We start from the raw sequence: 115,343 nt of genomic DNA, 5'->3' as shown, positions 1-115,343 counted from the left end.
GAAAGGTAAGAGAATTACAGGCGTGACATCTGATGCTGTGATTGTGTTCCCGGAGGCGCCCTCGCTGGCTAAGTTTGATGAGGTGGGGTACATAACGCCTGGCGGTAAATATGCGAGGTTTTGGTCGGATGAGGGAGGGGAGGGATATCGCTTCTCTATGGGAACTGCTGGAGTTCCAGGGACAGGAGGGTCGCTCTGGGCGAATAACTTTGGAAGTCTTTCACCTACTCCAGGGAAATGGAACTTTTTTGAGGTAGCGCTTAATGTCGGCGATGCGGCGCGCGGAATTAAGCCGTCATTGCGTGCAAGTATTAACGGCAAAACCTTTGTTGAAAGTACTGATGAGTGGGTCGACCAGATGATCGCTCGCACGGAAGAGAGAGGGCTTGGCGAGGAGAGTGCTGTAACGATTGCTCTGCTAGGCATCGGTGATTTCCGTACAGTCCCCTTCAGCTTCGATTTGGATGACATCTACCTGGACGATTCGTTACAGCGGGTGATGGTTTGCTCTGCAGCTTCAATCAGAGCCGTCTACTATGGCGAAGGTACCTGTGAAGTTCAGCACATTGAGTCCTGGGACGGAACCTCAATTGAGTTTAATCTTTATCGCGGGGCTCTGACGGAACCTGCAGAGGAGCTCTATCTTTACGTCTTTGATGAGAGGGGCGTTCCCAATAGCAATGGATTTTCACTTTCTGGTATCGCGGGGAACGTTCCTAGCCCTCCCTCATCAATCGACGTTGACTGATAATGGTGAATGAGTGAGTTCTTTTTCCTCTTTTGTAAAGCTGGGATTTAACTATGGAGGAGCCTGGTTGGCTCAAAGACTCACAACGGATTATCCGCGGATTTTGATGTACCACCGTTTTTATCGGAGTGATGATAATGGTGGGGTGTCTGCGGATTTGTTTGAGCGCCAGGTCGCCACTCTTAGTCGATCATGCGAATGCTTAACTGTCACGGAGCTGGTAGAGCGGCGATTGAACGGCTCCAGGGCGTCAAAGGGGCGGCCAGTGGCTTGCATCACCGTCGATGACGGTTACTCGGATTTTTACGAAGTTGCTTTTCCGATACTGCGTAAGTATCAGGTACCTGCTACCTTTTATGTAAGCACTGGATTCGTTGATGGGAGTTGTTGGCTTTGGTATGACCGCTTGAAATGGATTGTTGCTCAGAACGTCAGTGTGCCGGTCGATTTTGGCGATTATCATTTCGAGGTTGATCAGTGGAACCGCGATAAATCCGGGACCTGGGGCACGCTTGTTAGCAAACTGTTGAGAGTTGATGGGAAAAGCATCGAGCTGCAGTTGGCTGAATTGGCGCGGAAAGTTGGTGTCGTTGTCCCGGAGGGTGCTCCATCCGGTTTTAAGGCGGTTTCCTGGCCGCAGCTTCGTGAATTACACAAAGCGGGCATTGAAATCGGTGCGCACACCGTAAACCACTACAGCCTGGGTCGTTTGGATCAAAGCGACGCCGAAGAGGAAGTTCGGCGCTGTCGTGAACGGCTTAAAGAGGAAATAGGAGCAGAGCCAAAGGCGTTTTGTTACCCCAATGGTCAGCCTGCCGATGTTCCTGAGAACTACGTGGATCTGCTCAGGAACACGGGCTTCAGTTCAAGCGTCGTTGCCTACTATGATCGCAAGGGCCCTGCAGACACTTTTGCCTTAAGGAGGCATGGAGTTGGAAATAGCTGGTATGAATTCCAGAAGACTGTAGCAGGTATCGACCGCTTGGGAGCGGTGTTATTAAATCGGAACAATGTGTTCGATTGGGGAAGTAATTGATGCCAGAGCCAAGGATTGCAGGTGTGATGCAAGGACTCGCATTCCAACAGCGCAAGGGGTCCGCTTTCTATAATCTTTTTCAGCAGTTGGACGAATCGGATAACCTGAGCGGTATTGTTGATGTCGGAATTCCTCGGTGGCTGAGGCGCGCACTGAGACTAAAAAATGGAGCGCTTGACCGGGTGAGGTGGAATGCAAAGGACCAGTTGGACCCGGTCCGATTTAATCTGATGAGCCGGAGAGCTGTTAGGGGACTCGAGTGTTTTGAGGGTGATTTCAATGCTCTTCTTCAAATCGGGTCCAACCTGGATCTGAACAGTTTCCATCAGCCAAGAGCAATCCCGGCATTTTCCTTCCACGATAATAATGTTTATGCGTATGTGCGCTCACTTCCGAAAGGCCTCTTACCAGCCGAGCGCATCCAAAGAGCCATAGACTTCGAGAAAAGAGTCTATGACGGTCTCTCAGGTATTTTTACAATGAGCCGGACCTTGGCTCGTTCTTTCGTAGAGGATTTTGGTCTCTCGGAAGACAAGGTTCATTACGCGGGTTTTGGTAGCCCATTCGCGGCCAAGTCTCTAGAGGGAAAAGATTACGACCAGCAGCGCATTCTTTTTGTCGCTTCCCACTCCTTTGAGCGAAAGGGAGGGGTGGTACTACTGGAAGCCTTCCGCCAGGTCAAAAAACAATTTCCGCGGGCACGCTTGGTTATGGTTGGCAAGGAATGGAACATTGATGAAAACGGTGTAGAGGTTCATGGTTTTCTGAATAAAGGAGACCCCGATGATTTAGAAAAGTATCGAGAGTTATTCAAAAATGCATCGTTGTTTGTGATGCCCTCTTATACCGAGGCATTCGGTGAGGTGTTTATAGAGGCAATGTCCCATGGGGTGCCTTGCATTGGTGCCAATAGTGGTGTGATGCCGGAAATCGTCCGTGACAATCATGCGGGGACTGTCGTGGGTGCCGGAAATCACACTGAACTCGCTGAAACCATACTTAGTTATCTGTCCAATCCCACAGCTTTGCGTGAGATGGGAGAAGCAGGCCAGCGTGCGGTAGAGAATGAATATAACTGGCAAAATGTTACGGGTCGCATTAATGGTGTCATAGAGAGATATATCTGATCTAATGATGGAATTGTGTACTAGCATATTTTATAGATAATCTAATTTGTAAAGAAACCTAAAGAATGTTTTTGCATTAACAGGGATGGTTGAATAAGGTGTTGAATCGAAAGGCCAAGGTTTCAGTTCTGATACCGGCGTTTAACCGGAAGAATTATATTGGGGAAACAATAGAATCAGTTCTTAGCCAATCTTACCCGAATATCGAGCTAATAGTTGTAGATGACGGTTCAACAGATGGGACTTTTGAGATTCTCGAAGAATATTCGGATCAGAAAAAACTAACCTTATTGACTCATCCGGGGCGAGAGAACCGTGGGCAATCTGCAGCACTTAACCTTGGCTTGGAGGAAGCCTCAGGGGAATTTGTTGCAATATTAGACAGTGATGATCTTTTTATGCCTGATAAAATCGCTCTTCAGGTCGACTATTTACAGAACAATCCTGACGTCGGTCTCGTTTACGGGATGGGGGAGGCTATTGATGAAAAAGGGAACTGGCTGTACGACATTCACTCCCCGGAACATGTTGAGCGTAATGATCCTAACGAGGTATTGCTGGACTGCTACTTTTTGTTGCCGCAGAACGCTTTGGTTCGTCGTGAGGTTTTTGACCGGGTTGGTTTTTTTGAAGAGGGTTTCCGGGCCGCTCAGGATCATGACATGCTCATCAGGATCAGTGAGCAAACAAAAATGGCGTTTCTGCCTATCAAAGTTTTTCGGTACCGGCGCCACCAGGAGTCTATTAGTAGCAGGGGGCAGCGTAGGCGATGGGAAAACGGCTTTGAAATTTTGCATCGGGCGCGAGCCAGGTATCCGTACAGGCGCTCGACTATTCGTAAGCGACGGGCAGTCCTGCATTACAGAATGGGGCAAGTCTGTCGGCGCGAGAAGCGTTATGCCCTGGCCACATTTAATCTGATTGTATCGGGAGTACTTGACCCTGCAAGGTCTTTCAGGGTGTTGACTGGTCGTGAACGTATCGATTGATGATAAGGATAGCCATGCAAGTCAGGGATGTAGAGCCGGTCCTCTTTATCAGTAACAAACTGTCTAACCCCAACGCTGGCACCGAAAGCCAACTCCTTAATTTAATAAATCATTTGCCGAGGGACCGGTTCAAGCCGAAACTGCTCGTTCTACAGCGTTCGGCATTTACCGATTCCGGAGCCTTGTCTTGTGACGTCGACGCGCTGGGGTACTCCAGCCTACAGGACCCCAGAACCTGGCTTGCATTCTGGCGCTATGCCAGACGTGCCTATTCAGAGGGTTACCGTTTAGCCCACATTTTTTTTCATGATCCCTCCATAATCGCTCCGCCACTGCTTCACGCAGCAGGGATTCGATCCATTATTTCCAGACGTGACATGGGATACTGGTATAACAAGTGGTACCTGTTTGTTCTCAGAATTACAGGCAGGTTCGCGAGCAAAGTGGTCGTGAATAGTCGCGCTGTTGGTGAGATTGCTGTGAGTGAGGAGCATATAAGGGGGGATAAAGTCGAGCTTATTTACAACGGTTATGACCTTCCGGAAAACGCCCAACAATCGCTGGTGCAGGATATTCGGGAGATTAAGGATAATGGTTTGGGGCCTATCATTTTTCTGGTTGCTAATTTCCGCCCCCTCAAAAGAATTGAAGATGCAATTCAGGCCTTGAGTCTGCTAAGTAAAGAAAGCGTTGATGCCCAACTGGTAGTCATTGGTAGTGGCGACTGGCTACCACTCGAGTCCCTTGCAGAAGGTCTGGGTATCAGTGACAGGGTTCATTTTCTTGGCGGGCGCAAGGATGTAAAAGCATATCTTCCCTTTGGTGATATAGGAATTCTTTGTTCTGAATCAGAAGGATACTCTAACTCTGTTGTCGAGTATATGCAGGCCGGCCTGCCAGCTGTCGTTTCGGATGTCGGGGGGAACAGGGAGGCCGTCATTCATGGAGAAACGGGTTTCCGGTATCCGGTAAAAAATGTGGATCAGCTTTCAAAGCATCTCTTGTTCCTCCTCAATCATCCGGAGATCGCACGAGAGATGGGGAGTTCAGGAAAAGTGCTTGCTGTCGAGCGTCACAATTTACAAAAGATGATTGGTGCTCATGTGGAACTTTATGACATGGTTCTGGGGAACACGGATTGTTCCCATATATCAGGAGAGTATTGAAACATGCATCAGTCCATCACACGAAGGCTCGGGGAAACTGCAGCGGCGAGTCACGTTGAGCAGGTGAGCGCGTTTACGTTCGCTCTTTATATGTATTTCTTGATCGGCTTCTTTTTACACATTTCGTCTCGTGTACCGATCTACGGCAGTATTCGGCCCACACTGGTTTTGGTAATTGCGCTGGTAACTCTGCTTTTTTTGCAACGAGACCGCCTCAAAGGCTGGACTCAAGAGCCTATAATGCAAGCGATGTTGGCATTTCTGCTATATCTGGCTGTTTCTTTGCCGTTTGTCGAGTGGCAAGGCAGTGTGATCAGGTACAACCTTTCAGAGTTCGTCAAGGCTGTAGTGTTCCTTTTCTTTACAGTCTTGATTGTGGACAGTGAAAAACGGCTTAAAATATTCTTGGTGGTATTTATCGGTTGTCAGATTATACGGGTTCTGGAACCGCTTTATCTCCACCTGACAACTGGTTACTGGGGCAGTAGAACCTATTTGGGAGGCGGTGAGTTTTCTGCTCGCCTTGCCGGTGCCCCTTCTGATGTGATCAATCCAAATGAGCTTGGATTTGTAATCGCGACGGTTATTCCGTTTCTGCATTACCTTGTTTGGCCGGGCCGCTTCTGGGCGAAGCTTTTTTATCTGGCTGTTTTGCCAGCTTTACTGTATGCGTTAATTCTCACCCAGTCTCGTGGTGCCTTTTTAGCTCTTCTGGTTGTAGCCTGGATGATATTCAGAAAGTCTAATAGAAAAGTTATGCTGATTGTCGCGGCAATTGCGATCGCTATTGCCGGCTGGAATGTGATGTCACCTCAACAGAAGGATCGCTACTTGTCTCTGGTTGGCGAGTCCCAGACAAGTAATACTGATTCAGCAGAGGGGCGTCTCAGGGGGATGGTTCTAGAGTTTGAGCTTGCGATGAACCGCCCTTTAGTCGGCCACGGCCTGGGCACCACTCCGGAGGCCAAGACCCACATGTTCGGCAAGAAGCGCGCCGCGCATAATTTCTACGCGGAGATCCTGATTGAAACAGGCCTGATCGGCTTTGTATTTTTTATGCGATTTCTTTTCAGAGTGTATCGAAAGTTGAAGGATAACAGTCGTAGTTTTCGAGAATCGGAACACGACGTTTCATTGACGTTTTACGATAATCTGAATAAGGCCCTTATAGCTGTTTTTTGGATGTATGTTGTTTACAGTACGAATTATTGGGGCCTTTCTCAATATTATTGGTACCTTTTTGCGGGCCTGGTCATTGTCTTTTCCGTACGACTAAAAGAAAAACGCCAAGTTTCTTCTGGCTCTGAGGAACGAGAGGGAGCGGGGGTATTCACCCACAAGTTTGCGCTTGCCAGACGGGTAGCAAGTGGTAGAAGGTTATGAACATACTGATGGGTGCTTTGCAACCGGGTGGCGGTATCAGAACCTTCTTCAGATACATATACGGTCAGCCTGACTTCGATCGTTGTACGTTTACCCTTGTTGCGCCGGACCATGGTTTGGGTGAATACCTCGATGAATTTTTACCACCAGAACGTATAAAACTAATACCCACGCAGCCAGATTCGGTTAAATATATCTCTCGAATTCGAAATATTGTGCGGAAAGAGAGGTTTGACCTGGTCCATTCTCATGGATTTACAGCCGGAGCTCTGACTGAAGTCGCGATCATAGGTAGGAAAATACCTCACCTGATGACTGGGCACGACATGTTCACCGATCCTTTGTTCTCGGGTGCACGGGGAAAGCTGAAGCATTTTCTTTTAGCAGTTTTACTTCAACGGATTACAGCCATCCATACGGTCACGGAAGATGCTAAAAGTAATATGTTGGAGTTCTTTCCAGGTATTTCTGAGCAAAGTATATTTCCAATACTGCATGGTATTGATACCGAATTTTTTGGATCTGGTGAATCCTATGATCTTAAAGCTCAAATTGGATTATCGCCAGATGTACCTTTGATTGGTTTTTTTGGACGCTTCATGAGTCCGAAGGGGTTCAGGTCAGTAGTGGAGGCACTGGATTATATTCGGAGACAATTTGGAGTTCAGGCACTCCCTCATGTTGCTACTTTTGGTTGGGGAGGCTTTATCCGGGAAGATTATGCGTATCTTCAGGATCTGGGTTTGGCGGATTATTTTCATCAACTGCCCCAAACAAATAACATGCCCAGCGCGCTTAGGAGTGTCGACTTGGTGGTCATGCCTTCGCGCTGGGAGGCATGCGGTCTTCTAGCGATGGAGTGTTTAACGGCAGGTGTGCCGATTATTGGCAGTGACTGTATTGGTCTCAGGGAGGTGCTCGATGGTAGCCCCGCCGTAACGGTTCCAGTCGGCGATGCAGAAAAACTTGGGGTAGCAATTCTAAAAGATTTGGCGGATCTGAAAAGGCGCAGAGAGCAGTTCACAGAATATCAACCGATTGCGGCCGAACGTTTCGAAGTAAAGCGCCCAGCAAGGGAGCTTCTCCAACTTTATAAAAAAATCAATAATTCGAGATAATCCATTGTTTCGCATAATTCTCGTCAATACAGGATCCAATGTCCTGGTCATGCTCGTCAAGCTTGCCTTGACTTTCATCATGACGCCCATTTTTGTCTCCTATTTGGGTAATCACGACTACGGCCTTTGGGCAATGGTTGGCGGCATAATTGGGTATATGGGGATGCTGGATCTCGGTATCAAACCAGCAATTAGTCGGTTTGCGGCCAAGCATAGAGCGGAAAAGGACCGTGTCGCTCTTCAGCAAGTATATGCTTCTACCCTGATTTTCACCTTTTGCATCGGCGTTCTTGTTTCTCTGATTTTGACTTGCTGGGCTCTATGGTTTACTGGCTGGATGACGCCTGATGGTGAGGAGAGTCTGAAATATACTCTGTTTTTGCTTATTTTGGCGGGCCAGATGATTATAACCTTTCCTGGCTATGTCACCGTGAGTTTCCTGGAAGGATTTCAAAAGTACTATATAAAGAATAACATCACTATTGTGAATAGCTTGATTGGAGCGGGTTTGTTTATCACGTTTGCTAATCCGGATAATGCATTATTGGTGTTAGCTGGTGTCTCTGCTCTTGGCTTATCTATCAAGTATATTATATTTATGATTTTATTGTCTCGTCCTTCATTCGGAGCTATTTCCTTTAAGGGCAGTAATTTTAGCCCCAGTAAACTGTCGGAAATGCTTAGATTCAGTCTCAAGTCTTTTGTTCAGGGGCTTGCGACTCGAATGGAAAGTGCGACAGACACCATCGTTATTGGGGCCTTTCTGGGGCCGGCTTCAGTGCCCTTCTATGCAATCCCGATGAATCTTGTGAGAAATATACAAGGGCTTGGTTGGACTCTGACGCACGCTTTTATGCCGCTGTTTAGTGATATGGCCGCAAGATCTCAGCAGGCCGAAATTCAAAAGATCTATCTTGTTTCAAGTAAAGTTGTCGCTGGTCTGGTGGTGGCAATAGGTATAGGTGTGACGCTTGTTGGCACACCATTTCTGGCTTTGTGGATTGGTCCCGAATATACCAAGCAATCTGATGTCATTATATTGTTGCTTGTGATGTTTGTTACCCTTCCTATGTTGAATCCCTTCAGTAGTCGGTATTTGACGGCAATTAATGAACATGGAATTTTCGCCAAACTGATGCCGGTTTCTGCATTGGTAAACGTTGGCTTGAGTATTGCGCTAGTTAAATCCTATGGCATTGTCGGGGTGGCCGCTGCGTCGGTTCTGCCCGCACTGGTACTGCATCCCGTATTGCTCACTTACAGTTGCCGTCATCTCAAACTTTCGGTGAGCCGATATCTGAAAACAAGCCTTTTGCCCCTTTTGACTCCCTGGGTTTCCATGGGCTTGTTCGTTGCGTGGGTTCGGTGGCATCTGGGTATTGAGGGGTATGTCTCGTTGGTAGCAACTGTGATCTCGGGTGGAGCAATCTATTTTGTCATGTTTTGGTTCGTCTCTCTGACGTCCGACGAGCGTCGTTTCGTTGCCGGACGGCTTCGAAGATAGTCGCGCAATCGAATTTTATTTTCCGGAACAGGTAGGTTCATGTGTGGATTCGCGGGTCTGATTGGCACTAATGGTGGCTTCAGTGACAGTATTTCCGAGCAAAGCCTGAGGGCTATGGGCAACGCCATTGAGCATAGAGGGCCGGACGGGGAGGGTATCTGGAAAGAGGACACCGTCGGTATGGTCCATCGCCGGCTCGCCATCCAGGATCTTTCTCCTGCCGGCGCCCAACCGATGCTTTCCAATAGCGGCCGATTTGTCATTGCGTTCAATGGCGAAATATACAATTTCCGGGAGCTTCGAAGGGAACTAGAGCTGGGAGACGCCAACTTTAGAGGTCACTCCGACACAGAAGTGATGTTGGCGGCGTTTGAAGCTTGGGGGGTAGAGAACTCGCTGCAGCGCTTCAATGGAATGTTCGCATTCGCCTTGGTGGACCGTCATGAGAAGAGGCTAACCTTGGCCCGCGATCGAATGGGGGAGAAGCCACTGTACTATGGTTGGCAGGGGCGAACTCTTTTGTTTGGTTCAGAACTCAAAGCCCTTGCATGCAATCCTTCCTGGAAAGGGGACATTAACCGTGGCGCCCTACCGCTTTTGTTACGTCACAACCTGATTCCCGCGCCTCATTCCATTTATTCCGGAATCTATAAACTGCTCCCCGCGTCGTTCATTAGTCTGGACCTGGACCGGCTGGTGCCCGGAGAACTGCCTGAGCCCTCTCGCTACTGGCGTCTGGAAGATCAATTTGTTGAGGATTCAGGCTGGACCTTGAATGGTGCCTCTTCCCACCTCGAAACCCTCCTCGAGGGAGTGGTCGGCGATCAGATGGTTTCGGACGTTCCATTGGGTGCGTTTTTGTCAGGTGGTGTGGATTCCTCCACTGTTGTTGCGTTGATGCAGAAGCAGGCCAGCCAACCGGTGCGCACCTTCAGCATAGGCTTCAATGAAGAGGGTTTTAATGAAGCGGTGCATGCGGCCGCCGTGGCAAGACACCTTGGTACGGACCATACTGAGTTATATGTTACAGAGCAGGACGCTAGGGATCTGGTGCCCCGTTTGCCGCAACTTTACGATGAGCCGTTTGCGGATTCGTCTCAACTGCCTACCTATCTGGTCAGCGAGATGACGCGGAAATACGTTACCGTGGCTTTGTCCGGCGACGGCGGTGACGAGCTGTTCTGCGGGTACCCACGTTATCCTTCGATGCTTCGCGGCTGGCAACGGCGTGGTTCCCTTGGCTCCCGTTTGAAAGGACTTTCAGGTCGTCTGCCGCCCGGGATTACGGCACAGGCCATTCGGGCGTTGGTACCGTCCCAGAAGGGGCGCAGTGTGGACGCACTTCGGTCACGACTGGCGCGGGCCAGAATTATTGCGTCTGCTCGGAGCCTGTCAGATTACTACCGACGGTCTGTTTCTTACTGGCCAGATCCGTCTGCGGCTTTGCTGGAATCGGGCGAGGGTGATTATGGACTGACAGGTCCGCTCCCGGACCCTGTACCTGATAATGATTTGAAAACCCTGATGTGGCGGGACCTGAACTGGTACCTGCCGGACGACATCCTGACCAAGGTGGATCGTGCCGCTATGGCCTGCAGTCTGGAAACCCGTATTCCTTTGCTGGATCACCGGGTAGTGTCCTTTGCGATGGGCTTGCCTGCGTCTATTAATATGCAGGGCAACGTGGGCAAACAGGTGCTTCGGTCGGTGTTATACCGTCATGTGCCACGGGAGTTGATTGATCGGCCCAAACAGGGGTTTGCGGTGCCTGTTGCCGCCTGGCTGAGAGGAACTTTAAGGGAGTGGGCAGAGGATCTTCTGGATCCTGCAAAGTTGAAACAACAAGGTTACTGGAAACCGGATATGGTCCGACATGTATGGGATGAACATATTTCAGGTCGGGAAGATTACAGTTTTCAGTTGTGGGGTATTTTGATGTTTCAGGCCTGGTTACTAGAGCAGGAACATGGAGTGGTTCAGGAATGAAAATGGATACGTCAACCAGTCCCCTGGTGAGTATTGTAACCCCAACCTATAACCGGGCCGACTATATAGGTCAGGCGGTCAACAGTGTACTTGCCCAGACCTACACGAATTTCGAATTCCTGATTGTAGATGACGGTTCAACGGACAATACCCGTGAGTTGCTGGAACCCGTGTTGGCGGATGCGCGGATCCGATATTTCTACCAGGAGAATCAGGGGCAGAGTGTTGCCCGAAACTGTGCGTTATCTGAAGCCAAGGGTGATTTCGTGTGCTTTCTGGACTCGGACAATTACTGGCCCGCTGAGAAGCTGAAACAGCAGGTCGACCTGTTCAGAAATCATCCGGATTACGATGTTGTCTATGGAGACATAATTACCATTGATGAAAAGGGACAGGAAGTCAGCCGAAAGAACATGAAGCGCTATTCGGGCATTATCGCCAAATACATGATTCGTGATAACTGCGTGAGTATGAATACTGCAATGGCTCGGCGCCGGTGTTTTGAGACGCTTGGCGCAATGAGTGGTAAACGCCGTGTAGCAGATGATTATGATTTATGGCTTCGTTTCTCGGCCAGGTTCCGATTTCTGTATGTTCCTGAGTTTCTTGCCTATTATCGGGTAATGGATGATCAGATCTCCTCGGATAAGACCCGGCGTTTTGATTCCAACTGGGAGATTATTCGTGATTTCAGGCGGGAATTCCCGAACGCGATGTCTGAGCGCGAGTTCAACTCAGGATTTGCTGCATTCCACTCCAGGAAAGCCCGCTACCTGGCTAGCAAAGGGGCCAGACGTGAGGCATTCGCGGAGATGACAAAAGCGCTTCGACTGCAACCTCTGACGCGCTCTTCCTGGCGCAACTTTGCTGCTGTTCTTCTCAAATAGGCGAGATCGAGGGGGGTTGCAATGACGAGCGTCAGTGTAGTGACTCCAACCTACAACAGGGCCCGTTTCCTGCCGGAGGCGGTTGCCAGTGTCTTGTCTCAAACATACTCTGATCTTGAGTTGATCATCGTGGATGATGGTTCCGTCGACGATACCGGTCAGGTGTTGGAGCCATTTCTGGACGACAGCCGCGTTCGTTACTTCTATCAGGAAAACCGGGGCCAGAGTCATGCCCGTAACCTTGCTCTCGAGCAGTCGAAGGGAGGATTCATCGCGTTTCTCGATTCGGACGATAGCTGGAATCTCGATAAACTGGAAAAACAACTGGCTGTTTTTGAAGCAAACCCGGATGTTGATGTTGTCCATGGTGACGAGGCAATGATTGATGAGCTGGGTGGACTGATAAGCTGCCAGAACATGAAGCGCTATTCTGGCCGGATTACACCATATCTTTTGGCTGACAACAGTGTGAGCATTACCACGGCGTTGGTCAGGAGGCGATGTTTTGAAGAGATGGGCGGTTTCGATACTTCGGTTGGTGTTGCCGATGACTATGAGCTTTGGTTGAGGTTTTCCACCCGTTACCGCTTCCATTATGAGCCTGGCATAGTTGCATCATACCGGGTGATGCCAGATCAGATTTCCTCGGACAAGCGGAAGCGGTTTGCGGCGAACGAGGCGATTATCCAAAAGTTCCTGGAAAAGCATGGCGGGGCTCTGTCTACGGGGGAGCTTCGCTGGGGACTTGCCCGTTTCTATTGTCGCAAGGCGAGGTACTTTGCCAGTGTGGGTGAGCGTGGCGAAGCTGTCGGGGCCCTGGCCAGAGCTCTCAGCAAAGCACCACTTGATGCCGTGGTCTGGAGAGCGCTGTTTCGCGTCATGGTGCCGCGAAAATGACCCAGGATACGATAGTAAATGTTAGGCCTTGTCGGGAAGGTTTACCGAGATGTGTCCCGTGGCAGGCAAAATACCGGGAAGGGGTGATCAAGCTTTTCAGGGCGGTGCCTTACAAGGCAAAGTTGTGGGATTGGCAGTTTGAGTCCAATCCTTTCGGATTGCCCTTTACCCCTGTTGTGCTGGTCGACAACGACGACAGGGTCGTAGGCTTCAATGGCGTGATGCCGGTTCGCGCAACGGACCGGGGCGAAGACATAAGTGTTTTATGGAGCTGTGATTTTTACCTCGCCGAGCAGTGGCGTGGGCAGGGGCAGGGTAGTGTTATCAAGCATGAGTTGCACAGGAGGGCGCCTGTTATCATGGCCTTTGGCATCAGTGACCGGGCAAGTCACGTTCTCAGTCATCTGGGGTGGGTGCCCGATGACTCGGTAAGAATTTTCAGGATGCTGCGAAAGCGCAAGGGGCTTCGAAGTTGGTTACTGAGTTGTCTCCAGTTGTTGAATCGACTGCGACTGGCTTTTTCGATTCCCCCGGGTCCAGCTGATGCGAGAATCTGTGTGCGTTCAAGCCTTCCGGAGAGAGCTGACGTTGACGCGTTATGGAACCGCTGCGTTCCTGACTACGGGCGAGTTGTGCGAAGAGACTTCGCTTACCTCGACTGGCGTTACCAGCGCCACCCATTGAGCCGTTACGGATATGTTTGTGCGTGGAAAAACGAAGAACTCGCCGCAATTCTGGTAACCCGCTTCAGCCGGGGCACCCTGCGTATCGTTGATTATTGTGGTCCGGCCCACAATCAATCCCTGAAACGTACTCTCGTAGGGGCTGCGATCCACCATTGGCCTCATGCCAACCAGGTAGTTTCGGTCACTTCTGATTCCGAGCTGGCCAAGGTGTTTCTGGCTGAAGGGTTCGTTCAACTGAGGGGGCGGCCCCGTTTCTATGTCTATGAGCCAGGTTCAGATGAAACGGCCAAGCCGTCTGCCTGGTTCATTATGGCTGGAGATTCCGATGGAGAGTTCCTGCAGGCTGCCAGTGATTTTTGCACTACGGAAACCGTGCCGGGTGCGTCCTCTATGGAGCAGGTGCCATGCTGAGTGTCAGGCTCGTTTCCGAGGCTGGTTTTGCTGAAATGGCTCAGGAATGGCAGGCATGCCTTGAAGAGTCTGCTGCCAATCCTCTGTTCATGAGCTGGCCCTGGCTTTATAGCTGGTGGGAAACCTGGTCTCAGGTCCTCGGTATGGAGCTGGTGCTTCTGGGTGTATTTGATCATCAGGGGCGGCTTGTCGGAATCGGCCCTTTCTGCCGGCGGGTGCTGGTGACGCCCGCCGGGGCCAGGGTTGCCCGCCTTTATATGATTGGAAATGCCTGGCGGCTTGCGCCAACCATACGGACAGAGTATTGCGGGATTATTGCGCGCCGGGGGTATGAGCAGTCGGTGAGGGTAGCACTTGATTCGGCGCTGGGCCGGTTGGAATGGGATGAAGTGATTTGCACGGACGTGCCTGTTGATCAACTGGCGAATCTGCAAATCGGAGCCTTTGATGGAAAAGGGGGAAACCGGATCATCTGCCGTACTGAGGATAGGGGGATCCGTATCGAAACCTCTGGCTGCTTCGATGACTGGCTAAGCGGGCTAGGGAAGAACACGCGTCTCAAAACCTATAACCGAAGGACCTACCTGAGAAAACAGGGTGAACTCGTTTTTCGGCAGCACGATGAGGGCCGTGACGGGGATTTTTTTGAGCGCCTCAATGCTTTTCACGTAACTCGCTGGGGAAAACCGGCATTTGACAGGGAGGCACTGCGGTTTCATCGGCTACTTTTAAAGCGGCTGCATTTGTGCGCGGGGAAACCTGCCATGACTTTGATTCTGTATAACGGCCGATGTGTTTCTGTTTCGTATGATCTGGTGGTTCGAGGGTGCCGATATAATCTTCAAGCGGGGTACGAAGAAGATTTCAGCGCGAAAGTCTCCCTGGGTTATCTTCACCTCGGGTTCGCCATTGAAGCTGCTTTCAAAGAGGAAACTACAACTGCCTATGATTTACTGGCCGGTGCCGGGAAAAAGCAATTTTATAAATCGTACTTGAACGGTGACACGGTTCGTTTTTCCACATTCCAGGTAGTTCGCAGCCCTGTGCTCAAGGCGCTGTATCATATCCAGCGGGTCAGTCCGCCGTTTATCGCGAGAGCTTTCAGTCGTAAGGTAGGGTTGTGATGATAGAGCGTGGCAAACAGTGCTGCCGGCAGGCACAATGAGTCAAGGATTGCTCTCTACGTAAGGGATTTGGACGCATGACGATTGAAAGGATTCATTCTCGTAGCTTTTTTCGTGCGGTTTTCCCGTTCCTGATCGCATTCACAGCTCTATTTCTGCTTATCTGGCCTACCGTCGAAGGCATCGTCAGCCGCTGGTTCAAGTTTGACGAGTCCTACTCCCACGGTTTGTTGCTTCTGCTGGTTTCCGTTGTCCTGGTTGTTCGGACGGTTAAAAGGGAATCGCCCGTTACGGGATTCTACCCCTTGTGGCTGTTTCCATTCGCACTGGCATTGCTGGCGTATGGCCTTGGCGACATTTTGCGCTTGCAGGCACTTCGGGAGATAACGGTTGTTCCCCTTTTGCTGGGTATCCTTGCGATCTTTTTGGGCTGGCGGCAGGTTAAAGCATTCATTATCCCCGTTGGTGTGCTTTTCTTTGCGGTGCCTGTATGGGATTACCTGTCCTGGACTCTGCAGTTGATTACCGTTGAGATAAATCGATTGTTACTCGGTTTTCTGGGTATTGATTTCAAGGTTGAAGGGGTATTTGTTTTCCTGATCGGCGTTGGCACTTTTGAAGTGGCACATGGTTGCTCCGGTCTTCGCTATCTGTTGGTTGGTCAGTCGCTGGCTGCGCTGTATGGCGAACTGAACTTCAGTCGTCTGCGCTCAAGGATCGGTTTGTTCCTGATAGCGGTGGTTTTGTCATTGATGGCCAACTGGATCCGGGTGTTCGTGATCATTTATATGGGCTACGAAACCGACATGGAAACGAGCCTGATCAGGGACCACGATAATTTTGGTTGGTGGGTGTTTGCGGCCACTCTCGTGCCCCTGTTCTATATAGGGCGCAAGCTGGAATCGAACACAATAGAGAAGAAGGCTGTAGACGAAGGCGCTACGGTTGCTACCAATGTACAAAGCCAGCGTCGACTCTGGACCGGAGTTCTGGTGGTTTCTGTGTTGCCTTTTGTGGTGGGCGCCGTCCTGCCGTCTTCGGCCGGACAAATAAAACCGTCACCAGATGCTTTTGACTTCAATCTTGACGAAGATCGCTATGCACCACTGTTTGGAAATCGGCTCAATGGGTGGCGTCCCCAAATCCGGAATCCCGATCTTGTTTTTACCCGGACCATGTTTTATCGCGAGGCTGCCAGTGGAGATGAAGGGCCGGACCAGCAGTTGTTTGTGGGAGTCTACAGTTATGAGCACCAGCGCCACAGGGCAGAGCTTGTACAGTACTGGAACCACATTTACGATCGCAGTGAGTGGGTGCCGGATGGGTTTTTCAAAGTGAAATCTCCCTCGGGTATCCCTCTGCAAGGTCTGACACTACGTAATCTTGAATCCGGCCAGATAATTCATCTGGCCTATGGTTACTATGTCGCCGGTTTCTGGGAGACGGATCAGTTGCGCGCGAAGCTGGCGCAGGTGGCAAGTTTTTTCAGTTCTCGTACAGACGCGTCTGCGGTTATTTTCGGTGTCGCGTGTGATTCCTGTGACGGCGAAGCCGCATTGGGGGAGCTGGTGGGAAATATCATGCCGACCGTCGTCGGTCAGGTGGATCAGTACTTTCTGCAGTGATTTCCCTGCGCCGGGGTTCCGGTCGGTTACGGCCCGCGGCTTTAGCCGGGGCCGCTGAATTTTTCCAGTACCCGCTTTGCGTCGGCACCGCGACCCGATGCACGATAGGCCTCAGCCAGATGCATCGCAATCTCTTCTGAATCCGGCTGCAGTTCGTGAGCTCTCTCCAGTACCGGCAGACTCTCTGCGTGTTGGCCTGCTTCAAACATGATCCAGCCGTAGGTGTCTGCAATAGCGGCACTATCAGAATTCAATTCATAAGCCTGTTTTGCCAGGTCCAGCGCTCGCTCATCGCCTTGTTGGTAATAAATCCAGGCAAGGTTGTTGAGGGCGACTACGTTTTGAGGCGTTAGCTCGAGTAATTGCTCGTAAGGACCGATTGCCTCCTCAGGTGCGTCGGTTTCCTGGTGAAGCACGGCCAGGTTCATCAGAATCTGGGGGCTGCGAGGATAGGCCTGGCTGGCACGGCCAAGGGATTCGATGGCTCTGTCACGCTGACCGGAGCGGGCGAGCGCGCGAGCGTGGGCCAGCTCAATCTCGACGTTTCGCTCTTTCTCAAGGGCTAGCTGATAGAGATCGGCGGCCTCCTGATATTCTCCGCGTCTTTCAAAGTATTGGGCCTCAAGCAGGAAAGGATTTCCGGATTGAGGGTGTTGCTTTTTAACGTCCCTGAGAATTTCGCGGGCTTCTTTGGCATTCTCCTTTGTGAATTGGACGGCGGCTGCCTGAATGCCGATTTCTTCGTTGTTCGGGAACAGCACACGCCCTCGCTGCAGTACCTCGGCGGCCTGATCCAGTCGCTCCCGTTTGGCCAGCTGGGTGGCAATGCCATGATAGATGGAAGCCACGAGCGATTCGGCCGGAGCAGGGTTGGATACGTCCTCACGCTCCATGAGGCTTGCGGTCAGTTCGTCGGCTTGCTCAGTGTTGCCATCAAACAGTGCCGATTCGAGGAGCAAGAGCCTTGGTCCGTAGGCGTCCGGGTGCTTCTCACGGACTTGCATCATCAGCGCCACCAAGTCTTCACGTTCCATCACCGAGGAGATTCCCTGTAACGCCTGGCGGTTGTCAGGTGCCAGCATTATGGCCCGGCGATAGTAGCCCTGCGCCTCGGCGATCTGGTCCCGGGTTTTGGCCAGGTTGCCAAGTGCAGCCAGGGGAGCCGGGTCCTCGGTGTCCAGTGCCAGGGCTTGCTCGTAGTATTGCCTGGCCTCGTCGTAATCACCGGCACTGCCAGCAACATTTCCGCGAGTCACAAGTGCTCTGACACTTTGGGGCTGATTTTCGATCCAGGCCGAGGCTACGGCTTTGGCAGCCTCATAATCGTTGGCAGATACGTTTGCCTGGACCACCAACAATCTTGCCCGCTCGGAATCCGGGGCATTTTCAAGCACTCGATTCGCTTGCTCAATGGCTCTGTCGGTATGGCCGAGACGCAGAAGGTAGGTTGCGTAACGTAATCTGAGGCTGTTGTTGTCCGGTGCCAGTGCCAGTGATTTTTCTATGAACTGGGTGCCGCTTTCGGTATCTCCGCTGAGCAGCGAAGCGAATCCAACGAGGGCCAGGGTTTCGGGATCCGACTCCTGGTCTTCAAGGCTGGCAAGAACTTCCCGGGCACCTTCGGGGTTGCGCATTTGCAGGCGAGTAGCGGCAAGCAGTTTTGTCGCCTGCTCGGAATCGCCCATATTCACAACCGGCGTAAGCAAAGCTTCGGCTTCTTCGGGGCGCCCTTGACGGTAGCGAACGAGGCCTAACATCAGGGCCGCCGGTTCATGGCTTGGCGCCTGTGCGAGCACCTCCTCAAGATAGCGGGATGCGTTATTCAGGTCGCCATTGTTGAAGGCTTCCTGTGCGGCTTCCAGGTTGCTCTTGATGGTGCCTGGCGCTGATTTTGCGAGAATTTCCTCGTAAACAAAGGCTTCAGAGGATTTGCCCTGTTCCCGCAGGACATTAATCAGGGCTGACATGCTTTCAAACTTTTGGTGCGTCATTATGTCGTACTGACCAATAGTCTCCAGCGCATTAATCAAGGCCTGTTCCGCGTTTGCCCAATCTTCCTCGTGTTGGGCGATTTGTGCTTTCAGAAGCCAGAGATCGACGTGGTTCGCATCCAATTCCCCTGCTTGGGCAATATAGCTATCAGCCTCCTCACGATTGTTCTGGCTGTAGGCTACTTTTGCCAGACCAATCAATGGCGGCACCGCACTGGTGTCAATACTTCTGGCATCAGAGTACGCGTCCTCAGCTTGATCAAGGCGGCCGGCAGCCAGATGGATATCCCCCCTGAGCATGGCACCTTTCAGTTGTTGAGCCCGGTCCGCATCCTTCAGCTTCTCAAGGGCAGCCAGTGCTTCTTCGTGCTCACCTTGCTTCAGCCTGGCTTCAGCTCGAATCAGTGATGCATCATTGAGGTTCTGTTGGCTTATGGATTCTTCGCCAACATCCGAAAACAGTTGATCGAGCAAGCGTTCGGCACTACGTGCGTCACCCGCGGTAATCAGATTGTTGACGATGATGAGGTAGGGTTCGACGCGTTCGGGCTGGAGTTCACTCGCACTACGAGCCTCCAGCGTACTGGCCTTGAGTTCACCTTGGCGCTGGAAAAAACGGGACTGATCCAGATGACTGATATACTGGATTTCTTCCTGGCTCATTTCATTGTTGTCGCCACTGCATCCGGTGATGGTCAGCGATATGGCAACTGAAAGAAGGATGGTGCGCGCTGCTGACACTAATCTCATGGCCCTGTTCCTTTCCTTATTCAAGTCTTCCTTTGGATTCCCTGCCTGCTATTCAGGCATTCGTCGATTCAGGCGAAGTTTTTATCCGGTATTTGTCGGTGAGGTTGTACAGCGTTGGCCGGGTGATTCCCAGCAGGCGAGAGGCCTGCGCCATATTGAAATTACAGGACTGAAGCGCCTGTAGAATTGCTGCTCGCTCGGCGTTTTCACGCACTTGCCGCAGATTAAGTTGATGGTCCTGGCCTTCGTTATCTTCAGTGAGTTCAAGGTCCGAGGCGGTCACTCGTTTGCCCTCTGCCATAATGCTGGCTCGTTTTACCTTGTTAATCATCTCTCGAACGTTGCCGGGCCAGGCATAACTGTTGATCGCCCTGATGGCATCCTCGGTTAAGGTGAGGTTGGGGCGGTCCATCTGCTTCCCCAGTGATTTCAGGAGATACTGGGCTATGACGAGGGTGTCACCTTCGCGATCGCGAAGGGCAGGTACATCAATGGTGATCTCACTGATTCGGTAGTAAAGGTCTTCTCTGAAATCACCACTATCAATCAGCTCTCTTACATTCCTGTGGGTGGCACAGACCACCCGAACGTCCACTGGAATCGTATTTACAGAGCCTACCCGGTCTATTACCCGCTCTTGCAGGAAGCGCAATAGCTTTACCTGCAGTGCCATGGGCATGTCGCCAATTTCGTCCAGGAACAGCGTGCCCCCGTTAGCGCTCTCTATCTTGCCTTTTTTACTCTGCGTTGCACCGGTAAAGGAGCCTTTCTCAAAGCCGAATAACTCGCTCTCAAGCAGATTCTCGGGAATGGCTGCACAGTTGATTGCCGCGAAGGGTTTGTCTGCCCTTTGGCTCAGATCATGCAAACCTCGGGCAAGAAGTTCCTTGCCGGTGCCGGTTTCGCCGGTGATTAATGTTGTGGCATCGGTTGGTGCGATCTTTTCGATGGTCCGGCAAATCGACATCATTTGCGGGCTGGCCGCCACGATGCCTTTGATGCTGCTGCCGTTCTTGTGCTCTCCGAGGTGGCGGTTTTCTTTTTCAAGTTCCGCCAACCGGAAAGCGCGATTGACCACGAAAGTAAGAATGTCTGCATCCAGCGGCTTCTGATAGAAATCGGCAGCGCCCATTCCGATGGCGCGAACAGCATTCTCCTTGTCTTCACGACCGGTAACCACGATGACTTTGGTCAGGGGCGAGAGGCGGAGAATATCTTCGAGTAGTTGAAAACCTTCAGAAGCCCCCCCTGGGTCAGGCGGTAGCCCGAGGTCAAGGGTAACGACTTCCGGCTCCATGCGGCGCAACGTGGCAAGAGCCGATTCGCGATCGGATGCGACCGACACTTCCAGCTCATCACTAAAACACCAGCGCATCTGGCTTTGGAGGCCCGGATCATCCTCTACGATCAGGAGTCGCTTGCTTACAACCACAACACGTTCCTTGTCATGCTTACTGTTAATTTCCTGAAACAGGGCGTTTCGTACGTCCTTTACATTGATTGTTAACCGAAGGTTGACACTTTGCAATCCTCCGTTTCAAGAACCCGATGAATCGTCAATTATTTGGCGCTATTCACGCGAATTGCGTTGTCAGATTCCGGTAGATCCGTGTTCTGAGGAGCTGTTTCATCCGAGTCAGCGGCCAATGGAATCCGCACCGAGAAACAAGAACCGACCCCTGGCTCACTGGTCACATCAATATTCCCGCCAAGCTGCTTGATGTACTCGCGCGCCTGGTACGCGCCAATCCCCATTCCGGTAAGCCCCTTGGTGCTCTCGAACGGCTTGAACAGGGAGGTGTTGATAAACTCCTCGGTCATGCCGCTGCCGCTGTCCTGGATAAACAATACGACGTTGCCCCGGGCAATCTTCAGGTTCAGGGTGATTTCCCCATCCGGTGGTGTTGCATCCTGGGCGTTCTGGATCAGGTGGCTCAGGACACTGCGCAGCTGCTCGTAGTCCCCCTGGATCCAGGCGCTTGGCAGATTGCCTGTCAGCCTCGGAACGGGGCGCTGATGACTGTGATGGTTGACCAGGCTGCGAGCCAGTTCGGCCAGGTCGATATCCTGCAACTGTGGATCGGCGATGCTGTCGGGCCTGCGGATATGGTCCACCAGATTCGACATTTTCCGCACGGCGTGCTCGGTGGTGTTGATCATGTCATCGATAAACGCGGGGTTGTGCTTGTGTTTCGGCGCGTTTTTGACAAGCAACGAGAGCTGGGCGATCACGGTCTTCAGGTCATGCACCATGAAGGAGGACGCCTTGCTCACCGCCTCGAACTGCATGGCCCGGGACAGCCGATGTTGGGCATCTGCCTGGGCCAGCAGGTTACAGGACTGCCGCGCCACCACCTTGATCAGGTCGAAGTTTTCCCAGTTAAGTTCAACCCGGGCGAAGGGGTTGCCCACCATGGCGATGCCGTAGAGATCGTTGTCCAGATACAGGGGGATGACCAGCCACGCGTCCGGTGTCCGGGCGATGGCGTCGGGTATTTCCAGAAGGTCATAGCTGACCGGATCATTCCGGTACTCGTGCAGGTCGACAATCCATTCCCGTTGCCGGAACAGGCGAACCAGGTCCGAATCCGCGTCGATCATGGTGTATCTGGGCATGGCCATGTTGACCGAGCCTTTGAGTGTATAGGCTCCCTGTTCATCCCGGAGCCAGATGGCGCCCGCATTGCTTTCCACCAGTCCGGAAAGGATGTGGATGACGCGAATCGGCAGGGGTGGATCATCACCGAGATTTGCCATTTCCCGGGTCATTTTCAGCCATTCTTCCCGGTAGTCGTACTTGTAATCGAAGAAGTTCTGGCTGATCCGAACCATCAGCCTTGCCCGGATCCGGCGGGACAGCAACAGGGTGACGAGGAAGGTGAGGGAAATGGTGAGAAACAGGACCCTCAGGGCATCGCCCCAGTCACCTCCGAGAATTTTGACGTAGTAGCCGCCGAGTGCGAGGAATAACAGGTAGCCGCCGCCCAGGACGAGCGTGCCGGCATGGAATACCGCGGACCGGGACAACTGGAAGTCCACCGGTTGCCTGCGGGTGTTCAGTACGTTGACGGCAAACAGGGGCACCAGAAGCGCATTGACCAGTCCACGGGCATTCCAGAAAGATTCGGAGACCTGGCCGAACAACAGGGCATCGGCGTACATGAAGAAGTCGAAGGCGAAGATCGTGGCAATGCCGATGCAGATGTATTTGATGCTGGAACGGCCGAAATTCGGGGAATTGCGCCAGATTTGCTCGACCAGGGACAACCCCATGAGGGAGAGGGCGATCTGCCCGAGTACCTTGGTCTTGCCGTTCAGGACTTCCCAGCCCAGGGTGAATTCAAGGATGCCGAAAGCGAGCAGGACAAAGATCAGGGTGAAGGTTGAGGCACCCAGAATCTTTTTCATCTGCCCGTGAATGGTGCCTTGACGGGAGGCGTTGCGAAGCAGGGCGAATAACAGGGTGATCCAGGCGCCATCCCGGAGTAGTTCAATAATATAGCGGGGGATAAACCCGGGGGTGCCCCACAGCGATTGCGACACCAGGGCGCCGGCCCAGAGGGTGGTCGCCAGAGCAGCGACAAACAATACCCTGTCCACGTCCCGCCTGAGATAGCGGGTTGCGACGAGAATGGTCAGCAGGCCAAAGGCAATGGCCGCTGCTCCATGGCTAATCAGGCTGAGATCACTTAGCATCCCTCGCTTCCTGCGTTGCTGCCTTGTTCCGTGACAGCAGGCCGATGGTTACACCGGTCGCTTGTTCTCCCGATAAAACCGGAAGATTTCCTTCAGGGGCCGTTTCGGCTTGAAATCGAACTCCCTGGCAAACGCTCTGCCGTCGATAACGACAGGATACTTGAAAAAGGCGGTCAGATACGAAGGGAAACTTTTCAGCTTCAGGGTTTTCAGGATCAGGTTCGGGACCACCGGTGGAATGGACGGAATCGGAATGCGCCGGCAGCCGCAGAGTTTGAGTGCGTGCTGGTAGGCCACCCAGTCCTCCGGAGCCACGTTGAAGACCCCGCGAACCGGCTTCTTGTAGGCCCTGACGATGGCATCCGCCATGTCGTCGATATGGATGAACTGCATCATCGGCGAGAAGCCTGCGAGCACGGGCGCATTCTCGCTGGATAACAGGGAACTCATGGTGTTCCGCACGCCGGGCCCGACAATGTTGCAGGGGCGCAGGATGGTGATGTTCAGCTCCGGATACCGCCACAGGTAGATGTTGGCCAGGTTCTCCAGCTCCACCGAATCCACCAGATCCGCACTCAGGCCGGCGGCTTTCAGCGGGGCGGATTCATCGATCAAGGCCGGGTTGTAGGCCACCGCGCCATAGACATGATAGGTGGAGAGCACCACAACCCGTTTGATGCCGTATTTGTGGCTCAGATCCAGCAGTTTCTGGGTGCCCAGCACGTTGGCGTTGTACCGGCGCATCCGGGTCAGCTGGCTGGACTGGATCCGGCCGAGGTGGATGACTCCGTCGAATTCGTAGCGGCGGAAAAGGTCCTCGAACACCCGCTTGGTAAAGTCGATGCAGTAGCTGGGAATGTCATCGCCCAGGTAGACCTGCTCCCGGAAATCCACCGCGACCAGATCGCAATGATCCCGCAGCTGGTTGATGACCCGTTGGGCCAGGGCGCCGGCAGCACCGGTAACGAGGATGTGGGGTCTGCGTTGCTTGGTCATCAGAACAGCTTTTTCCTTTCGCTCAATCCCTTGTCGATGAGGCGGCTGATTTCCGCTTTCACTTGCTCCACCCGTTCGGTCACCAGCTCTTCCGGAATCTCCAGGTCATCAAAGTACATGGGCGGGCCGAAATTCAGGTGCACCTTGGCGGGCAGCACCACCGGCATGGCAACGGGTGCGTAGGGAATTCCTAGCGCCTTGGCCAGTGGCTTGATGTTGGCGATGGCGGGAATGGTCTCCTCGCAGCCAACCACGCCCACGGGCACGATCGGTGCCTTGTACTTCATTGCCAGGTGCATAAAGCCGTTGCCGAAGCGCTTGAGCTGGTAGCGGTCACGGTAGAGCTTGCCCGAGCCACGGACGCCCTCGGGGAACACGATGACGGCCTCGTTATTGGCGAGCATCTTGGCGCAGTTGACCGGGTCGCCGAGCACCGCGCCGAATTCGTTCAGCAGGTTGCCCAGCCAGGGTACAGTGGGAAAGAAACGCTCGATCATGGCCCGGGGAATGCGGGGTTCTTGTTCGCGGGAGGCCAGGGCATAGCCAACCAGGAGCCCGTCAATCGGGAGCTGCCCGCTGTGATTGGCGATGATCAGCACGGGGCCCTCGGCGGGCACGTTCTCCACCCCGTGGGCCTCGACCCGAAAATACTTCTCGTAGATCTGCCGGGTGAGGCTGAAGCCGTATTTCATGACTTCATTGTTGTAGCCCCAGGGATCATACCCCAGCGAGCCGATGGGCTTACGAATTCGATTGATATGCTCGTTGATATCTGCGGGTATCAGTTTGGATTTCAGGTAACTCGCCAGGCTCATCCGTTCTCCCCGGTTATTTGCGTCCGATCAGCACACCCAGGGTGTGGCTCTGGCCGGTATTAAGCACTCTGTAGTCACTGGCTGCATTGGCGGTTTCGACACACAGCATGGTCTTCCAGGCCTCATCGGGAAAATCCGACAGCCGCGCCGCCTTTTCCGGGCCCGGGTTCCAGACCACGGTGGAATCACTGCCCACGGAGGTAAGCTTCCGGCTTCCTGACGGCGTAACGATGGTCAGGGGCTCTCCGCTCTCGTAGATGCGGTCGGTTTCACCTTCGAAATACACCGGGCCTTCCTGGTTCTTGTACTCCCAGTCATCGAGGGTGTCGATGTACTGGCTATAGCCCAGGCCCAGTACCCTCGAGCGGGTCACGTCGGAGGTTGGCAGATAGGTGTGCAGTGCCTGGCTGAAGGCCATCGGCTCTTCGCCCAGATTAGTCGTGGTCAATGCCAGCTGGCAGCCCCGTACCGAGAAGTGGAAAGTGATCAGTGCCAACGCATGGCCGCTCCATACGTTGGCAAAATCCTCGTTGGCGTCCAGGGAAAGGCTGATCTCCACTTCGTGGGCATTCTCCCGAACATCCTCGAGTTTCCAGAGCGCCGTACGGGCGAAACCGTGGGCGCTATTGGTATGGATGCGCTTGCGCACGGCCGGCGCATTCTTGCCGGGATCGCCGAACCAGGGCCAGCATACCGGGATACCGCCGCGAATCGCCCGGCCTGGCTCAAACCGGGCGTCCTTGCTGAGCCAGAGCCAGTCCGGCTCGTCGCTTGGCATGAATTGGGTCAGGTGTGCCCCCTGGAGAAACAGGGTGGCGCGAAACAGCGGGTGATGGACCTCCAGGGCTTCCAATTGGCCGATTGTTTTCCAGCGGGTGAAGGACCACTGGCCCGGAGAAAGGGATCGGGACGGTCTGTGACTGCTTTCTGACATAGACGTATCGGATCAGGTGGCGGTTAAGTGTATCTGCTTATCATCAGAGTAAATTAAAACTGACCGACCGGCGAGATTTGTGCCTAAAATAGCGCCGATTTCCCGAAGAGGCCTGCCCATGGACAATCCGACAGTTACCCCGATCAGAGACCCTCTCTCATTTACAGCAAGCCCTGAACTGGATGTTGTCGCCGGCAGTGACATTCTGGTCGTTGACGCAGGGCAGGCGGGTGCTTCAGATGTCTCTGACGACTGGCTGGATCAGCTGGCGGACGGCCTGAGTGAACACGGCTGGATGTCCCTGGATGTCCGTGACCGGCTGGGGCCTGTTCTGCTGGAAGCGCTGCGTGACGAAGTGGCGATTCTCGATCGCACCGATGCCATGAAAACGGCCGGCATAGGTCGTGGCTCGGACCTGGTCCGGGATCGCGCCGTGCGCCGTGACCGCATTGCCTGGCTGCAGGGAATTACGCCGCCGCAGGCAGAGCTTTTCCGTTTTCTGGATGCCATCCGCTGTGGTTTGAACCAGCGCCTGTTCCTGGGCCTGAAACGATTCGAGACCCACTATGCCACCTATCATCCAGGGGATTTTTACAAGAGGCATCTGGACAGCTTCCGAGGCCGTGCTTCCCGGGTGGTCAGCCTGGTTCTGTATCTGAATGAGGGGTGGGCCCCGGAGGATGGCGGTGCCTTGCAGGTATTTAACCGGGATAACGAGAACGAGGTGTGCGGAATGATCGTTCCCGAGGCCGGCCGGATGGCCCTGTTCCTGAGCGAGGAAATTCCCCACGAAGTACTGCCGGCAAATCGCACCCGGTACAGTCTGGCCTGCTGGTTCCGGCAGGATGAGGTACCGCTGCCGCTGTGAATTTCCCGGCCGGCAGATTTCCCGTTGTAGTCTGCAGGTCCATTTGCTAATATGCGCGCCGCTTTCGAGGGAAACCCCGGAGCGTCGTTATGGTGGCCCCATTGGTGCCTCCGCAACATGAAACCGTGAACCCGGTCAGGCCCGGAAGGGAGCAGCCGAAGCGGTGGATTTGTGTGCCGGAGATCTGCTGGTGGGGTCACCCCCAGTTTTCCCCCTCCCGATTTGTTAATCCCCTGATTCTTCGCCCGTAATTGTGCTTCAGTCCCCGTGACCGAGTGCCAACTTTGCTTCTTATCAAAGCGGGTCCATGCTATGGTTAATCGCATTTTCACAGCAGTTGACGGAACATGAGCTACCAGGTACTTGCCCGAAAATGGCGCCCCCGCACCTTCCAGGACATGGTGGGCCAGGAACACGTGCTTCAGGCGTTGATCCATGCCCTGGAAAACCAGCGTCTGCACCATGCCTACCTGTTTACCGGCACCCGCGGTGTGGGCAAGACCACCATTGGCCGTCTGCTGGCCCGTTGCCTTAACTGTGAAACCGGTGTCACCCCGAACCCGTGCGGGGAGTGCACCAGTTGCCAGGAAATTCAGGAAGGCCGGTTTGTTGACCTGATCGAGATCGATGCGGCCTCCCGCACCGGCGTCGATGACATGCGGGAACTCACCGATAATGTCCAGTACGCGCCGACCCGTGGCCGCTACAAGGTGTACCTCATTGACGAGGTGCACATGCTTACCAACCAGTCCTTCAACGCGTTCCTGAAAACCCTGGAAGAGCCGCCGGAGCATGTAAAGTTCCTGCTGGCCACCACTGATCCCCAGAAGCTTCCGGTTACCGTCCTGTCCCGGTGTCTGCAGTTCAACCTCAAGCGCATGACCCCGGAACACATTGCCGGCCACCTCAAGCATGTACTGACTGAAGAGGGAATTCCCTTCGAGGAACCGGCACTGTGGCTGCTGGCCCGCGCCGCCGACGGCAGTATGCGGGATGCCCTGAGCCTGACCGATCAGGCCATTGCCTTTGGGAACCAGAAGCTCGCCGCCAGTGATGTCAGCAACATGCTGGGCACCATTGACCAGCGGGACATCGAACGCATCGTTAATGCCCTGGTGGAACGTGATGGCCCGGGACTGCTCTCGGAAATCGCAAGGATCTCGGAGTTCGCCCCGGATTACAGTGTGATCCTGGCGGATCTGCTGTCCTTGTTCCATCGGGTCACCATGGAACAGGTGGTGCCGGGCAGTGCCGATAATGCCCTGGGCGATGCCAATCAGGTCCAGGAACTGGCCCGGAAACTCAGCGCCGAGGATGCCCAGCTGTTCTACCAGGCCGCCCTGATGGGCCGTAAGGACCTGGATATCACCCCGGATGCCCGCATGGGCTTTGAAATGACCCTGCTGAGGATGCTGGCGTTCCGCCCGGGTACTGACCGGAGGGAACCGCCGACGGTGCGTTCCGGTGGTGACTCGGCCGCGGGCGAAGCCCGGGATGAGCCCGGGCCTGCCGCTGCGCCGAAGGTAGCGGAGACTGCGCCTCAGGAGCCGGCAGCAGTCACACCCGCGCCCGAAGTAACTCGGGTCGCAGCTCCGGAGCCGGAGCCGATTCCTCAACCAGAGCCGGCGCCAGAACCGGCACCTGTTTATGAGGAGCCACCACTACCCGAAGAGCCACCCGAGGTGGAACCCGATTTCGGATACGAGCCGGAACCACCTGAGGCTGGCCCCGGGCCAGAGGCAGAAGTGGAAGCAAAGCCGGAACCCGAGCCGGAACCTGAATCTGAGCCTGCGCCCGCGCCGGTCGTTGAAGAACCGAGCGGCGACTTCGTCTGGGAGCGGGATTTCCGGGATCTTGGCATCGTGGGTATGCCCGGTAACCTGGCCAGCCAGACCGCCATGGTTCGGGACGGCGATACCATCGTACTCACTATCGACGATGGCCATGCCCGCCTGCTCAATGCCCGGCACGAGGAAAAAATCGCCACTGCCTTGAGAAACCGCTTTGGCGACTCCATCGAGTTACGCATAGAGCAGGGCGAACCCGGGCCGCATACGCCAGCCGCGTATGAGGAACGGCAGCGCCAGGCACGCCAGCAAGCGGCGGAGGACGCCATCCGTAAGGATCCGGTGGTCCAGTCCATCGTTGAACGATTTGAGGCGCGGATAGTCGAAGACAGTATCCGGCCCATAGAGACCAGCAGGAGATAGAACATGTTTAACGACATGGGCGATCTGATGAAAAAAGCCCAGCAAATGCAGGAAGAGATGAAGAAGGCTCAGGAAGAGATCGCCAAGGCCGAAGTGACTGGCGAGGCCGGAGCGGGCCTGGTGAAAGTCACCATGAACGGCCGTCATGATGTGAGCCGGGTCGAGATTGATCCTTCGCTCATGTCCGAAGAGAAAGAGATTCTCGAGGACCTTCTTGCCGCCGCGGTGAACGACGCTGTTCGCCGGGTTGAGGCCAACCAGAAAGAAAAGATGTCCGGAATGATGTCGGGAATGGGCATGCCCCCCGGTTTCAAGATGCCGTTCTGATCCGTTCGTCTGTTGTATTCCGAGGATAGTTGATGGCTTTCAGTCCACTGGTTGATGAACTGGTCGAATCCCTGCGCTGCCTTCCGGGCGTTGGTCAGAAAACGGCCCAGCGCATGGCTTTCCATCTGCTGGAGCGTGGCCGGTCGGGGGGCACCCGTTTGTCCGAGGCCCTGCGCACGGCGATGGACGGCGTGCGCCGCTGCGAATCCTGCCAGAACTTCGCCGATACCGAGATCTGCGGGATCTGTGAGAACCCGACCCGCAAGAACGGCACCCTGTGCGTGGTGGAAAGCCCCTCCGATCTGCTGGCCATTGAGCAGGCTGGCGACTACAAGGGTGGTTACTTTGTGCTGATGGGCCATCTTTCGCCCATCGATGGCGTCGGCCCCGAAGAAATTGGTATCGAACGCCTGCTGAGACGCGTCCAGGACGAAGGGGTGACCGAGCTGATTCTCGCCACCAACCCCACCGTCGAGGGCGAGGCGACGGCCCATTACATTGCCGACCGACTCGATGGCCGGAACATCCTCATCACCCGTCTGGCCCATGGCATCCCGGTGGGTGGAGAGCTGGGCTATGTTGACGGCTTCACTCTGACCCACGCCTTCCGCGGTCGAAAACCACTCTCCGAATAGGCTAACCAGGCTTCCCTATGGCATCTTCTTCACCGGCCGTGGCCGTTCCCCCGGCCCCCGAGATCATTCACTGGATCGAGACTCCCCAGGAACTGGACAGTTGGCTGGCACCGGCATCACCGGACCAGCCCCTTGCCCTTGACACCGAGTTTGAACGGGTCAACACCTTCTATCCCATCCCCGGGTTGGTTCAGCTGGGCCTGGGCGATCAGTACTGCCTGGTTGATCCGGACGTAGCCGAGGCCTCTGCGGTGTTCCGGGAGGTATTGGCAAACCCCGAGGTTGCCAAGCTCCTGTATGCCATGAGCGAGGACCTGGAGCTGTTCCGCCATTGGCTGGGGATCGAGCTAAAAGGGGTGGTGGATCTCCAGATTGGTGCGGCCATGGCCGGCGCCGGTTTTTCCCTGGGGTATGCCCGCCTGGTGGAAACCTTGTTCGGGGAAACCCTGGACAAATCCGCTACCCGTTCCGACTGGCTGGCCCGTCCCCTGAGCGAAGCACAGCAGCGATATGCCGTGGACGACATCCGCTTTCTCGAGCCCATGTGCCATTGGGTAATGGATTCCCTCAGGCCCCGCGGCCTGGTCGAGGCTCTGTTCGAGGAGTCACAGCGGTTTGCCTCCGAGCTTGCCGCCCAGGACGATCCGGAGCAGCATTACCTCAAGTTGCGGGGTGGCTGGACCCTGAACCCCGAGCAACAGGCCGTTCTGAAGGAACTGGTGCGTTGGCGGGAGGGGGAGTGCCAGCGTCGGGACATGCCCCGTAACCGGGTGTTTGCCGATGCCCTGTTGATACTGGTTGCCGAACGGTTGCCGGAGTCGATGCATGCGCTGGGGGATATCCAGGGCATACCCTCGGGAGCAGTTCGCCGTTACGGTGAAACCATACTCAAACTTGTCCGCGAGGCCCGTGGTGCCGATAATTCCGGGCTTGAGCGGATTGCACCACCATTGAGTCGTGACCAGCAGGCGGATTTCAAGCAGTTGAAGCGTACTGTCAAAAAGGTTGCGGAAGCTGCTGATATTCCGATGGAACTGGTTGCCCCGAGGAAGCGTCTTGAGAAACTGATGCAGGATCGGACGTTGCAAGGCAACCCGTTTTTCCAGGGCTGGCGCGGAGAGTTGCTGGCGCCGGTACGAAGCCAGATCGAGGACATACTGAAGCAATGAAAGAGCGGGAATTTATCTCCGTATTCAAAAGCAGCCGTAAGGCGGATACCTACGTATTCGTGCGCCGGGGGCAGGACTGGGATGAGCTCCCCGAGGGCCTTCGCGGCATCTTCGGTGCGCCGATCCATTCCATGGACCTGCTGCTGACTCCGGACCGCAAGCTCGCCAGGACCACCGGCCAGCAGGTTCTGGAAGCCATCAGGGAAAAGGAGTTTTACCTGCAGATGCCCGAAGAGCAGGAGGGCTACGTGGTCGAGTTCAAGCGCAAGCTGGAGCAAAACGAAAAATGATTGCCCAGATCCCGTTCTGGCAGCGTAAACGCCTGGACGAGATGACTCCTCAGGAGTGGGAATCCCTGTGCGATGGCTGTGGCAAATGCTGCCTGGCGAAGCTCGAGGATGAAGATACCGGCGAGGTCTACCATACCGATCTTGTGTGCCGGTATATGGATCAGGATACCTGCCGGTGCACAGTGTATTCCGAACGACTGCAGAAAGTCCCCGGCTGCACCGTGATCACGCCCGAGACCGTCGGGGATTACTACTGGCTACCCTATACCTGCGCCTATCGCTCACTGGCCGAAGGCCGTGGGCTGGCGGCCTGGCACCCGCTAAGGAGCGGGGATCCGGAGTCCGTGCACGAGGCCGGCATTTCGGTGCGCCACAGGGTGATTTCCGAAGAACAGGTGCCTGAAGAAGACTGGGAAGAACACATCATTCACTGGGTATTGTAATGTTAGACGCGGATACACAAATGGCCTACGGGATTTTCTGGGCCGCATATGCCATTGCCTTCGTAATATTCTTCTACATGATGAAGCGGCTGTTCCGCTTCATTCCCCTGTATGGCGCTCGCACCCTGCTGTTGTCGGCGTTGATGGTGCTCCTGCTGACACCGGTCGAGTCGCCGGATGTGGCAGGCTGGTGGATGCCCGCCTGGCTCTATGGGGGGTACGAGTTGATCCTGGGCCACGTGGAGACCGCCAGCATGGCGTGGTTCAACTTCGGCCTCGCGGGCCTGGTGATGTTGTTGGTATGGATCCTGGACCTGGTACGCTATCGCCTCGTTAAACGATGAGCGCTGCCTGACCCGCTATTGATCAGAAACTTGAAAAGTAATCGACAGGAATTGAGAGCATGAAGTTTACCGGTACCGAGAAGTATGTAGCCACCGATGACCTGCAAATGGCCGTCAACGCCGCGATTGCGCTCCAGCGCCCGCTGCTGATCAAGGGCGAGCCCGGCACCGGCAAAACACTGCTGGCGGAGGAGATGGCATCGGCCCTGGGCATGAGGCTGATTCCCTGGCACATCAAATCCACCACCAAGGCCCAGCAGGGCCTCTATGAATATGATGCGGTCTCCCGCCTGCGTGATTCCCAGCTGGGCGATGAGAAGGTCAAGGACATCAGCAACTACATCGTCAAGGGCAAGCTCTGGGAAGCCTTCGAATCCGAAGAGCAGGTGGTACTGCTGATCGACGAGATCGACAAGGCCGATATCGAGTTCCCGAACGACCTGTTGCTCGAACTCGATCGCATGGAGTTCTTCGTTTACGAGACCCAGCAGTTCGTCAAGGCAAAGCACCGCCCGATCGTGGTCATCACCAGTAACAACGAGAAGGAACTGCCGGACGCTTTCCTGCGCCGCTGTTTCTTCCATTACATCAGCTTCCCGGACCACGAGACCATGCAGAACATCGTGGACGTACACTTCCCGAACCTGCAGCAGGAGATTGTCCGGGATGCCCTGGAAGTCTTCTTCGATGTGCGCAAGGTGCCGGGGCTGAAGAAAAAGCCGTCCACCTCCGAGCTGATCGACTGGCTGAAGCTGCTGATGGCCGATGAACTGACCGCCAAGGCCCTGCAGGAGAAGGATACGGGAACGGCGTTGCCGCCGCTGTATGGCGCCCTGGTGAAGAACGAGCAGGACGTGCACCTGTTGCAGAAGCTGGCTTTCATGGCACGCCGTCGCAACTGATTTCCGGCAAGAGTTCCGCTTTATGTTGATTGATTTCTTTCTCGAAGTGCGGCGGGCCAAGGTGCCCGCCAGCCTGCGCGAATTCCTCGATCTGCTGGAGGCCCTGCAGAACCGCCTGGCCTTCGCCGACATGGAGGAGTTCTACTACCTGGCGCGCCTGTGCCTGGTGAAGGACGAGCGCCACTTCGACAAGTTCGATCGTGCCTTCCAGGCTTATTTCGAAGGCATCCAGAACCTGGATGACCTGCTGGAAGCCCTGATCCCCGACGATTGGCTCCGGGCCGAGTTCGAGAAGCACCTCAGCGATGAGGAAAAGGCGAAGATCGACTCCCTGGGTGGTCTGGAGGAGCTGATCGAAACCTTCAAGAAGCGCATGGAAGAGCAGAAGGAGCGGCACGCCGGCGGCAACAAATGGATCGGTACCGGCGGTACCTCACCTTTCGGCGCCAACGGCTACAACCCCGAAGGCTTCCGCATCGGCCAGAAGAACGGTCGTCAGGGAAGGGCGGTCAAGGTCTGGGAGAAACGGGAATTCCGTGACCTGGACGACAGCATCACCCTGGGGATCCGCAACATCAAGGTGGCCCTCCGTCGGTTGCGCAAGTTTGCGCGCCAGGGCGCGGCCGACCAGCTGGACATGGATGACACCATCCGTTCCACCGCCCGCAATGCCGGTTACCTCGATCTCAAGATGGTTCCCGAGCGCCACAATGCGGTGAAGGTGCTGATCTTTTTTGACGTGGGCGGCTCCATGGACCCGCACATCCGTGTCTGTGAAGAGCTGTTTTCGGCGGCCCGGCTCGAGTTCAAGCACATGGAGTATTTCTACTTCCACAACTTCATTTATGAAAATGTGTGGAAGAACAATGTCCGGCGCATGAACGAGACCACCAGCACCTGGGACATCCTCCACAAGTACACGCCGGACTACAAAGTCATCTTTGTCGGCGATGCCACCATGGCGCCCTATGAAATCTCCCACCCCGGCGGTTCCATCGAACACTGGAACGAAGAAGCCGGCGCCACCTGGTTCCAGCGCGTGACCGATCACTTCCGCAAGGTGGTCTGGCTCAACCCGCTGCCGGAGAGTTACTGGGGCACCGGTGGCTCGCTGGGCATGACCCGGCAGCTGGTGAATGATCATATGTATCCGCTGACTATCGATGGGCTTGAATCGGCGATGAGGCAGCTCAGCAAGTGAGAACGGGGCCGGGTGTGAAAATGAGGTCCGGTGTGAAAAGGGGGCCGGTGTGAAAATGGGGTCAGATGAAAGCTTTCATCTGACCCCGTCTTGGACTTAAACAAAAAAAAGCCGATGCGGTTGAGGGCATCGGCAAAAGCTCGGCATATTTAGCGGGTTTGCCTTGCCGGCACTCCCGCCGCGGTAGCTAATGCAACTGCCAGGCCATCTAAAAAAACTATCGTAAAATCAGACCGGTATTAATGCCTGAAGGCTCATGCCCTACAGTCCCACCGGTCCCTTCCCCCCGCTCCTGTCAAAAAAACCGACATTTCCTGTTTCTCATTTGGTGATCTGGATACCGTTCTTGGTGGTAACCAGGTGTTACGCTTCCTCTCACTTTGTAACGGAATATTGCCGGAATTATACGGGGCAGGAGAGGTATGTTCGGCTCACCAAAACCACAAGGACGCCGACGGAATAACTGGTTGACCGACGTCTTCATCAGGCTGCTGGCCGTGCTGTTCTTCTGTTCCGCAGCCGCTGCTTCAACCCTGGACGACGACATTGCCGCCTTCACGGAAGATGCTGGCCGACACTCCGCAAGCATCCAGTCCCTTGAAAGCAATCAACTTCGACCACTCGGTACCCGACTGACAGTTTTCCTGACACTTGATTCCGGCGGCGGGCTCGATCTGGATTCGCTTGACCTGTTTATCGACAGCCGGCCGGTTGTCTCCAAGGTTTACGCCCTGCAGGAACAACCCGTTCTGAACGCTGATGGGGCCGAACAGCTGTATGTCGGCCATGTGGCTAGGGGTGACCATGAACTGAAGGTGGTGGTTACCGCCCGTTCGGCCGACGGAGATTTCGTTCGGCGGGAGGCTACCCACCTGTTCACCAAGCACTCCAGGGCCCTCGCCGTTCGCCTGAACCTGAGCGCCAGTGCACCGGATTTCGAACCACGGGTTTCCTTTGACGTAAAGCAGGTCTCCGAGGAAGAAATTGCCTTTGATGATCCAGACGTCAACCGCGCCCCCGATCACGATAGCCCGTCCTCCCATGCCGAGGCGCATCGCAAAGCCAGGTTCGATCTGGCGGAGAGTCACCGAAACGCAGGCAGACTCCAGAAAGCCGGAGAAATCCTGGCGGCCATGCCGGAGGGCTATTGGGCGGCAGCGGGTTATTTGAACCTCGCCAGTGATTTCGCAAGAGAGGATCTTGACCCGTCCCGGGCGCTTGTGGCCCTGAGAGTGGCGATGGCTATGGCGAAGGCCGAGGATGGCAACGAGCGCAGCCGGCACCTGCATGATGAGGCACTGCTTCGGGCGGGATACCTGGCCTATCGAAACGGCGAACTCGAAAAGGCGATCGGCTTCCTTGAATCGGTTTCCCTGGATAGCCCCAGCACGCCCCGGGCCCTTTATGTTCACGGACTCGCCCTGACCGAACGGGGCAACCACCGCGCGGCCATGCAGAGCTGGCACAGGGCCCGGAAGTTTCCGCTGGCCTATCCCGGCGCGGCCGAAGCCTGGATCGGAATGGGACGGGGCTACGACCTTGCCGGCTATCTCGGCCAGGCCGGGGAAGCCTATCTTGCGGCCAATGCCGCCTGTGAGAGTGAGCGGGTTGTATTGCGGACCCTCAAGGATCAGGTTCGCAATGAAGGGGCCTACCAAGCCCTGGTTGCCGATGTCAAAGCCTCCGACCTGGAATGGTTCCTGGCAGACAGCCGTTCCATGCAGCAACCCAGATTGGCTTATCTGCTGGAATTCCTGAAAAAGCCGCAGGCACAGCGAGCGGTTGGCCGGGTTGCGGCGCTGGCTGCCCTGGAGAAGCGACTGACGACCCATTCCCACGATCTGGAAGTGTTTGCCGGTGCACTTAAGTCATCTCAGGCTTCGGTTCCAGAGACGGCCGTTACCAAGGTGACCCAGCTCCAGGGGTCGAATGATCGCTACCTCAAGCGTCTGGCGGATTTGCGAAACGCCGCCGAGGAAGAGCTCGACAAACAGGTGCTGGCGTTCCTGGATCACCAGGACCAGCGGATGGTTTTCGCACTGAACAAGACTGAACAGCAGATTGCCCACCTCTATGAGTATCTGGCCCTGGAAAGCCTGGGAGGGAGGGGCCAATGAACCTGTCTTACCGTTTTCTGTTCCTGGCCGTTGTGCTGGCAGCGCCTGTCGCTGCCCAGGAAAGCTTCCGCGTGGAACTGGGCCGTGATGGCAAAACCATCGGTGACATGCGGCCGGTGTTCCTGAAGTTTGAAAGCCGACCACTGCCTGCCATATCGCCCGCGGAAGTGGCCAGGCGTTACCAGCGCTTGTTCGAAAACTCCGACGAGCCGGAAGTCCGAGTGGATGCCCTGAACCGGCTGACCAATATCCGGGATCGCTCGGGCCAGGACGTGGGCTATTCGCCCGAGCAGGAACCGGAAATCTATGAGGAAGTCCTGGGCAGCTACGAGTCCATTCTCGCCCGTGGTTCTTTCTCCGGCCGCCTCGATGAACTGCTTTACCAGATGGCCAAGGCCCATGCGCTGACCGGAGAGGCGGGAGCATCCATTCAGCGTTTGAAACAGCTGGTAGGCCTTTATCCGAACTCACCACTGGTACCGGAAGCAAGGTTCCGCATCGCCGAGTCTGCCTTTGCCAACGGACAGTTCGCCGAAGCCGAGACCGGCTACCGCGCATTGCTGGAAGGCGAGGGCGGTGAGGCTCTGAAAGCCAAGGCCCGATACATGCTTGGCTGGAGCCAGTTCAAACAGGGGGAACATGCCTGGGAGCGCGCCGCGGCTACTTTCCAGGCCGTGCTCGACGGCTTCTTGCCGACCGCCGAGAGCATCCGGCAGGTACCCGAATCCTCGGTGGAGACAATTGATGACACCTTGAGGGTTTTGGCACTGATGGCCTCCCGCACCCGGGGATTGGCCACTCTTGACCAGTGGTTTGATTCGGGCTCGGTGCGCCCCTGGGAACCATTGGTCTTTGACCGGCTGGCAGATCTGTACGCGATTACCGGGAAGTATGAGGCCAGCGTGGCCGTGAACGAGGCGTTTCATCGTCGATACCCGCAACACGCCAGCACCCCCCGCTTCCTTGCACAGATAGTGGAGGTCTGGCAGATGGCGGGTGACGACCGGAAAGTGCGACAGGCCAGGGCCGGCTATGTTGCTGCCTACAGTCCTGACACTGCATTCTCTCTGCTGGAACCGAGGGGACAGTCACGCTGGCGTGAATACGCCCGCTGGCTGGCGGACACCAGCTACGAGGCAGCAACCGGGCTTTCCGACAGGGGCGAGCTTGAATCGTCGCTCCCGTTGTTTGCCGAGGCTGCGGGTTATTACGAAACGCTGGCGCCAAGGGCAGCGAATGCCGGGCCGATATGGCGCCTGGCGGGTGATGCGCGCCTTCAGGCCCGGCAGCGCCGCGAGGCACTGGAGAATTTCAGAACGGCAGCCTATGAAGCCGGTAACTACAGTGAAGCCGCCGATGCCGGCTGGGCAGCGGTCGTTCTGCAACGGGATCGGGTGATAAACGAGGCTCGCACGGAATTGGAGCTACTGGCAGCGGAAGTGGACCAGTTTGCCTCCACCTTTGAGACGGATGCGAGAGTGCCTGGTGCCCAGGCTGACCTTGCCACCCGATGGCTGGAGATCGAAAACTATAACCAGGCTGCAGCCTATGCCGGTGCCGTTCTGATGCGCGGCGATGCCGCCACCAAAGAGCAGTACGCAGCATGGCTGATCACAGCACGAGTGCGCCAGGCCCAACAGGAATTCGGTCTGGCGGAGCGGGCCTGGAGGCAGGCCCTGAGGCTGATTGATTCAAGTGAACCGGAGGTTCTGGCCTCGGATGATCGCGATCTGATTCTGAAGCAGCTGGCGACCTCGGTCTATCGTCAGGGCGAGCGCGCGGCCGAAACCGGCAAGGTGGCAGAAGCGGTGGCCCACTTTCGGCGGGTGGGACAGGTCCTGCCGGAGGCGGAAATTGCCATTCGGGGCCGGTTTGATGCCGCCAACACGCTGTTGAAGGCATCCGAGTGGCAGCCGGCGGTGAATGAGTTGCAGTGGTTCCGGCGTAGTTACCCAAACCATCACCTGGCCCGGGATATTGGCGAGAAACTGGTGTATGCCTACAGCCAATCCGGCCAGCCGGGCCGGGCGGCGGATGAGCTGCTCGCACTGGCTTCTGGCCAGGCCAACCCCTGGCCGGACAAATTGCGCGCGGCCGCTCTTTATCACGAGGCCGGTGACACCGGGCAGAGGGATGATCTTTACATTGAATACCTGGCCACCGGGCCGTCCCCAGCCAGTGCCGAGGATCACATCCTACTCCAGACCATGCGCCACCATCTGCTGGTCTCGGCCCGCGATCCGGGCAAGATTCGGGCCGCGATCGTGGAAGCAGAGCTGGCCAGCGAGTGGCACTCGGCGGACACACTGCAGTGGAGTGCTGCCAGCGCAATCGTTCTGGGCAGCCATGCGGCTGCGGTCTTCGCCGACATTCCCCTGAACCATCCCCTTGCCGAGTCCCTTGATCGCAAACAGTCTGCGCTTGAAGCCGCTCGGGCCCGGTTTGCCCAGGCGGAGCGATTCGGTGGTGAAGCGGTGCGCTCGGAAATCCTTTACCGACGGGCCGAGCTATACCGCGAGCTGGCCCAGGACCTGATGGCCTCTGAGGTGCCAGCAGAGCTAAATGAGATGGAAGCGATGCAGTACCAGATGCTTTTGGAGGAGGAAGCCTATCCCTTTGAGGAGAAAGCCCTGAACCTGCATGCCGAAAACCATGGGCGAATTGCCGAAACCGGCTATGACGACTGGATCGGTCGAAGCCTCGAGGCGCTGGCCCGGCTGCACCCGGGGCGCTACGAACGCTCGATACGCTGGATGAGCGGGAATGCCCCGGAAGTAAATAGGGAGGAGGGTGATGATGCCTGATTTCCGCCTGTGCCGGTTGTTGGGTTTGCTTGGAGCTCTCTGGCTGGCCGGCTGTGCCGGTCCCGCCGTGGAGCAGCAAGCCGCAGAGCCCGAAACCGATCCTGCACTGGCTGCCGAGCATGCCAGGCGAGCCATGAGCGCATGGGAACAGGGTGCCCGGGAGGCGGCCATTGAAATCTGGCGTCAGGCCGTAGCACTCAATCCGGAAGACCCGGTGGCGATCAACAATCTGGCCCTGGCCCTGAAAGAACAGTACCGGTTCGCGGAGGCGGCGGACTTGCTGGAGCAGGGTGTGACCAGGTCCCCCGGGGTAGCCGAGTTGCATTACAACCTGGCGGTGATCTCGGAACTCTATCTGCTGGAGCTGGACAAGGCGCTGACCCATTACCGGGCATACCAGAACCTGGTCAATGAGGAAGACGCTGAAGTGGACGGGTGGATTGCGGATCTTGAAAGGAGGCTCCAGTGATGAAACGGATTGCCGACCTGGCCAAACCGCTGGCTTTGCTGATCGTGTTCGCTACCACTGCTATTGCCGGGGAAAACACAACGCCGGAGAAAGAGCGCGCAAACCTGGAGATTGCCGGGATATCCGCCACCAACGGCGAGGATGAACCGCGAATTCTTTTCATTTTGCCCTGGCAACCCCCAAGCCTGCCTCGCAGGCCCCGGGCAGAACTTGAAGACCAGGCCCCGGAGCTGGAGCAGCCCATTGATCCCATGGTGGTGGAACGTCATCGCAGGTTCCGGAACACCCTGGATCCCATGACCCTGGACCCACAAGGCATTCAGCCTTAACCGAGCAGTAGAAACGGGAGAATAACAATGCTGGAAACAATCGTTCGTTTTTTTCAGGAAGGTGGCCCCTTCATGTACCCGATTGCCGTGGTACTGGCCCTCGGGCTGGCCATCGCCCTTGAGCGCTTTATCTTTCTGGCCTCGGTGGGCCGGAAAAACCGTGTCACGTTCGAAAAGGGCATCCTGCCACTGTTACAGAAACGGGATTACCAGCGGGCGATGAAAGCTGCCAGCCACTCCAACAGTGCGATCGGCTCGATCATGGGGGCAGGCCTTGGTCGCCTGGTCAGCAACAGTCGACGGGAGGATATTGAGTACGCCATGGAAGAAGGGCTGATGGAAGTCCTGCCCAGGCTGGAAAAACGCACCCAATATCTGGCGACCCTGGCCAATATCGCGACCCTGCTGGGGCTGTTGGGCACCATTATCGGTCTGATCTCTGCATTCACGGCGGTTGCTGCCGCCGATCCCGCCCAGAAGGCCAGCCTGCTCTCCGAGAGTATCTCCGTTGCCATGAACACCACGGCTTTCGGCCTGATGTCGGCGATTCCACTGCTGATGTTTCATGCCCTGCTGCAGACCCGCACCAATGAAATCGTGGACAGCTTCGAGATGGCCGGGGTCAAGTTGTTGAACCTGGTCTCCGAGCCAACACCGTCCGGCGCCAGCGGCGCGGCAGCGTGAAGCTGGCAGCGGTCCCGCAACAGCACTGCGGAGGGAATGGACCATGAGACGTCGACATCGTCGGATGACGAATTCTCCGGAACTGGATATCACCGCGTTCCTGAACCTTATGATCGTGCTCGTGCCCGTGCTGCTGCTGGGCATGGTGTTCAGCCAGGTACGCATGATCGAGCTGAATTTTCCCGGGCTGCAGGAGGGCGAACCGCTTGAGTCGGAGCAACTCGATCTGGTGGTCACCCTGATTCCTGGAGGCATCGAAGTAGCGGATTCCGAGCGGGGTCTGCTCCGGGTCTTGCCCGCGACTGACGGCAAGCAAGACTTTGAGAGTCTGAGAAACCTGCTTCGGGGGATCAAAGCCCGGGTACCGGACAAGACCGACGTGATTCTTGAGGTGGGCCCCGACATCGACTACCAGACCCTGGTTACCACCATGGACACCGTCCGCTCCTATCCCGCCGTGGTGGCCGCAAGTGTCGTGGAGGGAGAACTGTTTCCCGATATTTCCCTGATGGATGCGCCGGAGGACCGGGCGCTGGCTGACCTGGCGGCACCTGCGGCCGGGGAGGGTGCATGAAAAGCTCCCATCGTTCCCGGCGGCTGCGCCGTCACTATGGCCGGATGCACAAGGCCGGTGGCCTGAATCTGGTGTCGCTCATGGATATCTTCACCATTCTGGTGTTCTTCCTGATGGTGAACTCGTCCGATGTGAAAGTGATGCAGAACTCCACCGACGTGCCGCTGCCAGTTTCCAGCGCGGAGCAGCAGGCAGTGGAAAACCTGACGGTCCAGGTCAGCGGCCGGTCGATTCTGGTGCAGGGTCGGGAAGTGGCGCGGCTGGACGGCATTGAGAAGGGGGATCGTCACATCTCCGGTTTGTCGGAGGAGCTGGCCTATCGCCGTGACCGCCTGCAGGAAATTCCGGAACAGGGTCTGCCAATCACCATCATGGCTGCCCGGGATACCGATTACCGGCTGCTGCGCAGGATCATGCAGACCTGCGTTGACCAGCAATTCCGGCAGGTAAGGCTGGCGGTCGAGCCGGAGGTGCGCAATGGCTGAGGCCCAGGTGCAGCAGGATTGGCAGAGTCCGCGCCTGCCCTGGTCCCGGGCGCCGGGTGAGCGCGGGCGGTTTGTGGGGATTCTGGTACTGACCGTGCTGGTGTTCTTGCCACCGGCGCTGTGGATTCCGTCCATGGAGTTGCCGGAGCGGGAGCGGGCCGAAGTGGAGGAGGTGCCGGCTCGGCTTGCCAGGTTGGTTGCGGCGCCGGAGGTGAAGAAGGGGTCAGAAGAACAAGTTCTTCAGACCCCGGAGCTGGCAAAGGGGTCTGATGAAAACCTTCATCTGACCCCAACTTCACCTTCAACCCCCGAGGCCGCCGACGTAGAAACGGGGTCTGATGAACTTGTTCATCTGACCCCAAGTTCACCCCCCGAGGTCGCTGAATTGAAAAAGGGGTCAGATGAACAAGTTCATCAGACCCCGCCCACGCCCCTGGCGCGCCGAACCGCCGAGCAAGCCCGCGAAACCGCCTCCCGCTCAGGCCTGCTGGCCATGAAGGACCGGCTGGCGTCGCTCCGGGAGTCTTCGTCGGAGCAGGCTACGGCTATGGCCGCCAATGTGGGATCGGAACCCCGACCAGTCTCCCCGGAACCTGAGCGCCCGGAAGTTCTGAAGGGCAGCGGGGGCGTCGAAGACGGAGAAAACCCGGCAGCAGACGTCGCAGTAGCCGACCACCAGGTCAAGAAAGTCGAGCCCACGAACGAACCGGAGCAGCAAACCGTAGCCCGTGCCAACACCGCCGCCGCGGAACCCTCCGCGGGAGAACGGGCGATGAGCAATATCCGCAAGGTGTTCGATGCCCAGAAAACCGCGCTCTATTCTCTCTACAAGCGGGAACTGCGCCAGGATCCGACGTTGGAAGGCAAGGTTCTGCTTGAGCTGGTGATCGAGCCGGATGGATCGGTGTCCGCCTGCGAGGTGGTGAGTTCGGAGCTGGAAAATCCGACCCTGGAGCAGCGTATCGCCATGCGAGTGCGCATGTTCAACTTTGGCGCAGACAGTGTCGAGCGGCGGAAGGTACGATTCCCGGTGGATTTCCTGCCGGGCTGAGTCCCGGCAGGAAACTTAATATGCTGCAGCGGGCAGGGCGCCCGTTCAGCGGTCGATGGTGATCTCGGGCAGGTTCGGCTTGTTCAGCTTCACCTTGTCCTTCGGGGCAATCACCTTGGCTTCGCCAACTACCACCTGCTGGTCGTTCTGGTTCCGCACATCGCATTCCACAACAACCCGGTTTTTCGGCTCCTTTCTCAGAACTTTCAGCTTCACCGTGATAGTGTCATCCAGCTTTACCGGCCGTTTGAAGGAGAGGTTCTGTTCCAGATAGATGGTTCCCGGCCCCGGCATCACGGTCGCCAGTGCGGCCGAGACCAGGGAGCCGCTCCACATGCCGTGGGCGATGCGTTCCTTGAACATGGTATTGGCCGCAAATTCGGCGTCCAGGTGTACCGGATTCACATCACCGGAAACCGCCGCGAACAGGTAAAGGTCATCCTCGGTGAGAGTCCGGGTGAACGTGGCGGTATCGCCCTCATTGAGTTCGTCATAGGTGACATTTTCCAGCGTATCCAGGGTATCGTTCATCGTGTGCTCCGCACGTTATTGAAAGCAAAACAGTTGTTCGGTGTGATGCCTGAAACCTACCTCATCGATTACAAAACTGCTATTCTCTCTCCACTTTTTTTCGGCTGATACTTTTGTCGGGTTGATTTTTTGATCAGCCTGACATTGGTCGACCATTACAATCAGAAGCGCCAAACAGGAGATGGTGATGGATTTTGAGCAGTTTTATCAGGACAAATACCCCGCCGGCGTGCCCCGCGAGGTAGACCTGGATAAATACCAGAGCATGGTGGATGTGTTCGAGCAGGCCGTGAAGAAATACGCGGACCGCCCCGCATTCAGTGCTGTTGGCGCAACTCTCACTTACCGTGACCTCGACACCCAAAGCCGTAACTTTGCCGCCTGGCTGCAGAACAAGACTGACCTCAAGCCCGGGGACCGCATCGCTGTCCAGATGCCGAACCTTCCCCAGTACCCTGTGGTGGTTTTCGGCGCGATGCGTGCCGGCATGATTGTCGTCAATACCAACCCGCTCTACACCCAGCGGGAAATGGAACATCAGTTCAACGACTCCGGCGCCAAGGCCCTGGTGGTGCTGGCTAACATGGCAGACAACGCCGAAAAGGTGGTGCCCCAGACCGGCATAGAGCATGTCATCATTACCGAAATCGCCGACATGAACTCGCCGATTAAGCGCACCCTGATGAATGCCGCAGTCAAGCATCTCAAGAAGATGGTGCCGGCGTTCAACATTCCCGGTGCCCACAAGCTCCCGGCGGTTCTGGGTGCCGGCGCCCGTGAAAAGTTCACCCCGGTAGAGACCAAGAACGACGATGTCGCGGTTCTGCAGTACACCGGCGGTACTACCGGTGTGGCCAAAGGTGCCATGCTGACCCACAGCAATCTGGTGGCGAACCTGCTTCAGGTCCGGCCGATGATGGAAGACACCGTGGAAGAGGGCAAGGAAGTGGTCATCGCGCCCCTGCCGCTGTACCACATTTATTCCTTCACCCTGAACTGCGGCATCATGCTGGAAGCCGGCGCGCACAACGTGCTGATCCCGAATCCGCGGGACATTCCGGGCTTTGTGAAAGAACTGAAGAACCACAAGTTCACCGCTTTCCTCGGTCTGAACACCCTTTTCGTTGCCCTGTGCAACAACGAAGAGTTCCAGGATCTGGACTTCAGCTCCCTGAAGCTCACATCCTCCGGTGGTATGGCCCTGACCAGTGACACCGCCAAGATGTGGCAACGGGTGACCGGTTGCGAGATCTCCGAGGGTTACGGGATGACCGAAACCTCCCCGGTGGTTACATTCAACCCCCACAGCGCCATTCAGATCGGTACCATCGGCCTGCCGATTCCCTCGACCATCGTCAAGACCATCGATGATGACGGTAACGAGACCCCGCTGGGCGAGCCTGGCGAGCTGTGTGTCAAAGGGCCCCAGGTGATGCGCGGCTACTGGCAGCGCCCGGAGGATACCCAGAAGTCCTTCACCGAGGATGGTTTCCTGAAGACCGGGGATATTGCCCTGATCCAGGAAGACGGCTACATCCGGATCGTTGACCGTAAGAAGGACATGATCATCGTGTCCGGCTTCAATGTGTTCCCGAACGAAGTGGAAGACGTGGTGAGCGCACACCCGAAAGTGGTGGAGTGTGCGGCCGTCGGCATTCCGGATGCCAAGAGCGGCGAGGCAGTCAAGGTCTATCTTGTACCGACCCCCGAGGGCGTCAGCGAGAACGAACTGAAAGAGTTCTGCCGTGAACGCCTGACCGCCTACAAGGTGCCCAAGCACTTCGAGTTCCGTGACGAACTGCCCAAGACCAACGTGGGCAAGATCCTGCGTCGCGAACTGCGGGATGAAGCCAGCAAGTAATCCCGTTGGTATCCTGAAGACCCCGCTCCGGCGGGGTTTTTCTTTTTTAAGCCAGTAACTTTCCGCTAGACTGTGCTGCTCGAATCCACCCCACTGAGCTTTACACCGGTTCCTCTTTTCAATGCCAAAGACCACATCAGACAGTCCCGCAACGTCCTCTCCGCGCCCGGATTCCCAGGCGGCCGTCAAGGCCATGATGGAGCAACTGGACGCCTGCAATCAGCAGGAGGCCGCCCGCATCGTCAAGACTGTGGCCCGAACCAAGGGCAAGCCGGGCCAGAAGGATCTGGAGAAAATGGCGGGCTGGCTGGAGCGGGGCCTTGAGAAAGTCCGTCAGCGCCAGGCCCTGCACAAACCGGCAAGCTTCCCCGAATCCCTGCCGGTGTCCGATCGGGTCGATGACATCCGCGAGGCCATTGAACAGAACCAGGTGGTGATCATCGCCGGTGAGACCGGTTCCGGCAAAACCACGCAGATTCCGAAGATCTGCATGAACAGTGGTCGCGGCATCCGGGGCCTGGTGGGCCACACGCAGCCTCGCAGGATTGCCGCCCGGAGTGTGGCGGCCCGGATTGCCGAGGAGCTGGGCGAGCAGGTCGGGCAGCAGATCGGTTACCAGGTCCGGTTCACGGACCAGACTTCGGAGCAATCCCGGGTCAAGGTGATGACCGACGGCATCCTGCTGGCGGAGATCCAGCACGATCGGTTCCTGGATCGCTACGACACCCTGATTATCGACGAGGCCCACGAGCGCAGCCTCAACATCGATTTCCTGCTCGGATACCTGAAGCAGCTGCTGCCCAAACGGCCGGACCTCAAGGTCATCATTACCTCCGCCACTATAGAAGTGGAGCGATTCAGCGAATTCTTCGACCAGGCCCCGGTAATCGAGGTCAGCGGTCGCACCTATCCGGTGGATATCCGCTACCGGCCCCTGACCGGCGATGAGGATGACCGTGACCAGAGCTGGACCGATGGCGTGCTGGATGCCCTGGGGGAAATCGAGGATCACGAACGCAGCGAGAAACAGCCTCCGGGTGATGTTCTGGTGTTCCTGCCCGGGGAGCGGGAGATCCGAAGCCTGAGCAAGGTGCTCCGCCACGTCGATCTCAAGCACACCGAGGTGCTGCCGCTGTATTCCCGTCTCAGCAACCAGGAACAGAACCGGGTATTCCAGTCCCACCGGGGCCGGCGCATCGTGTTGTCCACCAACGTGGCGGAAACATCGCTCACCGTGCCCGGCATCCGCTATGTGATCGATACCGGGGTGGCCCGGATCAGCCGGTACAGCGTGCGTTCGAAGATCCAGCGCCTGCCCATCGAGCCGGTGTCCCAGGCCAGTGCCAACCAGCGTGCCGGTCGTTGCGGCCGGGTGGCGCCGGGTATTTGCTTCCGGCTCTACGATGAGACCGATTTCATCAACCGGCCGGAATATACCGATCCGGAAATCCTGCGCACCAACCTGGCCTCGGTCATCCTGCAGATGGCCACGTCGGGCCTGGGCGAGATTCGCAACTTCCCGTTCCTGGAGGCGCCCGACAAGCGGCAGATCAACGACGGTTACAAGCTGCTGGAAGAGCTGGGTGCGGTTGATGACAAGCGGAAACTGACTGGCCTGGGCCGGACCATGTCCAAGCTGCCCCTGGACCCGCGCCTGGCCCGGATGCTGGTGACTGCGGCAGAGCAGGGCAGTCTGGCGGAGACCCTGGTGGTGATCGCCGGGCTCAGTATCCAGGATCCCCGTGAACGACCGCAGGACAAACAGCAGGCAGCGGACCAGGCCCATGCGCCGTTCAACGACAAGGAATCCGATTTTGCCACCCTGCTCAATATCTGGAACTGGTATGAAGAGCAGCGGCAGGAACTGTCCCAGAACCAGCTCAAGAAGCTGTGCCAGAAGACCTTCCTGAGCTGGATGCGTATGCGGGAATGGCGGGACATACATCGCCAGCTCACCCTGATCTGTCGTGAGCAGAAGCTGGCGTTCAACAAGGAGCCGGCCAGTTACGATCCGATTCACAAGGCCATCCTGGCCGGCCTGCTGGGGCAGGTGGCGGTGAAGCTGGAGAAAAAAGAGTATCTGGCCACCCGTAACCGCAAGGTCTGGATCTTTCCCGGTTCCAAGGTCGCCAAGTCCGCCCCCAAGTGGATCGTGGCGGCGGAAATTGTCGAAACCAGCCGGGTCTTCGCCCGCATGGTGGCCGCCATCCAGCCCGAGTGGATCGAGCCGCTGGCCGGTCATGTGGTCAAGCACAATTACTTCGAGCCCCACTGGGAGCAGAAGCGCGCCCAGGTGATGGGCTACGAGAAAGTGACCCTGTACGGGCTCGACGTGGTGCCCAAACGTCGCATTCCCTACGCCAAGGTGGACCCGGTTGAAAGCCGAAACCTGTTCATCCGCCGCGCCCTGGTGGAAGGGGATTACCGGTCAAAGGCTCCGTTCATCGCCCGCAACCGGGAGATGCTCGATACCGTCGAGAACCTGGAGAAGAAAACCCGGCGCCGGGACCTGCTGGTAGACGACGAGGTACTGTTCGCGTTCTATGACGAGCGACTGCCCAACGATATCGTCAGTGGCCGCCATTTCGAATCCTGGTGGAAGAATCTTTCCGCTGAGGAACTCCGGAACCTGGAGCTCACCGAGGAAGATGTTCTGCAGCGCCCCCTGGATGCCGGAGCGGCCGAGCTATATCCGGATTATCTGGAGTGGGAGGGCGTCAAATACCCCCTCAGCTATGAATTCGAGCCCACCAGCGAGCGGGATGGCGTCACCATGCAGGTGCCCCTGATGGCACTGAAGCAGATCCCGTCCCGGCGCCTGGAGTGGCTGGTGCCGGGCCTGCTCCGGGAGAAGTGCATTGCCCTGGTGAAGGGGCTGCCCAAGGCTCTGCGCCGGAATTTCGTGCCGGTACCGGATTTTGTTGATGCCGCCCTGGCCAATATGCAGCCCTCCAATGCGCCGCTTACCCAGCAACTGGGGGACGAGCTGCGCCGCATGACCGGTGTGCGTATTGATCCGGAAGCCTGGTCCGAGGCCGAGTTACCGAGGCATCTGAGGATGAACCTTCGGGTCATGGGCGACAAGGGCAAGGTACTGGCAGAGAGCCGGGAAACCGGTGAAATCCAGTCCCAGCTGGAAGGCAAGGCGGAAGAGGCGCTGGCATCGGTCAGCCGGGACAGCAAGCAGGATCAGCCCTCGGGGGAACACGCCGACTGGCAGTTCGGCACTCTGCCCCGCCAGGTCCAGACCGAGAAGGGCGGTATGCAGGTGACGGTATACCCCGCGCTGGAGGATCTGGGCAAGACCGTACGTCAGATCCGCTGCCTGGACCGCCTGACGGCGGAAGACACCACCAGGAAAGGCGTTGCGCGCCTCATTGTTAACCGTTTCGGCAGCACCCTGAACGACCTGGAGCGGAAACTGCCCCGGTTCAAGCAGTCTGCCCTGATGTTCGCGCCGGTCGGACAAGCCCGGGTGTTGCTGGATGACCTGCTGCTCTCCACCGTGATCCAGCATTTTCTGTCCGACGAGCTACCCCGCTCACCGGCGGACTTTGACCGCATTTTTGATGCCCGGCGGGGGGACTTTATTCCGGCCCTCGAGGAAGCGGATCAGCGCCTGTACGAGGCCATGAGTGGTTACCAGAAGGTTGCCAAGCAGCTGAAAGGCAAGATCAACCTGGCGCTGGCCAACAGCATGGCCGACCTGAAGTTCCAGCTGGAGAACCTGGTGTATCCCGGCTTCCTGGTGGCAACCCCGCCGGAATGGCTGGCACGGTTCGGCGTCTACTTCGAGGCCTGCCTGGTGCGGCTCGAGAAGATGCCCCGGGAAATGGGCCGGGAGCGGGAGTTTCTGCACACCATCGAGCCCCTGTGGGCCCGATATGCCGCCAAGCGCGACGAGCAGCAGCGCCAGGGTATCCGTGATCCGGAGCTGGTTCTGTACCGATGGATGCTGGAAGAGTTCCGGGTGTCGTTTTTCGCCCAGCAACTGGGCACCGCGATGACGGTTTCGGTAAAACGCCTGGACAAACAGTGGGAGCAAACAAGGGTCTGAGCCTGGTAACGAAGGCTAACGGGAAAATCCGGATGACTGTGTTAGTATTTCCGACAGTGCATCATTCTGTCATCAAGTTTTCACTGTCTTGACGTGGGGTTAGCGTGATTAAAGCCGTCATTAGCGGAACTGGTCTGTACACACCGCCTGCAACAATTGATAACGATGAGCTGGTCGAAGCGTTCAACCAGTTCGTTGACCTGTATAACGACGAGCATGCCGGGGAAATCGAGCGCGGTGACATCGCCGCGCTGCAGCATTCCTCTTCTGCATTTATCGAGAAGGCGTCTGGTATCAAGCGCCGGCATGTGATCGACAAGGAAGGCATTCTCGACCCGCGTCGGATGACGCCCTACATCCCGGAGCGCAGCAACGACGAACACTCGGTTCAGTGTGACATGGCGGTGGCCGCCTGCAATGAGGCACTGGAACAGGCCGGTAAAACCCCGGCGGATGTGGATGCGGTCATCGTAGCCTGCTCGAACTTGCAGCGCGCCTACCCGGCGATCTCCATCGAAGTGCAGGATGCCCTGGGTATCGACGGTTTCGCCTACGACATGAACGTGGCCTGCAGCTCCGCCACCTTTGGTCTGCAGGCTGCGGTCAATTCCGTGGAGAACGGCGCCGCCCGTTCCGTACTGGTAGTGAGCCCGGAAATCTGCTCCGGACACCTGAACTTCCGGGACCGGGACAGCCATTTCATCTTCGGTGACGCCTGTACCGCCATTCTGGTAGAGCGCGAAGAAAACACCAAAGAAGGGCAGGGTTTCGAGATCCTCGGTACCAGCCTGAAGACCAAGTTTTCCAACAACATCCGCAACAACTTCGGTTTCCTGAACCGCGCGGATGAATCGGGCATTGGCAAGCCGGATAAGCTCTTTGTCCAGGAAGGCCGCAAGGTGTTCAAGGAAGTCTCTCCGATGGTGGCCCAGACTATCCAAAGCCACCTGGAAGCGCTGGCGCTGTCTCCGGAGAACCTGCGCCGGATGTGGCTGCACCAGGCCAACCTGAACATGAATCAGCTGATTGCCCGGAAGGTTCTGGGCCGGGACGCGACCGAAGAGGAAGCGCCGGTGATCCTGGATGAATACGCCAACACCAGTTCCGCCGGCTCGATCATCGCCTTCCACAAGCACAAGGACGACCTGGAATCCGGCGACCTGGGGGTAATCTGCTCCTTCGGTGCCGGTTATTCCATCGGCAGCGTGGTGGTTCGCCGCCGTTGATCTGAAGCCTTAACGGGCTGCCAGTTGCCTCAGGGTATCTGGCAGCGCCGTTGAGGTTCGGGCGGTCCGGTCAAACCACACTACTTTTGCGTAACCTTCCGAATAGACCTCTCCGGTTTTTGCATCTTTTAACAAATAGTAAGTGTCCAGACTGGTGTTTCCGGCCCTGTCGGCGTAGGTTTCCACTATTACCGAAGCAGGATGGGTCAGTTCTTTCAGAAAGGTGGCACTGGTCTTTATAATGACGGGTCCGGTGGGCTCTTCCGGGCCTCCGACATTCAGGGACGAAAACCAGGTAATCCGGGCCTCCTCGAAGAAGCGGAAATAAACTGTATTGTTGGCATGGCCGTATGCATCCATGTCGCCCCAGCGCAGGGGCGTTTCCAGGGTGCTGACAAGATTACCTGGTACTGACATCGGACTCCTCCGGAAGATAAAAATTATAATGACAAGCGGATAGCGCCGGTATTTTCGACGAAGCGAAACAAGATTCACAACCCGAGAGTGTATGATGAGACAACTTTTTTCCGGGCGCTTTCCCATGGTTATGCTGATCCTGACCATGTTGATGGCGGGTCAGGTGCAGGCCCAGGCGATGCAGGAGCCCGCGCCGGAAGGCTCTGTGCCGGTTGATCCGAAAGATCCTTACGAGTCCTGGAATCGCAGCGTTTTTACCTTCAATGAAACCATTGACCGCTGGTTCCTGAAGCCGGTAGCCCAGACCTATCGTACATTCACGCCACGGGTTGTCGACCGGGGTGTCACCAACTTCTTCAATAATCTCACGGAAGTCCGGAACTTCATTAACAGCCTCCTGCAACTGAAGGGTGAATCCGCTGTGGTTGCCGCAGGGCGCTTTACCTATAACACGGTGTTCGGGCTGGGTGGCCTGTTCGATGTGGCCACGGCATTTGATCTGCCGGAGCGGCCGGAGGATTTCGGCCAGACCCTGGGGTACTGGGGTGCCGGCTCCGGGCCTTATCTGATGCTGCCTTTCCTTGGGCCATCAACGCCACGGCATTTCAGTGGCCTCGCAACAGATGGTTTTGTGTTCCCGTCGCTGTGGGATGCCGCCGAAAGTCCTGAGGTCTACTACGCCCGGGCCTTGCAGGTCGTGGACAAGCGGGCGGATCTGATTCCGGCCGAAGGGTTTATCTCCGGCGATAGCTACACCTTCGTGCGCAATGCCTTCCTGCAACGCCGTGAATTCCTCATCAATGATGGTAAGGTGACTGAAGATCCGTTTGCCAGTGGCGACGACGAAGACCTGATGCTTGAGGATTTCTGACCGGCGCGACACGTGAGGAGGCCAGGGTGATCAAGGATGCGAGGATTGCGAAGTACCGGAAGATGCTGGCGGAGGCTCCGAATTACGAGGTCTGGAAAGCCGCAGCCTTGGAGCTGGATTTCCTGGAGGGCAACGCCGAGTGGAAGGAGGAGTTTGTCTCCGACCTCTATCACTACGAGCTCATCTACGATCGCCTGAGCAACCTCAAGCAGTATCGCCAGCAGAATGACTTCGAGCGCCTCAAGCGTGCGCTTCGCGAGGGCCTGCACCATGACCTCGGTAACATGGGTAATGCGGCCCTCTACACCCGCTCAAGGGTGGGTACCAAACACCTGATCGAGGAATACATCACCCAGGTCTGTGAATCCCTCGATTTTCTCTGTGACAATCCGGTGCCGGGCTTCCCCGTGGCCGACAAGCTCCAGTTCTTCCGGGACACCCTGACCAGTTACGGCCGGCCCACGTTGTTGCTCAGTGGCGGTGCCACCCTGGGGATGTTCCATTTCGGGGTGATCAAGGCCCTCTGGGAGAAGGGGTTGCTGCCCCAGGTGGTGGCCGGATCCAGCAGCGGCGCCATTATCGCGGCCATTCTGGGTGTGCACACCGACGCCGAAATCCCGGAAATGCTGGTTCCGGAAAACCATAATCTCAAGGCCTGGAAATGGCGAGGCCTGCTCAGTGCCATGCGTGGCGACGGCCTCATGGACCAGGAACAGCTGCGCTCCTGTCTGCGCGCCAATATCGGTGAGTACTCCTTCGAAGAGGCCTATCAGCGCACCGGCCGGTCGATCAACATCAGCGTATCGCCCGTCCAGGCAAATCAGAAAGCCCGGCTGCTGTGTGGCTACACGTCGCCCTATCTGCTGGTCTGGAGCGCGGCCCTGGCCAGCGCGGCGGTCCCCGGGATTTTCCCGCCGGTCACCCTGATGAAGAAGGACCTCCACGGTAACGCGCTGCCTTACATGCCCAAGGTGAAGTTCGTGGATGGCTCCGTGGTCAGTGATCTGCCCATTGAGCGCCTGATGCACCTGTACGATGTGAACTTCACCATCGTCAGCCAGACCAACCCGCACGTTGTGCCGTTCCTGAGTGGCCGGGGCGAGGACGAAAAGCTGTCCCTGGCCAGGCTGCCGATGCACCTGCTCAAGTCCGAGATCCAGTTCCACGGCCAGGGGGTGTTCGATTACCTGCGCAAACGCTTGCGGCCGGAACTACTCCGGCAGGTATCCGGGCAGATGTACACCATCATGGCCCAGCGGTATTCCGGCGATGTCACCATCGCACCGTCCTACTCGGTGCGGGATTTCAGCCGGATGCTGGCCAATCCCGATCCGGCCTATGTCCGGGAGATGATCCTGGCCGGAGAACGTGCCACCTGGCCGAAAATCTCGATGATCCGCTCCCATGCCCGGATCTCCAAGACCCTGGAGCGATGCGTAAGGCGCCTGAAACAGCAGAATCGACGAACCGCCGAACTCCGGCTGATAAGCAATTCCGATTCCAGTGCATCCTGAGATGACACGCCGCTGAAACGGGCGCTATCATACCGCCATAACAAACCGGGCAGGTGAAGCCCATGCCCGGTGCCTGAGCATCTGACTGGACGTCCATGTACTACGATTTCTTCGGTTTCCGGGAACCGCCGTTCTCCATCGCGCCAGACCCCCGCTATCTGTACCTGAGCGAGCGCCACAAGGAAGCGCTGGCTCACCTGATGTATGGGGTGAAGGGGCAGGGTGGCTTCATCGTGATCACCGGCGAGGTAGGGACCGGTAAGACCACGGTGAGCCGCTGCTTTATCGAGAATGCCCCGGACAACGTGGACATTGCCCTGATCCTCAATCCCCGGCTGTCTGCCCAGGAACTGCTGTCCGCCATCTGCGACGAGCTGCGGATTGCCCACGAGCCGGGCGCCACCATCAAGCAGTTGGTTGACCTGATCAACCGGGATCTGCTCGATGCCCACGCCGCCGGCCGTCACAAGGTGCTGTTGATTGACGAGGCGCAGAATCTTTCTGCCGATGTGCTGGAGCAGCTGCGGCTGCTGACCAATCTCGAGACCGCCGAGAAGAAACTGCTGCAGATTGTGTTGCTCGGGCAGCCGGAGCTGCAGCAGATTCTGTCCCTGCCCGAACTTCGCCAGCTCAACCAGAGGGTCACGGCCCGCTACCATCTGGATGCCATCAACCGGAATGAGCTGCCGGCTTACCTGAAGTACCGCCTCGGAGTGGCCGGAATGCGCGGGGATATCTTCTCCCAGGGCGCCATCAACCGGCTTTACAAGGAAAGCCAGGGCATTCCCCGCCTGATCAACCTGATCAGCGACCGGGCACTACTGGGCGCCTACGCCGAAGGCGAACACGAGATTACGACCGGCCATATCAAACAGGCGGCCAGGGAAGTTCGCGGCGGCAACGCGGCTCCGGTTACCGCCAAAAATGGTTCCGGGCGCGGATCACAGTACCTGCTCGTGGCTGCGTCCATTCTGGTCGCTGTTATGGGTACGGTCTGGCTGGTTGACCGCTGGCCCCTGGCCAACACGCTCGAACGAGCTCTGGAAACCGAAACTGAACAGGCGGGTGTGGTTGACCGGGAAGCCGAATCCGAAGACGTGGCCGACGAAACAACCGCTGAGATTGCCACAGAGGGACCCCCGATCCTGGAGCCTGTCCGGGAGCCATTGGCCAGTTTCCGGTTCGCGGAAGACCGGGTCAGCAGGCCAGGGGCTTTCCGTTTACTCTTCGGTCTGTGGGACAAGAGTTATCGGCCCGAGGATCATCCCGTTGCCTGTGACTATGCCCGCACCATCGGCCTGAGATGTCTGGAGCGGCAGGGAACGCGCCGGAGTCTCGAGTTCCTGAACCGACCGGCCATGCTCCAGCTTCGCAACGAGGCTGGTGAGACCGGCTATGCCGTGCTCAAGACTCTTGATGGAGACATGGCGGAAGTCATGCTCCCCGGAGGCCAGTCTCGGGAAATGTCCTTCGCCAGCCTGGAGCGATACTGGTTTGGGGAGTACCGCGTGCTATGGCGTTTACCCGAATACATGACAGGTGACAATTTCTACGCCTCCGGTAACGGCCAGCAGTTGTGGATTGGCGCCAGGATGATGGAGCTGGCCGACCGGTATGCCACCTCTGCCACCGAGAATGGTCGGGTTAAACGCATGTCAGCGGAACAACAGGTGCGCTGGTACCAGGAAATCAAGGGTCTGGCAGTGGATGGCATCGCCGGTGCCATGACGGTTATCCAGATCAATAACGACCTGGATACCCCGGGGCCCCGACTGGTTCCCCGTATTTCGAGCAGTAAGGGGTAAGCCGTGTCCTATATCCTCGATGCACTCCGGAAATCCGAAACCGAGCGGCGCCAGGGCAAGGTTCCTGACCTGGGCCAGCAAGTCCAATTGATTCATCGGCCCAAGAAGAAACGGGCCAGTTCGGCTGTGGTTTGGATTGCCCTGGCACTACTGGTCAATGCGGCAGTTCTGGCTGTGGTGTTCTGGCCGGACAAGGGCTTGATCGTGACTCCCGTAGAGCAGGAGGCCCCGTCGCGCGTCAATGGAGAGGCTGTTGCAGAAGCCAGCCGGGAACCGCCCGCTGAAGTTCCGGAACCGGTCAACCAGGCGTCGGCAGACGAGAGAGTGGCGGAGACCGGCGAGGCGGAAGACCTGGAGAGGCCGGAGCCCCAGGCTGTCCCGGCACCACAGGTTTCGGAGAAGCCTACCATCATTGTGCCTTCCGTCAGTGCCAGCGATGGCAATCCGGTATTGCCCGCAGCCGAAAGCTCAGGCAGGGTACCGCATCTTGTCGAGTTACCCCTGTCATTCCAGAAGAGCATTCCCGATTTGACCTTTAACAGCCATCTGTACTCATCCGACCCGTCCTCAAGCCGGGTGATGATCAATGACAACTACCTGCGCGCCGGAGACACTTTCTCGGGCCTGACGGTAGAGCGGATCACCGAAGACGGCGTGATCCTGAGCAGGCAGGGGCAGTCGTTCAGGGTCGGCACCGTCCGTGACTGGGTGAGCCCGCGCTGATGGCACTGACGGAAGAGATCAAGCAACAGATCCAGCAAGGCTACCGGGATGTGCTGGCGGGCAAGGACATCCGGGCCCGCTATGGTCAACGGCTGATGATCGCCGAAATCGCCCGTTACATGGGTGAGATCACCGATAACGATGGCCAGCGCACCTCGCCGCCCGCCACCTGTGTGGTGGAAGCAGGAACCGGTACCGGCAAGACCCTGGCCTACCTGATTGCCGCGATTCCGGTTGCAAAAGCTTTGGGCAAGACCCTGGTGATTTCCACGGCTACCGTGGCGCTCCAGGACCAGATTGTCCTGAAGGATCTGCCGGACCTGAAAAAACACAGCAAGATGGATTTTTCCTGGACCCTGGCCAAGGGCCGGGGCCGCTACTTGTGCATGTCCCGCCTGGAGGCACGACTTCACGACGAGGGCAACGGTGACAGCGACACCATGCCCCTGTTCCTGCTGGACAGCCCGTCCGGCGATGAACCGGGTACCCGCGCCTTTTTCGAGGAAATGCTGGCCAGTTACGGGTCCAGAAAGTGGGACGGGGATCGGGACCACTGGCCTGAGCAGATTCCCGATGACGTCTGGCGCCAGGTCACCACCGACCACCGGCAGTGCACCAACCGCCACTGCAGCTATTTTGACAGCTGCGCCTTCTTTGACGCCCGCAAGGACCTGGACGACGCCGATATTGTCGTTGCCAACCATGACCTTGTGCTTGCCGACCTGGCCCTGGGAGGCGGCGCGATCCTGCCTGAGCCGGAAAATGCCCTGTTCATTTTTGACGAGGCCCACCACCTGCCGGACAAGGCCCTGAACCATTTCGCCGCCTCGGTTCCCCTGAACGCCACCCGGCAGTGGCTCAAGCAATTGTCCCAGGCGCTGGTGAAGATGCAGCCGTTCCTGGCTCCCGGTACCCAGGCGGTCAAGACCCTGGACAAGATCAGCACAGCGGCCCGCGATGTGGACCAGATGCTTACGCGGGTCTATGAGGAAGCCGAACAGAACACCGGCTGGGAGTTCAACGAGGAGCGTCGCACCGCCCAGTGGCGTTACCCGGAGGGCGAGTTGCCGGAACAGCTGGCGGAACTTGCCGGGGAGGCACGTATTGCTACCGCGGGACTGGTCCGTCATCTTGGCTCTCTGGCCGATGAACTCCAGGCGGCCTTTGACGACCGCAAGGAACACGACATCGACAGGGATACTGCCGAGGCGTGGTACCCGGTGATCGGTTCCTTCCACAGTCGCTCCGAGGAACAACTGAGGCTCTGGGCGGCGTGGTGCGACCAGGCTGGTTCCGGCAGCCAGGAAAAGCAGGGTGATGAAGAACAGGGCGCCCCGGCACCAAAACCCAAGAGTCCGCCACCGGCCCGCTGGGCGGTGCGGCAGCGCTGGGACCACGCCGAGGACATCACCCTCTACAGCTCGCCGGTGCTGGCGGATAACCTGCTGTATTCACGGCTCTGGTCACGGGCCTACGGCGCGGTGCTGACCAGCGCCACGCTGACTGCCCTGGGCCGGTTTGATCGTCTGAGATCCCGGGCGGGCCTGCCGGAAGCCAGCAAGTACCTGGTGGTACCGAGCTCGTTCCGCTATGGCGAGATGGCGACCGTGGAGGTGCCCGCCATGAAAGCCATGCCCACCGATGATGCCTTTACCGATGCCCTGGTCGAGCGCTTGCCGGGTCTGTGGGCCGGCGAAAAGGCCACCCTGGTGTTGTTCACCTCGCGCCGACAGATGCAGCAGGTGCGCGATGCCCTGGCTCCGGAATATCCCGACCTGATCCTGACCCAGGACGACATGGCAAAGGGGGAAGTCCTGCGCCAGCACTGCAGCCGGGTGGATGAGGGTCGCCCGAGCGTGCTGTTCGGGGTGGCCAGCTTTGCCGAGGGTATTGATTTGCCGGGCAAGTACCTCCACCACGTGGTAATCACCCGATTGCCGTTCTCGGTTCCGGACGATCCCATCGAAGCGAGCCTCGCGGAATGGGTGACCCAGCGCGGTGGTAATCCGTTCATGGAAATCACTGTTCCGGATGCCTCGGTGAAGCTGGTGCAGGCGGTCGGCCGGCTGCTGCGCACCGAGCAGGACACCGGCAGGGTCACCATTCTGGATCGCCGCATCATTGCCCGCCGCTATGGCCAGTTGTTGCTGGATGCCTTGCCACCGTTCCGTCGGATAATCGAGCACTGATAAAAAAAGAGCCGTCCCATTGGGCGGCTCCTGGCGAAGGGGTTCTTTTCGAACCCGGGCGTCGAAACAACGCGGTACAAGAGAAGTCTGAAGGCCTGAAGTTTCAGAATTCTTTGGTGGGGCTTTGCCTCACCGTCGGAAGAATAATAGGGGAGTAGAGGGCGTAGACGGATCGTCCAAAGGGCGTAGTGGCCAGGGAAAGGTTCTGCAAAATGTGATGGGATTCACAATTTGAGGCTTATTCGCGGTCAGGATTCAAGCAGCCCCAGCTCGCGGGCCCTGGCCAGGGCTTCGGTCCGGCGCCCAACGGCAAGCTTGCCGTAGAGGTTACGGATATGGGCCTTGACCGTGGCCGGCGCCACTTCCATCTTGCTGGCGATGTCCTTGTTGGCCAGACCCTCATTGATCAGGGCAAGCACTTCCATTTCCCGTTGGCTCAATGGTTCCACAAGGCTCCCGTGATCCTCCGACACAGAAGATCGTTGGTCAGCGGAAGAGCTGGCGGCCTGCTTTTCATGTGCGACCCGTGTGCTCTCCAGCTCCCGGAGCATGTGCAGGACTAGCCGGTTCCAGCTACCCGGTGTCCGCAACGCCGGCAGATCCAGCAGCATTTCCCGAATCCGCGGGCTTTCCTCACCGAAGAGCCGGACAAATCCGGAGCCCGACGCAAGCTCCAGCGCCTCGTTTAGCAGGGCGTTCGCTTTTCCGGCCTGTCCCAGAAGATCCTCCGCTTCCGCAGATACCAGCAAAATCTCCACCAGATGGCGGTTGTGGGCATGGCGTGACGCGGATTCACGTAGTCCGACCAGGCACTCCAACGCGTCCTCCGGCTTGCCCCGGGCGTTCGACACCCGGGCCTGGCTGATGCGTAACTGTTCCCGGTTCAGGGGATTGGTGGCCTCCTCGCCTTCCGTGGCCGACATGATGCCCGCGGCCTTTTCCGGGTGACCTTCAGCCAGGAAACAGCGAGCGAGCAGGGCGGCACTGGCCGGCGGTTCAAAGACGATGTGGTCCCGCCGTTTTCTGCTGGTTTGCCAGGCATCCTCAAGGGTTTCGATAGCGTCCCGGAACCGGCCTTCGCTGAAGGCCAGGTGCCCGCGAACGTACTGGATCACCACATGCTGACCAGGTTCGGTTCCGTTACTGACGTGCTCAAGGAGGGGCGCAAGGTGGCTCCGGGCCAACTCCGGCTCGTTGCGTTCCCGGTAGATCTCGGTCAGGGCACTGTTCTGCCAGCAGGAGATCAGCCGTGGCTGGCTTGGATCGGCGTAATGTTTGTCTACCCATTGCCGAACTTCGGTGCAGGTTTCCAGGGCCAGGTCGATATCGCCCCGGTTGTACTGGATCCAGGCCAGCAGTCCACCGCTGGAAAGCACCGTGCTGGGTTTACGTTCCACCTGGCCATAGTGGACGGCGGAGCGCAGGGCATCCTCGGCCTCGGGCAATTCACCGCGTCCGAAACAGTCCAGGCCAATCCCGTAGTAGGTGACGGATTTCAGGGGGATGCGGGTGTGATCTATCTCTTCCAGCACGCGACGGGTGAGGTCGCTGGCCGCCTTGTCGTCGCTCCGGGAGCGGGCAAGATAGGAACGAATCAGGGAGATCTCGCTGTGCAATCCGAGTGCGCCTTCGGCATCCGGATGGGAATCGGCTACCCGCCGGTCCAGCAGATCCTCGAGTGCCACGAGCAGGGGTTCCAGGCTGTCCACACGATTGGCAAAGAACAAGCCCCAGATCTTCAGCATCTGTAGTTGCGGGCTTTCGGCCAACAGATGCTCTGGGAGCGCACCCAGCCAGTCCAGTACCGGCAGGTGAAAGCCACCGTGGATCAGGTTATTGCCATGCTCCGACAGTACCCTGGCCAGCCAGGGCCAGTCCTGGTGGCGCACAATCTGGGCAATGGCCTCCTGTACGTGGCCGTGAGCCAGCAGCCAGTCGACGGTTTTGCGCCAGAGCGATTCGGCCAGTTCCGGCTGAGCGTGTTGTATCCGCCGGGAAAGGGCATCCCGGAACAGATCATGGTAACGAAACCAGCCGTTGTGATTGTCCAGTGGAATCAGGAACAGATTCTGCCGGAGAAGTTCTTCCAGAATTTCCTGGCTGTCGTCCCGTCCCCGGATGCTGTTGCACAGGGAGGCATTCAGGCGAGGGCAGCAGGCAGTTTCCAGGAGGAAGTCAGCCAGGTGGGAGGGCTGCTTATCGAGCACCTCGGTCAGCACGTAATCGCTGATATGGCGCTCGTCCACTTCCAGATTTCCGACTGGTTTCGCCAGTCCCTCCCGGGAAATGCTGCTGTCACCGGAAAGTGCGGACAACTGCATGGCCGCAACCCAGCCCTCGGTTTTGCGGCAGATCCTGCGGGCATCCTCGTCGGTGATATCCAGCCCCATGGTGTCCCGGAAAAATTGCCGGCACTCCTGTTCGGAGAATGCGAGCAATCCGGGGTGAATATCCTCTACCCAGCGGCGAACCCGCCAGCGGGCAAGCGGGAGAGGCGGCTCAGTGCGTGAAGCCAAACAAACCAGCACGCCCGGTGGAAGGTAATCAATGAACCAGGCCAACTGGCGGTGGATGGTGTCATCCTGGATAAAGTGGTAGTCATCCAGGACCAGGGCCCATGCACCGCCGTCCCGAGCCAGCTCGTTGATCAGTGCCGTGATGACGGCCGTGGGATCTCCGTCGTCCTCCTGCGCCAGCAGTTTGTGGCACTGGGCCATACCTGGCAGTCCTGCATATTCGAAAGCGCCGATCACGTACTGCCAGAATCGTCGGGGCTGGTCATCGTGCTCGTCCAGGGACAGCCAGGCGGTAGGAGAGGAGGTTCGGGCACACCACTGGCTGGCCAGGGTCGTCTTGCCGAATCCGGCCGGGGCTATGACCAGATCCAGTCGTTTCGGCCCTGCAGGATCCAGCAAGGCACGCAGCCGATCGCGGGGAACCGCTCTCGGATCGGAACTGGGCCGTAGGAATTTCGTGGTCAGCAGCATTGGTTCCCTGAATGCCGGAATTTAAAGACGTAAAGCGGATTGTGTGCTTTGCGTCAGACAAGTCAAGGTTTCTAATGACTCAGATCGCAGCCAAATGATGCGTAAATGCAATTTTGGTCTAAACTTTGGAAAAGGTTTTATCTATAATAAAAAAGAATGAAAGCTAAAGTTTTTATGCGGGAGTGCAGCAATCGATGAAATTACAACAATTGCGCTATATCTGGGAAGTTGCCCATCACGATCTGAATGTGTCCGCGACCGCCCAAAGCCTCTTCACCTCGCAGCCCGGGATATCGAAACAGATCCGTCTGCTGGAAGACGAACTGGGCCTGGAGGTGTTTGCCCGCAGTGGTAAGCATCTTACCCGTATCACGCCGGGCGGCGAGATCATCATCCGGGAGGCGGGCGAGATCCTGCGCCGGGTGGAAGGCATCAAGAAAATCGCCCAGGAATTCAGTAACCAGCGTAAGGGTGATCTGAGTATTGCCACCACCCACACCCAGGCCCGCTATGCCTTGCCGCCGATTATCAGCGGCTTCATCGAAGAGTACCCCGATGTGTCCCTGCACATGCACCAGGGTACCCCGATGCAGATTTCCGAGATGGCAGCTAACGGTGCGGTGGATTTCGCTATCGCCACCGAAGCCATGGAGCTGTTCAACGACCTGATCATGATGCCCTGCTATAAATGGAACCGTAGCGTCATCGTGCCCAAAGATCATCCGCTGGCCCAGAAGCCGGAGCTGACTCTGCCGGAGCTGGCCGAATTCCCGCTGGTGACCTACGTGTTCGGTTTCACCGGTCGCTCCAAGCTGGACGAAGCCTTCCAGTCACAGGGTCTGACCCCAAAGGTGGTGTTTACCGCCGCCGATGCGGACGTCATCAAGACCTATGTGCGCCTGGGGCTCGGCGTTGGCATTATCGCCAGCATGGCCTTTGATCCGAAGACCGATACCGACCTGGTCGCCCTGGATGCCCGCAAACTGTTCCGGCCCAGTGTCACCCGGCTCGGCTTCCGCAAGGGCACCTTCCTGCGTGGCTATATGTATGACTTCATGCACAGGTTTGCACCGCACCTCACCAAGGAGAGGATTGATGCGGCGGTCGCGCATCAGGGCAGTCGGTCAGAGATCGAGGAGTTGTTCAAGGACGTGGAGCTGCCCACGTACTAAGCGGGCAGCCCGAAAGGTTCGGGGCCTGGTCAGTCTTTGGCGATCAGGTTCCCGGCGTGCAGACCACATTCCTTCTTGGTGGCTTCTTCCCACCACCAGCGGCCTTCCCGCTCATGCTGGCCCGGCAGCACTGGCCGCGTGCATGGCTGGCAGCCAATACTGACAAAACCTTTCTCATGCAGCTTGTTGTAGGGCGCTTCCGACATCCGGATGTAGTCCCAGACCTCTTTTGACGTCCAGTTGGCCAGGGGATTGAACTTCACCAGGGTTCTGTCTTCGGTTGAGAATGCCGAATCTTCCTGCACCACCGGCACATCGTTGCGGGTACCGGGGCTCTGGTCCTTGCGCTGGCCGGTAATCCAGGCATCCACCGTCGCCAGTTTGCGTTTCAGCGGATTGACCTTGCGAATGCCGCAACACTCCGAATGTCCGTCCTCGTAAAAACTGAACAAGCCCTTACGATCGACCAGATCCTGCACTTCCGCTGCGTCGGGGAACAGCACCTCGATTTCGATGCCGTAATGCTTGCGGACCTTCTCCACAAACTCATAGGTCTCCGGGTGCAACCGGCCAGTATCCAGTGTGAACACCTGCAGGTTGTCGGTGAGCTTGTGGGCCATTTCGATCAGGACCACATCCTCGGCACCGCTGAACGAGATAGCGATGTTGTCGTAATGCTGGAGCGCCGCCTTGAGGATGGCCCTTGGGCTTTGGCCCTCGAGTTCCGTGCGAAGGGTGTCGATATCCGTCATGGAGAAAACATACCTTTAATCAGTGTTCAGGCAGGTTAACATTCAATCCTTCATAGCCGGAAGGAATGACAATCTATATATTTATACCTTAATGCCCTGTTTTCGAAAGCCAGAATCACGATGCATTCCGCACCGGATTTCCTTATCATACGCTCCTGATCAATCACGAGCGGCAGCTCAGCCACCGAACCACGTAATCAGGAGACCATTGTGGAACTCGCATGTCTTGACCTTGAGGGAGTACTGATCCCGGAAATCTGGATCGCATTCGCCGAGAAAACCGGCATTGAAGAACTCAAGGCCACCACCCGTGACATTCCCGATTACGACGTGCTGATGAAGCAGCGCCTGCGCATTCTCGATCAGTACGGCTATGGCCTGCCGCAGATTCAGGAAGTCATTGGCGAACTGGACCCGCTGCCCGGCGCCCGGGAATTCCTCGACTGGCTGCGCGAACGCTTTCAGGTGGTGATCCTGTCAGACACCTTCTACGAGTTCGCCATGCCCCTGATGAAAAAACTGGGCTACCCGACACTCCTGTGCCACAAACTCGAAGTGGCCGAAGACGGCCAGATCACCAACTACCTCCTGCGCCAGCGCGACCCCAAACGCCAGTCAGTCCGCGCCTTCCAGCTGCTGAACTACCGCGTGATCGCTGCAGGCGATTCCTACAATGACACCACCATGCTGGGCCAGGCAGAGCAGGGCATCCTCATCCACGCCCCGCAAAACGTCATCGACGAATTCCCCCACTTCCCGGCCGTCCACAACTTCGACGAGCTCAAACAGGAATTCCTCAAAGCCAGCACCGTCCACGACTGCTGATTACAGCCTAAGCCGGCCGGGGTCTGAAGAACGCTTTCTTCTGACCCCTTTTTCGTTTTCTTGCCGCCTGACTCGAGAGCCGAATCTACCCCCGGGGTCAGAAGAAAGCCTTCTTCTGACCCCACCTTCACCCTGAACCCTTCCCCCCAGGCCCAACCTCCAACTCCTCCAAAAACCCCATCAAGGACCCAACCTTAGCCAACGTCTCCTGATACTCCGCCTCAGGGTCCGAATCCGCCACAATACCCCCACCACCCCAACACCGAATGGTCCCTTCGCCATCACAGAGCAAGGTGCGAATCGCGATATTGCTATCCAGCCGCCCATCCAGCCCATAATAAAACACCGACCCACAGTAAGGCCCCCGCCAATGCGGCTCCAGCTCCCGAATGATCTCCATCGCGCGAATCTTCGGCGCACCGGTAATCGACCCCCCGGAAAACGCATCAAACAGCGCTTTCAGCGGTGAAACCCCCTCAGCCAGCTGCGCCCGAATATGACTGACCAGATGATGCACATTCCGATAGGACTCCAGCGCAAACAGCTGGTCCACTGAAACGGAACCGGTGACAGCATTCACACTCAGATCATTACGCAAGAGGTCCACAATCATCAGATTCTCAGCCCGATCCTTCTCGGACGCGTGAAGCTCCGCCGCAAGCGCCGCATCCTCCTCCGGAGTCTTCCCCCGCGGCCGGGTCCCCTTGATAGGACTTGTCTTTACCGTCCGCCCCTCGATCTCGAGAAACCGCTCCGGAGAAATCGAAAGAACCGAATACTCACCTGCCCGGATAAAAGCACTGTAAGGAGTAGGATTGGCCTCCGCCAGTGCCTGGAACGCACACCAGGGATCACCGCTAAACTTGCCAACGAACTCCTGCGACAGGTTGGCCTGATAGCAGTCACCCGCCTGGATGTAATCCCGGACAGCCTGGACACCGGTTTTAAAGGATTCCGGAGACTGCCGGGGTTTGAAAGGCTCGGTGATCTCCCAGCTACAAGGCTCATCGCCATTCGGATCGGCAAGCCACTCGCCTATCTCGCCAACCAGACTCTCCGGGCATTCCGGATGCATCCAGAGGTAATAGTCACCGGTCTGACGGTTATGGCTGGCCATCCAGAGATACAAACCGGCAGAAAACAAAGGCACCGGCAGAGTGGGGCAGATGGGCGCAAGCCGCGGCTCGCGGATGTAGCCGAGCTCGTAACTCAGAAAGCCAATCCAGCCACCGACCAGGCATTCGATGCCAGCGGAGTAGCCTGCGTATTTGCCAACCTCCGCTTCCATTTCCCCGGCCAATTGAACGAGCCCTTCATTGTCCGCCTCACCAAGGTGCAAAACACGAGTTTCGACCGCACCGCACGAAAACCCGCGCCAGATCCCCCGGCCAGCGCCTTCGCCAACAGTGCCCACATGGACAAAATCGTCCTGCGTCGAGGCGTGTTGCAGCAAGCGAGAGAACTCCTCCCGGGAAAGCTGGCGGGTCGTAGCCGGGCTCAAGGTACCTCCGAACAATTTTGGAAGAATGATAAACAGGGCACAAAACGGGCGTTGTCGGTTCTGCGGAACCGCTGATCTAATGAAAACAGGTTCACACAGCAGATCCTGCCTGTGGAAGGTTATTTTAACCGAGTTCCCCAGTGAACGTATTCAAATCAGCAGAATAACAAGGGAAAGAACGATGCCTCACTCTCTCAAAACCCTCATAGCCTCGATGTCTATGTCGCTACTGCTCACTACCGGTGTAGCCCAGGCCCAGGACAAGGACACCGTCGAGATAAAGATTCCCGAAAACAGCGTGCTTTCCGACGGTGTCATCGACAAAAAAGAGATGGCGCGTTACCTCGTCATCGCTAACAGACAGCTCGCCTATCTGGCTGAACAGGCGACTGAAGAATATCAGGACAGAATCAAGCCGGAGGGGACTCCTATGCCTTCCGGTTGGATGCTAATGAAGGATGGCGTCACGGTGAAGGAGTTGAAACTCGATGAGTCTGCAAAGGGGGCGCCGGCGAACGTACGCGTTGTCATGTTTCGGGCAGCTCTCAAATCCATAGCGCGCAGGGGCCAGATCAATGCGGCTGGGATCCTCTATGCGGGGCAAATGAGTGAAGAGAATCCTCAGAAGGTCCTGGTGATGGAGCATGAACACCGCTTGGGGATTTCAGGAAATAAGTTTGTGCCCTATGAGGCTGATGGAGGAAAAGTCAAATATTCTCAGTCTGTTACCAAGGAAAAACCCTTCCAGATGTTCTATGACAGCAAGACCGATGCCCCCGAAGTTTCGGGGTGAGTGAGAAGTAGTCGTGGTTTGTTTCAGGTTGTAAATGGAACGTGACGAAGTGTGAGGGTAATCACGGATTAGGACTGTAAAACAATCTTAAATGGACGCGTGGGGTTACTGCCCCCACACCAAATCAAAAACTCAGATAACAAAAAAATGAGTTTATAAGGAGATAAGAATGAAAGGCCTGAAAAAAATTGCACTTGCTACTGCGGTAGCTGCTGCGCCCTTCGCTGCCCAGGCAGAACTGAAGGCTCTGAATGATTCCGCGATGGGTAACGTAACCGGTCAGGCCGGTGTAACCATCGAACTGGAAACCAAGGTGAGCATTGGTCAGTTCAAGTACACTGACGAAGGTTCCTTTGCAGTGAACGACATTGTTCTTGGTGGTGCCGGTGTTACTGCGGATGGTGCCGTAACGGATGGCGCCGGCAATGTCACTAATGGACTGCTTGATCAGCTCAAGATAGATATCGACGTGGCAGATGACGGTGACGCGGTGATCCACGTAGGTACCCTTGACGGTAATCCGATTGACTGGGGTATGACTGTTGGGTCTATGGAACTGCTCGCTGGAAGCACTGGTACTTCTAGCACGACGCTGATTTCCAATATGAGTGGTTGGGGTAATCTGGCACAGCTGGATATGCGAGTTGATACCGCAACCGATCACCTGAATATCGTAGCCGCCTTTGATGTCCAGGACATGGATTTCGATGTTGACTTCCTGGGTATTGGCATTCGCGACATGGTAGTTACTGGTGCTGGCATGAACTTTGACTACGACGGAAATAACCAAACAGCTGAAGAGGAACTAGCTGCTGGTACTGGCGTAGTTGAAGGTATTGATATGACACAGACCGGTGCGGACCTCCTTCTGGGCAAACTCACTACTTATGCGAACGTGAACCTTGATGTATACAAAGGCGCTGGCCTGGGCGCTTCCACAGCGACCAACGTCCTGCGCGTTGATGTCAACAATGTATACATGGACGTGAACATCGCTGATATCCAGATTGGTGGCGATATCGCTGGTGGTAATGGCCAATCCATTGGTTCTGTAAATCTGGATAACCTCGCCATCACCGATACCAAGCTGGCGATCTATGGCCACGATATCTCACCGGTAACCACTCCGTAATCAGATATCGCTGAAGACACTCTGGGCGATCCAGAGTGTTCTTCCCAGAACAAACAAACCCCGGTTTTCCGGGGTTTGTTTATTGTAGCGAATAAACTTTAGTCAAAGAGTGCAATGTTAGGGCCCGCTATTCCGGTACCTGGATAGAAAGATCAAACCCACCCCCAGCCCTCGGCGTCAAACTAATCGGCCCCTCATTAATAGCCTCCGGAATCCGGATCTGATCAATCCCCGGCGGGTTCCCGATCGAGAAATTCACATTCTGCCCATCAAACCCGACGCTCAGTTGGCCATTGAGAAACGTCTGGGTAAAAGGCTCATCCGGAATCTCCATCTGCTGCCCAAAAATCAGTGGCGGGATGGTAGGCGTGAACTCGCCAATAGGCTGGGCCGCTGCCAGTTGGTCAGTGGGCAGCAGTAGGGCGCGGCGGATGAATTCCTCTTCCGCGGCGGACAGGGCGTCTTCCCGGTCATCTTCCATGTATTTCTGCAGCAGGTCCCGATAGGCCTCTTCTTCGGATTCCGTCAGCACCGGCTCCCCGGGGGAGATGGTCAGCGAGCGGATGATGCGCCGGCGGTCGGCCTCGGATTTCCGCTTTTCCTTGGGTACGATGATGACCGCTGAATCCTTGACGTAGGTTTCCACCATTTCGTCGGAGGTCAGGGCTTCCACGCCCGCGTTTGCGGCCAGGCTGGCGGTCAGGCCTGCGATGGCGGCTGCGAGCAGATGTGTGCCTTTCATGATATGGCCTCGTCCTTTGATCTGCTTCTCAGTATTCGGTTTGTTGGACAGTTTTTCAACCGAGTGCGATCGGGATTGTGATCAGTCTCTTTGAATTGTCAGTATCTTTATAAAAAGCCGCAGTTTCATTGCTATAGTCGTGGAACTTTTCCGTTCGTACAGGGCCAGAAGGGCAGAATGATCAAAGTATTTCGCGAACGCTGGCAGCGCTGGGTGAATCGTCGGGTCCCCCGATCGGACAGTCAGTCCTTCAATCAGAAGAACATCTTTATTCTCCCGACCGGGGCCGGTGTGGTCTTCGGTATCCTGCTGTTGGTGATGCTGATTACCGGCATCAACTATCAGAACAGCCTGATTTATCTCACCACGTTTCTTCTTGGCGCGCTGTTTGTCGGTGCCATGCACCAGACCCATCGCAACCTTTCAGGCCTGCAGCTGACGTTGACGCAACCGGGTGAGGGGTTTGCCGGTGACGAGGTTCCGTATCGGTTCCGGGCTTCGGCCGGGAAAGGTCCGGCCATTGCGATCCGTCTTTCCTGTGAGGATTCCAACCTCGCGCCTTTCCATATCCCCGCCGGTCAGGCGATGGATGTGACCTTGCCCGTTCCCTCCGCCCATCGGGGTTACCTGCGCCCGGACATGGTTCGGATCGAAACCCGTTTTCCTTTTGGTTTGCTGAAGGCCTGGTCCTGGGTTCGTCCGGTATCGCCGGCGATTATCTTTCCCCGGCCCGTGGCTGCGCCGGATGCGGGCAGTACAGTTGAGGACGGTGACGAGGACAGTGCCCGGCGCCCAACCATCGGCAACGACAACGCGGACCTTCGCCCCTGGCGCGAGGGCGATCTGAGCCAGCGTGTCATGTGGAAGCGTTACGCCCGCACCGGGCAGATGGTGGTTGCGGACTGGGAAGGCGAGCAGGGGAACCCCCAGTGGCTGGACTTCTACGCGTTTGCCGGCGCGGACAACGAACTGAGGCTGAGCTATCTCGCCTGGCAGGTGCTGGAACGGGCGAAGGGCACCACGCCATTCGGTCTGAACCTGCCGGGGCAGGTGATCGAGCCTGATCAGGGGCAGGCCCACGTCACCCGCTGCCTGCGCGCCCTGGCAGTGTGGGGCGAGGAACCTCCGAGAGATGCGATATCAGCGCAGCATGGCACCCGCTGGCATGAGGCTCCCAGGGAGAAGGAGGCGGCTGCATGAAGCTGACACAGGCCTTCTCTCTCGGTCGTGAGGCTGTTGAGCCGGCGAACGCTCTGCCTTCGAATGCCTTGCTCTGGCTGATCGGCAGTTTCGCCATCCTGTTGGCACCCCAGTGGGACCGGCTGCCGATATGGCTGGTGGCCGCCTGCGGAATACTGGCAGTGTGGCGCTGGCTTGCCCAGGAAGGTAGGGTCCGGCTGCCGGGGCGCTGGTTGCGCACCGGTATTATGCTGGTTCTGATCGCTGTGTATGTTGCTACCGTCCAGGGCCGTTTTACCGTGGATACCGCGGCGTCGTTCTTCGTGCTGGCGGTGGGGCTGAAGTGGCTGGAAACCCGCTCCACGCGGGACTTCTACGTGCTGTTTTTCATCCTGGTATACCTGGCCGGGGTCAATTTCCTGTTCCAGCAGAACATTCTCTGGGCATTGGTGAATTTTATGGCCGTGGCTCTGCTGTTAGTGGGGTTGCAGGTGCTCAATGCCCCGGACCTGCCCAGCGATATGCCTTCCGGCTGGCGCCGTCTGGGCGGGCTGCTGCTGAAAACCCTGCCGGTCGTGGTGCTACTGTTCGTATTCTTCCCTCGCATGGCACCGCTCTGGAGTGTGCCGCTGGTTTCCGGCGAGGCCCGTTCGGGTATCAGCGATACCATGCGGCCGGGAGATATTTCCAACCTGGCGCAGAGCAGTGAGCGGGCTTTTCGGGCAACGTTCGGGGGTGAGATGCCCGCATACCGCGATCGGTACTGGCGCGGCCTGGTGCTGGATTACCTGGATGGCGAAACCTGGCGCCAGGGGCGTGAGGAAGGTTTCCGGCGTCCGGGCCGGATTGCCATGGATGGGGGCGTCGGTCCGCTGGATGGCCGTGAATATGATGTGCTGATGGAGCCGACCGACCAGCGCTGGGCTTTCGCCCTGGAGGGCTCGTCGGCGGTTTCCGACAACGTGGTGGAAGAGGGCGATGACCTGTTCCGCTTCCGCCGGCCCGCAGACAGCACCATGCGTTACCGCCTCGCCCTTGATGAATCCCGGAGCCCTGGAAATGCTGAGCTGAGTCCGGCGGAGCGGCGCCGGTTTCTGCAGTTGCCCGCGTCCGGCAACCCGAGGGCCCGTGAGCTGGCGCGGGAGCTGGACCAACGTTTTTCTGACGAAGGTGTTGTTGACTCGCTGCTGAGCCGGTTCCGTGAGCAGGAATACTTCTACACGCTGCGCCCGCCGGCCATGCCGGAGGAGGGCATCGATGCCCTGTTGTTCGATCAGAAACGGGGCTTTTGTGCTCATTATGCCGGAGCTACCACCTTTGTGCTGAGGGCCGCGGGTATCCCGGCCCGGGTGGTCGTCGGTTACCAGGGTGGCGATTCCGGGGCGGGGGATGAATACCTGATCGTGCGCCAGTACGACGCCCACGCCTGGGTCGAGGTCTGGCTGGAAGGTCAGGGCTGGGTACGGATCGATCCCACGGCGGCGATTTCTCCGGCACGGATCGAATCGGGCCTCCGGGACGCGGTGGCGGAGGAAGGCTCGTTCCTGGAGGACGAGGTCCTCTCGGCCCAGAAGTATGGTGATATGGCAATGGTGCAATGGGCCAGCCTCCAGCTGGATCGAATCAACTACCAGTGGCAGCGCTGGGTGGTTGGTTACCAGGGCCAGAGCCAGATGGATCTGATGTCTCGCCTGCCCGGAGGTATCGGCATGCGGGAACTGGGCTATCTGACTGCCGGTATTGTAGGAGCCGGTTTGTTGATTGCCGGCCTGTTTTCAGCGTTGCAGTTGCGACGGGGTGAGCGCCGGGACGACTTCCAGAAAGTGCTGCTGTCCTGGCATCGCGCTTGCGAAAGCGCCGGTGTACCGGTCCGGCAGGGTGAAACGCCCAGTACCCTGGCAGACCGGCTGGCGCAGGCGCGACCTTCAGTCACCGAAACGGCACGCCGTTTTGCCCGGATGGTGAACAGTCATTACTATAAGGCCTCATCCGAATCGGACGGCCAGGAACTGCGGCGCATGCGGCGGTTACTTGGCACCATGAAGCGCCAGTTACGGGAAGCCTCAAAAGGGCGCCAACCACACAGCGAATCCGGAACAACATCGTGACCGATATTGCCCAAGACATGCCCTGGCTCCAGCGAGCCTGGCAACAGATCCAGGCCCGGCTTGCCGAGGATCGGTTGCCCCATGCCCTGATCATCAATGGCGAGCGGGGTGTCGGAAAGCGGGTCTGGGCAGAAGCTGTGGCAGGGTTACTGCTTTGCGACCGGCCAGTGAAAAACGAAGCGGATCTTCCGGTTGCCTGTGGTCACTGCAAGCAATGTGAACTGGTTGCCGCCGGCAGCCATCCGGATGTGCGGATCTATGCGCCGGAAAAATCCCGGATGGTGAAGGTGGATCAGATCCGGGCGCTTTCGTCATTTGCCGTGGGCTCGCCCCAGGTCGCCCATCACAAGGTGGCGATCATTGATCGGGCCGACCAGCTCAACATCAACGCCGCGAACGCCTTGCTCAAAACCCTGGAAGAACCACTGCCTGACGTCACCCTGCTGCTACTCCAGGAAAGCGGTCGCCCGGTGCTGCCTACCATTCGTTCCCGTTGTCAGACCCTGAGCATTCCGGTGCCCGCAAGGGACCAGGCGGAACGCTGGCTGGTGGCGAAGGTAACCGAGCTGGATGAAGATCAGCGACCTGCTGCAGAGGTGCTTGCCAAGGCTTTGATGCTGGCGGGCAATGCACCGCGACTTGCCCTTGAATACGTCAATGGCGAGTTTCTCAAGCTTCGCGATGAGGCTTTCGAAAGCTTCCGGCAGTTCATGAAGGGGCAGATGCCCGTGGCCGAGGCCGCCAAGGCGTTCAAGGCCATGGGGCTGGAAGATGCTCTGTTCCTGTTCGAAGGCTGGGCAGCGGATCTCGCACGCATGGCGGCTGGTGGCCAGGCTAATGACGCGGAGGCAGCGGACATGCTCGGATTCCTGGCAAAGCGGAACCCCGCGTGGCGGGCCCATGAGCTGCTGGACATGATCCGGGAGTCCAGGGCGGCCGGCGTCTACAACGCCAACCCGGAGCTTGAAGCCAGCCGGTTGTTGCTGGCCTGGCAGGCCCTGATGCCCAGGAGACGTAAGGCCGGTTGACCGCAATCCCGGCAAGGGCTACGCCTATGCGGGCCCAAGCTGCTATGATTGCGAAATGACAGGGATTTTCTTATCCCGGTATGAACGAGTTACCGTGACAACACAATAAAAGGTGTCAGATATGGGCCCAGGTTTTGGCGCGCGCAGTGGCATTCTCACCCTGACCATCAAGGACAAGGCAGTGCTGTATGCCGCCTACATGCCCTACATCCGTCAGGGCGGAATGTTTATCCCGACGCAGAAACAGTACCAGCTCGGTGATGAGGTTTTTCTCCTGCTCAATCTGATGGATGAGCCGGAAAAGATCCCCGTGGCCGGCAAGGTGATCTGGATAACACCGAAGGGTGCCCAGGGGAACCGCGCCGCCGGTATCGGCGTACAGTTCAACGGCGATGATGAAACGGCTCGTACCAAGATTGAATCCTACCTGGCCGGCTCCCTGAGTTCCGATCGCCCCACACACACCATGTGAGGCGTTCTGCTTCATGAACGATATGTCTGAAACTGCACGATCTGCCGGAAAACCGTTGTGTTGGTCGGAAACCGTCTGGCAGCTCGAGAACATCGATCTTGCCGGCTTTTCCTGGTCAGCGAATCCCGGCGTTAGCGGGCAACCACCGGTCCTGATGCTTCATGGCTGGCTGGATAACAGCCTGACCTTCTCGAAACTTGCCCCGGAACTTGCAAAGCTGACCGATGTCCATGCCATCGATATGGCCGGGCACGGAAAATCGGGGCATCGGTCACCGGGCCAGTCCTACCTGTTGATGGATTATGTGGCGGATCTGGCCGAACTGATTGAGCGCCATTTCAGCGAATCGGATGAAAGCCGGGTCGATCTGGTGGGCCACTCGCTCGGCGGCATCGTCAGCGCGCTGTACGCCGCGGCTTTTCCGGAGAAGGTCCGGCACCTGGTGATGATCGATAGTCTTGGTGCCATTAGCCGCCCCGTTGAAGAAACGATTCCCCAGTTGAGAAGGGCCATAAAGAAACGCCTCAATGGCTCGGGCAAGTCGGTGGTCTACCCGGATCTGACGACCGCGGCAAAGGCCCGCGAGGGCGGTGTCAGCCCGCTGAGCCATGAGGCGGCATTGACGCTGGTACCGCGGAATATGAAACCATTCGGCGACGGTTACGTATGGTGTACTGATCCGCGTCTTCGTCACCCATCCCCGCTGATGATGACAGAGGAGCAGGTTCTGGCTTCCCTGGAAGCCATCGAGACGCCGACGTTGTTCGTGCGCGCCGACGAAGGCCTGCTCTCGCATCGCAAAGGCCTGGACGACAGGGCAGAGCGGATCAGGAATCTCACAATGGCGCGTGTTCCGGGCGGCCACCACTGCCATCTCGATGGCGATACCGCACCGGTAGCAGAGGCGGTAAGGGCATTTCTGACCAATGGTTAAAAACTTGAGCGTAAAATGGTTCGTTAAATCCCTTGGCGGGATGCTGGTCCTGTTGGCTACACTTTCGAATGGGGCTTTGGCATCCGGTTTTCCGGAACCATTCCCCCAGTCGCAGCTGGAAACCAGTACCCGGATTCAGTCCAACGGCCATCTGGTGTTGTTCAGCCCGGTTCGGGAAGTGAATAGTGAAATCCGTTCCGACACCATGGCGCGGTTGCCGGTCTCGGGCGACGGCCGAATGTACCAGCTGAACCGGGATGCCAGCCGGAGTGATGCTCGCGGGCATTATCGCCAGTTGTTGCAGGCCCGGGGCGCGAGCATTCTGTATGAATGTTCCGGGGTCAGCTGCGGCCGGAGTGTGATCTGGGCCAACCGCATTTTTGGTCAGGCGATCCTTAATGGTCGGGATTCTGATCAGGATTACCTGATTGCAGGGTCACTGGATGAGGATGGAACCCGTTGGCTGACGCTTGTTTACACCGTAACCCGCGGCAATTTACGTGAATACGTCTGGGTGGAACACCTCAGGCTCGGTGACGGTGCCGTTGTGCCGGGATTTGATACCGGTTCCGATCGGGTGTTCGGCCCGCTGATCATTCCCTATGAGGGCGGCTTTACCTACAAGTTTGATTGGGCGGCGACCGATCGACGCAACCTGAGGGAACGGGCAACGGAAGAAGGCGCTATGGTTGTTCTGGTAGGGTTTTCATCGCTGGGCGCTGAAGAATCGGTCGAGGATTCTCTCGAGCGCGCCCGGGGGGCAACCGAGTCCCTTGCCGACGTGTTGGCGCGCATCGGGATATCCCGGGAGCAGCAGAAAATACTGGTAGTTGGCCCCTTTATACCCATGGAAAACCCGGATCGTCAGGGTGATCGGGTGGAAGTGACCGTCATTTCGAGGTGAGATCATGGCCAGGGATCAGGGAAAGAATGGGGATTCCCCGGAAAAACCGGATTCAGATGTTCCGCAGGACAACATTTCCAAGGTCCTGCAAAGTTCCGATGTGTCAGCGGCGGAGGCTCCTGCCGACACCCAGAAACATCCTCCCGGCACCAAACGCAAGCAGACCGTTGCGCTAACCCTCGGTAGTGGCGGCGCACGGGGCTATGCCCATATTGGCGCCATCGAGATTCTGAATGAGCGCGGTTACGACATCGTGGCGATTTCAGGGTGTTCCATGGGCTCCCTTATCGGTGGCATGTACGCCGCCGGCAAGATGAAGGACTACAAGGACTGGGTCACCGGACTTGGCCAGTTCGATGTACTCAAGTTGCTGGATGTTACCTTCAACTCAGTGGGTGCCATTCGGGGCGAAAAGATTTTTTCCGTGGTCCGGGAAATGCTGGGTGATACCCGCATCGAGGACCTGCCGCTGGCCTACACGGCGGTTGCCACTGATCTGCTGGCCCACAAGGAAGTCTGGTTTCAGGAAGGCCCGCTGGACCAGGCGATCCGCGCCTCCGTTGCCATTCCGAGTGTTGTGACGCCCCTGGTGCTGAATGGGCGCGTGCTGGTGGATGGGGCACTGTTGAATCCGTTACCCATTATTCCGACCATCTCTGCCCACGCGGACCTGATCGTTGCAGTGAATCTCAGCGGCGAGGACGACCAGCGCCAACGGATCCCGGATGCGGCCTTTGTCCATGATCAAGAGGCCTCCGACATGGAAGAATGGGTCGACGCCATCCGGGACAAGGCATCCCGCTGGTTCGACTGGGATGCAATCAAATCCCTCGGCTCCCGGAAAGCCGACAATGGCGAAAGTCCCGAGGAGAAAATCAGTCGGGAGGTCCACAAAAAAGAAAACCACAAGGATCATGGCAAAAGGCCAACCGATAAAAAATATCAGGAAGATCACGAAACCATCGATTGGGACAAGCTGGGCATTGGCAAATTCGATGTGATGAACCTGACCATCGAGACCATGCAGAGCGCACTGGTGCAGTACAAGATCGCCGGTTATCCGCCGGATCTGCTGGTCAACGTGCCCAAAAATGCCTGCCGGACCTACGACTACCACAAGGCCCCCGAACTGATTCAGCTCGGGCGAGAGCGTATGGCCCTGGCGCTGGACCGGTACGAGGCAAACAGGAGCAGTTCCGGCCCGCTGGCCATCTGAGTAGCATCCGGGCTGGTTTAGGCTGCAGGAGCGGGGCCAAACAGCGTATAATCCGGCGCTGACATGCGCCAGAACAGGAAACGATCCTTGTGACCAGCCCCATTGACGACCTTCAGACCGTTCGCGATTACCTTCGCTATGCGTCGACGCAGTTTGCCGCGTCGCCACTGTTTTTTGGTCATGGCACCGATAACGTCTGGGACGAGGCGGTTCAGCTGGTGATGCGCAGCCTGAACCTGCCGCTGGAAAACAACACCCTGTTTCTCGACGCCCGCCTGACCCGGGACGAGCGCGCCATGATTCTCGACCGAATCGATCGGCGAGTGAACGACCGTGTGCCGCTCGCGTACCTGCTCGGCGAAGCCTGGTTCATGGGCATGCCGTTCCATGTCGACGAGCGCGTACTGGTGCCCCGGTCGCCCATCGGCGAGCTGCTGGAAAATGGCCTCCAGCCATGGCTGGGCGATGTCGAAGTTAACCGGATCCTTGATCTTTGCACGGGTAGTGGCTGCATCGGCATCGGTGCTGCCATGGTGTTCGAGGATGCCGAGGTGGATCTCTCCGATATTTCCGGGGACGCACTCGCAGTTGCCGAATCAAATATTGATCTTCATGACGTCCGCAACCGGGTACGCACCGTAAAGTCTGATGTGTTCGATAATATTACCGGCAGATACGATGTCATTCTGAGTAATCCTCCGTACGTGGATGCTGAAGACCTGGCGGACATGCCGGACGAATACCGTCACGAGCCGGAACTGGGTCTTGCCGCAGGGGCGGATGGTCTGGATATCGCCCATCGTATCCTGGCAAAGGCGGCCGACCACCTCACCGAAGATGGCCTGCTGATCGTGGAAGTAGGCAACAGCTGGGTCGCGCTGGACCAGGCCTATCCGGACCTGCCGTTCACCTGGCTGGAGTTTGAAAATGGCGGTGACGGAGTGTTTCTGCTGCGGGCGGAAGACCTGCGCGCCAGGCAGGCCCGCGGTTAAACCGAATTCTCACAAGAAATGGATAAGATACTGAATCATGTCGGGAAATAGCTTTGGAAAACTGTTCACAGTAACCACCTTTGGTGAAAGCCATGGGGCCGCCCTGGGCTGCATTATCGACGGCTGCCCTCCGGGGTTGGAGCTTTCGGAAGCCGACATGCAGCGGGACCTGGACCGCCGCAAGCCGGGCACCTCCCGACATACCACCCAGCGCCGCGAGGCAGACGAGGTGAAGATCCTGTCCGGGGTGTTCGAGGGCAAGACAACGGGCACGCCCATTGGCCTGATCATCGAGAATACCGATCAGCGCTCCAAGGACTATTCCAAGATCTCCGAGCAGTTCCGGCCGGCCCATGCCGATTACACCTACACGCACAAATACGGCGTTCGCGACTACCGGGGCGGTGGCCGCTCCTCGGCCCGCGAGACCGCCATGCGTGTTGCTGCCGGTGCCGTCGCCCGCAAATTCCTGGAACAGCGCCTTGGCATCAAGATCCGCGGCTACCTTTCCCAACTTGGCCCCATCAAGGCGGAAAAGCTGGACTGGGACCAGGTGCACCAGAACCCGTTCTTCTGCCCGGATGCCGACAAGGTGCCCGAAATGGAGGCCTACATGGATGCTCTCCGGAAAGAGGGCGATTCTATCGGTGCCAGAATCAATGTGGTGGCTGATGGCGTTCCTCCCGGCCTTGGCGAGCCGATTTTCGACCGCCTCGATGCTGATCTGGCCCATGCGCTGATGAGCATCAACGCGGTGAAAGGTGTGGAGATTGGCGCTGGTTTCGATTCGGTTGAGCAGAAAGGTACCGAGCATCGTGATGAAATGACGCCGGAAGGTTTCCTGTCGAATAATGCCGGCGGCGTTCTCGGCGGCATTTCCTCCGGTCAACCCATCGTGGCCAGCATTGCACTGAAGCCGACCTCCAGCCTTCGTTTGCCGGGGCGCAGTATTGATGTGAACGGCAATCCGGTGGAGGTGATCACCACTGGCCGTCACGACCCCTGTGTCGGGATCAGGGCCACGCCCATTGCAGAAGCGATGATGGCCATCGTTTTGATGGATCATTACCTTCGCCATCGTGGTCAGAATGGTGATGTGGAAGTTTCTACGCCTGTTCTGAAGCAGCTCTGATTCGGGAAGCCTGCAACGGTTGGTGAAGCGATTCCGGCGGGAAGGACGGTTCAAAAAACGCCCGTGAATACGTCCCTGTAGGGCTTGGTCGCGCCATCCTTGGCGCTCCACATTTTTGAACCGTCCTTCCCGCCGGAATCGCCGTAACTCACGATAAATCGTTTTTACAGGAGTCCTGGTATTTACTGGCGGCTTTCGAATCTTTATTTCTGGTTTTTCGCTCTTTTGGGCGGACTGCTTCCGTATTGGTCCCTCTATCTTGAGGGGCAGGGCTATACCTATCTTCAAATCGCCACACTGATGGCGACCATCCAGCTTACAAAGATCGTAGCCCCCAGTGTGTGGGGCTGGCTCGGGGACCGGAGTGGTCAGCGGGTCCGGCTTGTAAGGTTCGGTGCGATTACCGGTTCACTGTTCTTTGCCGGCGTTTTCCTGGAACCGGGGTTCTATGGGCTGCTGCTGGTGATGCTCGCCTTCACCTTCTTCTGGAATGCCATCCTGCCCCTGTATGAAGTGATTACGCTTCGCACTCTGGGAAAACAGAAAGAGAAATACGGACGGGTACGGCTTTGGGGTTCGGTCGGGTTTATTGCCGCGGTAGCCGGGGTCGGGGGCATCCTCGAGCTCGTCCCGATCAGCTCCCTTCCATGGCTCCTGCTGCCGGTGTTTGCGGGGATAGCGGTATCTGCCTTCCTCGTGCCGTCAGAGCGCGGAGAGGTCAAGCCAAAGGCTCCGAAGGGCAGCCTGAAGAAGATTGTCACCCATCCAGCGGTAGTCACCTTCTTCCTGATGAACTTCCTGCTACAGGTATCCCACGGGCCCTACTACACCTTCTTCAGCATCCATCTTGAGCAGCATGGCTATGGCAAGCTGCCCATCGGTCTGTTGTGGTCTCTGGGTGTGGTTGCCGAGATTGGCCTGTTTCTCATCATGCACCGCTTCACCCGTCGCTTCTCTGTCCGGCAGATCGCGATCGGGGCGCTGGTGCTAACGATGATCCGCTGGGCGTTGATAGCCGAGTTGACCGACGTGGTTGCGGTGCTGATCTTCGCCCAGCTTCTTCACGCGGCATCCTACGGCGCGCTACACGCCATTTCGGTGCAGTACATACAGGGCTTTTTCGGTAAGCACCACCACGGCCAGGGTCAGGCCTTATACAGTGGCCTGACCTTCGGCGCCGGCGGAGCGGCTGGGGCGTGGATCTCCGGCTTCCTGGTGGACGGCATCAGCACCAGCGCAGCGTTCTGGGGAGGCTCGATCGCCATGGCCATCGCAGTGGTAATTACCTGGAAAGGCCTGAGGCCGCCACCAGAGCACCACCACGGCTAGAGCTTTTCAGGGTGATCAGAGGCCTTCCTCATCCCGGACAATCTCCAGCAGCGCCCGCGCGGCGTTGCTCAACTCCCGCCCGGCAAGCCCGATGCCGCCAAGCACCCGCGTGACCGGATGACCCACCTCAAGCACTTTCAGCCCGTCATCCATCATACTGCGCGGCAACACACTCCAGCCCAGCCCTACAGTGGTCATCATCTTCAATGTTTCCAGGTAATTGGTGGGCATCTGCGGGTTCAGGTGCAGGTTTGCCTCCAGAAACAGCCGACTGACCAGCCGATACGTCGAAGTGCCCGCCGCCGGCAACAAGGCCGGGTGGTCTGACAAATCAGCCAGCGTTGGTTTCGTCAGTCCCGCCAGGGGATGGTCTGCACCGGCCACAAACACCATCGGATCGACCCACTGGGCATAGACCCGAAAGCCCGGATCCATGCTGTCGCTCAAGGTAACAAACGTGAGTTCCGCATTGCGCTTGTTCATCTGTTCATAAGCCGCGTCGGACTCCATGAACTGCAGATTCAGATCGACCTGCGGATACTCCTTTTTGAACCGCCGTAACCAACTGGGCAGGTGATGAAGGCCGACGTGGTGACTGGCAATGATGTGAAGCTCCCCCTCAACCACGGAGGATTCCGGCGAAAGAGCAACCCGGGCGTTATGGATCTCATCCAGAATCTTCCGCGCGTGGGGTAGCAGGCGAGTTCCTGCGTCCGTCAGTCGGATTTCACGGTGGCTGCGGTCGATCAATTTTGTACCCAGCTGGTTTTCCAGCGCCGCCAGGCGTTTGCTGATGGCCGGTTGAGTCAGGTGAAGAATTTCGGCAGCTTCAGAGAACGAGCCCTGGTCAACAATAGTGAGAAACGCGCGTAAAGAGTTGGAATCCATTTCCCGATATTTCCTCTTGGGTGGCACACATTGGTCCGGGGGGCGGGTTGGGCTGACTTTCCAAAACTGTGCGGAGCCATGGATGGCGGAGCTCAAGCGTCACAGGGACGTGCCGTAAGGAGCGTGTTTTGGAAAGTCAGCCCAACCCGGCCCTTCCACCAAAAATAAAATATGCCAAAAGGGAATGCAAAGAATAAAAAACATGAATTGAGGTTATGCAGCCCACGGGAGTACCATAACCAACAATGAAGTCAAAACCAGAAACCCCCAGAGAGTGAGAGAGAACCATGGTGGGCAAGACCTTATACGACAAATTGTGGGACGACCATCTCGTCAAACAGCGGGACGACGGCTCCGCACTGATCTACATCGACCGACAGTTGCTGCACGAAGTCACCTCACCGCAAGCGTTTGAAGGCCTGCGCCTGGCTGGTCGAAAGCCGTGGCGGATTGACGCCAACATCGCCACCCCGGACCACAACGTCCCGACCACCGATCGCGACAAAGGCATCGACGGCATCGTCGACCCCGTATCCCGCACCCAGGTCGAAACCCTCGACAAGAACTGCGACGAGTTTGGCATCCTCGAATTCAAGATCAAGGACCAGCGCCAGGGCATCGTCCACGTTATCGGGCCAGAGCAGGGTGCCACTTTGCCGGGCATGAGCATCGTCTGTGGTGACTCCCACACCTCCACCCACGGCGCCTTCGGCTGCCTGGCCCACGGTATCGGCACCTCCGAAGTCGAGCACGTACTGGCCACCCAGTGCCTGGTGCAGAAAAAGATGAAAAACATGCTGGTCAAGGTCAACGGTAAGCTTGGCCCCGGCGTGACCGGCAAGGACGTGGTCCTGGCCATCATCGGCAAGATCGGCACTGCCGGCGGTACCGGCTACGCCATCGAATTTGGCGGTGAAGCTATCCGAGGCCTCAGCATGGAAGCCCGGATGACTATCTGCAACATGTCCATCGAAGCCGGTGCGCGCGTCGGTATGGTGGCGGTGGATGACACCACCATCGACTACGTCAAAGGCCGCCCCTTCGCCCCGAAAGGCGAGACCTGGGACAAGGCTGTAGACTACTGGCGCACCCTGCACAGTGACGACGATGCGGTGTTCGACAAGGTGGTCGAGCTGGACGGCTCCGCCATCATGCCGCAGGTAAGCTGGGGCACCTCTCCGGAAATGGTAACCGGTGTTGACGGTGCCGTGCCGGATCCGGCAAAAGAAGAGGACCCGATCAAGCGTGAGGGCATTGTTCGGGCACTCAAGTACATGGGTCTGCAGCCAAACCAGAAGATTACTGATATCCAGCTCGACCGTGTCTTCATCGGCTCCTGCACCAACAGCCGCATCGAGGATCTGCGGGAAGCCGCTGCGGTCGTCAAGGGTCGCAAGGTTGCATCCAGCCTCAAGCAGGCCATGGTTGTGCCCGGCTCAGGCCTGGTAAAGGCACAGGCCGAGAAGGAAGGTCTGGACAAGATCTTTATCGAAGCCGGACTGGAATGGCGCGATCCGGGCTGCTCCATGTGCCTGGCCATGAACGCCGACAAACTGGGGCAGGGCGAGCATTGTGCCTCCACCTCCAACCGGAACTTCGAGGGCCGTCAGGGCTTTGGTGGTCGTACCCACCTGGTCAGCCCGGCCATGGCCGCCGCCGCTGCGGTAACCGGCCACTTCGTTGATGTCCGTGAATTGATGCACTGAGCCACAGGAGAGAGACCATGCGAGCATTTACGCAACACCAGGGTATTGTTGCCCCCATGGACCGTTCCAATGTGGACACGGACATGATCATTCCCAAGCAGTTCCTGAAATCCATCAAGCGCACCGGCTTCGGCCCGAACCTGTTTGACGAACTGCGCTACCTGGACGAGGGCAAGCCGGACCAGGATAGCTCACAGCGTCCGATCAATCCGGACTTCGTGCTGAACCAGGATCGCTACAGGAACGCCAGCGTGCTGCTGGCCCGCAGCAACTTCGGTTGCGGATCCAGCCGTGAGCACGCGCCCTGGGCGCTGGATGATTTCGGCTTCCGGGTCATTATTGCCCCGAGCTTCGCCGATATCTTCTACAACAACTGCTTCAAGAACGGGCTGTTACCCATTGTTTTGCCGGAAGAAGTGGTAGACCAACTGTTTTGCGAGACGGAAGAGAACGAAGGCTATCAGCTGACGGTGGACCTGGAGGCCAAGACCGTGACCACGCCGTCTGGTGAATCCTTCAGCTTCGAAGTGGATGATTTCCGCCGGCACTGCCTGCTGAACGGCCTGGACGATATCGGTGTCACCCTCGAGGACGCCGACCTGATCCGCGACTACGAAGAGAAACGCAGGCAGACCGCCCCCTGGCTGTTCAACAGCGGCAACTGATCACGTTCACTGACTTTAAGGAAGAACTTCATGTCCAGAAACATTCTCATGCTCCCGGGTGACGGAATCGGCCCTGAAATCGTTGCCGAGGCTGAAAAGGTCCTGAACAAGGTGAACGACCAGTTCGGCCTGGGGCTGAACTTTGAAAGCGCGCTGGTCGGTGGAGCTGCTATTGACGAGGCGGACACACCACTGCCCGAGGAAACCCTTGAGAAGGCGAAGGCGGCCGACGCCATCCTGCTCGGCGCGGTCGGTGGCCCCCGGTGGGACAGCCTGCCCATGGCCAAGCGTCCGGAGAAGGGGCTGCTGGGACTGCGCTCCAATCTCCAGCTGTTTGCAAACCTGCGCCCTGCCATTCTGTATCCGCAGCTGGCGTCTGCTTCCTCGCTCAAGCCGGAAGTGGTGTCCGGTCTGGATATCATGATCGTGCGCGAGCTGACCGGCGGTATCTACTTCGGTCAGCCCCGTGGTGTACGTGAACTCGAGAGTGGAGAGCGCCAGGGCTACAACACATACGCCTACACCGAATCGGAAATTCGTCGCATAGGCCGGGTGGCCTTCGAGGCGGCCCAGCAGCGGGGCAAGAAGTTGTGCTCAGTAGACAAGGCCAACGTGCTGGAAGTGACTGTTCTGTGGCGGGAAATCATGGAAGACCTGAAGCGCGAATACCCGGATGTGGAGCTGTCCCACATGTATGTGGACAACGCCGCCATGCAGCTGGTTCGGGCCCCCAAGCAGTTCGATGTAATTGTGACTGGCAACATGTTTGGTGATATTCTTTCGGACGAAGCGGCTATGCTCACCGGCTCTATTGGCATGTTGCCGTCCGCCTCGCTGAACTCGCAAAAGCAGGGAATGTACGAGCCCTGCCATGGTTCGGCGCCGGATATTGCCGGTCAGGGCATTGCCAATCCGCTGGCCACCATCCTCAGTGCTGCCATGATGTTGCGTTACAGCCTGGGTGAGGAAAAAGCCGCAGAAGCCATCGAAGCGGCGGTCAGCAAGGTCCTGGACCAGGGTCTGCGCACGGCTGACATCATGTCGGAAGGCGCGCAGAAAGTGTCCACCCGGGAAATGGGTGAGGCGGTGCTCGCAGCACTCTGAGCGGGCGATTCCGGTTCAGGCCAACAAAGACCCGACGGCAACAGGATGCAGTTGCCGCGGGATCATCCATCCTGTCCCTGCCAGCGATAACGGTAGAGGGCGGGCATAAATCAACGAGGTTCAAAGGTCGCACATGAAGCGAGTTGGACTTGTAGGTTGGCGTGGCATGGTGGGCTCGGTCCTCATGCAGCGCATGCGTGAAGAAAACGATTTTGCTGACATCGATCCGGTGTTTTTCTCCACCTCCCAGACCGGGAAACCGGCTCCGGATGTCGGCAAAGAAGGCGTTCCGCCGCTGCAGGACGCTTTCGATATCGATACTCTCAAATCCATGGACGTTATCGTGACCTGTCAGGGTGGCGATTACACCGGTGAGGTTTACCAGAAGCTGCGTGACGCAGGCTGGGAGGGCTACTGGATCGACGCCGCATCCACCCTGCGGATGGTCGACCATTCCGTAATCGTTCTGGATCCGGTTAACCGCAATGTGATCGATGCCGCCCTGGACAAGGGTGTGAAGGATTACGTTGGCGGTAACTGCACCGTCAGCCTGATGATGCTGGCCCTCGGCGGGCTGCTCGAGCAGGACCTGATCGAGTGGGTATCTCCCATGACCTATCAGGCGGCTTCCGGTTCCGGCGCCAAGCACATGCGGGAACTGCTGAACCAGATGGGTGCCCTCAACAGCGCCGTGAAATCCGAGCTGGACGATCCGTCCTCCGCGATCCTGGAAATCGACCGCAAGGTGACCGATACCATGCGCTCCGGCGATTTTCCCACCGAGAACTTCGGTGTGCCTCTGGCTGGCAGCCTGATTCCGTTCATCGACAAGCAGCTCGATAACGGCATGAGCAAGGAAGAGTGGAAGGCGGGCGTCGAGACCAACAAGATTCTCGGTCGCAGTGACAACCCGATTCCTATCGACGGTATCTGTGTTCGTATCGGTGCCATGCGTTCCCATAGTCAGGCATTGACCATCAAGCTCAAGAAGGACCTTTCCGTGTCCGAGATTGAGGGTATTCTGGCCAAGGCGAATGACTGGGTGAAGGTCATCCCGAACGACCGGGATGCGACCATGGAAGAACTGACGCCGGCGAAAGTGACCGGTACACTCAGCATCCCCATCGGGCGAATCCGCAAGCTGGCCATGGGTCCGGAGTATATCTCCGCGTTTACCGTTGGTGACCAGCTGCTGTGGGGCGCTGCAGAGCCGCTGCGCCGCATGCTCCGGATCCTTCAGGAGCGTTAAGAAATGTTACACAGGGGTAATTAATGCCAACTGTGTCCGGTTTCAGAAAACCGGTTGGGGGCGGAGGCTGATTTCGGCCTCCGCCCCTGTTATTTTCAGGGAAGCTAGGGGGTTCCGCCTCAAAGATGAAGAAGTGGTGCAAGGATTGCAGCTGATTGATTGATAAACGAGGCTTTATCAACAATACTTGCGAAATTGATTATTAAAATCGCGACATAATAACGAAAATTATCCAGACGGAAGTCATCCAACCTCATCCGATTCTGTTTTGAAGAAAGCAGTAACGAATAACGGAGACTGGAAAGGAAAAAGCATGAAGGTACGCAAGCTTGCGGTTGCCCTGGCTCTGGCAGGAGGGCTCGGTTCCGGCGTTGCACAGGCCCTCGGGCTGGGAGAAATCGAACTTCAGTCCTATCTGAATGAGCCCCTGGATGCGGAGATCGTTCTGCCCCAGAGCCGGGGAGTGAGCCCCGGCGATGTTCTGGTGAATATTGCTTCGGATACCGCCTATGAGCGTGTAGGGCTGGATCGCAACCAGTTTCTCAGCAAGCTCCGTTTTGAGGTTGTGACCGGTACTGACGGTAATCTCGTGGTCAATGTCTCCTCCCGGGAGCCTCTGCGCGAACCGTACCTGAACTTCCTGCTGGAGCTGAGCTGGCCGAATGGCCGCCTGATGCGTGAATATGCGGTGCTGGTTGATCCGCCCGTGTATGCCGAAGATTCCGGCGTCCGTGAACAGGTAGCTGCCCCCGGTTCCACTACGCGTACCTCCGAGCCTGCCGGTCAGCCGACCCGTAGCAGTGAATCCATCCGGCGCCAGGCCGAGGCGGAAAGCTCTCTTGGTCGGGGCTACTCCGCAGATACTTTCGGCCCCACCGGCGCCTCCGACACCCTCTGGACAATCGCCCAACGCGTTCGTCCGGATAACAGTGTGTCCATGCAGCAGGTGATGCTTGCGATCCAGGATCTGAACCCGAATGCCTTTATCGGTGGCAACATCAACCGTCTGAAGCGCGGTGAAGTGTTGCGGGTGCCCACCAAGGACCAGATCCAGAGCCGTACCCGGGCTGAAGCTACCCGCATCGTCAGTCAGCAGAATCAGGAATTCCAGTCTCCCCAGCGCACAGTGGATGCCACTCCGACTCCCCAGCAGGCCCAACCAACCGAGCAGGCTGCAGCTGGAGGCGGGGATGCCGAGCTGAAGCTCCTGGTGGCCGAGGAAAGTGACTCCCGGGATACCACCGAGGGTGGTTCCGCCGGCGGTGACAGTGATTTGCCCGGCGGTGTGGATGCCGGCGAAGCCGTTGCCATGGAAGAGCTGGAGAGTGCTCGCCGTGAAAACGCGGAACTGAACAGCCGCGTTGAAGATCTGCAGGATCAGGTTGAGACCCTCCAGCGTCTGCTTGAGCTCAAGAACAGTCAGCTTGCCGATATGCAGCAGATGGCCGGAGAGGGCGATGCTGAAGCGGTAGCAGGCGAAACCGGTGCGCCCGGTGAAGGTAAGGCGGCTACAGCTGCATCCGCCGAGGATGCCGCCGAATCCGGATCCGGAGAAGCTGGTACCGGCGAGATGGCCGAAGCTGCCGATTCTGCTACCGGGTCCGAGTCAGCCGGTGATGAAGCGGAGCAGGCCGGGGCCGTGACCGAAACCGACGTGGCAACCGAGGCAGGTGCAGCGGAAGAAGGTTCTGCCGATGCCGCCCAGGAAGGCGAGGCTGCTGCAGCGGGTGAAACCGCATCTGACGAAGCCGCAAGCGATGTCGCGGGAAACAGCGCAGAGCCTGCTGATGCGGTCGCCGCTGGAGACGACGTCGCTGGTGCCGGCCAGGAGTCTGAGCAAGACGCCGCTGCAGCCGCCCCTGCACAACAGCAGACCCAGCCTGCCCAACAGCCGCCGGCTCCGCAGAAAGCATTCCCCGGCAATATCATTGACATGATCGTCAACAACCCGATGTACCAGATCGCGCTGGGTGGTGGCCTGATTCTCCTGCTGCTGCTCCTGCTTCTGGTGGCACGCCGGAATGCCAATCGGGAGAAGGAGTTCTACGAAGAGCTCAACGCCGATTCCGAGGGCGAGTCAGATTCTTTCGAGGTCGATCTCGGTGAGGACGAAGCCAAGGCTCCTGAGGCCGGTGACGCTTTGGCCGAAGCTGACCGGTATGTTGCCTACGGTCAGACTGATCAGGCGGTACAGACCCTGGAAAGCGCGATTTCGCGGGAACCGAGCCGTACCGATCTGCGCCTGAAACTGCTGGCACTGTACGCCGACAACCAGGATCGCGAGGGCTTTGATAAGCAATTCGGCGAGATTGAAGCCTTCGAGGACGAGGGTGCGCTGGCCGAGGCCAATGCACTGCGCAATCGTCTCGAGGAAGCGGAGTCGGTCCCGAGCATTGATGATCTTGAGTCACAGCTTCGTTCCGATTCCTTCAGCACCGCTCAGGAAGAAGCGTCCGCGGAGGCTGAAGTCTCAGACGAGCTCCTGGCAGATCAGTACGACGCATCAAAGGAAGAGCAGGTCGAAAACGAGTTCGGCGATTTTGATACCGAGTTCGCCGAGTTTGACCTGAGTGATGTCGAGCAGTCCGAGAAAGAGTCTGATACTGCTGCGGAAGAGGCTGAGACCGAGGCTTCCGATACCCGGGACGACATGATCGAGTTCGATCTGTCCTCCCTCGAGACGGAAGAGGAAGCCGGGCCGGAAACCCAGGGCGAAGAGACCGACTTCTCCTCCCTTGAAATGGATCTGGAAGAGCCTGCCGAAGAGTCAAAGGAAAACCAGGGCGATGAGTTCGCTCTGGAGCTGGAGGACGAGTCCGGAAAGCCGGCAGACGCAGAGGGCGACGACGTGGAGTCCGAGCTCAGCGGCCTGGACGAGTCCTTCCTGGATGAGCTGGATGCCGAACTCGACAAGGTTGCTGATGAGGACGAGCTTGGCGGCGATGAGATGGAAGAGTCCTCTCTGGATGATCTGGAGCTGGATGTCTCTGATGAGGATCTCGCCCTGATGGAGGAGTTCTCCGATTCTGCCGACACCACCAACCACGGCGAGGAAGAACCTGCGCCCCTCGACGAGGAGCTGGGTCTGGAAGATACCCTTGGGGAAGGTGACGTGATGGGAGAGGGCGAGGAGCCCAGCCCTGAACAGGAAGTTGCCGAGACCGAGGAGTTGGAGGATCTGGGTACACTGGAGAACCTGGCGGAACAGGAAGCGCCTGCCGCCGACGAAGCTGCCGAAGAGGAGATCCCTGTGGCAAGCGATGAGGCACCTCGACCAGCACCTGTCGATCTCGACGAATCCGAGCTGGGCGAGGATGACGACTTCGACTTCCTGGCAGGCACCGATGAGGCTGCGACCAAGCTGGACCTGGCCCGCGCCTACATCGAGATGGGCGACAGCGACGGTGCCCGGGACATCCTGGAGGAAGTGGCACTGGAGGGTGATGACGCCCAGAAGGCAGAAGCGCAGGATCTCCTTAAAAATCTGTCCTGATCCGTTATAATCAAGCCTTCAGGTGACGAGCGCCGGCCCCGGTTCACGGGATAAAGCCGGCGCTTTGTTTTTACAGCAAGACCTTTTCGGACTTCCCCTTGTTCCTCGAAGCACAGCAACTGACCACAGACAACGCGATTGGTAACGGCCGGGTGGTCCTGGCCTTTGAATACGATGGCCGGAGCTTTCATGGCTGGCAGATGCAGAAATCCGGGGTACGGTCGGTCGAAGGGGAGCTTTCCAAAGCGGTGGCCAGGGTGGCTGATCACCCGGTAGACCTGGTCTGTGCCGGTCGTACCGATGCCGGTGTTCATGCCAGTTACCAGATCGTCCATTTCGAGACGCCGTCAATCCGTAATCTGCGCTCATGGGTGATGGGCATCAATACCGCGCTTCCGGAGGATATCTCCGTCCATTGGGCGGGTCAGGGCGCGGATGATTTCCACGCACGCTTCTCGGCAGTCTATCGCCGGTACCGGTATGTGATCTACAACCACGCGGTTCGACCGGGAATCCTGCGGGGACAGGTCAGCTGGACCTTTCGCCCGCTGGATGCGGAACGGATGCATCAGGCTGCCCAGGCTCTGGTTGGTGAGCATGATTTTTCATCTTTCCGGGCCGCCGGTTGCCAGTCCCGCACGCCTGTTCGCTTCCTTGAGAGTATTTCAGTAACCCGCAAGGGTGATTTTGTCGTAATAGATGTTCAGGCCAACGCTTTTCTGCACCACATGGTGCGGAACATTGCAGGAGCCCTGATGGCGGTCGGCAACGGAAAGGAATCCGTGAACTGGATTGCGGCGATCCTGAATGAGCGGGACCGGACCGTGGCCGGTGTGACTGCACCGCCGGACGGGCTTTACCTGGTGGATGTGGGGTATCCTGAAGGTTACGGAATCCCGAAAGCCGAATGTGGTCCGGGTTTTGTCCGGCCCTGGTTCGAGCGGGACGACAATCTCCCGATTGAGCCGACCCATATTCATCCCAAAAAGCCGATGCCGAAGCTATGAGCACAAGAGTCAAGATTTGTGGCCTGACCCGCCCCGAGGATGTGTCGGCAGCCATCAGTTGCGGCGCCGATGCCCTCGGGTTCGTGTTTTATGAGCCAAGTCCGCGCTCGGTTTCTCCCGGGCACGCGGCCGCCCTGATCCGTGACATCCCGCCCTTTGTGCAAGCGGTCGGATTGTTTGTGAATCCGGAGCCTGAATTTGTCGAGCAGGTTTTGTCTGCAGTGCCGCTGGATCTGCTCCAGTTTCATGGTGATGAAACACCGGAGTTCTGTCGCAGTTTCGGAAGGCGCTGGATCAAGGCCATTCGGGTCCGCGAGGAAGGGCAGATCGAGACCGCTTTTCAGGATTACCGGGACGCCGCCGGCTTGCTGGTGGATGCCTGGGATCCGGATAAATACGGGGGTACCGGGCAGTCCTTCAACTGGCAGCTGATCCCTGAAAGCCGCCCCATGCCACTTGTATTGGCCGGTGGGTTATCATCTGATAACGTATCCCGCGCCGTAACACAGGTGAAACCCTGGGCCGTGGATGTCAGTGGCGGCGTCGAACGCCGTAAAGGCATCAAGGACATCCAGAAAATTTCCGACTTCATTAAAGAGGTTCACCGTGTCTGTAAAACTGACTGAAGAAATGCTGAGCGCACTTCCCGATGCACGGGGTCACTTCGGTGCCTACGGCGGACGGTTTGTTTCTGAAACCCTGATGGATTCACTGATGGTCCTGGAGAAGGAATATCTCCGGATGAAGAAGGATCCGGAGTTCCAGGCCAAGTTCGATCAGGATCTGGCCGACTACGTCGGTCGCCCGAGCCCGCTTTACTTTGCGGAGCGTCTGACCCGGGAGACTGGGGGTGCGCAGATCTGGCTCAAGCGGGAAGACCTGAACCATACCGGCGCCCACAAGGTGAACAACACCATCGGTCAGGCTCTTTTGGCCAGTTTCCTTGGCAAGAAGCGGATTATTGCCGAGACTGGCGCTGGCCAGCACGGAGTCGCCACTGCCACCGTATGTGCGCGGCTGGGGCTGGAATGTCACGTGTTCATGGGTGCGGAGGATGTGCAGCGCCAGTCCCTGAACGTGTATCGCATGAAGCTTCTGGGCGCCCAGGTCCATGCGGTTCAAAGTGGCAGTAGGACGCTGAAAGACGCCATGAATGACGCCATGCGCGACTGGGTTTCCAATGTGGACGATACCTTCTACATCATTGGCACCGTGGCCGGCCCCCATCCTTATCCGCTTCTGGTGCGGGATTTCCAGTCAGTGATCGGTCGCGAAACCCGCCGTCAGGCGCTGGAAAAGACCGGTAAACTCCCGGATGCGCTGGTGGCCTGCGTGGGTGGTGGGTCAAACGCCATCGGCATGTTCTACCCGTTCCTCGGGGATGAGGATGTGGAGATGTATGGTGTTGAGGCCGGCGGCCTGGGTATCGAGACCGGTCAGCACGCTGCACCCTTGTGTGCGGGACGCCCCGGTGTGTTGCACGGCAACCGCACCTACCTGATGGAAGACGAGAACGGCCAGATTGCCGGCACCCATTCGGTCAGCGCGGGCCTGGACTATCCCGGAGTCGGGCCAGAGCACGCATGGCTCAAGGATATCGGTCGTGCTAACTACGTGTCGGTGACCGATAACGAGGCGCTGGACGCCTTCCGCATGCTGACCCGGGTAGAAGGCATCATGCCGGCACTGGAGACTGCCCACGCGGTTGCCTACGGCGTGAAGAAAGCCGCGGAAATGGACAAGGACCAGATGCTGGTCATCAACATTTCCGGCCGGGGTGACAAAGACATTCACACCATCGCCCAGCTTGATGGTATCGAGATCTGACGAAAGGACGGAAACTGGCATGAGCCGAATTCAAGGGGTAATGAAGGCCCTGAAGGAACAGGATCGCAAGGCGCTGATTCCATATATCACGGCCGGTGATCCCCACCCGGATGTGACGGTCGATCTGATGCACACGTTGGTCAGTGCGGGCGCGGATATTATCGAGCTTGGTGTGCCGTTCTCTGACCCGATGGCGGACGGTCCCGTCATTCAGCTGGCCTGCGAGCGTTCCCTCAAGCACGGAACGTCCTTGCGCCAGGTCATCGGCATGGTCAAGGAGTTCCGCAAGCAGGATGACAAGACCCCGGTGGTTCTCATGGGGTACCTCAACCCCATGGAAGCCATGGGTTACGAAGCTTTCGCCGAGGCGGCAGCGGATGCCGGCGTCGATGGTATTCTCACCGTTGATCTGCCGCCGGAAGAGGCGGATGACGTGGCGCCGCTGTTCACCAGCCGCAACCTGGATGCAATTTTCCTGCTGGCACCGACCACGATTGATCAGCGGATCCAGGCTATTGCCGAGCACTCATCCGGCTACGTGTACTATGTTTCATTCAAGGGTGTGACCGGTGCAGCTAAAATCAACGTCGACGAAGTGGCTGCGAAGGTTGCCCATATTCACGAGATGACGGCTTTGCCGGTCGGCGTCGGGTTTGGAATTCGTGACGCGGAAACAGCCGCTGCCGTTGGTCGGGTATCCGATGGTGTAATTGTTGGCAGTGTGCTGGTCGATACAATAGCCAGAAATCAGGCAGATACGGAAGAGCTCAAGCGGGCCCTGACGGATCTGCTCCACCCGATGCGCGAAGCACTGGACAGCCTGGCCTCCTGACCGGAGGCCGAGGGCAGGCAGGCCTCACAGGACAGGATTGAATCATGAGTAACTGGCTGGACAAAATCATGCCGAGCAAGATCCGCTCGGAATCCAAGCAGAGAACCGGGGTGCCCGAGGGACTCTGGAAGAAGTGCCCCAAGTGTGGAGCCTTTCTCTACAAGCCGGAACTTGAGAAGAATCTGGATGTTTGCCCCAAATGTAACCATCACTTACGGGTGAACGCCCGTCGTCGACTGGATATCTTCCTCGACGAAGATGGCCGTGAGGAAATTGCAGCGGATCTGGAGCCCTGGGATCGCCTCAAGTTCAAGGACAGCAAGCGTTACAAGGATCGCCTCTCCCAGGCCCAGAAGGGCACCGGTGAGAAAGACGCCCTGATCGCCATGAAGGGAACAACCCTGGGGGTACCCCTGGTGGCCTGCTCCTTCGAGTTCAACTTCCTGGGCGGCTCCATGGGCCAGGTTGTGGGTGAGAAGTTCGTGCAGGCGGCCAACGTTGCCCTGCGTGACCGCATTCCGCTGGTGTGTTTCTCTGCCAGTGGTGGCGCCCGGATGCAGGAAGCGATCCTGTCGCTGATGCAGATGTCCAAGACGGCGGCTGTGCTTGAGCGGATGAAGCAGGAAGGCATTCCCTACATTTCCGTGATGACCGATCCGGTGTTCGGTGGGGTATCTGCGAGTCTGGCCATGCTGGGTGATCTCAACATTGCCGAGCCCAATGCGCTGATCGGTTTCGCCGGCCCGCGGGTAATCGAGCAGACGGTCCGTGAAAAGCTGCCAGAAGGCTTCCAGCGCAGTGAATTCCTGCTGGAGCACGGTGCCATCGACATGATTCTTCACCGTCACCAGTTGCGTGAGCGCTGTGCACACCTGCTCGCCAAGTTCACTGCGGACGAGAAGCCCGGTACTGAAGAGCCCATCGAGTTCGAAGTGACTGAAAAGCCCGAAAACGATGCCGCCGAGCAGTAACAACTACGATAAGTCCCCGGCTGCGCCGGGGGCGAACGCCACGCCCGATCAGTGGCTTTCCTACCTGGAATCCATCCATCCCTCCGAAATAGATCTGGGTCTTGACCGGGTACTGTTGGTTTTGCGCCGGCTGTTTCCCCGCAAACCCCGGGGCCGGATCATTACCGTCGCCGGCACCAATGGCAAGGGCAGTGCTGTGGCTGCCATCGAGGCCCTGTTGCGTTCTGCCGGCCGTACAACCGGGGCTTATACCTCGCCACACCTGCATCGCTACAACGAGCGTGTCCGCATCGATGGCTCCGAGATCAGCGACGAGGCTCTGGTGCGCGCCTTCGAAGCGGTGGAGCAGGCCCGTCGCAACACCACGCTGACCTATTTCGAGTTTGGCACCCTGGCGGCGTTTGTGGCCTTTGCCGAGGCGGGTGTCGAGGATTGGGTGCTTGAGGTCGGCCTTGGTGGCCGGCTGGACGCGGTCAACGTGCTCGATGCGGACTTTGCCATCATTACCTCGGTGGATATCGATCATGTAGCCTTCCTGGGCGACGACCGTGAAGTGATCGGCTTCGAGAAGGCCGGGATCCTTCGGCCGGGCATTCCGGCGGTGTATGCCGATGAGGATGCCCCCAGATCGGTTCTGCAGCAGGTTTCAGCGCAAAAGGTATCCCTCGATCTTTTCGGCAGGGACTACCAGCTCAGACTGCCCGAGGACGGCGCTATCGGTGATGCCGCCAAGGTCCACCTGGAATACCGGGGCGAGACAATCCGTTTTCCCGCCGGTCCTCTGCCGGTGAAGAGTGTGGCAGCGGCCGTGGTGGCGATCCGGAACCTGGCGCCCCAACTGGGTATTGCCGAGATTGAAACGACCCTGATGGGGCTCTCCGTTCCCGGCCGGTTCGAGCAGCTCGCTGACAACCCCGTAACCCTGGTGGATGTCGGCCACAATCCCCATGCGGCAACCTGGCTTGCCGATCGTCTGGCATCCATGCGCCACGCCAACCAGCGGGTGGTTGCCGTCTATGGAGCGCTCGCCGATAAGGATGTAGAGGGTGTTGCGGCGGCGATGGCCTCCGTGGTGGATGAATGGTTCCTGGCGCCCCTGAATGTTCCCAGGGGACTCGATGTCGAGACCCTGACCAACCGTGTCCGGGCCGCTGGCGTTGCCGGGCTGAAGCAGTGCGAATCAGTGGCGGCGGCCATAGTCGCGGCCAGGGAATCCGCCAGTAGCGGTGGACTTGTGATCGTATTCGGATCTTTCTTCACCGTTGCCGAAGCCCGGGATGTCCTTCAGGGCGACAGATCTTAAACTTTGTCCATGGCAGGTGTTCCGGCTTTGAGTTATCGGAAACAGCCGTTTAGTATCGGCGATAGCAGTAAACTGTAAAGGAACGGTTAACGGGAGTGGCAGCGTGGACGGACTGAAACAAAGGATCATCGGGGCACTGGTTCTCGTGTCTCTGGCGGTTATCTTTGTGCCAATGATTTTCGATGAGCCTCATTCCGAGCGCACCTCCACGCCCATCCAGATTCCGGAAGAGCCGCCGTTCCCGGAAGTGAACGCCCCGTCGGAGGAGATTCCTGAGGCGCCCGTTTATGAAATCGAGGAGCCTGCACCGGCTGATGCAACCTCGCAGGTTGAAGAGCCCGCACCAACGGCGCCCGCCGAGTCCGAGCAGTCAGCAGGTTATCGGGTCATCGAGGATGAGGAAGCAGTTTCGGAGTCACAGCCGGCAACGGATGACAGTTCTACCGAGAGCGCTGCGGCCGATCAGCAGGTCCAAAACACCGCTGATACTCAGCCCGCCGCGTCCGAAGAACCGGAGAGCGCAGAATATTCCCGCTCCCTTGAAGGTGCCTGGGTGGTCCAGTTGGGCAGTTTCGGTAACCCGGACAATGCCCGCCGACTCAGGGACCAGGTCCGGGAAAAGGGTTACGGCTCCCATCTTCAGGAGCTGACCCGCGATGACACGGTGCTGACACGTGTGTTCAGTGGTCCCTTTGCCAGCAAATCGGAAGCCGAGGCTGCCAAGCGAGTGCTGGACGACGCGTTCAAGCTGAACAGTCTGGTCACCGAGGGTGATAAATAACGTGTTGACACCGGATTATGAGCGTCGTGCAGTTTGGTGGCGCTGCGATTCCTGATAGAATTCGCGCTTTCTTTTCTCTGCCGGGTTTTTCATGGAATCGCTGATCTGGATTGACTGGGTCATTATTGTCCTCATTGCGGTTTCCACGCTGATCAGTCTCAAGCGTGGATTCGTCAAGGAAGCCCTGTCACTGGTCACCTGGATTGCCGCTTTCATCCTGGCCAGGACTTTCCACCCGCAGATGCAAACCCTTTTGGAGAGCACCGTCGAGACGCCACTTGTGCGTCTGATTGCGGCGTTCGCCATCCTGTTCTTTGGTACCCTGATTGTCGGAGCCATCATCAATAACATGATCGGCCACCTGGTTCGTGTCACCGGGCTATCGGCAACGGACCGGGTACTCGGCATGGGCTTCGGCCTGCTCCGGGGCGTGGTTGTAGTGATTGTCGGGATTGCCTTCACCCGTTACACCCCGCTGGCCCAGGACACCTGGTGGCGGGAGTCTGTGATGATCGACAGACTCGCCGTGGTGGAGGACTGGTCACGGCGCACGTTCGGTGATGAATTCGCCCGTTTTCTGGAGCCAGCAGGGGAGGGCGAGGCCCGACCGGAAGCTCCGGAGGCAAGTCAGGGAAAAGAAGACGTGGAACCCAGGTCCGCGTCCCGTTAACATTCAGTATTAACACTCGGAGAAGATCCTATCCATGTGTGGCATTGTCGGCATCGTCAGTACTTCCAACGTCAATCAGTCGCTCTATGATGCGCTGACTGTACTTCAGCACCGGGGCCAGGACGCGGCGGGCATTGTTACCTTTCAGGACGAGCGGTTTTACCTGCGCAAGGACAACGGCTTGGTCCGGGATGTCTTCCACACCCGTCACATGCGCCGCCTTGTCGGTAATGTCGGGATCGGCCATGTGCGCTATCCCACCGCCGGCACCTCCAGTTCTGCCGAGGCCCAGCCGTTCTACGTCAACAGTCCTTACGGCATCACCCTGGCCCACAATGGCAACCTGACCAACGCCGATGAGCTGGCCCGGGATCTCTTCCGCACCGACCTTCGCCATATCAACACCAATTCCGATTCGGAAGTACTGCTCAACGTGTTCGCCCACGAGTTGCAGAAGCTGGGCAAGCTGACGCCGACCAAGGATGAGATCTTTTACGCGGTCAAGGCGGTGCACAAGCGTTGCCGGGGCGCCTATGCGGTGATTGCCATGATTACCGGTTACGGGATTATCGGGTTCCGTGACCCGAACGGCATTCGCCCGGCCTGTTACGGGGTGCGCGAAACCGAGGATGGTGGCAAGGAATACATGATTGCCTCCGAGAGCGTGGCGTTGAGCGCCGCAGGCTTCAAGCTGGTCCGGGACATTGCGCCGGGCGAGGCGGTCTATATCGAGACCGATGGCACCCTCTACACCCAGCAGTGCGCCGATGAGGCTCACCTTTATCCCTGCATTTTCGAGCACGTCTACTTTGCCCGCCCGGACTCGATCATCGACAAGGTCTCCGTCTACAAGGCCCGGCTGCGCATGGGTGAGACTCTGGCGGAAAAGGTTATGCGGGAGCGCCCGGATCACGACATTGACGTGGTCATCCCGATCCCGGACACCAGCCGGACCTCGGCCATGCAGATGGCCCACCGCCTTGGCGTCAAGTTCCGTGAAGGGTTCATCAAGAACCGCTATATCGGCCGGACCTTCATCATGCCGGGCCAGAAGATGCGGAAGAAATCCGTTCGCCAGAAGCTGAACCCGATCGATCTGGAGTTCCGGGGCAAGAACGTGATGCTGGTGGATGATTCCATCGTCCGCGGCACCACCTGTAAGGAAATCGTGCAGATGGCCCGGGATGCCGGCGCCAGGAACGTCTATTTTGCCTCCGCGGCGCCTCCTGTGCGTTATCCGAATGTGTACGGCATCGATATGCCGTCTGCCAGCGAGCTGATCGCCCACGATCGCACCATCGAGGAAATCCGGGAGCTGATCGGCGCCGACTGGCTGCTGTACCAGGATCTGGAAGATCTGATTACCTGCGTCAGTGATGTGAACGACCAGATTGAAGGTTGGGAATGTTCGGTCTTTACCGGCAATTACGTCACCGGTGATGTGGATCGGGCCTACCTGGACAAGCTTGAGGATCTCCGGAAGGATGAGTCGCGCAACAAGTCCGGCGGCGATTCATCCGATAACGGTATTATCGATCTTCACAACGATGACGACTGATTGTCCGGAAACCCTGGCCAGGAGACGCCCATGACCTTTCGCAGAGAAGAAACCGTTCAGATTCCGGAATCGGATCTCGAAGGTATGTCCGTGGATACCCTGGCCGTGAGGGCAGGGCAGCTTCGCACGGACCAGCTGGAGCACAGCGACGCAATTTTTCCAACCTCAAGCTTCGTCTATGGCAGTGCCGCCCAGGCGGCCGCGCGATTTGGCGGCGAGGAACCCGGTAACATCTACTCCCGGTTCACCAACCCGACTGTGCAGGCCTTCGAGGGTCGCATCGCAGCCATGGAAGGTGGCGAGCGCGCCGTGGCCACGGCGTCCGGCATGGCGGCCATCCTCAGCACCTGTATTTCACTGCTCAAGAGCGGTGACCACGTCATTTGTTCCCGGGGTGTGTTCGGAACCACGAACGTGCTATTCCAGAAGTATCTGGCCCGGTTCGGGGTGGAGACTACCTTCGTCAGCCTGACCAATTACGAGGAATGGCAGCAGGCCATTCGCCCGGAAACACGAATGCTGTTCCTGGAAACCCCGTCCAACCCCCTGTGTGAAGTGGCGGATCTGGCGGAGTTGTCCAGGCTTGCCAAGGCCAGTGATGCGCTGCTGGTGGTGGATAACTGCTTCTGCACACCGGTGCTTCAGCGGCCGCTGGAGCTCGGCGCGGACATTGTCATCCATTCCGCCACCAAGTACCTGGACGGTCAGGGCCGTTGTGTTGGCGGCGTGGTGGTTGGTTCTGAGAAGCTGATGGAAGAGGTTTACGGTTTCCTCCGGTCTGCCGGGCCGACCATGAGTCCGTTCAATGCCTGGGTTTTTCATAAGGGTCTGGAAACGTTACCAATCCGTATGCGCGCCCATTGCGACAATGCGTTAGAGTTGGCATTGTGGCTGGAGCAGCAAAATGCAGTGGAATCCGTGTATTACGCGGGTCTGCAGAGCCATCCCCAGCATGAGTTGGCAAAGAAGCAGCAAAAAGGCTTCGGCGGGGTACTTTCGTTCCGCGTCAAAGGTGGTCGCGACGAAGCCTGGCGTTTCATCGATGCCACGCGGATGATCTCCATTACTGCCAACCTTGGGGATGTGAAAACAACGATTACCCATCCGGCAACCACAACTCATGGCCGCCTGTCGCCAGAGGACAAGGATCATGCAGGTATTACCGAAAACCTGATCCGATTGTCGGTCGGCATTGAGGACGTCGAGGATCTGAAAACAGATCTGATGCGAGGCTTCGACGCCCTGGGCAGTTAAAGTAACGGACACGTCAGAGCATTCATGGCCGAAACCGCAAAAGCTAAGAAAGCATCCCCGGAACTTACGGAAAAGCAGCAGCGTTTTCGCCGTCTTGCCGCACAGGGCGCGCGCGAGGGCGCGGTAATTGCGCTGATTGCCCTGGCGATCTACCTCGCCATGGCCCTGGTTACCTTTACTTCAAGTGACCCGGGCTGGGCAAGCATCGGGCACGACACCTCCGTGCGCAACTACGCCGGCCGCACAGGTGCATGGCTGGCCAGCCTGTTCATGGATTTCTTTGGCCATATGGCCTATCTCTTCCCGGTGATGATTGCCGGCTATGCGATCATGCTGATCCGTCGCCGCAATGAGTCACTGGACCTGCACTGGCCGCTCTTCCTGATGCGTTTTGGCGGCTTCCTCCTGATTCTGTTGTCGTCGACCAGCCTGCTGTCCCTGTATTCGGTTTTCGGGCTTGGCGTGTCTTCCGGCGGTGTGCTGGGCACGGCGGTGTCCGAAGCGATGGTGCGGTTCTTCAACCTGCCGGCTACAACACTACTGCTGATCGCGATCTTCCTGTTCGCGCTCACGGTGTCCACGGGCCTGTCCTGGTTCTGGCTGATGGACCAGGTGGGCAGTCTGACCCTGCGCTCCGGACAATTCCTCAAAGGCCTGTTCACCTCCAGCGGCGACAAGCCGGCGAAGCCGAAGGCCGAGCAGAAAGCGCCGGAGGCTCCGAAGAAAGAACCACCCATCGTGAATGACCGGGTTGAAAGCAAAAGCGGGCCTGCCGGCGGCAAGAAGCGCCGTTGGTGGCACCGTTTGCCGGGCCTGGGGCCCCGCAAGCAGAAGCCCGCCGCAGCGGCCCAGCGTAAGGAACCGGGTCTCGACGGCCTGAGTGCCTCCGAACCGGCCGAGCCGGCGCGACTGGAGAATTTCAGTGCACGGGACGGAGGCGATAAGCCCGAACCCCGGGCCAAGGCGGCAAAAGCGGAGGCGCAGCCTCAGCCTCAGCCGGCCTCCCGATCCTTCAAGATCTCCCCGTTCAAGAAAGAGGACCAGTCGAAGGCGGAAAACGGCAAGAAGCCGGGGCAGGGGTCCCTGCTGGAAGATATCGAAAGCCCGATTCCTCCGCTGACTCTGCTGGACCCCCCCGAGGAGCACAAGGAGAAAGGCTACTCCGAGGAATCCCTGGAGCACATGTCCCGTCTGCTTGAAGAGAAGCTGGCAGATTTTGGTGTCTCCGTAGAGGTGGTCGAGGTCAATCCGGGCCCGGTGATCACCCGGTTTGAAATCAAGCCCGCTCCTGGCGTGAAAGTGAGCAAGATTTCCAACCTGGCCAAGGACCTTGCGCGTTCCCTCGCAGTGCTCAGCGTACGGGTGGTGGAAGTCATTCCCGGCAAGTCCGTAGTGGGTATCGAGATTCCGAACGAGGAGCGGGAAATGGTTCGCCTCTCCGAGGTGCTCGGTGCCCGTGTATTCAAGGAAAGCTCCTCGCCACTGACCCTGGCCCTGGGTAACGATATCGGTGGTAACCCGGTGGTCGCCAACCTGGCCAAGATGCCGCACCTGCTGGTGGCCGGTACCACCGGTTCCGGTAAGTCCGTGGGGGTCAACGCGATGCTCCTGAGCATGCTGCTCAAGGCGACCCCGGAGGAAGTACGGTTCATCATGGTGGATCCGAAGATGCTGGAACTCAGCATCTATGACGGGATTCCCCATCTGCTGGCCCCGGTAGTGACGGACATGAAGGAGGCGGCCAACGCCCTTCGCTGGTGCGTGGCCGAGATGGAACGCCGCTACAAGCTGATGGCCAACCTCGGGGTCCGGAACATTGCCGGTTATAACCGCAAGATCAAGGATGCCCAGGCCGCCGGTGAGCCTATCCTGGATCCGCTGTGGAAGCCGGACGAATACCTCGAAAATGACGAGGAGAACCGTCCCGACCTGGAAACCCTACCGTTCATCGTCGTCGTCATCGACGAGTTCGCCGACATGATGATGATCGTCGGCAAGAAGGTGGAGGAGCTGATTGCCCGTATCGCCCAGAAAGCCCGGGCCGCGGGTATCCACCTGATCCTTGCCACCCAGCGCCCGTCCGTGGATGTGATTACCGGTCTGATCAAGGCCAATATCCCCACCCGGATGTCGTTCCAGGTGTCGTCCAAGATCGATTCCCGGACCGTGCTGGACCAGGGCGGTGCGGAGCAGCTGCTGGGTCACGGTGACATGCTTTACCTGCCGCCGGGCTCTGGCCTGCCGGTGCGCGTTCATGGCGCCTTTGTGGATGACGACGAGGTCCACCGGGTGGTCAGCGCCTGGAAAGCCCGCGGGGAACCAGTGTACGTGGATGACGTTCTAAATGGCGCGGAAGGCGAGAGTCTGCCGGGCGTGCCGAGCCTTAGCGAAGGTGGCGGGGACAGCGAAGGCGATTCCTTGTATGACGAGGCGGTGGCGTTTGTCACGGAAGGCCGGCGGGTATCGATTTCCTCGGTACAGCGTAAATTCAAGATTGGCTATAACCGGGCCGCGAACCTGGTGGAAGCCATGGAGGCGTCGGGAGTGGTAAGCCCCGCCGGGCATAACGGTGCCCGTGAGGTGCTGGCCCCGCCGCCCCCCAGAGACTAGGAGTTAACCTAATGACGGTACGCCAGATGAAAGTCGCGTTTGGCCTGATGATCGGGCTGATGTTCAGTTCGGGCACAGTGGCGGCTGAGGAGAGCAATGCGCAGAGTCGCGAGGCTGCGACCGAGCTTGCTTCAATTCTCAAGAGTTATGAGTCCTACCAGGCAAACTTCATCCAGATTGTGGTGAACGAAAACGGTAGCCGCGTTCAGGAAACCCAGGGTGAACTCAAGGCCAAGCGTCCCGGACTGTTCTACTGGGAAACCAGTGCACCCCTGCCGCAGTTTATCGTCAGTAACGGGGAAACCGTGGAGGTCTACGATCCGGACCTCGAGCAGGTCACCATCCATAAACTGGATGACCGGGTGCAGACCACGCCGGCTCTGCTGCTCAGTGGCGAGGTGGACAACCTGGATGAAACCTACCAGGTGTCACAGCGTCGGATCGGCGAGCGTACCCGGGAGTTCACTCTGGAGCCCCGTAGTCCGGATTCCCTGTTTATTTCCCTGCGCCTGAGTTTCTTCGATGGTGAGCTGCAGGAGATGAGGATGGAGGATTCCCTTTCCCAGCTCAGCATCCTGAGCTTCGACGACATCCGGTTGAATGAAACCGTCGATGCCAGCGCCTTTACTCTGGAGTATCCCGACGGCGTGGATATTATCCGGGACGGAGCCTGATGCAGGACAGCCTTTTCGATGAGCCGGCGGGATTCCAGCCCCTGGCTGCGCGGATGCGGCCAAGGAATCTGGACGAGTATGTCGGCCAGGCCCACCTGGTAGGCCCCGGCAAACCGCTTCGGCGGGCCGTAGAGCAGGGCCAGTTGCATTCCATGATCCTCTGGGGCCCTCCCGGAGTGGGCAAGACCACCTTTGCCCAGTTGCTGGCGAACGTGGGCAACCTCAGTTTTGAAACCATTTCGGCGGTGCTGAGCGGCGTGAAGGAAATCCGCGCCGTGGTTGAGCGGGCACGGAACCGCAAGCAGAGCGAAGGGCGAGATACCCTGTTGTTTGTGGATGAGGTTCACCGTTTCAACAAGAGCCAGCAGGACGCCTTCCTGCCTCATATCGAAGATGGCACCTTCATCTTCGTGGGTGCCACCACCGAAAACCCCTCCTTCGAGCTGAACAGCGCCTTGCTGTCACGCACCCGGGTGTATGTGCTCAAGAACCTGGAAGAGCCCGATATCCTGGTTTTGCTGAAACGGGCACTGAGCTCCGAACAGGGTTTCGCCGGAAGGCTCGCGGTTCCCGACCGTGTGCTGGAGCTGATGGCCTCGGCCTCCGGTGGTGATGCCCGCCGCGCGTTGAATATCCTGGAAGTGGCTGCTGACCTGGCCGAGCCGGGAGAGAATGGCACCGATACCATCACCGAATCGGTACTCGAGCAGGTGATGCAGACCAGCCTGCGCCGCTTCGACAAGGGTGGCGATGTCTTTTACGACCAGATCTCGGCCTTGCACAAGTCCGTGCGTGGCTCGGATCCGGACGGTTCGCTGTACTGGCTGTGCCGGATGCTCGATGGGGGCTGCGACCCGCTGTATGTGGCCCGGCGACTGGTACGCATTGCCAGCGAGGATATCGGCAACGCCGATCCCAGGGCGCTTCAGCTGAGCATGGATGCCTGGGATGCCCAGGAACGGCTGGGATCCCCCGAAGGGGAACTGGCCCTGGCCCAGGCGGTCACCTACCTGGCCCTGTCGCCCAAGAGCAATGCGGTCTACAAGGCGTTCAACCAGTGCATGGCCGATATCCGGCAGGACCCGGACTACGAGGTGCCCCCGCACCTGCGCAATGCGCCAACCAAGCTGCTGAAATCCATGGGCCACGGAGACAGTTACCGTTACGCCCATGATGAGCCGGAGGCCTTTGCTGCCGGAGAGTCCTACCTGCCTGAAGCCATTCATTCCCGTCGGTACTACCAGCCGGTAAACCGCGGACTGGAGATCAAGCTGGCTGAAAAACGCCAGCGCCTGGATGCCCGCAACGCCGAAAGCCCCAACAAGCGTTATTCCTGAGGCCGTACGGTGGTCACCGCCGACTGTGCAGGTATAATGGCCTGTCATTCAACTCATCACGCAAACCGGAAGAATCAGGACTACCATGCTCGATCCCAAACGCGTCCGTACCCAGACAGAAGAGATCGCCCGCCGGCTGGCTATCAAGAATTTCGAATTCGATATCGCCACCTTCGAGCAACTGGAAGAGCGCCGTCGTGCCCTTCAGGTGCGTACGGAAACGTTGCAGAGCGAGCAGAACAAGCGGTCCAAATCCATCGGCAAGGCCAAGGCGGCCGGCGAGGATATCCAGCCGCTGCTGGAGGAAGTGGACAGCTTGAAGAAGCAGCGTTCCGAGGCCGAGGACGAGCTGCGTGGCCTGCAGGAAGAGCTCAATGCATTCCTGGCCGGAATTCCCAACCTTCCGGACGAAGATGTGCCCGCCGGCGCTTCCGAGGAAGACAACGTCGAGACGCGCACCTGGGGAGAACCCAGGAGCTTCGATTTCGAACCGAAGGACCACGTCACTCTCGGTGAAAACCTCAAGGGCCTGGACTTTGAAACCGCATCCCGGCTGGCCCATTCCCGCTTTGCAGTGATGCGCGGTCCGATTGCCCGCCTGCATCGGGCCCTGGCCCAGTTCATGCTGGACCTACACACCGGTGAGCACGGCTACACCGAGGCCTACGTGCCGTACCTGGTCAATGCGGACACCCTGTACGGAACCGGGCAGCTTCCGAAATTCGAGGAAGACCTGTTCAAGACCGAGGGTGAGAATCCGCTGTACCTGATTCCGACCGCCGAGGTGCCGGCTACCAACCTGGTATCCGATACTATCCTCGATGCAGAAGAGCTTCCGCTGCAGCTGGTTTGCCATACGCCATGTTTCCGCAGTGAGGCCGGCTCCTATGGCCGTGATACCCGGGGCATGATTCGCCAGCACCAGTTCGACAAGGTGGAGCTGGTACACGTGGTGCGCCCGTCTGAATCCGAGGCTGCCCTGGAGGCGCTTACCGGCCACGCCGAGAAGGTCCTGCAGCTGCTGGAACTGCCGTACCGTGTGGTAACCCTGTGTGGTGGCGACATGGGTTTCTCTGCCGCCAAGACCTACGATCTGGAAGTCTGGCTGCCGGGCCAGAGCAAATACCGGGAAATCTCCTCCTGTTCCAATACGCGGGATTTCCAGGCACGGCGTATGCACGCACGCTGGCGTAATCCGGAAACCGGCAAGCCTGAGCCGGTTCATACCCTGAACGGCTCCGGTCTTGCGGTTGGTCGCGCCTTGATTGCGGTGATGGAGAACTACCAGCAGGAGGACGGCAGCATTGTGGTACCGGAGGTTCTTCGGTCCTACATGGGAGGCATTGAAAGGATCCAATGAGTGATCAACCCGCACCAGCACCCGGGGAGGGCATAACCGCAAGGCCTGCACCAATTCGGTACAGGGCCAATCCGGTCACCGACAACCCGAACAATTCCGCGGGTGAGGTGGCCCTGGTCGGTGCCGGTCCGGGAGATCCGGAGTTGCTGACGCTGAAAGCCTGGCGCCTGATCAGTTCGGCGGAGGTGGTGCTCTACGATCGTCTGGTCTCGCCGGAGATCCTGTCGCTGATTCCGGACGCCGCGGAAAAGATCCACGTGGGCAAGCAGCGGTCGAACCACGCCTTGCCCCAGGAGCAGATCAACCAGCGCCTGGTGGAACTGGCGCGAAAGGGCCTCAAGGTGGTACGGCTCAAGGGCGGCGACCCGTTCATCTTCGGTCGGGGCGGAGAGGAAATCGAAACCCTGGCTGAAGCCGGGGTCCGGTTCCAGGTGGTTCCCGGTATCACCGCCGCTTCCGGGTGTGCGGCCTACGCCGGTATTCCCCTGACACACCGGGATTACGCACAGTCAGTGCGTTTTATCACCGGCCATCTGAAGAATGACAGCTGCGATCTCCCCTGGAACGACTTCGTCCAGAACAACCAGACCCTGGTATTCTATATGGGGCTGGTGGGCCTGCCCATCATATCCCGGCAGTTGATGGAGCACGGGATGGCTCCGGACATGCCGGTGGCCCTGGTGTCAAAGGGCACTACTCCGGAACAGCACGTGGTGACCGGCACACTGGAGACGATTGTCAGCCGCGTGGATGCCGAACAGGTGAGGGCGCCCACACTGGTAATCATCGGTCAGGTGGTGTCGCTTCGGGATAAACTGGACTGGGTGGCAGGCTTGCCCGGTGGCGGCCTCTGAATTCAGGGAACTCGGGCCCGGATATAAAAACGGGGAGCTGTCAGCTCCCCGTTTTTGTTGATGCCGTTTTTAACCGGCCTTGCGCTTGGGCAGCACATCCTTGAGCTTATCACGCATCTCGCGGATAGCCTTTTCGGTGGTCGGCCAGTCGATGCAGGCGTCGGTCACGGAAACGCCATACTTCAGGTCGGCGAGGTTTTCCGGGATGGACTGGTTGCCCCAGTTGATATTGCTCTCAACCATCAGGCCCTGGATAGAGGTGTTGCCTTCCAGGATCTGGTGGGTGATGTCCTGCAGCACCAGCGGCTGGATCGCGGGATCCTTGCTGGAGTTGGCATGGCTGCAATCCACCATGATGGATTTGCGCAGGCCGGCCTTCTCCAGGGCCTGCTCGCACAGCGCCACGCTTACGGAATCGTAGTTGGGCTTGCCGCCACCACCACGGAGCACCACATGGCCGTAGTTGTTGCCCTTGGTCCGGATAATGGCAACCTTGCCCTGCTGGTCAATGCCCAGGAAGCTGTGGGGATGGGAGACGGATTTCATGGCGTTCACGGCCACATCGAGGCTGCCGTCGGTGCCGTTCTTGAAACCGATCGCCATGGACAGGCCGCTGCTCATTTCCCGGTGGGTCTGGGATTCGGTGGTGCGGGCACCGATGGCCGACCAGGCGATGGTATCCTGCAGGTACTGCGGGGAGATCGGATCCAGAGCCTCGGTCGCAGCCGGCAGGCCGAGCTCGTTGATATCAAGCAGCAGCCGGCGACCGATGTGCAGGCCCTGCTCGATGTCGAAGGTGTCGTTCAGGTGCGGGTCGTTGATCAGGCCCTTCCAGCCAACGGTGGTGCGGGGCTTTTCGAAATAGACGCGCATGACGATCAGGAGGGTATCGCTGACTTCGTCTGCCAGCTTTTTCAGGCGCTGGGCATAGTCGCGGGCGGCTTCCACGTCATGGATGGAGCAGGGGCCCACAACCACAAACAGGCGGTGGTCCTTGCCGTCCATGATGTCGTAGATGGCCTGACGGCTATTGGCAACGGTTTCCGCCGCCTTGTCTGACAGTGGCATTTCGTTCTTGAGCGCTTCCGGCGTAATCAGCGTTTCGGTGCTGGCCACATTCAGATCTTCTAGTTTCTTACCCGACATGTTGTTCTGTTTCCCCGGTTCTGATCGACATATCCCTCGGAACTGAGACCGGCTCACAAGAGGAATACCTGGCTAACGTGAATATCGTCGGGAGCCTTCTACGGCAAGCCCCGGCGAGTTGTTTATACTGCGTTATTTGAGGGGCCTTTTCAACGCTTGGAGGCCCCTGCCTGTCGCGGGTTCCGGCAGCCCGGATACAAAAAAACCGGCACCATCGGCGCCGGTTTTTCGGAATTACCCGGGGATCACTCCTCGAGTTCACCCATGCCGGTAATGTTGAAACCGCCATCAACGTACATGATCTCGCCGGTGATACCACTGGCCAGGTCGGAGCTCAGGAAGGCGGCGGCGTTGCCAACTTCCTCGGTGGTCACGTTACGGCGCAGCGGGGCGCGCTTCGCGTTCTCGGCGAGCATCCGACGGAAGCTGGCGATGCCGGAGGCAGCCAGGGTCTTGATCGGACCGGCGGAGATGCCGTTCACCCGGATGCCTTCCTTGCCGAGGCTCGCGGCCATGTAACGAACGTTGGCTTCCAGCGACGCCTTGGCCAGGCCCATCACGTTGTAGTTCTGCAGCACGCGCTCGGCGCCGAGGTAGCTCAGGGTCAACAGGGAGCTGCCCTCGTGCATCATCTTGCGCGCGCCCTTGGCCAGGGCGACAAAGCTGTAGGAGCTGATGTCGTGGGCGATCTTGAAGCCTTCACGGGTGGTGACGTCGACATAGTTACCGTTCAGCTCGTGGGCCGGGGCATAACCGACAGCGTGGATGATGATGTCGATGTTGTCCCAGTGCTTGTTCAGCTCGGTGAAGACGTTCTCGATTTCTTCGTCGCTGGCGACATCGCAGGGGAAGGTCAGCTTGCTGCCCCACTGGTCCGCGAACTTCTCGACCCGGGACTGGAGCTTTTCGTTCTGGTAGGTGAAGGCCAGTTCGGCGCCTTCACGGGCGAAGGATTCAGCGATACCGTAAGCGATCGAGTGTTTGCTGGCTACGCCAACGATCAGTGCTTTCTTGCCACTGAGCATTCCCATGGGTGTGTCTCCCTGTGTTCCTGATTTTCGAGCATTATCCCCGACAGTGCTGCCGGGAGTAACGCTCAATTGGTCGTAGTGGTGGATTCATTGGTGGTCTGGTAGAACAGTGCCGCGCTGAGCAGTTCCTGGGTATACCGCTGCTTTGGCGCGTGGAATATGTCAGCAGCATCACCGTACTCCACAATCTCGCCATGCTGGAGCACCAGCAGCTTGTGGCTCAAAGCGCGGACCACCGCCAGATCATGACTGATGAAGATATAGCTTAGACCATAACGGGACTGGATATCCCGCAACAGCTGGATAACCTGTTTCTGGACTGTGCGGTCCAGGGCCGAAGTGGGTTCATCGAGAATGATCAGGTCCGGCTGCAGAACCAGGGCCCGGGCAATGGCAATGCGCTGACGCTGGCCGCCGGAGAATTCGTGCGGGTAGCGGTGCCTGGCTTCCGGATCCAGCCCCACGTCCTTGAGAGCGCGGATCACTTGCTGCTCATGGGTATCCTTGCCTTCGGGGTCGTGGATTTCCAGGCCTTCGCCCACGATCTCCGCAATGGACATTCGCGGGCTGAGACTGCCAAAGGGATCCTGGAAGACAATCTGGATACGTTTCCGGTAGGGCCGGAACTCCTTCTGGGTCAGGCCCGAGAGTTCCTCGCCACCCAGGCGGAACCGGCCGGTACTGGCGGTGAGCTTCAGCAGGGCATGGCCGATGGTGGTTTTGCCGCTACCACTTTCGCCAACGATTCCGAGAGTCTGACCTTTGGGTAGTTCGAAACTGGCCTGTTGCACAGCCTGGAAATACTCCCGGACCTTGCCGAACAGGGATTTTTTGATCGGAAAGCGGACATCCAGGTCGTTCACGCTGAGCAGGATTCCCCCTTCTTCCTGAGCCGGCAGTGGCGCTTCGGGGGGCTCGGCATCCAGAAGTTTTCGGGTATAGCCGTGCTCCGGATTCTCGAACAGCCGGGTTGTTTCCGCTTCCTCCACCAACCGACCCTGTTCCATGACGACTACCCGGTCGGCGTAGCGCCGGACAATGCTCAGATCGTGGGTGATCAGCAGGATAGCCATGCCGAGCTTTTTCTGGAGGCTCTTGAGCAGTTCCAGGACCTGTTTCTGGACCGTGACATCCAGTGCGGTCGTGGGCTCATCGGCGATCAGCAGGTCCGGCTCGTTGGCCAGGGCCATGGCGATCATCACCCGCTGTTTCTGGCCGCCCGAAAGCTGATGCGGGTAGCTCTTGAGCCGCGATTCGGGGTTCTTGATGCCGACCAGTTCCAATAATTCGATCGTCCGTTCCCGCGCCTGCGTCTCCCGCATACCCTTGTGCAACTCCAGGGTTTCACCGATCTGTTTCTCTACCGTGTGGAGCGGGTTGAGAGAGGTCATGGGTTCCTGGAAAATCATGCCGATTTCCCGCCCACGGATCTGGCGCAGCCGTTTGTCACTTGCGCGGAGCAGGTTCTCGCCCCGGAAATGGATTTCGCCCGAGGGATAACTGGCATGCCTGGCATCCAGCAGGCGCAGCACCGAGAGCGCCGAGATGGACTTGCCGGAGCCGCTTTCCCCCACCAGGGCAACGGTCTGCCCCTCGCGCACCGAGAAGGACAGGTCCTCCACCACCGGCGGCGCCTGGTCAAACGAGATGGAAAGGTTGGAAATCTGCAGCAGATCGCTCATATCAACTCTTTCTGGGGTCAAAGGCATCGCGGACCGCTTCACCCACAAACACCAGCAGGGTCAGCATCACCGAGAGGGATACGAAGGCAGAAATACCAAGCCATGGGGCGTGCAGGTTGGCCTTGCCCTGGGCAATCAGTTCACCCAGGGACGGGGAGCCGGAAGGCAGCCCGAAACCCAGGAAATCCAGCGAGGTGAGGCCGGTGATTGCGCCGGTCAGGATGAAGGGCAGGAACGTGAGCGTCGCCACCATGGCATTGGGCAGGATATGCCGGAACATGATCTTGCGGTTTTCCAGGCCCAGCGCCCGGGCGGCCCGGACATACTCGAAGTTACGGGCCCGCAGGAATTCCGCCCGCACCACGTCCACCAGTCCCATCCAGCTGAACAGCAGCATGATGCCCAGCAACCACCAGAAATTGGGCTGGACGATACTGGACAGGATGATCAGCAGGTACAGCACCGGCAGTCCTGACCACACCTCGATAAAACGCTGACCGAGCAGATCCACTTTGCCGCCGTAGTAGCCCTGAATGGCGCCGACCACCACGCCGACAACGCAGCTGGCCAGGGTCAGGGTCAGGCCGAACAGCACCGAAATCCGGAAGCCATAGATAACCCGAGCGGCCACGTCCCGGCCCTGGTCATCGGTGCCGAGCCAGTTCTCGGGGCTCGGCGGCGCCGGTGAGGGGATTTCCAGGTCGTAGTTGATGGTGTCATAGCTGAACCGGATCGGCGGCCAGACCATCCAGCCATTGTCCAGGATCTCCTCCGCAATAAAGGGATCCCGGTAATCGGCCTCGGTGGGCAGGAAGCCACCAAAGGTTTCTTCGGGCACTGACTCCACTACCGGAAAATACAGTTCCTCATTGTAGGAAACGACCAGGGGCCGGTCGTTGGCGATGACCTCGGCGACCAGCGACAACCCGAACAGCACCAGGAAAACCCACAGTGACCAGTATCCCCGGCGGTTATTCCGGAAATTGCGCAGGCGCCGTTGCTGGATCGGAGTCAGGGGTTTCATGCTCACGCGCCCTCCCGACTCTCGAAATCGATGCGCGGGTCCACCAACACGTAAGTGATGTCGCTGATCAGTTTCAGGATCAACCCCATCAGGGTGAAGATGTAGAGGGTACCGAAGATCACCGGATAATCCCGGTTGAGCGCCGCCTCGAAGCCCAGCAGGCCAAGGCCGTCCAGGGAAAAGATGACCTCGATCAGCAGCGAGCCGGTAAAGAACAGGGCGACCAGTACGCCGGGCAGGCTGGCGATCACGATCAGCATGGCGTTGCGGAACACATGGCCATACAGAACCTGCTTCTCATCCAGACCCTTGGCCCGGGCCGTCACCACATATTGTTTGCTGATCTCGTCCAGGAACGAGTTCTTGGTGAGCAGGGTCAGGGTAGCAAAACCGCCAATGACGTTGGCCGTCACCGGCAGGGCCAGGTGCCAGAAGTAGTCGCCGATCTGCTGGTACCAGGTCAGTTCATCGAAGTTGGAGGAGGTCAGTCCCCGCAGGGGAAACCAGTCAAAATAACTGCCGCCGGCGAACAGGACGATCAGCAGGATCGCAAACAGGAAGCCGGGGATGGCATATCCGATAACGATGGCCGAGCTGCTCCAGACATCGAAGCGAGATCCGTCGGTCACTGCTTTACGGATGCCCAGGGGAATGGATATGAAATAGATGATCAGGGTGGACCAGAGCCCCAGCGAGATCGACACCGGCATCTTGTCCAGAATGAGGTCGATGACGCTGCGTTCCCGGAAGAAGGAGTCTCCGAAATCAAAGGTGGCGTAGTCGCCGAGCATCTTGAAGAAACGTTCGTGGGCCGGTTTGTCGAAGCCGTACATGACTTCGATTTCCTTCAGGAGCTCTTCGGGAATGCCCCGGGAGCTGCGACTGTCACCGGAGCCAGAGGCAACTTCGCCACCGGTATCGCCGCCGGCGGCCCGGGCCAGGGCACTGCTGCCGTGGCCTTCCATTTCCGCGATGAGCTGTTCAACCGGCCCGCCCGGTGCTGCCTGAACAATCACAAAGTTGAGCAGCATGATCCCGATCAGCGTCGGAATGATCAGCGCCAGGCGTCTGAGGATGTATATACCCATCTAGCGGAGGATTCCTTCCGTTACTGCTTGGGTCATGGATACTGGATCAGGGTTTTACCCACCAGTTGTTCAGGTCGATGCCGTTCTTCGGTGTGACCTCCGGGCGCTCCAATTGGTTCCAGTAGGCCACACGGTCCTTGCGCAGATGCCAGTGGGGAATCACGTAGTGGCCGTGGAGCAGGACGCGGTCCAGGGCTCTTACCCGCTGCACCAGCTCTTCCCGGTTCGGTGCCTGGATGACCATGTTCACCAGCTCATCAACCACCGGGTCCTGAATTCCCATGTAGTTCCGGGAGCCATTGACGTTGGCGGTGGAGGAGTGCCAGTACTCCCGTTGTTCGTTACCCGGGGAATCAGACTGGGGCAAGACCTGGGTGATCATATCGTAGTCGAATTGCCGTACGCGCTGGATGTACTGGTTGCTGTCGACCAGGCGAACCGTCACCTCGATGCCCAGCTTGGCGAGGTTGTTCTTGAAAGGCAGGACTATGCGCTCGAAGCTTTTCTGGAACAGCAGAATCTCGAAGGCGAGGGGCTCTCCGGTTTCCGTGTGCACCATCTTGCCATCCTTGATGGCGTACCCGGCCGAGCGCAGCAGCTGCAATGCGGTACGGAGATTCTCGCGAAGGCCCTGCTGGCCCTCGGTCATGGGAGGTGTGTATTCCTCGGTGAAAACATCCTCACTCAACCGGTCTCGGTACCGGTTGAGGATTTCCAGCTCGCGGGCCTCGGGCAGGCCATCGGAAGCCAGATCGCTGTTCTCGAAATAGCTGGAGGTACGGGTGTATTGGCCGAAGAACAGATTCTTGTTGGCCCATTCGAAGTCAAAGCCGTAGGCAAGCGCTTCGCGCACCTTGGGATCGCTGAAGATGGATTTGCGTGTGTTGAACACGAATCCCTGCATTCCGGACGGGCGATGGTGCTCGATGGCTTCCTTGATGACCGAGCCGTTCTCGAACATCGGGCCGGTATACGCCGTTGCCCAGTTCTTGGCGGAGGATTCCAGGCGGAAATCAAAGTTACCCGCCTTGAAGGCCTCCAGGGCGACGGTATCGTCCGTGTAGTAATCGTAGCGAATTTGCTCGAAGTTGAAGCGGCCCTTGCGCACGCCGAGATCTTTCGCCCAGTAATCGTCTATGCGCTGGTAGGTGATCGAACGACCTGCCTCGAAATCGCCAATACGGTAGGGACCGCTGCCAACGGGAGGGGTAAGGCCGTTTTCTCCGAATTCGCGATCCGCCCAGTAATGGGCCGGTAGAATGGGCATCTGCCCGAGAATCAGAGGCAGCTCATGGTTCGCAGTTTCACCGAAATTGAAGCGTACCCGCCTCGGGCTCTCGACGACAACCTCCTGCACATCCGCGTAATAGTTCCGGTAGAACGGGTGACCCTTGGTGGTCAGGATTTCGAAGGAAAACTTTACGTCCTCTGCGGTGATGGGCTCACCGTCGCTGAAGCGGGCCTCCTCGCGCAGGTTGTAGACCACGTAGCTCCGGTCTTCCGGGGTCTCCAGGGATTCGGCAATCAGTCCATAGGCGGAGAAAGGCTCGTCATCGGAGGATTCGAGCAGGGTATCGTAGAGGTAGGTGCTGATGCCTGCTGCTGCGACACCCCGAATATCGAAGGGATTGAACGAGTCAAAGCCATTGGCCACTACGGCCATCTTCAGGGTCCCGCCCTTGGGCGCGTCCGGATTGACATAGTCGAAGCTGGAAAACCCCTCCGGGTACTTCGGTTCGCCGTGCATGGCAATGCCATGTTGCGGCTGGAGGCTCTCCGCTTCGTCGGCGGCCTGGGTTACCGGGGCCGCCATCAGGGTCAGTGCTGCAGTGATGGACGTAAGGTACGAGGCTTTCCGTGTTCTTGTCATAGTTCGCTTACGGACTGTTACGAATGTCCACGTAGAGTACCAGACTTTGTCCGGGTTGCAGATAACGTGATTTATTCAGATCGTTCCAGCTCGCGATGTCATTCACGTTCACGGAGAAACGGTTGGCAATGGCGTACAGAGAGTCACCCTTCCGAACCCGGTAACCCACTTTGCGGACCATGGCCTTGCCCCGGGCACTGTTGGATGCCAGTACCGTCGGCTGACTGGTCTTGGACCAGATCACCAGCTGCTTGCCCGGGATCAGCGGATCACCCGGGGCCATCCCGTTCCAGGCCGCCACTTCCCGGACAGACACCCGGTGCTCCCGGGCAATATCCCAGAAGGTGTCGCCACGGCGTACGGTGTATTGGACCCGGTTACCATCGCGCTTGCGCTCCTGTTTACGCTCCAGGCGCTGGGAGGCACTGAGTGCATAGGCATCCGAACCACGGGAAGCGGAGGGGATAAGAATGTTCTGACCAATGCGGATCAGATCCGAGTTGAGCTTGTTGACCTGCCGGATCACCGAAGTTGTGGTGTTGAACTTGCGGGCAATGGTGATCAGGCTGTCGCCGGACCGGACACTGTAGTTCTGCCAGGAAACCCGCTGGTCAACCGGGAAGTTCGCCAGTGCTGTGCGGAATTTCTCGGCGTTGTCGACCGGGACCAGCAACCGGTGTGGGCCGTCCGGATTGGTGGCCCAGCGGTTGTAGGACGGGTTCAGCAGATAGATCTCGTCAATATCAACGCCCGCGAGCTCAGCCGCCTGGGCCAGATCCAGCTGAGAGCCGGTCTCGACCACTTCAAAATAGGGGGTATCCTTCAGCGGAGGCAGCTTCACGCCATACTCCTCCGGCTTGTCGAAGATCTTGGCGAGGGCAATCAGCTTGGGAACATAGTGCCGGGTCTCCCGTGGCAGTTGCAGAGACCAGAAGTCCGTCGGCCGGTTGGCATTACGGTTGCGCCGCATGGCGCTGGAGACCGTACCGCCACCACTGTTGTAGGCGGCAAGCGCCAGAGTGTAATCGCCGTCGAATCGCTCGGTCAGACGCTCAAGGTAGCGCAGGGCTGCGTCGGTGGCGGCGACGATGTCACGACGGTCGTCATGCCACCAGCTCTGGGTCAGACCGAAGTACTTGCCTGTAGAAGGAATGAACTGCCAGATTCCCGCAGCGCGGCCGTGGGAGTATGCGAACGGGTCAAAAGCACTTTCCACCACCGGCAGCAACGCAAACTCCGACGGCAGCCCGCGCTTCTCGGTCTCGTTGAGTATGTAATGCAGGTAACGGCTGCCCCGGTCAACGACCCGGTCAATGTATTTCGGGTGGCTCGCATACCAGTTGAGCTGATCCCGGACCCGCTCATTGTCCACGTCGTGATCCAGAGCAAAGCCCTGGCGCATGCGGTTCCAGAGATCCAGTTCCTTCTTCCCGTCATCGGCTTGCTGCTCGGGGTTATCCAGCTTCTCCCGGGCATCCCGCACGGTGGCCTGAAGATCCGCTGCGATGGCGTCATCCAGGGGGTCATCGGCGGTGGCATCAGCGGCCTTGCCGGATTCCACGGCATCTTTCAGGTCTTCATCGCCGGTGGCGACGGTAACCTGATCGGATTCCAGTGGATCGCTGGTCGGGGAGAAAAAGGTGGAACAACCGGTGGTCAGTGCACCGGCCAGCAGTAAAAAGGAAAATCGGTTGACCGACATAGGCAATTCCGGATCAGGGCTTTGGTCAGATCATACCTTGGAAAATCTGACCGGATGAATGGGTTGGGTCACAAAAGTGAAACCGATTCTATGAGAGCGGTTTTCCGGGGGTCAAGAAACGGCTCGTTACGATGAGGATAGGGAATGTGAAAATGGGGTCACCCATTAGCCAGCCGTAGTCAACAGGCAATACCAATCCACCACAACCGCCGGTTGTGGTGGCTCCTCCCTTCCAATACGCACCCGTTGTTCTCAGTGGTGGTTGCGGACTGATCCGCACCAGACACCCATCAGGATCAAGACCGCTGGTCGCGAACAGCGAGGCGGCCCCTGGCCGAAGCCCCAGAAAACCGTCGGTGCCTGATCGTGTCCAAGTGGATACAGATGTCGTGGTTTGCCAACGTGTGGCACCAGTCTCTTGATGGTTCACGACCAGGGCGCATCAGTGCACCTTTGGTGCTTGGGAGAATGGGCGGGGACTCATTCAGATTTCT

General features: G+C 58.0%; 93 protein-coding genes, 1 other RNA gene and 1 pseudogene (1 of these 95 running past the window's edge). 75 read left to right on the top strand and 20 right to left on the bottom strand.

Going from position 1 to position 115,343, the window contains the following annotated elements:
• From BM254_RS04650 to xrt, 14 genes are all read left to right on the top strand, one after another.
• Positions 1-748, top strand: the 3' portion of a protein-coding gene (locus tag BM254_RS04650) for a hypothetical protein (protein WP_091999484.1). Its footprint begins 710 nt before the window's first position; the window shows 748 of its 1,458 coding nt (coding positions 711-1,458); its start codon lies beyond the left edge, outside the window; its stop codon occupies positions 746-748.
• A 13-nt stretch (positions 749-761) separates the two neighbouring features.
• Positions 762-1,784, top strand: coding sequence for a polysaccharide deacetylase family protein (locus tag BM254_RS04645; protein WP_139227013.1), 1,023 nt, complete (start codon positions 762-764; stop codon positions 1,782-1,784).
• Positions 1,784-2,911, top strand: coding sequence for a glycosyltransferase family 4 protein (locus tag BM254_RS04640; RefSeq protein WP_091999479.1), 1,128 nt, complete (start codon positions 1,784-1,786; stop codon positions 2,909-2,911). Before BM254_RS04645 ends, BM254_RS04640 begins: the two co-directional genes overlap by 1 nt.
• A gap of 98 nt (positions 2,912-3,009) precedes the next feature.
• A complete protein-coding gene (locus BM254_RS04635) occupies positions 3,010-3,900 on the top strand; it encodes a glycosyltransferase (protein ID WP_245777366.1) in 891 nt (296 codons plus the stop codon).
• Between the two features lie 14 nt (positions 3,901-3,914).
• Positions 3,915-5,066 (top strand): glycosyltransferase, encoded by a 1,152-nt coding sequence (locus tag BM254_RS04630; RefSeq protein WP_175497204.1) that lies wholly within the window; start codon positions 3,915-3,917, stop codon positions 5,064-5,066.
• Between the two features lie 3 nt (positions 5,067-5,069).
• On the top strand, positions 5,070-6,449 hold the full coding sequence (locus BM254_RS04625) for an O-antigen ligase family protein (RefSeq protein ID WP_091999473.1): 1,380 nt from the start codon (positions 5,070-5,072) through the stop codon (positions 6,447-6,449).
• Entirely contained in the window at positions 6,446-7,567 is a 1,122-nt protein-coding gene (locus BM254_RS04620) for a glycosyltransferase family 4 protein (RefSeq protein WP_091999470.1), read from the top strand. Before BM254_RS04625 ends, BM254_RS04620 begins: the two co-directional genes overlap by 4 nt.
• A 4-nt stretch (positions 7,568-7,571) precedes the next feature.
• Positions 7,572-9,071 carry an oligosaccharide flippase family protein gene (locus BM254_RS04615; protein WP_091999468.1) on the top strand — a complete coding sequence of 500 codons (1,500 nt, stop codon included), beginning with the start codon at positions 7,572-7,574 and terminating at the stop codon, positions 9,069-9,071.
• 39 nt (positions 9,072-9,110) lie between these two features.
• Positions 9,111-11,057: an asparagine synthase (glutamine-hydrolyzing) gene (asnB, locus tag BM254_RS04610; protein ID WP_091999465.1), complete on the top strand. Its 1,947-nt coding sequence runs from the start codon at positions 9,111-9,113 to the stop codon at positions 11,055-11,057.
• Between the two features lie 2 nt (positions 11,058-11,059).
• Positions 11,060-11,944, top strand: a complete 885-nt coding sequence (locus tag BM254_RS04605) for a glycosyltransferase family 2 protein (RefSeq protein ID WP_091999462.1) — start codon at positions 11,060-11,062, stop codon at positions 11,942-11,944.
• Between the two features lie 21 nt (positions 11,945-11,965).
• Complete coding sequence (locus BM254_RS04600; protein ID WP_091999461.1) at positions 11,966-12,841, top strand: glycosyltransferase; 876 nt, start codon at positions 11,966-11,968, stop codon at positions 12,839-12,841.
• A gap of 83 nt (positions 12,842-12,924) precedes the next feature.
• Positions 12,925-13,938 (top strand): GNAT family N-acetyltransferase, encoded by a 1,014-nt coding sequence (locus BM254_RS04595; protein WP_139227011.1) that lies wholly within the window; start codon positions 12,925-12,927, stop codon positions 13,936-13,938.
• Positions 13,932-15,062 (top strand): GNAT family N-acetyltransferase, encoded by a 1,131-nt coding sequence (locus tag BM254_RS04590; protein WP_091999456.1) that lies wholly within the window; start codon positions 13,932-13,934, stop codon positions 15,060-15,062. Before BM254_RS04595 ends, BM254_RS04590 begins: the two co-directional genes overlap by 7 nt.
• A 77-nt stretch (positions 15,063-15,139) precedes the next feature.
• Positions 15,140-16,687: an exosortase gene (gene xrt / locus BM254_RS04585; protein ID WP_091999453.1), complete on the top strand. Its 1,548-nt coding sequence runs from the start codon at positions 15,140-15,142 to the stop codon at positions 16,685-16,687.
• Positions 16,688-16,728: 41 nt separating this feature from the next.
• Here xrt and BM254_RS04580 read toward each other — a convergent pair whose 3' ends face one another.
• The 6 genes from BM254_RS04580 to BM254_RS04555 all read right to left on the bottom strand — a co-directional run bounded on the left by BM254_RS04580 (position 16,729) and on the right by BM254_RS04555 (position 25,869).
• The gene (locus tag BM254_RS04580; protein WP_091999450.1) at positions 16,729-19,428 is read right to left on the bottom strand and encodes a tetratricopeptide repeat protein; all 2,700 of its coding nucleotides are present in this window, start codon (positions 19,426-19,428) and stop codon (positions 16,729-16,731) included.
• Between the two features lie 52 nt (positions 19,429-19,480).
• Positions 19,481-20,860 (bottom strand): PEP-CTERM-box response regulator transcription factor, encoded by a 1,380-nt coding sequence (gene prsR / locus BM254_RS04575; RefSeq protein WP_281248027.1) that lies wholly within the window; start codon positions 20,858-20,860, stop codon positions 19,481-19,483.
• 128 nt (positions 20,861-20,988) lie between these two features.
• Positions 20,989-23,124 (bottom strand): XrtA/PEP-CTERM system histidine kinase PrsK, encoded by a 2,136-nt coding sequence (prsK, locus tag BM254_RS04570; protein ID WP_091999447.1) that lies wholly within the window; start codon positions 23,122-23,124, stop codon positions 20,989-20,991.
• A 48-nt stretch (positions 23,125-23,172) separates the two neighbouring features.
• Positions 23,173-24,120: an SDR family oxidoreductase gene (locus BM254_RS04565; protein WP_091999444.1), complete on the bottom strand. Its 948-nt coding sequence runs from the start codon at positions 24,118-24,120 to the stop codon at positions 23,173-23,175.
• On the bottom strand, positions 24,120-24,935 hold the full coding sequence (locus BM254_RS04560; protein WP_091999442.1) for a lysophospholipid acyltransferase family protein: 816 nt from the start codon (positions 24,933-24,935) through the stop codon (positions 24,120-24,122). The genes BM254_RS04565 and BM254_RS04560 overlap by 1 nt, the downstream gene beginning before the upstream one ends.
• 13 nt (positions 24,936-24,948) lie before the next feature.
• The gene (locus BM254_RS04555) at positions 24,949-25,869 is read right to left on the bottom strand and encodes a D-hexose-6-phosphate mutarotase (RefSeq protein ID WP_091999437.1); all 921 of its coding nucleotides are present in this window, start codon (positions 25,867-25,869) and stop codon (positions 24,949-24,951) included.
• A 118-nt stretch (positions 25,870-25,987) separates the two neighbouring features.
• Between BM254_RS04555 and BM254_RS04550 the strand changes: the two genes are divergently transcribed.
• The 19 genes from BM254_RS04550 (at position 25,988) to BM254_RS04460 (ending at position 42,771) form a co-directional block, all read left to right on the top strand.
• Positions 25,988-26,737, top strand: a complete 750-nt coding sequence (locus BM254_RS04550; RefSeq protein ID WP_091999434.1) for a 2OG-Fe(II) oxygenase — start codon at positions 25,988-25,990, stop codon at positions 26,735-26,737.
• 99 nt (positions 26,738-26,836) lie between these two features.
• An RNA gene (gene ffs, locus BM254_RS04545) (signal recognition particle sRNA small type) lies at positions 26,837-26,933 on the top strand.
• 151 nt (positions 26,934-27,084) lie between these two features.
• The gene (gene dnaX, locus BM254_RS04540) at positions 27,085-28,947 is read left to right on the top strand and encodes a DNA polymerase III subunit gamma/tau (protein WP_091999431.1); all 1,863 of its coding nucleotides are present in this window, start codon (positions 27,085-27,087) and stop codon (positions 28,945-28,947) included.
• A 3-nt stretch (positions 28,948-28,950) separates the two neighbouring features.
• On the top strand, positions 28,951-29,274 hold the full coding sequence (locus BM254_RS04535) for a YbaB/EbfC family nucleoid-associated protein (RefSeq protein WP_091999429.1): 324 nt from the start codon (positions 28,951-28,953) through the stop codon (positions 29,272-29,274).
• Positions 29,275-29,306: 32 nt separating this feature from the next.
• The gene (recR, locus tag BM254_RS04530; protein ID WP_091999426.1) at positions 29,307-29,909 is read left to right on the top strand and encodes a recombination mediator RecR; all 603 of its coding nucleotides are present in this window, start codon (positions 29,307-29,309) and stop codon (positions 29,907-29,909) included.
• 17 nt (positions 29,910-29,926) lie between these two features.
• A complete protein-coding gene (locus BM254_RS04525; protein WP_091999423.1) occupies positions 29,927-31,078 on the top strand; it encodes a ribonuclease D in 1,152 nt (383 codons plus the stop codon).
• A complete protein-coding gene (locus BM254_RS04520) occupies positions 31,075-31,368 on the top strand; it encodes a YcgL domain-containing protein (RefSeq protein ID WP_091999420.1) in 294 nt (97 codons plus the stop codon). Before BM254_RS04525 ends, BM254_RS04520 begins: the two co-directional genes overlap by 4 nt.
• Positions 31,365-31,811: a YcgN family cysteine cluster protein gene (locus BM254_RS04515; protein WP_091999418.1), complete on the top strand. Its 447-nt coding sequence runs from the start codon at positions 31,365-31,367 to the stop codon at positions 31,809-31,811. Before BM254_RS04520 ends, BM254_RS04515 begins: the two co-directional genes overlap by 4 nt.
• On the top strand, positions 31,811-32,155 hold the full coding sequence (locus tag BM254_RS04510; protein WP_091999415.1) for a hypothetical protein: 345 nt from the start codon (positions 31,811-31,813) through the stop codon (positions 32,153-32,155). The genes BM254_RS04515 and BM254_RS04510 overlap by 1 nt, the downstream gene beginning before the upstream one ends.
• Positions 32,156-32,214: 59 nt before the next feature.
• Positions 32,215-33,057 (top strand): AAA family ATPase, encoded by an 843-nt coding sequence (locus BM254_RS04505; protein WP_091999412.1) that lies wholly within the window; start codon positions 32,215-32,217, stop codon positions 33,055-33,057.
• A 22-nt stretch (positions 33,058-33,079) separates the two neighbouring features.
• The gene (locus BM254_RS04500; RefSeq protein WP_091999409.1) at positions 33,080-34,258 is read left to right on the top strand and encodes a vWA domain-containing protein; all 1,179 of its coding nucleotides are present in this window, start codon (positions 33,080-33,082) and stop codon (positions 34,256-34,258) included.
• A 467-nt stretch (positions 34,259-34,725) separates the two neighbouring features.
• On the top strand, positions 34,726-36,375 hold the full coding sequence (locus tag BM254_RS04495; RefSeq protein ID WP_091999407.1) for a tetratricopeptide repeat protein: 1,650 nt from the start codon (positions 34,726-34,728) through the stop codon (positions 36,373-36,375).
• Positions 36,372-39,179: a tetratricopeptide repeat protein gene (locus BM254_RS04490; protein WP_091999404.1), complete on the top strand. Its 2,808-nt coding sequence runs from the start codon at positions 36,372-36,374 to the stop codon at positions 39,177-39,179. The genes BM254_RS04495 and BM254_RS04490 overlap by 4 nt, the downstream gene beginning before the upstream one ends.
• Positions 39,172-39,648, top strand: coding sequence for a tetratricopeptide repeat protein (locus BM254_RS04485; RefSeq protein WP_245777364.1), 477 nt, complete (start codon positions 39,172-39,174; stop codon positions 39,646-39,648). Before BM254_RS04490 ends, BM254_RS04485 begins: the two co-directional genes overlap by 8 nt.
• Complete coding sequence (locus tag BM254_RS04480) at positions 39,648-39,977, top strand: hypothetical protein (protein ID WP_175497203.1); 330 nt, start codon at positions 39,648-39,650, stop codon at positions 39,975-39,977. Before BM254_RS04485 ends, BM254_RS04480 begins: the two co-directional genes overlap by 1 nt.
• Before the next feature lie 27 nt (positions 39,978-40,004).
• The gene (locus tag BM254_RS04475) at positions 40,005-40,661 is read left to right on the top strand and encodes a MotA/TolQ/ExbB proton channel family protein (RefSeq protein WP_091999398.1); all 657 of its coding nucleotides are present in this window, start codon (positions 40,005-40,007) and stop codon (positions 40,659-40,661) included.
• Positions 40,662-40,704: 43 nt separating this feature from the next.
• The gene (locus BM254_RS04470; RefSeq protein WP_091999394.1) at positions 40,705-41,235 is read left to right on the top strand and encodes an ExbD/TolR family protein; all 531 of its coding nucleotides are present in this window, start codon (positions 40,705-40,707) and stop codon (positions 41,233-41,235) included.
• A complete protein-coding gene (locus BM254_RS04465; RefSeq protein ID WP_091999391.1) occupies positions 41,232-41,720 on the top strand; it encodes an ExbD/TolR family protein in 489 nt (162 codons plus the stop codon). Before BM254_RS04470 ends, BM254_RS04465 begins: the two co-directional genes overlap by 4 nt.
• On the top strand, positions 41,713-42,771 hold the full coding sequence (locus tag BM254_RS04460; protein ID WP_091999387.1) for an AgmX/PglI C-terminal domain-containing protein: 1,059 nt from the start codon (positions 41,713-41,715) through the stop codon (positions 42,769-42,771). Before BM254_RS04465 ends, BM254_RS04460 begins: the two co-directional genes overlap by 8 nt.
• A 45-nt stretch (positions 42,772-42,816) precedes the next feature.
• On the opposite strand, the gene BM254_RS04455 is transcribed toward BM254_RS04460, so the two are convergent.
• Complete coding sequence (locus BM254_RS04455; RefSeq protein ID WP_091999384.1) at positions 42,817-43,302, bottom strand: MaoC/PaaZ C-terminal domain-containing protein; 486 nt, start codon at positions 43,300-43,302, stop codon at positions 42,817-42,819.
• A 187-nt stretch (positions 43,303-43,489) separates the two neighbouring features.
• On the opposite strand from BM254_RS04455, the gene BM254_RS04450 reads away from it, so the two are divergent.
• The 3 genes from BM254_RS04450 (at position 43,490) to BM254_RS04440 (ending at position 50,446) form a co-directional block, all read left to right on the top strand.
• Positions 43,490-45,163: a long-chain fatty acid--CoA ligase gene (locus tag BM254_RS04450; RefSeq protein ID WP_091999381.1), complete on the top strand. Its 1,674-nt coding sequence runs from the start codon at positions 43,490-43,492 to the stop codon at positions 45,161-45,163.
• Positions 45,164-45,356: 193 nt separating this feature from the next.
• Entirely contained in the window at positions 45,357-49,220 is a 3,864-nt protein-coding gene (gene hrpA, locus BM254_RS04445; RefSeq protein ID WP_091999377.1) for an ATP-dependent RNA helicase HrpA, read from the top strand.
• A gap of 104 nt (positions 49,221-49,324) precedes the next feature.
• Complete coding sequence (locus tag BM254_RS04440; protein ID WP_091999374.1) at positions 49,325-50,446, top strand: beta-ketoacyl-ACP synthase III; 1,122 nt, start codon at positions 49,325-49,327, stop codon at positions 50,444-50,446.
• A gap of 9 nt (positions 50,447-50,455) precedes the next feature.
• Here the strand turns inward: BM254_RS04440 and BM254_RS04435 are convergent, their stop codons facing one another.
• Positions 50,456-50,863 carry an acyl-CoA thioesterase gene (locus tag BM254_RS04435; protein WP_091999371.1) on the bottom strand — a complete coding sequence of 136 codons (408 nt, stop codon included), beginning with the start codon at positions 50,861-50,863 and terminating at the stop codon, positions 50,456-50,458.
• Between the two features lie 94 nt (positions 50,864-50,957).
• Between BM254_RS04435 and BM254_RS04430 the strand changes: the two genes are divergently transcribed.
• The 5 genes from BM254_RS04430 (at position 50,958) to dinG (ending at position 57,965) form a co-directional block, all read left to right on the top strand.
• Positions 50,958-51,734: an MlaA family lipoprotein gene (locus BM254_RS04430; RefSeq protein ID WP_092000713.1), complete on the top strand. Its 777-nt coding sequence runs from the start codon at positions 50,958-50,960 to the stop codon at positions 51,732-51,734.
• A gap of 26 nt (positions 51,735-51,760) precedes the next feature.
• Positions 51,761-53,248 carry a DUF3336 domain-containing protein gene (locus BM254_RS04425; RefSeq protein WP_091999368.1) on the top strand — a complete coding sequence of 496 codons (1,488 nt, stop codon included), beginning with the start codon at positions 51,761-51,763 and terminating at the stop codon, positions 53,246-53,248.
• A gap of 95 nt (positions 53,249-53,343) precedes the next feature.
• Positions 53,344-55,053, top strand: a complete 1,710-nt coding sequence (locus BM254_RS04420; protein ID WP_091999365.1) for an ExeA family protein — start codon at positions 53,344-53,346, stop codon at positions 55,051-55,053.
• 3 nt (positions 55,054-55,056) lie between these two features.
• Complete coding sequence (locus tag BM254_RS04415; RefSeq protein WP_091999362.1) at positions 55,057-55,776, top strand: general secretion pathway protein GspB; 720 nt, start codon at positions 55,057-55,059, stop codon at positions 55,774-55,776.
• Positions 55,776-57,965: an ATP-dependent DNA helicase DinG gene (dinG, locus tag BM254_RS04410; protein WP_091999359.1), complete on the top strand. Its 2,190-nt coding sequence runs from the start codon at positions 55,776-55,778 to the stop codon at positions 57,963-57,965. The genes BM254_RS04415 and dinG overlap by 1 nt, the downstream gene beginning before the upstream one ends.
• A gap of 248 nt (positions 57,966-58,213) precedes the next feature.
• Here the strand turns inward: dinG and BM254_RS04405 are convergent, their stop codons facing one another.
• The gene (locus BM254_RS04405) at positions 58,214-60,952 is read right to left on the bottom strand and encodes a winged helix-turn-helix domain-containing protein (RefSeq protein ID WP_091999355.1); all 2,739 of its coding nucleotides are present in this window, start codon (positions 60,950-60,952) and stop codon (positions 58,214-58,216) included.
• A 194-nt stretch (positions 60,953-61,146) separates the two neighbouring features.
• Between BM254_RS04405 and cysB the strand changes: the two genes are divergently transcribed.
• The gene (cysB, locus tag BM254_RS04400; RefSeq protein ID WP_091999352.1) at positions 61,147-62,124 is read left to right on the top strand and encodes an HTH-type transcriptional regulator CysB; all 978 of its coding nucleotides are present in this window, start codon (positions 61,147-61,149) and stop codon (positions 62,122-62,124) included.
• Positions 62,125-62,153: 29 nt separating this feature from the next.
• On the opposite strand, the gene BM254_RS04395 is transcribed toward cysB, so the two are convergent.
• A complete protein-coding gene (locus tag BM254_RS04395; RefSeq protein WP_091999349.1) occupies positions 62,154-62,876 on the bottom strand; it encodes a phosphoadenylyl-sulfate reductase in 723 nt (240 codons plus the stop codon).
• 210 nt (positions 62,877-63,086) lie between these two features.
• Here BM254_RS04395 and thrH point away from each other — a divergent pair, with 210 nt between their 5' ends.
• Complete coding sequence (gene thrH, locus BM254_RS04390) at positions 63,087-63,701, top strand: bifunctional phosphoserine phosphatase/homoserine phosphotransferase ThrH (RefSeq protein WP_091999346.1); 615 nt, start codon at positions 63,087-63,089, stop codon at positions 63,699-63,701.
• A 127-nt stretch (positions 63,702-63,828) separates the two neighbouring features.
• On the opposite strand, the gene pabB is transcribed toward thrH, so the two are convergent.
• On the bottom strand, positions 63,829-65,154 hold the full coding sequence (pabB, locus tag BM254_RS04385; protein WP_245777363.1) for an aminodeoxychorismate synthase component I: 1,326 nt from the start codon (positions 65,152-65,154) through the stop codon (positions 63,829-63,831).
• Positions 65,155-65,281: 127 nt separating this feature from the next.
• On the opposite strand from pabB, the gene BM254_RS04380 reads away from it, so the two are divergent.
• Both BM254_RS04380 and BM254_RS04375 read left to right on the top strand, forming a co-directional pair.
• Positions 65,282-65,995, top strand: coding sequence for a hypothetical protein (locus tag BM254_RS04380; protein ID WP_139227009.1), 714 nt, complete (start codon positions 65,282-65,284; stop codon positions 65,993-65,995).
• Between the two features lie 169 nt (positions 65,996-66,164).
• Positions 66,165-67,127, top strand: a complete 963-nt coding sequence (locus BM254_RS04375) for a DUF6160 family protein (protein ID WP_091999339.1) — start codon at positions 66,165-66,167, stop codon at positions 67,125-67,127.
• Between the two features lie 127 nt (positions 67,128-67,254).
• Here BM254_RS04375 and BM254_RS04370 read toward each other — a convergent pair whose 3' ends face one another.
• Positions 67,255-67,869 carry a hypothetical protein gene (locus BM254_RS04370; protein WP_091999336.1) on the bottom strand — a complete coding sequence of 205 codons (615 nt, stop codon included), beginning with the start codon at positions 67,867-67,869 and terminating at the stop codon, positions 67,255-67,257.
• Between the two features lie 177 nt (positions 67,870-68,046).
• On the opposite strand from BM254_RS04370, the gene BM254_RS04365 reads away from it, so the two are divergent.
• The 10 genes from BM254_RS04365 (at position 68,047) to BM254_RS04320 (ending at position 79,163) form a co-directional block, all read left to right on the top strand.
• Positions 68,047-69,069: a DUF58 domain-containing protein gene (locus tag BM254_RS04365; RefSeq protein WP_091999333.1), complete on the top strand. Its 1,023-nt coding sequence runs from the start codon at positions 68,047-68,049 to the stop codon at positions 69,067-69,069.
• Entirely contained in the window at positions 69,066-71,156 is a 2,091-nt protein-coding gene (locus tag BM254_RS04360) for a transglutaminase TgpA family protein (protein ID WP_091999330.1), read from the top strand. The genes BM254_RS04365 and BM254_RS04360 overlap by 4 nt, the downstream gene beginning before the upstream one ends.
• On the top strand, positions 71,153-72,184 hold the full coding sequence (gene holB, locus BM254_RS04355) for a DNA polymerase III subunit delta' (protein WP_091999327.1): 1,032 nt from the start codon (positions 71,153-71,155) through the stop codon (positions 72,182-72,184). The genes BM254_RS04360 and holB overlap by 4 nt, the downstream gene beginning before the upstream one ends.
• A gap of 121 nt (positions 72,185-72,305) precedes the next feature.
• Positions 72,306-72,656, top strand: coding sequence for a PilZ domain-containing protein (locus BM254_RS04350; protein WP_091999324.1), 351 nt, complete (start codon positions 72,306-72,308; stop codon positions 72,654-72,656).
• A 13-nt stretch (positions 72,657-72,669) separates the two neighbouring features.
• A complete protein-coding gene (locus BM254_RS04345; RefSeq protein ID WP_091999321.1) occupies positions 72,670-73,590 on the top strand; it encodes an alpha/beta fold hydrolase in 921 nt (306 codons plus the stop codon).
• Positions 73,591-73,594: 4 nt separating this feature from the next.
• Positions 73,595-74,494, top strand: coding sequence for a DUF4892 domain-containing protein (locus BM254_RS04340; RefSeq protein WP_245777362.1), 900 nt, complete (start codon positions 73,595-73,597; stop codon positions 74,492-74,494).
• 4 nt (positions 74,495-74,498) lie between these two features.
• On the top strand, positions 74,499-75,710 hold the full coding sequence (locus BM254_RS04335) for a patatin-like phospholipase family protein (protein WP_091999315.1): 1,212 nt from the start codon (positions 74,499-74,501) through the stop codon (positions 75,708-75,710).
• Between the two features lie 89 nt (positions 75,711-75,799).
• Positions 75,800-76,702, top strand: a complete 903-nt coding sequence (gene prmB / locus BM254_RS04330) for a 50S ribosomal protein L3 N(5)-glutamine methyltransferase (RefSeq protein WP_091999312.1) — start codon at positions 75,800-75,802, stop codon at positions 76,700-76,702.
• Between the two features lie 37 nt (positions 76,703-76,739).
• Positions 76,740-77,834: a chorismate synthase gene (gene aroC, locus BM254_RS04325; protein ID WP_091999309.1), complete on the top strand. Its 1,095-nt coding sequence runs from the start codon at positions 76,740-76,742 to the stop codon at positions 77,832-77,834.
• 153 nt (positions 77,835-77,987) lie between these two features.
• Complete coding sequence (locus BM254_RS04320) at positions 77,988-79,163, top strand: MFS transporter (RefSeq protein ID WP_342714223.1); 1,176 nt, start codon at positions 77,988-77,990, stop codon at positions 79,161-79,163.
• 15 nt (positions 79,164-79,178) lie between these two features.
• On the opposite strand, the gene BM254_RS04315 is transcribed toward BM254_RS04320, so the two are convergent.
• Complete coding sequence (locus BM254_RS04315) at positions 79,179-80,051, bottom strand: LysR family transcriptional regulator (protein WP_091999303.1); 873 nt, start codon at positions 80,049-80,051, stop codon at positions 79,179-79,181.
• A gap of 287 nt (positions 80,052-80,338) precedes the next feature.
• Between BM254_RS04315 and leuC the strand changes: the two genes are divergently transcribed.
• The 20 genes and pseudogenes from leuC to cobA all read left to right on the top strand — a co-directional run.
• Positions 80,339-81,757 (top strand): 3-isopropylmalate dehydratase large subunit, encoded by a 1,419-nt coding sequence (gene leuC, locus BM254_RS04310; RefSeq protein WP_091999300.1) that lies wholly within the window; start codon positions 80,339-80,341, stop codon positions 81,755-81,757.
• Between the two features lie 17 nt (positions 81,758-81,774).
• Positions 81,775-82,422 (top strand): 3-isopropylmalate dehydratase small subunit, encoded by a 648-nt coding sequence (leuD, locus tag BM254_RS04305; RefSeq protein WP_091999297.1) that lies wholly within the window; start codon positions 81,775-81,777, stop codon positions 82,420-82,422.
• A gap of 30 nt (positions 82,423-82,452) precedes the next feature.
• Positions 82,453-83,526 carry a 3-isopropylmalate dehydrogenase gene (gene leuB, locus BM254_RS04300; RefSeq protein ID WP_091999294.1) on the top strand — a complete coding sequence of 358 codons (1,074 nt, stop codon included), beginning with the start codon at positions 82,453-82,455 and terminating at the stop codon, positions 83,524-83,526.
• 133 nt (positions 83,527-83,659) lie between these two features.
• Positions 83,660-84,775, top strand: a complete 1,116-nt coding sequence (gene asd, locus BM254_RS04295; protein WP_091999291.1) for an aspartate-semialdehyde dehydrogenase — start codon at positions 83,660-83,662, stop codon at positions 84,773-84,775.
• A 313-nt stretch (positions 84,776-85,088) separates the two neighbouring features.
• Positions 85,089-88,268 (top strand): FimV/HubP family polar landmark protein, encoded by a 3,180-nt coding sequence (locus tag BM254_RS04290; protein WP_091999288.1) that lies wholly within the window; start codon positions 85,089-85,091, stop codon positions 88,266-88,268.
• Positions 88,269-88,366: 98 nt separating this feature from the next.
• The gene (gene truA / locus BM254_RS04285) at positions 88,367-89,275 is read left to right on the top strand and encodes a tRNA pseudouridine(38-40) synthase TruA (protein WP_091999285.1); all 909 of its coding nucleotides are present in this window, start codon (positions 88,367-88,369) and stop codon (positions 89,273-89,275) included.
• Entirely contained in the window at positions 89,272-89,901 is a 630-nt protein-coding gene (locus BM254_RS04280) for a phosphoribosylanthranilate isomerase (protein ID WP_091999282.1), read from the top strand. Before truA ends, BM254_RS04280 begins: the two co-directional genes overlap by 4 nt.
• 4 nt (positions 89,902-89,905) lie before the next feature.
• Positions 89,906-91,102: a tryptophan synthase subunit beta gene (gene trpB, locus BM254_RS04275; protein WP_245777385.1), complete on the top strand. Its 1,197-nt coding sequence runs from the start codon at positions 89,906-89,908 to the stop codon at positions 91,100-91,102.
• A 19-nt stretch (positions 91,103-91,121) separates the two neighbouring features.
• Positions 91,122-91,934: a tryptophan synthase subunit alpha gene (gene trpA / locus BM254_RS04270; RefSeq protein WP_091999276.1), complete on the top strand. Its 813-nt coding sequence runs from the start codon at positions 91,122-91,124 to the stop codon at positions 91,932-91,934.
• A 44-nt stretch (positions 91,935-91,978) separates the two neighbouring features.
• Positions 91,979-92,905 (top strand): acetyl-CoA carboxylase, carboxyltransferase subunit beta, encoded by a 927-nt coding sequence (gene accD, locus BM254_RS04265; RefSeq protein ID WP_091999274.1) that lies wholly within the window; start codon positions 91,979-91,981, stop codon positions 92,903-92,905.
• Positions 92,889-94,208 (top strand): bifunctional tetrahydrofolate synthase/dihydrofolate synthase, encoded by a 1,320-nt coding sequence (folC, locus tag BM254_RS04260; RefSeq protein WP_091999271.1) that lies wholly within the window; start codon positions 92,889-92,891, stop codon positions 94,206-94,208. Before accD ends, folC begins: the two co-directional genes overlap by 17 nt.
• Before the next feature lie 103 nt (positions 94,209-94,311).
• Positions 94,312-94,989, top strand: a complete 678-nt coding sequence (locus BM254_RS04255; protein ID WP_091999268.1) for an SPOR domain-containing protein — start codon at positions 94,312-94,314, stop codon at positions 94,987-94,989.
• A 91-nt stretch (positions 94,990-95,080) separates the two neighbouring features.
• Positions 95,081-95,659: a CvpA family protein gene (locus BM254_RS04250; protein WP_091999264.1), complete on the top strand. Its 579-nt coding sequence runs from the start codon at positions 95,081-95,083 to the stop codon at positions 95,657-95,659.
• A gap of 34 nt (positions 95,660-95,693) precedes the next feature.
• The gene (purF, locus tag BM254_RS04245; RefSeq protein WP_091999259.1) at positions 95,694-97,217 is read left to right on the top strand and encodes an amidophosphoribosyltransferase; all 1,524 of its coding nucleotides are present in this window, start codon (positions 95,694-95,696) and stop codon (positions 97,215-97,217) included.
• A 30-nt stretch (positions 97,218-97,247) separates the two neighbouring features.
• On the top strand, positions 97,248-98,471 hold the full coding sequence (locus tag BM254_RS04240; protein WP_091999256.1) for an O-succinylhomoserine sulfhydrylase: 1,224 nt from the start codon (positions 97,248-97,250) through the stop codon (positions 98,469-98,471).
• A 24-nt stretch (positions 98,472-98,495) separates the two neighbouring features.
• Positions 98,496-101,081 (top strand): DNA translocase FtsK, encoded by a 2,586-nt coding sequence (locus BM254_RS04235; protein ID WP_091999253.1) that lies wholly within the window; start codon positions 98,496-98,498, stop codon positions 101,079-101,081.
• Between the two features lie 59 nt (positions 101,082-101,140).
• On the top strand, positions 101,141-101,755 hold the full coding sequence (gene lolA, locus BM254_RS04230) for an outer membrane lipoprotein periplasmic chaperone LolA (protein ID WP_245777384.1): 615 nt from the start codon (positions 101,141-101,143) through the stop codon (positions 101,753-101,755).
• The gene (locus BM254_RS04225) at positions 101,755-103,092 is read left to right on the top strand and encodes a replication-associated recombination protein A (protein ID WP_091999250.1); all 1,338 of its coding nucleotides are present in this window, start codon (positions 101,755-101,757) and stop codon (positions 103,090-103,092) included. The genes lolA and BM254_RS04225 overlap by 1 nt, the downstream gene beginning before the upstream one ends.
• 85 nt (positions 103,093-103,177) lie before the next feature.
• Positions 103,178-104,452: a serine--tRNA ligase gene (serS, locus tag BM254_RS04220; RefSeq protein WP_091999247.1), complete on the top strand. Its 1,275-nt coding sequence runs from the start codon at positions 103,178-103,180 to the stop codon at positions 104,450-104,452.
• Positions 104,453-104,553: 101 nt separating this feature from the next.
• Positions 104,554-105,306 (top strand): annotated as a pseudogene (gene cobA / locus BM254_RS04215) (uroporphyrinogen-III C-methyltransferase); the annotation flags it as partial.
• Positions 105,307-105,375: 69 nt separating this feature from the next.
• Here the strand turns inward: cobA and BM254_RS04210 are convergent.
• The 7 genes from BM254_RS04210 to BM254_RS04180 form a co-directional block, all read right to left on the bottom strand.
• Positions 105,376-106,452, bottom strand: a complete 1,077-nt coding sequence (locus BM254_RS04210) for a 3-deoxy-7-phosphoheptulonate synthase (RefSeq protein WP_091999241.1) — start codon at positions 106,450-106,452, stop codon at positions 105,376-105,378.
• A gap of 245 nt (positions 106,453-106,697) precedes the next feature.
• Complete coding sequence (locus tag BM254_RS04205; protein ID WP_091999238.1) at positions 106,698-107,483, bottom strand: enoyl-ACP reductase FabI; 786 nt, start codon at positions 107,481-107,483, stop codon at positions 106,698-106,700.
• Positions 107,484-107,548: 65 nt separating this feature from the next.
• The gene (locus tag BM254_RS04200) at positions 107,549-109,165 is read right to left on the bottom strand and encodes an ABC transporter ATP-binding protein (RefSeq protein ID WP_091999235.1); all 1,617 of its coding nucleotides are present in this window, start codon (positions 109,163-109,165) and stop codon (positions 107,549-107,551) included.
• Between the two features lies 1 nt (position 109,166).
• On the bottom strand, positions 109,167-110,189 hold the full coding sequence (locus BM254_RS04195; protein WP_091999232.1) for an ABC transporter permease: 1,023 nt from the start codon (positions 110,187-110,189) through the stop codon (positions 109,167-109,169).
• A gap of 2 nt (positions 110,190-110,191) precedes the next feature.
• The gene (locus tag BM254_RS04190; protein WP_091999230.1) at positions 110,192-111,277 is read right to left on the bottom strand and encodes a microcin C ABC transporter permease YejB; all 1,086 of its coding nucleotides are present in this window, start codon (positions 111,275-111,277) and stop codon (positions 110,192-110,194) included.
• A 46-nt stretch (positions 111,278-111,323) separates the two neighbouring features.
• The gene (locus BM254_RS04185) at positions 111,324-113,147 is read right to left on the bottom strand and encodes an extracellular solute-binding protein (protein WP_091999227.1); all 1,824 of its coding nucleotides are present in this window, start codon (positions 113,145-113,147) and stop codon (positions 111,324-111,326) included.
• Between the two features lie 7 nt (positions 113,148-113,154).
• Complete coding sequence (locus tag BM254_RS04180) at positions 113,155-114,849, bottom strand: LysM peptidoglycan-binding domain-containing protein (RefSeq protein ID WP_091999224.1); 1,695 nt, start codon at positions 114,847-114,849, stop codon at positions 113,155-113,157.
• Between the last annotated feature and the right edge of the window lie 494 nt (positions 114,850-115,343).

The sequence above is a fragment of the Marinobacter pelagius genome (assembly GCF_900114925.1).
GTDB lineage: Bacteria > Pseudomonadota > Gammaproteobacteria > Pseudomonadales > Oleiphilaceae > Marinobacter > Marinobacter pelagius.
Note: the sequence above shows the minus strand (reverse complement) of the source record. Positions and strands in the feature narration are given on the sequence as shown.

Bases quoted from the DNA above. Each gene is read 5' to 3' on its own strand.
- dnaX (WP_091999431.1), top strand. From the start codon at position 27,085: ATGAGCTACCAGGTACTTGCCCGAAAATGGCGCCCCCGCACCTTCCAG.
- trpA (WP_091999276.1), top strand. From the start codon at position 91,122: ATGAGCCGAATTCAAGGGGTAATGAAGGCCCTGAAGGAACAGGATCGC.
- prsK (WP_091999447.1), bottom strand. From the start codon at position 23,124: ATGCTAAGTGATCTCAGCCTGATTAGCCATGGAGCAGCGGCCATTGCC.
- dinG (WP_091999359.1), top strand. From the start codon at position 55,776: ATGGCACTGACGGAAGAGATCAAGCAACAGATCCAGCAAGGCTACCGG.
- BM254_RS04550 (WP_091999434.1), top strand. From the start codon at position 25,988: ATGGACAATCCGACAGTTACCCCGATCAGAGACCCTCTCTCATTTACA.
- recR (WP_091999426.1), top strand. From the start codon at position 29,307: ATGGCTTTCAGTCCACTGGTTGATGAACTGGTCGAATCCCTGCGCTGC.
- BM254_RS04460 (WP_091999387.1), top strand. From the start codon at position 41,713: ATGGCTGAGGCCCAGGTGCAGCAGGATTGGCAGAGTCCGCGCCTGCCC.
- BM254_RS04395 (WP_091999349.1), bottom strand. From the start codon at position 62,876: ATGACGGATATCGACACCCTTCGCACGGAACTCGAGGGCCAAAGCCCA.
- folC (WP_091999271.1), top strand. From the start codon at position 92,889: ATGCCGCCGAGCAGTAACAACTACGATAAGTCCCCGGCTGCGCCGGGG.
- cysB (WP_091999352.1), top strand. From the start codon at position 61,147: ATGAAATTACAACAATTGCGCTATATCTGGGAAGTTGCCCATCACGAT.
- BM254_RS04465 (WP_091999391.1), top strand. From the start codon at position 41,232: ATGAAAAGCTCCCATCGTTCCCGGCGGCTGCGCCGTCACTATGGCCGG.
- BM254_RS04625 (WP_091999473.1), top strand. From the start codon at position 5,070: ATGCATCAGTCCATCACACGAAGGCTCGGGGAAACTGCAGCGGCGAGT.
- BM254_RS04640 (WP_091999479.1), top strand. From the start codon at position 1,784: ATGCCAGAGCCAAGGATTGCAGGTGTGATGCAAGGACTCGCATTCCAA.
- BM254_RS04280 (WP_091999282.1), top strand. From the start codon at position 89,272: ATGAGCACAAGAGTCAAGATTTGTGGCCTGACCCGCCCCGAGGATGTG.
- BM254_RS04185 (WP_091999227.1), bottom strand. From the start codon at position 113,147: ATGACAAGAACACGGAAAGCCTCGTACCTTACGTCCATCACTGCAGCA.
- BM254_RS04235 (WP_091999253.1), top strand. From the start codon at position 98,496: ATGGCCGAAACCGCAAAAGCTAAGAAAGCATCCCCGGAACTTACGGAA.
- BM254_RS04350 (WP_091999324.1), top strand. From the start codon at position 72,306: ATGGGCCCAGGTTTTGGCGCGCGCAGTGGCATTCTCACCCTGACCATC.
- BM254_RS04590 (WP_091999456.1), top strand. From the start codon at position 13,932: ATGCTGAGTGTCAGGCTCGTTTCCGAGGCTGGTTTTGCTGAAATGGCT.
- BM254_RS04290 (WP_091999288.1), top strand. From the start codon at position 85,089: ATGAAGGTACGCAAGCTTGCGGTTGCCCTGGCTCTGGCAGGAGGGCTC.
- BM254_RS04525 (WP_091999423.1), top strand. From the start codon at position 29,927: ATGGCATCTTCTTCACCGGCCGTGGCCGTTCCCCCGGCCCCCGAGATC.
- BM254_RS04250 (WP_091999264.1), top strand. From the start codon at position 95,081: ATGGAATCGCTGATCTGGATTGACTGGGTCATTATTGTCCTCATTGCG.
- BM254_RS04485 (WP_245777364.1), top strand. From the start codon at position 39,172: ATGCCTGATTTCCGCCTGTGCCGGTTGTTGGGTTTGCTTGGAGCTCTC.
- serS (WP_091999247.1), top strand. From the start codon at position 103,178: ATGCTCGATCCCAAACGCGTCCGTACCCAGACAGAAGAGATCGCCCGC.
- BM254_RS04560 (WP_091999442.1), bottom strand. From the start codon at position 24,935: ATGAGCCTGGCGAGTTACCTGAAATCCAAACTGATACCCGCAGATATC.
- BM254_RS04370 (WP_091999336.1), bottom strand. From the start codon at position 67,869: ATGAAAGGCACACATCTGCTCGCAGCCGCCATCGCAGGCCTGACCGCC.
- accD (WP_091999274.1), top strand. From the start codon at position 91,979: ATGAGTAACTGGCTGGACAAAATCATGCCGAGCAAGATCCGCTCGGAA.
- BM254_RS04345 (WP_091999321.1), top strand. From the start codon at position 72,670: ATGAACGATATGTCTGAAACTGCACGATCTGCCGGAAAACCGTTGTGT.
- BM254_RS04475 (WP_091999398.1), top strand. From the start codon at position 40,005: ATGCTGGAAACAATCGTTCGTTTTTTTCAGGAAGGTGGCCCCTTCATG.
- aroC (WP_091999309.1), top strand. From the start codon at position 76,740: ATGTCGGGAAATAGCTTTGGAAAACTGTTCACAGTAACCACCTTTGGT.
- purF (WP_091999259.1), top strand. From the start codon at position 95,694: ATGTGTGGCATTGTCGGCATCGTCAGTACTTCCAACGTCAATCAGTCG.
- BM254_RS04630 (WP_175497204.1), top strand. From the start codon at position 3,915: ATGCAAGTCAGGGATGTAGAGCCGGTCCTCTTTATCAGTAACAAACTG.
- BM254_RS04195 (WP_091999232.1), bottom strand. From the start codon at position 110,189: ATGAAACCCCTGACTCCGATCCAGCAACGGCGCCTGCGCAATTTCCGG.
- BM254_RS04240 (WP_091999256.1), top strand. From the start codon at position 97,248: ATGACCTTTCGCAGAGAAGAAACCGTTCAGATTCCGGAATCGGATCTC.
- BM254_RS04470 (WP_091999394.1), top strand. From the start codon at position 40,705: ATGAGACGTCGACATCGTCGGATGACGAATTCTCCGGAACTGGATATC.
- BM254_RS04180 (WP_091999224.1), bottom strand. From the start codon at position 114,849: ATGTCGGTCAACCGATTTTCCTTTTTACTGCTGGCCGGTGCACTGACC.
- trpB (WP_245777385.1), top strand. From the start codon at position 89,906: ATGCTGAGCGCACTTCCCGATGCACGGGGTCACTTCGGTGCCTACGGC.
- BM254_RS04620 (WP_091999470.1), top strand. From the start codon at position 6,446: ATGAACATACTGATGGGTGCTTTGCAACCGGGTGGCGGTATCAGAACC.
- BM254_RS04405 (WP_091999355.1), bottom strand. From the start codon at position 60,952: ATGCTGCTGACCACGAAATTCCTACGGCCCAGTTCCGATCCGAGAGCG.
- BM254_RS04200 (WP_091999235.1), bottom strand. From the start codon at position 109,165: ATGAGCGATCTGCTGCAGATTTCCAACCTTTCCATCTCGTTTGACCAG.
- BM254_RS04565 (WP_091999444.1), bottom strand. From the start codon at position 24,120: ATGACCAAGCAACGCAGACCCCACATCCTCGTTACCGGTGCTGCCGGC.
- BM254_RS04535 (WP_091999429.1), top strand. From the start codon at position 28,951: ATGTTTAACGACATGGGCGATCTGATGAAAAAAGCCCAGCAAATGCAG.
- BM254_RS04520 (WP_091999420.1), top strand. From the start codon at position 31,075: ATGAAAGAGCGGGAATTTATCTCCGTATTCAAAAGCAGCCGTAAGGCG.
- BM254_RS04315 (WP_091999303.1), bottom strand. From the start codon at position 80,051: ATGGATTCCAACTCTTTACGCGCGTTTCTCACTATTGTTGACCAGGGC.
- BM254_RS04365 (WP_091999333.1), top strand. From the start codon at position 68,047: ATGATCAAAGTATTTCGCGAACGCTGGCAGCGCTGGGTGAATCGTCGG.
- BM254_RS04420 (WP_091999365.1), top strand. From the start codon at position 53,344: ATGTACTACGATTTCTTCGGTTTCCGGGAACCGCCGTTCTCCATCGCG.
- BM254_RS04555 (WP_091999437.1), bottom strand. From the start codon at position 25,869: ATGTCAGAAAGCAGTCACAGACCGTCCCGATCCCTTTCTCCGGGCCAG.
- BM254_RS04210 (WP_091999241.1), bottom strand. From the start codon at position 106,452: ATGTCGGGTAAGAAACTAGAAGATCTGAATGTGGCCAGCACCGAAACG.
- BM254_RS04360 (WP_091999330.1), top strand. From the start codon at position 69,066: ATGAAGCTGACACAGGCCTTCTCTCTCGGTCGTGAGGCTGTTGAGCCG.
- BM254_RS04450 (WP_091999381.1), top strand. From the start codon at position 43,490: ATGGATTTTGAGCAGTTTTATCAGGACAAATACCCCGCCGGCGTGCCC.
- BM254_RS04515 (WP_091999418.1), top strand. From the start codon at position 31,365: ATGATTGCCCAGATCCCGTTCTGGCAGCGTAAACGCCTGGACGAGATG.
- BM254_RS04380 (WP_139227009.1), top strand. From the start codon at position 65,282: ATGAAAACAGGTTCACACAGCAGATCCTGCCTGTGGAAGGTTATTTTA.
- xrt (WP_091999453.1), top strand. From the start codon at position 15,140: ATGACGATTGAAAGGATTCATTCTCGTAGCTTTTTTCGTGCGGTTTTC.
- BM254_RS04510 (WP_091999415.1), top strand. From the start codon at position 31,811: ATGTTAGACGCGGATACACAAATGGCCTACGGGATTTTCTGGGCCGCA.
- leuD (WP_091999297.1), top strand. From the start codon at position 81,775: ATGCGAGCATTTACGCAACACCAGGGTATTGTTGCCCCCATGGACCGT.
- BM254_RS04225 (WP_091999250.1), top strand. From the start codon at position 101,755: ATGCAGGACAGCCTTTTCGATGAGCCGGCGGGATTCCAGCCCCTGGCT.
- BM254_RS04605 (WP_091999462.1), top strand. From the start codon at position 11,060: ATGGATACGTCAACCAGTCCCCTGGTGAGTATTGTAACCCCAACCTAT.
- BM254_RS04455 (WP_091999384.1), bottom strand. From the start codon at position 43,302: ATGAACGATACCCTGGATACGCTGGAAAATGTCACCTATGACGAACTC.
- BM254_RS04335 (WP_091999315.1), top strand. From the start codon at position 74,499: ATGGCCAGGGATCAGGGAAAGAATGGGGATTCCCCGGAAAAACCGGAT.
- BM254_RS04190 (WP_091999230.1), bottom strand. From the start codon at position 111,277: ATGGGTATATACATCCTCAGACGCCTGGCGCTGATCATTCCGACGCTG.
- BM254_RS04375 (WP_091999339.1), top strand. From the start codon at position 66,165: ATGAAAGGCCTGAAAAAAATTGCACTTGCTACTGCGGTAGCTGCTGCG.
- BM254_RS04500 (WP_091999409.1), top strand. From the start codon at position 33,080: ATGTTGATTGATTTCTTTCTCGAAGTGCGGCGGGCCAAGGTGCCCGCC.
- BM254_RS04580 (WP_091999450.1), bottom strand. From the start codon at position 19,428: ATGAGATTAGTGTCAGCAGCGCGCACCATCCTTCTTTCAGTTGCCATA.
- BM254_RS04600 (WP_091999461.1), top strand. From the start codon at position 11,966: ATGACGAGCGTCAGTGTAGTGACTCCAACCTACAACAGGGCCCGTTTC.
- BM254_RS04205 (WP_091999238.1), bottom strand. From the start codon at position 107,483: ATGGGAATGCTCAGTGGCAAGAAAGCACTGATCGTTGGCGTAGCCAGC.
- lolA (WP_245777384.1), top strand. From the start codon at position 101,141: ATGTTCAGTTCGGGCACAGTGGCGGCTGAGGAGAGCAATGCGCAGAGT.
- BM254_RS04480 (WP_175497203.1), top strand. From the start codon at position 39,648: ATGAAACGGATTGCCGACCTGGCCAAACCGCTGGCTTTGCTGATCGTG.
- BM254_RS04505 (WP_091999412.1), top strand. From the start codon at position 32,215: ATGAAGTTTACCGGTACCGAGAAGTATGTAGCCACCGATGACCTGCAA.
- leuB (WP_091999294.1), top strand. From the start codon at position 82,453: ATGTCCAGAAACATTCTCATGCTCCCGGGTGACGGAATCGGCCCTGAA.
- asnB (WP_091999465.1), top strand. From the start codon at position 9,111: ATGTGTGGATTCGCGGGTCTGATTGGCACTAATGGTGGCTTCAGTGAC.
- BM254_RS04435 (WP_091999371.1), bottom strand. From the start codon at position 50,863: ATGTCAGTACCAGGTAATCTTGTCAGCACCCTGGAAACGCCCCTGCGC.
- BM254_RS04490 (WP_091999404.1), top strand. From the start codon at position 36,372: ATGAACCTGTCTTACCGTTTTCTGTTCCTGGCCGTTGTGCTGGCAGCG.
- asd (WP_091999291.1), top strand. From the start codon at position 83,660: ATGAAGCGAGTTGGACTTGTAGGTTGGCGTGGCATGGTGGGCTCGGTC.
- BM254_RS04430 (WP_092000713.1), top strand. From the start codon at position 50,958: ATGAGACAACTTTTTTCCGGGCGCTTTCCCATGGTTATGCTGATCCTG.
- hrpA (WP_091999377.1), top strand. From the start codon at position 45,357: ATGATGGAGCAACTGGACGCCTGCAATCAGCAGGAGGCCGCCCGCATC.
- leuC (WP_091999300.1), top strand. From the start codon at position 80,339: ATGGTGGGCAAGACCTTATACGACAAATTGTGGGACGACCATCTCGTC.